The sequence below is a fragment of the Arthrobacter sp. MDB1-55 genome, assembly GCF_059092925.1.
This window is the reverse complement of record NZ_JBNHID010000001.1, coordinates 792,946-906,913: the sequence shown is the minus strand read 5'-3', so window position 1 is coordinate 906,913 and position 113,968 is coordinate 792,946. Positions and strand designations below refer to the sequence as shown.

Below are 113,968 nucleotides of genomic sequence, written 5' to 3'. Positions count from 1 at the left end.
CCTTTCCGCCGCGTCGTCTTCGGGCTGACGGTTTCCGGCGGCCTCCGTCTTGTCGGCCGTGCAGGGTCGTCCACGCCGTCGGTGACGCGCGGGATGCTCTCCGAGCTCGCAGCGGGCGGAGTCCCGGTACTGGTTCCCGTTGATCCGGCTGACCTCCCGTCGCAGTTACCGTCCGGGCGCCACGTGGAGTACCTGCCGTGGTACGGCAACGGGGACCTCAGCAGCCTCCCGCATGAGGATGGAGAACAAGCCGCTCGTCAGGCGGGGGCGGCGCTCGCCTTGCTGCACGCGCAACCGCCGATTCACGCGACGCTGTCCTGGCGTGCCCCTGCCGGACGGTTGCGCTCACTCGTCAGGGAGAACACTGTACTGATGCCGGAAAACCACGACCGTCTTGCCCGTGTGCAGGCTCAACTTGAGCAGTTGCTGCGGCGGCCCGGCCGGGCTGCCGTCATCCACGGCGACTTTTCCGCCGATCAGGTGCTGGTGGACGGCAAGAGTGTGCGGCTCATTGATTTCGAGCGGTGTTCCTACGGTGCGGCCGCCTCTGATCTTGGCAGCTTTGCCGCCGTCGAAGCGCTGGGCGCCCAGCAGGTCGACCGCCGTACCATCCTCACGCTGCCACGCACGGCCGCTCTGCTTGACGGATACGGCGTGGGTCCCACCACCGTGAATGAGTCCGAGGTGCTGGGGTGGACCTGCTTCTACCTCCTGAACCGCCTCAGGGAGCCCTTTCGTGCCTGCTCGCCCGACTGGCACGCGCAGTTGGAACACCGCCTCGAAATGATTGAGGAAGTGTTGTGGTGATAATTCCCGACGAGCTTGTGGATGAGCAGGGAAAGCACGTGCGGGTCCTCCGCGCCTGGCCGCGCCACGACGGCAGCCTGACCATCGAGGGCCGGGAAAGCAGCAGCGGTAAGGTTCGGGCGGGTCGGATCGATGCCCGAGGCCGAACGTTGCTGGTGCCTTTCCGCAGCGATGCCTCTCTCCCCGGTCTGACTCCGGACGCTCCCGCGGGTGAACTGTTGGTGCACCGACTGAAGCGACGCGCCGTTGTGCGGACGGACGGGCAGTACCGCAAATTCGTCGCGGGCGGGAAGGCCCGCTCGGTTGCGGACGCGCACCGGGCGGCGGCAACCTGCCTCGCCGCGTCCGGATTGGCCGTGCCCGACGTCGTCGCCTCCGATGATTTCGGTCTCACCCTTACGGCGGTTCCCGGTCTGAGCCTGTTTGAGCTGGGGCGGCGACTGCCCAACTCTGACGTTGGACCAACCGATACGTCGGCCGATGCCGGCGTCCCAGCGCAACCCAACAGCCCCGCCCCACCCAACCACCCAGCCGAACACGACTCTCTGCAACATAACCAGTGGGGACAGGCCTGGAAGCTGTGGGCGGACCGATGGCCGGCGTTTGTGGAAGCGGCGGGCGCAGTGATACCAGCCGTCTCGGGCAGCTACACTGCCACCGATGAAATTGCCACAGTTAAGCGCTGGACGAGTCTCGCAATGTCGACGGGTGCACTTCACTTGCCGGAGGACCGCGTCAGCGGCGCGTTGGCTCTGGTCGCGCGATCGCTGGCGGCCGCGGGCTCCTCCACCGGTGTGGCCCACCGCGATCTGCATGACAAACAGATCCTGGCTGAACCTGAAACCGGTTCTGTCGGAGTCATTGACTGTGACACCTTGACGGTGGCCGAACCCGCTCTGGATCTGGCGAATCTGTCGGTGCATCTGGACTTCCGGGTAGCGCAGGGACTGCTTCGAACCGGCGCCGCCACAGTGGGGAAGCGCAACATCCGCGCGGTCGCTGACTCGCTCAGAGTTCCAGAGGCACGCCTCAATGCCTATGCCGCAGCGACCGCGCTGCGGCTCGCCTGTATCTATTCCTTCAGGCCGCCCTACCGCACGACGGCGCGCAACTGGTTCGCCGGCCTTGAGGCGAACCTCCGCTCCGGAAGGCCACTCATTGATACCGCCGCCTGAGGCTTTCGCGAGCAGGTGAACCGCAGGTAACAAGCCCATGCCGATTCGCTAACGACACGACGCACACACTGGAATAGTCAGCTAGCTGTTCAATACTTGGATGCATGGGAACGCAGCAACTTGAACGCACGGATCAGGCACCAGTACCGCGGGCGATGCGCTGGGATTGCGCACCGGCGGTGATCGTCATACTGGCAGTTGCAGCGTTCTGGATTGGCGGGTCGCTGGAGTGGTTCGAGATGCTTCGCGTTCCGGTGAATGCGGTCGGAAGCGTCGTCGGGCTCTACCTGATGCTGGCCGCGGTGGCGGGTTCGATAGTGCTGGGTGGTGGCGCCGCCATCGATCTTGCCCGCCGGCTGAACCGCAAATCCGAATCGAACCGGTAGCGGCACTCGTCCTCCGCCACGCACCGGTGGCGACACTCAGGATCCGGTGCCAGGGTTTCACACTGACGGCATGACGCTGCCCGGCTGCAGTGCGCGCTCGGAGAACTGGTTCCCCAGGCCCACAACCGGAGCGGCTGCCTTCGGTCGGCCGAGTGCGCGGTAGGTCCATCCGGCGTCGCGCCACAGGACTGGATTCAGGCAGTTCCGCCCATCCACGACGGCCGGGCGGGCGACCAGCTCGCCGAGGATCTTTGGATCGAGCGCTCGGTATTGCTCCCACTCGGTCAATACCAGCACTGCGTCGGCGTTCTTCACCGCGTCTTCAACCGACAAGGTGTAGCTGAGGTCCGGGAACCTCCGAGATGCATTGGGGACAGCTTCCGGATCGCTCGCAGTCACAGCCGCTCCCTGAAGCTGAAGTTGCGCCGCAACGCTCAGAGCAGGCGAATCACGGACGTCATCCGAGTTCGGCTTGAAAGCCAGACCAAGAACTGCGATGCGTTGGCCCAGCAGCGTTCCACCGCACACCTCCCGCGCCAGATCCACCATCCGTGAACGCCGCCGCATGTTGATGGAGTCCACCTCCCGCAGGAAGGTCAAGGCCTGATCAGCCCCCAACTCTCCTGCTCTGGCCATGAACGCACGGATGTCCTTCGGTAGGCATCCGCCGCCGAACCCCAACCCGGCGTTCAGGAACTTCCGCCCGATCCTCGCGTCGTGCCCGATAGCGTCTGCAAGTATCGAGACGTCCGCGCCGGTTGCCTCGCAGACCTCCGCCATGGCGTTGATAAAGGAGATCTTCGTTGCTAGGAACGCGTTCGCCGAAACCTTCACCAGCTCGGCAGTCTCGTAATCCATCACCAACCGCGGTCGGCCATCGGAAAGCGCCTGGGCGTACACCTCGTCGAGAATGAGCTGCGCACCGCTGTTTGTCCTGTCAAGCCCGTAGACAAGCCGGTCCGGCTCCAGTGTGTCCTGGACGGCGAATCCTTCGCGCAGGAACTCCGGGTTCCAGGCCAGGGTGGCCTCAGGGCACGCACCAGCGATCCTCCCCGCAAGATCGCGCGCTGTCCCCACAGGGACCGTGGATTTGCCCACCACCACATCGCCGGCTTGGAGGTGCGGCAGCAGCGCATCGACGCTTGCATAGACATGGCTCAGATCCGCACCGTTCTCCGCCCGCTTCTGGGGTGTTCCGACGGCGATGAAGTGCACGGCGGAACCCGCAACATCGGCGATACGTGTGGAGAAACGCAGCCGGCCGGTGCCGAGAGCCTCGGCGAGCAGGTCCGGAAGTCCCGGTTCATAGAACGGGGCCTCCCCAGCGTTGAGAGTGGCGACTTTCGCCTCATCGACGTCAATGCCCACAACCTCATGTCCAAGCTTCGCCATGCACGCCGCGTGCACTGCTCCCAGGTACCCGCACCCGATGACCGATAACCGCATAATGAACGCCCCTTGCTCCGCGCTTCAGTGATCCTGCAGACACGGTACGGACGCTGGATGGGGAGCAGATGAACTGAAGATGAGAGTTAGATGAGATTGGGCAGTCCGGCCAGTGCTCGTCGGTGCTCAGGTGCGGTCAAACGGGCTCGACATACCAAAGCCTGGTCTCCCCATATTTTTTCTCGGCGAACCGCTCGATGCCGGGGGGCCAGTCCGGCTCGCCGGACCGTGACGAGCGCTCAACTACCACGATGGCTCCCTCCGCCAGATGGGGAACAAGGGCGGACAGGATTCTCATCAGCGGCGCGTCCTCAAGCGGGTAGGGCGGATCCATCAGCACCACGTCCCAGAGGACCTCCTCCGGAACCCGGCTCAGGTAGGTCTCCACCTTGGTTCGATGCACACGAACGCAGGTCCATCCAAGCACCTTATTCATCACATCTGCGTTCGCCTTGCAGGCCGCCGCCGCCCGGTCGGCAGCCTCCACGAGGTCAACAGTTGCGGCTCCCCTGCTTGCCGCCTCCACCCCAAGTGAACCGGAACCGGCAAAGAGGTCCAGCACGTGCGCACCGGTCAGGATGTTGTATGCGTCCAATCGGGAGAAGAGCGCTTCCTTGACGCGATCGGTGGTGGGCCTCGTCGCATTTCCCGGGACGCCGGCAAGCGGAGTTCCCCCTGCGGCGCCCGCGATGATTCGACTCATGAAGAAACACTCTAAACTACTGGCAGTTTCCGCCTCCTGCATGGTCAAATGAGTGCAGCCGAAAAGCAGCCGCGTTAGCGAAGTGCGAGCGGCGCGCGCCGCTCAAGGGGGACTTGGGGGCTTTCCACGAAAGACATCACATATGAATACTCGCTCCTGCCTGCTTACCGTAGGTGTCTCAGCACTTCTCGCAACGGGCACGGTACTCACCGCTGCACCTGCTTCGGCCGCGCCAGGTTCGGCTGAGTGCGTCGCTGCGCAGGCTGCCCTGAACACCCAGCTGGGCGTCGCTTCCGTCGATATCACGCTGGCCAATCAGCTTCGCGATGCCATCAACGCGTTCGATTCAATCGACGCACAGCTCTATCCGCTGTACGCCGAGGCAGACCTCGCAGTCGCTGACGAGGTGGCTGCACTCGACGACGCGGAATTCACGGCCTTCAAGGCAGCCGAGGCAGCGGAAGCGGCGGCCGCACTCCTGACCGCGGCCGCCGGCGCGGAAGCCAAGGCCCTTGCAGAGCTCGATGCAGCTGAAGCGGCCGTACTGGCCGTTCCCGCAGGCGACACAGTGGCGCTGGCAGAAGCCGAGGCCGCGCGCGATGAGGCGCAGGGCCGGTACGACGCCGCCGTGAAGGTGGCCGCCGACGCCAAGAGCGCATCCGATGCAGCCGCGGCTGAGTTCGCTGCAGCCGCCGAGAAGTACGAGGCAGCAGATCAGGCCTACCTTGCTGCAGCCGAGGTAGCCTATGGAACTCCGCAGATCCTCGCCCTGGAAGCGCAGTTTGAGGCGACGATCGAGTCGTTCGACGACGCCTACATCAAGCTCGGGCTCACTGAGGGCGCTGATCCGGAACAACTCCTGGCTCTGGCCGACGCAGCAGTTGCCGCGTGCTCCGCTCCCGTCGCGAACAAGCCTGCCGTTACGGTGTCTGCCCCCCAGCAGCGTGGCCTGAACATCCAGACCGCAGCTTATGACGCCGGTGCTTCTGATCCTGCGAACCTCGCGCTTCTTGCGGGGCTGGCCGGGTCGGGTGCGGCAGCAGTTTCCGGCGCCGTCGTCGTACGCCGCCGCCGGAACGCTCGGGCATAGCGGGTTCATGCCTGTTCCCCAGCACGACGCTGCCCCGGCGCCCCGACCGCGTGCGCGGTTGTGGGCGGCGGGTGCTGCTGTGCTCGCGGCGCTTGTCGCTGCCACTGCAATCAGCGGGGTGATGGCACCCGCGGCACCTCCCGGGGAAGCGGCCCCCGTCCCGACGGCATCCGTCAGTGCATCCGCAGAACCATCACCAGGTCCAGCGCCTGCAACCAGGGCCGCCCAGCCTTCAACCAATGCCGCCCAGCCGGGAGCCAGGGCAGCTGCTCCGCAGCGGCTCATCATGGACTCCGCCGGCATCGACGTGACGGTGCTGCCATTGACTCCTTCGGCAGCTGACGAAGCCTCGCAGTCCCTCGTTCCGCCGTTCACTCTGGACGGCTACTGGCTGACAATCTTCGGCATGCCGGGACGGGGTTCCACGGACACCACCTACATCACAGGGCACAGCTGGGAGGACCGGGAGGCTCCGTTCAATCGGCTCAGCACTGATGCAGAAGTCGGAGACGACGTAGTGCTGCACACCTCGTCCGGCGTACAGCACTACGTGGTCGACTCAATCACAACCCATGACAAAGACACCCTGAAGGACAGCGACATCTGGGACATTGCCCCGAACCGCCTCGTCCTCATCAGTTGCTACACGGAAGACCCTTGGGGGAAGAACGTGGTCGTGACCGCGAACCCGAAAACCTAGCCCTCGTCGGCCCTAGGAAGACCCATGCCCGCGCTTCTCCCGCTTCGCGTGATGAAGCAGATACGGCTCAGGGTCGCTTGATGCTGCCGGAGAGGTCTCCATCCAGGCTCTGAAACCTGAGGGGTTTTGGAGCTCGAGCTCATCAAGGTACATCCGCCGCTTTTCGGCAAGGTCTTCGAGCTCGGATGCTGTTCTTGCGCTGATGACGGCCAGGAAGCTGATCCGCCATGCCCGGCATAGCTGCGCGGAGTTGAGGTCATGCACCTTGTCGTGGAGGTCCACGCGATCAAGCGAGGGCTGGGCGCCCGGGACAGAACGACCCGGGCGCCCAGCACCTGTCCACTTGAGTACGCGGCGAAGCCAGCTTTCTTTCATCGCTGGATGCCGCCTCCGATCAGAGCCCGCGGCGTGTGTCGTCCGAGCCGTCGGTGTCGATCTGCTCCTTGCGAACTTCCTCACTGACAGTGTGCTCGTCGGTGACGGTTTCCTTGTCGAGTCGCACGCGCTCGACGGGCACTGCCTCCTTTTCAACTACTGGCCGTTCCTCGTGAAGAGTCACTTCGTGCTCTTCCTCGCTGATGGCCGGACCATCGTAGGCGGCGTCGCGGTTGGCGTCCGTGATCGGCTCCCGCTCGACCCGCACTTCCTCGCGCTGGACGGGGACCGTCTTGGTGACGTTTTCTGTCACCACGTACTTGCGCAGGCGGGCGCGGCCGGTTTCCACGTTCTCGGTGCCGACGTGCAACCGCTCCTCGGAGCGGGTCATGGCGTCATCCGTCGTAGGGCCGGACGTGTCATGTCCGACGGTGCGGTCGCCGCGGTCAGCGTCATAGGGATCGCGGTCGACATCGCCAACTCCGCTAACACCCGACGTGGTTTCGCGCATGTCGTCCGACCCTGTGGTCGTTCCGGCATAGGTGCCGCGTTCGCTGGCGTCGTTCTCGCCACCGGGACGGCTCAGTGCATAGTGGCGATACAGGTCGTCTTCTTCTGCCTCGCTCAGGTTCTGGTCGGGATCAACCTTCGGGGCGTCCTTGACCTGATCCTTGGTGTAGGCGATACGCACGTCATCGCCGTCCATTGACGCGCCCTGCAGCGGCGCGAATGATTCGGACGTGCCAAAGAGCCCAGTCCGCACGGTTACCCAGCTCGGCTCTCCCGTGTGGTCGTCCACGTAGACCTGGCCCGCGGATCCAACCTTGTTGCCGTCCTGATCAATAACGTTGCCATTGCCGTCAAGGATGCGGTCGATGTGTTCCTGCGTGATCATGGTATCTCCTTGAGATTGATTGCAGAGGACTTCTTCCGAAGTATCCGGTTGCACAAGGGTAGGCATATGCAACGCAAAATTGGAAGCATGCTTACTAGTTTTTTCCCTAAGTTCATCCTGCTGCCCCGGTGAACCGCTCTTGGTGAATCTGGTGGGCGGTGAATGGGCTTTGCCCACCTCAGGGTTGCCACCGGACAGGAGCGGACTAGACTGTCAGCAGGGTTCAGCAGCGAGCCACAACAGGAACTACTTGTGGGAGTGCCACCACCATGCACGCTCAATCTCGCTCGGCCGTCGAGCCGTATCAGCTATCGAACTACTCCTTCTCCGTCGACTTTCCGGGACCTGCCGAGAACGACGACGCATTCCCCACCGATTTGTCCTCCGAATCAGAGTGCAGCCTCATTCAGTTGTGCGACACCCTTTTCCTGGAACTTGACTCAGAGATACCCGACCTGCGGGCCAGGGAGCGCTACGAGTCCGTGTGCGACGAGCTCACGCTCCGCCGGATCCACACGGGGGTTGCCTGACAAAGAAACTTTGTCAGCCTACTGATTGTCGCTATAGTTGTTTGTACGGTTCAGCAGCGAGCCTCACCAGCCTTAAGACGTGGGAGTTCACATGGACCTGCGCTACCCAGACGCCTCTTCGACCAACCTGCGCACCGCCGTGCGGGACAACATGAAGCTGAGCCGCTTCGAGTTGTATGTCGACGGAGAGAACGTCGGACACCTTCAATATGAATCACGGCAGGGCCAGATCTGGCTGCTGCACACGAACATCGAGCAGCGCTTCAAGCGCGCCCGACTGGATAACTACTTCATCGGGAATGTACTAGAGAACCTGCATCGGAGGCGGCTCGCGGTAATGCCGTTCTGCCCGGCCGTGCGTGGTTACCTCGGGGGCCATCCCGAATGGACCACCCTGATTCCGGCGTCCGAAAGGTCACGCTTCCGCCTGACGCCGGCTACAAAAGCACGGAAAACGACGTCGCGCGCTTCCTGAGGCCGCGAACGGCGGTGACTTGCCAACGACGGTGACTTGCCAACGACGGTGACTTGCCAACGACGGTAACTAGCTGCGTTCGAGGAACGCTTCCTTCTCCGCGTTCAGGTAGAGGTCAAGGGCCTCTACGAGCTCCGGGTGATCGGCGAGCGTTGGATCCGCATCGACAAGTCCCTGCGCGTCCTTTCGCGCTTTCTCAATCACCTCAGCATGCTGGATGACCTTGAGGAAACGCAGCGCAGACCTGCCTCCGGACTGGGAAGCACCCAGGATGTCGCCTTCCCTGCGCAGTTCGAGATCCTTCTGGGATAGCTCGAAGCCGTCCGTCGTAGCTGCTACTGCGTCCAGCCTCTCCCGGCTGGGGTGCTCAGGTTCAAGCTGTGTTACAAGCAGGCAGGTGCCGGGATGTCCACCTCGTCCGATGCGCCCCCGAAGCTGGTGAAGCTGTGAGATGCCGAACCGGTCGGCGTCCATGATCACCATGAGTGTCGCGTTCGGCACGTCGACGCCGACTTCGATGACGGTCGTCGAAACCAGGAGACTGATGGACCCGTCGTTGAATCCGCCCATGGTCGCTGCCTTCTCCGACGGGTCCAGCCGCCCGTGCAGCAGCCCCTTGTTTACCCCGGCCAGGGCGGGAACCTCGGAAAGCGACTCAAAAAGCTCCAGCACCGACGTCAGTTCCTGCCGGTTCGCCGGCGGCCCCTCGTACAACTCGAGCGCGTCCGCGCTGTCCGCTTCCATCTGGGAATCGCCGATCTTGGGGCACACCACATACACCTGACGGCCCGCGTCGATCTCCTCCCGCGCTCGCGCCCACGCACGGTCAATCCAGCGTGGGTTCTCGGACAACCCAACGACGTGCGTGGCAATGGGTGCGCGGCCGGCCGGCAGTTCGGTGAGGGTTGAGACGTCCAAATCACCGAAAACAGTCATTGCGACCGTCCTGGGTATCGGCGTGGCGGTCATGACCAGCATGTGCGGTGCAGCGGCTGCTTTGGCGCGCAGTGCGTCCCGTTGCTCCACGCCGAACCGGTGCTGCTCATCCACCACGATCAGGCCCAGATCAAAGAACTGGACGTTCTCGGACAACAATGCGTGCGTGCCGATCACGATCCCGGCATCGCCGGACGCGGCCGCGAGCAGTGCCTCCCGCCTCTGCGCCATGGACATGGAGCCGGTCAGCAGCGCCGCCCGGGTGCCGTCCACCGCACCGCCCAGCATGCCCCCTTCAGCGAGCGGGCCCAGTGTGCGCCTGATCGACTGGTAGTGCTGTGCGGCCAATACTTCTGTCGGCGCGAGGAGTGCCGCCTGCCCCCCGGAATCGATCACCTGGAGCATTGCCCTCAGGGCTACGAGCGTCTTACCCGATCCCACCTCACCCTGCAGCAGGCGGTTCATGGGATGGGCGGCCGCCAGGTCAGCCTCCAACTGTTCCCCGATGTCGCGTTGCCCGGCGGTCAGTGAGAAGGGAAGCGAAGCATCGAACTGGTCACGAAGTCCGCCCTGGCGATGCGGACGCGAGGTCGCTTCTTCGGCGAGGGCCTCTGCCCGGCGCCGCGCCAGTGCAGTCTGCAGAACGAGCGCTTCCTGGTAGCGGAAGCGGTGCTGCGCACGGTACGCGTCCTCAACCTCGTGCGGACGATGGATCATCTCGTAGGCCTGCGTGATGTTCATCAGGCGGTCCCTGCCGGCGATATGCGACGGAACTGGATCGTTCAGCTGGGAATGCGCGAGGCTGTCGAGGAGCTGATAGACACACGTCTTGATGGTTGCGCTGCTGATCTGTTCGGACGCCGGATAAACAGGCACCGGCCGCAGATGTTCTTCCACCCCGCCTTCCCCCTCATCGAGGAGCGAATAACGGGGATTGGTGAGGGTGAGCTGACCTCGGTAGCTGCCTGTCTTGCCGGAGAAAACAGCCCGGGTTCCGGGTGTCAACTGCCTCTCGGCGTTATAGCCGTTGAAGAAGGTGAGGTGCATGGTTCCCATGCGACCGGCGTCGTCGTCGGTAACCACCACATCCAGCAGCTTGCCTTTACGAGTGCGCATCCGCCGGGAGTTCGCGGACTGGACGCGGGCAATCAGGGTCACTTCCTCGCCGAGGGGCAGCTCTGCCAGCCCAGTCAGTTCCCCCGGGGCAAGGTAGGTCCGGGGGAAGTAGTTCAGAAGTTGACCGACGCTGGAGATACCCAGGCTCTCTTCCAGCTGCTTCTGCAGCTTGGGGCTGAGCATCTTCAGGTTCAGGGGTAAGTCCAGCTCGGCCGGGCGCCTGTTCTCCATCTACCTTCCCTGCATACTTTCCTCCTGCGGGCGGCAGGAACCTACATGAGGACAGTGCGAGCTTAGCCGAGGCGCCTGACGATTCTGCTAACCATCGAAGTGGGTCGCCGGTGAAGATCCCGATACCCTTTGAACGATCTCCGAAGCAATGACCCGCAATTTCACATTGCGCGCGCTGGAGGCGCGCTGGAGGATCTCGAACGCCTCCTGCTGCGAACAGCGGTTCTGAGCCATCACAATACCCACTGCTACGTCGATGTCGGTTCGTGACTCCATTGCACGGCTGCGGTTAGCGGCCTCCTCGCTGTAGTGAGCCATCCGCAGTGCCAACTGAAGCCCCTTCGAGGCTTGCTGCGCATAGGACTCGGCAAAGCCCACTTCCTTCTCGCCGAAGGAGCCCGTGCGGTAGGAGTACAGGTTCATGGCTGCCTGTGCGTCCGCCCCGATGGTGAAGGGTGCTGAGAGAATGGAACGAAGGCCGTGCTGCGAGACGGCTTCGGAATAATCGGGCCACCGATTGTCGCTCCGGAAGTCTTCAACCACGATGGTGCGCCGCTCACGGGCAGCGGTGAGGCACGGACCTTCCCTGTAGGCGTACTGTAGTTCGTCCATTGCCTTGGCCGTCTTGGAGTTGTATGCCACCGTTGCAGCACGGCGACGGCGCAGCAGCGTGATACCGCAAAGGATGTCCTCCCCGTTGAAGCTGACGCTCCGGGCCGAAAGCACGGAGAGCTCGTTAAGGAATTCCTGGATGTCCGCGGCGGACAAAATCAGGTCCTGCATTTCGTCCAGCACGGAGGACTGCGCGCTCGCATCGCGCTGCGCTTCGTCCAGATGGGCCGCGGAGTACTCCTCATCAGCCTCGAAGGAGACCGTTTCGCCCACGACTCCACCCTCTCAATTGTTCAAAGCTCAAGTTTCATCGCATAGGATACTTCACTAAGCGCACTTGGGACCGATCGACGGAACTTTCACCGTTCGGCGGTCGGCGCCGCCGGTGCCGTACCACCGGGTTTTGAGTTCGAGCGTGCAGCACTATGCCGGTGCTCGCGTCTTTCGGGGTTAGAAGGTTAATGAGGCATGGACACTTCACACTGGTCAACCAGCCGTCTGCTGAGCACAGCGGCCAGGCTGAATGAGAACCGGGACAATGAACGCCTGCGCAGTATCGGCGTTACGCATTCCGGCGTGACGATCCTGAAGGTGCTTGCCACCGCGGGTTCCATGAGCCAGGTAAAACTGGCCCAGATCGTTCGGGTGCAGGCCCAGACGGTCGGTAAGGCACTTGAGCGGCTGGAGGCGCGGAACCTGGTCGAGCGTTCCAAGAGCAAAGCTGACCGGCGCGTGACTTTCGTCTCCCTCACACCGGCGGGACTGGCCATCCTCGACCAGGTCCAGCAGGGTGAAGGCGTGCCGCTCGGAGGCGAGGGGTACGTGGAGAAAGACCTGCGGGCCGCCCTCATCGGCGTGATCAACGCCACCCGTGACAATCTGCTGGCCAGCGGGATCGCTCCTGAGCCGGAGCTCGCTGCGTCCGCCTAGCGGATTCTTCAGGGGCCGGCGCCTAGCCGACCCTGATCAGACGGTCCCGTCCTGCCAGCAAGCCGAATCCGGCAAGCACTGCCATGATTGCGGCTGTGCCCATGAGGGGCAGGGTCCAGTCGCCGCTGAGGTCGCGCAAGGCACCAAACACCACCGGTCCAGCCGCTCCCAGCCCGTAACCGACGGACTGTGCCATGCCCGAAAGCGAGGCAGCCTGCGCGTAATTGACGGTGCGGAGGCTGAACAGTGACAGCGCGATCACAATCAGGCTCCCGCAACCCACCGCACCCAGCAGTACCCACAAGAGCGTGAGGTCCGGCGCGACCGCCAACCCGAGGAATGTCACGAAAGTCAGCGAACTGCTGGCGAAGGAGACAAGGCGTTGGTCTGGCCCACGATGCAGGATTCCTCCGGTCGCGAGGCTTGCGAAGACGCTGACCAGCAGGAACACCGACAGGTGCAATCCCGCTGTCGTCGCGGATACTCCGCGGCTCTGCTCAATGGTGGGCAACCATGCCATGAGGACGTAGAACGCGATCGACTGCAGTCCCATGAACAGGGTGACCTGCCAGCCCAACGCAGAGCCCCAGGGTGACCGATAGGCAGCCGTAGGAGAATCGGCACGCGCCGTCGCGGACCCGTGGCGGCGAAGCCACGGCCACAGGACTGCCATCGCAATCAGTGCCAGCCCTACCCACATGCCCAGAGCGAGCCGCCATCCTGCCGGTGAGGCGTCCGCCACCGGAACGACGACGGCGGCACCTATCGCTGCGATCGCTGCCTGCGTGGCGGTATAACTACCTGTCACCTGGCTGACCCTGGTTGGAAAGTCCCGCTTCACGAGGGATGGCACAAGCACGTTGAGGAGCGCGATAGCCAGGCCGATCAAAGCAGTACCAGCCCAGATGAAGCCCACTACGGGCAACGACCGAAGCACTATCCCCATCGCCAGAATCAGAAGTGACACCCAAAGCGCCCGGTCAAGCCCGAGCCGCGCGGCGAAGCGCGGGCCTACGGGTGAAAAGACGGCGAATGCGATGAGCGGGAGGCCCGTGAGGAAGCCGGCTGCGGCGCTGGACAGCCCGAGATCACCGCTGATGTTCGCGAGAACCGGTCCCACGCTGACGAAGGAGACGCGGAGGTTGACGGTGATCAGCAGGACGCCGATGAATGCGAACCCGAACCGGGCGGTCCGTTCCGGAGTAGTCCGGGTGGGAGCGGGCATAATGCGTTCCTTCGTCCTGAGAGATGTGGGGGCTTGTGTCCCCTGACGCGAACAGGCGCGGGTGTCGCGCATCCGGAGGGCGCCGCGCCTAGGACCCGTAGCGCTCCTGGCCGCCGATGTCTGCGGCTTCCTGAGGCAGAACGGCCCCAGCGCCGGCCAGTTGGGTGATGGCGATATGGCTGGGCTGGCCGGCTTCCTCGATGAACTTCAGCGCCAGCGCGGCTTCGGGCACGTGGACGTGAACGCGCCACCGGTAGCCATCCTCGACCTCTGTCACAGCGCTCATGATGACGGAATCGCCGACCTCATCCAGGTGCAGCCGCAACGTCGCGGCATCCAGAGGGCTCAGATTGATGGTGCACATGACCTCGACGCCCTCGGCAGGCATGCCGTTATGGATATGCGGCGCCTGTACGTCATACCCGTGCAGTCCGTCGAGCAGCTCATCCTGGAGCTCCTCGCCCAGGGACGCTGCGCGCAGCGCGTCCAGGATGAGCAGGAACCCCACTCCCCCGGCGTCAACCACCTGCGCTTCGGTCAGCGCTCCAAGCTGGCTCTCGGTGTTGATGACTGCTTCGAGGGCGGATTCCACGGCACCCTGAAGTGTCATGGCAAGGGCATGGTTGCTGTCATCCCCCTGGTTTGCCTGGTCCACCGTTGCTGCTCCCCCTGCAGCTGCCTCAAGGACGGACAGCATGGTTCCAGGCACAGGATCGCTCAGCGCGGACCAACTGCGGATCTGGGCCCGGTTGAGCGCGGTCGCAAGGAGCGGGCCGGACAGGCGGGCAACGCCGTGCAGGGGCTCCGCGATGGCGGACAGGAAAACAGCGAAAAGCGTGCCGGAGTTTCCCCTGGCATCTTCCATGGCCGCTTGGCCGGCGCTTCTCAGGAGTTCGCCGAGGTCATGGGTGTCCACGTCCGCAACAGCCTGTGCAGCTGCCCGTACCGTCAGGTAGAGGTTGGTGCCGGTGTCGCCATCGGCCACGGGAAAGATATTGATTGCATTCAGGCGGTCGCTGTGATTGCCGAGGGATTCTTCAGCTTTGCTCAACCATCGCTTCATCGCAGTCGCGTTTGCGGTGATTTTAGTCTGCAAAGTGATCCCATCCCACGTTGGCTGGAGACTGTGACCCGACGGTCACTTCGGCAGGCCCGGCCTCTACCGAGCCTACCGCAGTGAACCCCGCCAAAGGCATAACGTTTGGGTTAACGGTGGCAAGGAGGCCATGGTCTTCTCCCCCACTGAGCACCCATCCAACTGGATCTGCGCCGAGCAGGGAACCCGCAGCGCCGAGCGGTTCAGCAAGCAATGTCAGGGCCGCCGGATTGAAGTCAATCCGCACTGAGCTGGCGTGAGCGAGGCGCTGTGCGTCCCTGACCAGACCGTCTGAAACATCCAGCATCGCAGTGGCCCCGCGCGCAGCAGCGATAGGCCCCGCGTGCAGCGGCGGCCGCGGCCTGCACTGCAGAGCAATCAACGCCCGAAGCTCCTCGTCGAGCGAACCGTAGTCATGGCCGGACTCCAGCAGCGCCAACCCTGCCGCTGCGCAGCCCGCCGTTCCGGCCAGCACGACGACGTCTCCGGGCTGTGCGCCCGAACGCAGCACAGCGCTGTGACCGTCCAGTGATCCGGTGACGGCGGCCGTGACCGAAATCTCGGTTCCGCGCCCGAGGTCACCGCCGACGACGCGGCACGTCTCGGCGCCGAGTTCACCGATTGCGGAGGTAAGTCCCTCCGCAAGATCTTCGACCCACACAACTTCTGTGCTTCCGGGAAGGGTCAGACTGACAGCGAGAGAGGTGGCGCGTCCGCCCATGGCGTTGATATCGCTGAGGTTCTGCGCAGCAGCCTTCCACCCGACGTCGAATCCCGTGGTCCGATAACCGTTTGCCCACTGCAGCCGGAAATCCATGTCCTGAACCTGGGTATCAATGGAAACAAGCACTCTGGCGTCCGGCGCTGCCACCAACGCAGCATCATCACCGGGACCCAAGAGGATGCCGGGGGGATAGTCGAAGCTGCCCCGCAGACGGGGCAGAATGCGCTCAAGCAGGGCAGATTCGCTCAACTGGGCAACGGTAAGAGGCATGATTCCACCGTACTTGGCGCCCTGGACATTTCGGCGACGCCTGTGAATAGCGCCCTCCAGCTGGGAGGGGAGCTTCAACGGCGGCCGGCGCGCCGTCGTCGTACGCGGCGGAGGACCAGCCAGCCGACCAATGCCGCCAACACCGCGTAGATGACGATGTCGAAGTACTGGGAATACTGGTCGACCAGGTGGTACTGGGTTCCCAGGAAGTACCCCAGTGCAATGAGGAGAACGTTCCAGACCAGACTTCCCGCGATTGTGAAAAGACTGAATGTGCCCATCGGCATGTGTTCTGCTCCTGCCGGCAGCGAAATCAGACTTCGGACGCCGGGGATCAGACGCCCGAAGAACACCGCCGAGCGCCCATGACGTTCAAACCAGCGTGCAGCGCGTTCGAAGTCCTCACGATCGACCAACGGCAGCTTGGAGAGACCGCGCACCACCCTCTCCTCACCGAGCTTCGCTCCGAGCAGATACAGGAGAACAGCGCCCGCGTAGCTCCCGAGAGTGGCCAGGGCAAGCACGAGCATCGCATTCATGGCGCCCTGCTGGGACAGGAACCCAGCCAGCGGCAGCACCACTTCACTCGGGATGGGTGGAAAGACCGTCTCGAGGAGTACCAGGAACCCGACGCCGATCTCGCCGAGGGCACTCATCACGTCGGTGATGAGTCCGGTCAGTCCGGATTGCTCCTGGGCACCACCGGCGATACCAGCCTCCATGTGACGTACTCCCCTGCGGATAGGTGGCAGGCACCCATGGTACCGAGCATGGCCGATGGTCAACTGGCTGCACAACAACCACCGCAACCCCTTGAGTTCTCCCAATCACTGTGGGACCGTTTCACACATGGCAGGCGATGCGCTGGAGGTCAACAATCAGACCAGGATGCCTCTCGGTGCGCCCTACTGGAACCTATGGACAGCGTCGGGGCTCTCCAATCTCGCCGACGGGGTCTTCAAGATCGCGCTGCCCCTGCTCGCTATTCAGTTCACGCAGTCCCCCACTCTCATTGCGGGCTTGTCCTTCGTCGCCACGCTTCCCTGGCTGCTTTTCACGTTGACAGCCGGTGCTCTGGCGGACAGGTTGGATCGGCGCCGGCTCATGCTCACCGCCAACACCGCAAGGGCTGTCCTGCCTGCGTTGCTGGTGGCGGTGATCCTCTTTGATCTGGGCTCGATCTGGGTTTTATACGTCACCGCACTGCTGGTCGGCGTGGCCGAGACGCTCTACGACACGTCAGCGCAGTCGATCATGCCCCAGGTGGTGCACCGCGACCAGCTCTCCCGCGCCAACGGCCGGCTGTACGCCGTCGAACTGACCACCAACCAATTCATCGGCCCGCCCCTGGGCGGGTTCCTCGTTGCAGCGGGTGTCATCGGAGGTTTCCTGGTGCCAGCCGCCCTGTGGCTCGCTGCCGTGGGCGCTCTCTTCCTGGTGCGAGGGAACTTTCGTATCGAGCGCGAGCAGAAGACGACGCTCCGCCACGATATCGCCGAGGGGTTGAGGTATCTCTACAACCAGAAGATCCTGCGAACGCTTGCCGTCATGACAGGAACCTTCAACTTCGCATCGAGCGCCGCGTTCGCACTTTTCGTCCTGTTCGCGGTCGGGCCGGCGTCGGCCATGCAACTGTCCGAGGTAGGCTTCGGGATACTCCTGACAACTTCAGCACTCGGCGCATTCCTTGGATCCTTCATAGCCGAATGGGCCGAACGCCTGCTGGGCCGGTCAAAATCCCTGGCCCTGACGATTCTGGGTGGCTCGTTCTTCGTCGGAGCTCCTGCTCTTACCGACAATCCCTACATCCTCGGGTTCGTATTCTTCGTGGGCGGCGCTCTGGTGATGCTCTGGAATGTCATCACCGTCTCCCTGAGGCAGCGCATCACGCCGGATCGCCTGCTGGGACGGGTCAATAGCGCCTACCGGCTGCTCGCGTGGGGCACTATGCCGCTGGGCGCCGCAGCGGGAGGCCTCATCGCCCAGGTGGCGGGGCTGCAGGCGATGTTCGGCATCATGGGTGTGCTGACGCTAGCGCTGCTGGCCCTCATGCCGATCCTCAGCGACAAGGCGATCGACGCCGCGGACATCGAAGCGTAGGAATCCCGGACCTCCGTCCGGGCCCCGAGGGGAAGGCAAGGAATGGTAACTGAAGCTGATGTCCGGCACATCTGTCTGTCGTTACCCGGGGTAATGGAGCGGCCAAGTTGGGGTCAGCCTGCCTGGTTCGCCAAAACCTTGATGGCCCGCATCTGGGAACCGGGCGTGCTCACGGTGAAGACCAGCGAGCGGGAGGCACTCGCCGGCGCGCACCCTGCAATCTACTTCTGGACACCGCACCACGAGAGATCTCCGCAACTGGTCCTTGTCCGGCTCACCCGGATCGAGCGTGACGAGCTCAGGGAATTGCTTGAGGAATCGTTCCTCCTCGCCGGTGGCCGAGTCAGAGAGGAGTAGGTGTGGAACGGCTCGGGCCGGGCGGATGAACCGCTCGGCCTGGGTGGAACGGGACGCCTTTCGCGGCAGTCCCGGGCGGGTAGGACCGCTGTTTCCTCCCGCTAGGCTTGTCTTTATGCCAACACATTCGCGTCACTTCGTGCGTGCCTCCAGCGCCGGCGCCCTGCTCGTGGTGTCGCTGAGTGCCTGTTCCCCCATTGTTGACGTCGATGCGGCTCCCGATGCGGCCAACCCCGCCTGCGCCGAGGTGATGATCGCCCTTCCGGACCAGGTGGCCGGTAACGAGCTGAGGGAAACCAACAGTCAGGGCACAGCCGCCTGGGGCGACCCTTCGCAGGTTGTCCTTCGGTGCGGAATAGAGGTTCCGGGGCCCACCACGGACGCCTGTGCCTCCGTGAACGACGTCGACTGGATCATCCAGGAGTCCACAGAAACCGATATCTGGACGGCCAGGACCTACGGCCGCAATCCCGCCGTCGAGGTACTCTTCGATCCCAATCAGGTGGCGTCCAGCACGGTTCTCGTCGATCTAGGCGGCGCCGCCTCGCGGGTTGAGCAGACGGAGCAGTGCCTGAGCCTCAACGACACGGTGGAGTTGCCGGAGGAAGGCTGACACCGCCGTCGTTGTGACGTTCTACACTTGGGCTCGATGAAAACCACAGATTCCACGCCACTGTCCGGTACCCAGTACACCCTCCAGCACGGCGCCTACACAGCCTCGATTGCCAGCATCGGAGCCACCCTGCGGTACCTCCGCCACAACGACCGGGACCTCGTGGTTCCCTACGATGCTGAAGAGATCCGGCCCTCCTTCCGCGGCGCCGTGCTGGTGCCCTGGCCCAACCGCGTGGTCGACGGAAAATATTCGTTCAACGGCCTATCGCACCAACTGGCACTGACGGAGCCGCAGCGGTCCCACGCGATCCACGGCCTGCTCGGCTGGGTTGACTGGACCCTGGCGGATCAGTCGACGGCTTCGGTGCGGCTGACGGCTTCGGTTATCCCGCAGAAGGGCTACCCATTCCGGCTGGAAGTCGAGGTTCTCTACACCCTCGACGACGACGGCCTCACCACAACCATCTCCGCTGTCAACACAGGCGGCTCGGCCGCGCCGTACGGTGCGTCCGCGCACCCTTACCTGGTTGCCGGCGTCGGGCTCGTGGACGACTGGACCCTGCAGGTTCCCGCGTCCTCGGTTCTCCAGGTCACCGAGGACCGACTGATCCCAACGGAACTCACCGGCGTCACGTCGTCGCACTTTGATTTCCGCGAGCCGCATGTCATCGGCGACACCTTCGTTGACCACGCCTACACGGACATCAATTACGACGACGGTGCTGCCACCGTCTCAGTGCTGGCCGCGGACGGCCGCGGGGCGGCCATCACCTTCGACGAGTCGTGTGCCTGGGTGCAGATCCATACGGCGGACAAGCCTGACCCTTCCGTGTCCCGACTCGGTCTTGCCGCCGAACCCATGACCTGTCCTCCGGACGCTTTCAACTCCGGGTCAGATCTGATCGTGTTGGAGCCGGGTGACACCCACTCGGTCAGCTGGCGTCTCCACGCCCTTTAGGCCTGCCTTCGCTATGACGCTCAATACAGACGTGGTCGATGGCGTCCCGGTGTTTTGGCTTGACCTGCCGGGGCCGCTGGCGGCAGAACTGATCTTCCGGGCAGGTGTCCGGGATGAGACTTTCATGACCGCCGGCATCACCCATCTGGCGGAGCACCTCATCATGGCACAGGCGTCCGACGGTCGTGACGCCACAAACGCCATGGTCGAACCCTCCATGACAACCTTCAGCACGTCCGGGAGACCGGAGACCGTGGTCGCTTTCCTGTCTGCCCTGTGCGCCGCGATCAGCTCGCCGTCTTTCGAACGGCTCCCCGTGGAGAAGAAGGTACTGGAAGCGGAAGGCGGCTCGGTCGTGAACTTGGCAGTTTCCCGGCATCTGCGCCGGAGATTCGGTGTGCGATCGCTGGGCCTTACGGACGTCGCGCCCCATGGGCTGCGGTTAATTGACGAGGAAGCAGTTCGCAACCATATCCGCACCTATTTCACGCAACAGAACGCCGTGCTCGTCCTGAGCGGCCCGCCGCCGCAGGACTTACGTCTCCCGCTGCCATCAGGAGAACCCCGTACCCCGGCCCCAGCACCTCGTGTGGACCTGCCTTACCCGATGTGGTTTGAGCAGGACGGACCGCAGCTTAGCTTGTCCTTCGAGCTGCCTGTCCTGTCGGATGTAGAAACCGAAGGGGTTTTCCTTCTCTCCTCCCTCATCCGTCGAACGGTGATTCATGAACTGCGGCATTCAAGGGGCTGGATCTACGAGGTTGACATTGAGCCTGTCCTGGATATCGATGGCAGGGGCATCCTGTGCGTGCTGACGGATCCGCCGGCTCACCATGTCGACGATGTGCTGGCCGGCCTTCTCCGAATCCTCCGATCCATGAGTGAACGGGGTCCTTCGACTCTCGACATCGAAGACAGCGTTCGCGAACTGCAGGAGTATCTCGATGACCCCGGCAACGCCATGGATGAGGCAATTGCCGCAGCCCGCAACCACCTGATGAACTACCCTGCGCTGACTGCAATCGAGAAGATGGAACTGGTCCATCGAGTCGCGCCGGAGACGTGCAAGCGTGTTCTAACACTGCTTGAGGAGACCCTCGTGGTCGGCATGCCGGAAGGCTGTTTCCCGGTCGATGAAAGCCTCGTTGCTGAGCATGCTCGCCACTATCCTGCCATCAGGGGTGAACGGTTTCGACGAGGCCTGCGCGGAGCGGTCACCGGAGTTCCTGCCCGCGCGCAACTGGTAGTCGGTGACGCCGGGGTGAGCTTCAGCGATGGTGTGTACTGCTCGATCCTCTGGAATGACGTTGAGGTCCTGGAGGAGTTGGAGCCCGGTCTGATCACCTTGACCTCATCTACGGGACTGTCCATCGACCTGAGCGCCACATGGTTCAGCCAAGGCAGTCGGGCCATCCAGATGATTCGAGAGAAGGTTCCGACCGCGAAAGTCATCCGGGCGGAATGAAGTGGGTCTTTCGTCAGGCGCCTTGAACAGGCCCGGTGGATCCGCGCACCAGGAACTCGGGTCGGAATGAGACCGACGCAGGGCTGTCGTCGTTCATCACCGCTTCGATTGCCGCTGCCACGATCGATGACTCATCCCAGCCGAAGGTGGTGAGCGCAGGGCTCACCAGCGGGGCCAACTCGCTGTCATCGAAGCCGAGTATGGAGACGTCCCCGGGAATGGACAGGGCAAGAGACCGGGCCGCCCGGTAGGCGCCGAAGGCCAGGGAATCGCTCAGGCACAGCAGCGCCGTCGGACGCGGTGAACCTGTGAGGAGAACGGTGGCAGCTTCCGCGGCTCCCGACACCGACGACGTCGATGCCGCGACCGCGACGCTCAAGCCCATCTCCTCGCCCAGCCTTTCGACCAGGAGCTGCGCGGGACGTCCCGGCGTGGACGGCAGCGACGGGGCGAGCAGACCCACCGACCGATGCCCCAGCCCCTCGAGGTGACGCAGGGCGGCGCCGATCCCGAACTCGTTATCGAACAGGACGGTCCGGGCAACCGGACGGTGGAGCAGCGCGTCCCCCACCGACACCAGCCGGATACGTTCCGGAACGTCCGCCCAGTATCCGGCAGAAGGATCGACAGGAAGCACTATCGCGGCGTCCACCCTACGCATGGCAAGCGTACGCAGTGCTTTCTGCTCGCGTTCGGGAGAAGTGTCCACGTTCGCAATCGCAGAGAACATGCCGCGGTTGTGTAAGGCCTCGGACAGCATGACCGCCAGGCCCTGCCGCCAAAGATCCCCCAATGGACCAATGATTGCGACATTGCTGCTTCGTCCGCCGGCGAGGGCCCGGGCAACGGGGTCCGCAGTCCAACCCATCTCGCGAGCTATTGCCTGTACCCGGGCAACCGTCTTTTCTGATCCCCGCAGTCCGCGCAAGGCATAGGACGTGGCGGCTTTCGAGAGGCCCGCCGCAAGGGCGATGTCCCGGAGGGTAGGCCGTTTCGGCTCGTTCATCAGCCGGTTCCTGCCGCTTCTAGCGCAGGCCTGTCCTGCGTTCGAGCGCCAACTCAATCAGCTCATCGATCAGCTCCGTGTAGGTGAGCCCGGATTTGGCCCACATCTGGGGGTACATGCTGATGGGCGTGAATCCCGGCATCGTGTTGATTTCGTTGATGATGAGTTCACCGGCGGGCGTATAGAAGAAATCGACGCGTGAAAGCCCTTCCGTGCCAAGGGCGTCGAAGGCGCGGGCGGCGAGTTCGCGGACACGGTCCGTCACGTTCGGCGGGAGGTCGGCCGGGCAGCTCAGCTCAGCTGCGGAACCATCAACGTACTTGGCCTCGAAGTCGTACCACTCATGTTCGCCGGGCTGTACAGCGATCTCACCGGGCAGGCTGGTCCTCGGCTCATCCATTCCGCGGCCCTGCAGGACTGCAACTTCGATTTCGCGTCCGACGATTCCTGCCTCAACGATCACCTTCGGGTCGAACGCGCGTGCCGTCTCGACGGCGCCCTCCAGTTCCTCCGGTGTGGTGGCACGCGAGATACCCATGGAGGATCCCGCACGGGCAGGCTTGACGAAGACGGGGAAGCCGAGTTGTGAGGCGCGCTCAAGGCATGCGGAGCGGTTGCGTGTCCAGTCGCGGTCGGTGAACACTTCGTAGGGCCCGACCGAGAGCCCGGCGGAAGCGAACACCACTTTCATGTAGTGCTTGTCCATCCCGACGGCGGACGCCAGAACGCCGGCTCCGACGTAACGCACGTCCGCCATTTCAAGCATGCCCTGCAGGGTGCCGTCCTCACCGAAGGGCCCATGCAGGAGCGGCAGCACCACGTCGACTGCTCCGAGGCTGCGCGGCATCTGCTCCGATGCCGTGACAACGAGTTCCTGCGCAGCTCCGCCGTCGGACGCAGTTGCAAGCACCACCGACTCGGGCGACACAGGCACTTCGGGGAGCACCGTCGACCGCAGCGACCACTGGGCCGGGTCGGACGAGACCAGAGACCACTGGCCGTTCTTCGCTATGCCGACCGGAACGATGTCGTACTTGTTGCGGTCGATTGCGTCCAGCACACCGGCGGCAGTTACGCAGCTGACGGCATGTTCACTCGAACGCCCGCCGAAAAGCACGAGAACACGGGGCTTCGAAGATGAGGTCACAGTTAGCCTTCGGATTTCAGTTCGCGGGCCAGCAGTCGCGGGCCGAGGTCATGTACGGACAGGTTTCCCTGAAGTACGGCAACAACACTATCCGTAATCGGCATGTAGACATTGAGTTGGCGCGCCAGGTCAAGCACCGCCTGGGCTGACTTGATGCCCTCGGCCGTCTGGTTCATGTGCGCCGTCACCTCATCGAGCGTGAGCCCCTGTCCAAGCAGCCTGCCCGCTGTGTGGTTGCGCGAGAGCGACGAGGAACACGTGGCAATCAGGTCGCCCATACCGGCAAGGCCCGACATCGTTTCCGGTTCACCGCCCAGCGCGACAGCAAGACGAGTGGTCTCAGTCAGCCCGCGCGTGATGACGGATGCCTTGGTGTTGTCACCCATCTGCTTTCCCTCGCAGATACCCACAGCGAGAGCAATCACGTTCTTCACGATGCCGCCGATCTCCACACCCACCACATCGGTATTGGTGTAGGGGCGGAAGTACGTTGCCGTACACGTAGCGGCGATCCAGGTTGCCACCTCGGCATCCGGGCATGCCACCACCGACGCGGTGGGCTCACAACGCGCTATCTCCATCGCGAGGTTCGGACCGGAAACAACCGCGATGCGGTCCTGAGGCAGGCCGAGTTCCTCGGCGAGCACCTGGCTCATGCGGGCGTCGGTTCCGACCTCAAGTCCCTTCATGAGGGAGACGACCACGGCGTCGGGCGAAATCAGCGGCTTCCAGGCCGACAGCTGGGACCGCAGGGACTGGGCGGGAACGGCGATGACGACCAGCTCAACCCCGTCGAGGACGTCCGCGACGTCGATGGAGCATCGAATGTTATCCGGCAGCACTGTGTCGCCGAGATATCGGCTATTCGTATGGCTGGTGTTGATCTCGCGGGCAATTTCCTCGCGTCGTGCCCACAGGCGGACCTGGGTACCGTGGCGTTCCCCTGCGTCCGCGAGCACCTTCGCGAAGGTCGTCCCCCAACTGCCTGACCCAAGGACAGCGACGGCGGCGGGAGGCCGACGCGTCACTGAACCTCACCCGTGGAGGACCCGAAGTTCCTGCCCGTGGTCTTCTGGTTCCGTGCCGCCGGATCCCAGCGCTCTGCCGGCGGCGTCTCACCGCGCAGCTCCGCGACAAGCCCGGTCAGCGCGTCCATGATGCGGTTGGTTGCCGCCTCCAGTGTGGTGCGGGTGACGGGACCGCCCTGGAGATCCGACAGGTCGACGGGCTTTCCGACGAGTACACGTGAAGTCTTGCGCGGGAACAGGTACAACCGCTTCGCATACCGGGGGAAGACCTCCTGGGCGCCCCAGTGCGCAATGGGCACCACCGGTGCACCGGTTTGCAGGGCCAGGCGTGCTGCCCCGGTGCGGCCTTTCATGGGCCACATGTCCGGATCCCTGGTCAGGGTGCCTTCGGGGTAGATAATGATTCCCCCGCCACCCTCAATGGCTTCCCTGGCGACCTCCAGTGAGTGGTTCGCTCCCGCCGTCGTGCGTTCCACCGGCACCTGCAGGGTGGTTCGCAGAACCGCACCCACCACCGGGATCCTGAACAGGGACGCCTTCGCAAGGAAGTGCGGCAGGACCTTGTTGTTGTAGAGGAAGTGTCCAATCACGATCGGGTCGATTTCCGTGACGTGGTTGGGGCACACGATGAAACCGGTATCGCGGGGAAGGTTCTCAGCGCCCTTCCACTCCTTGGCCATCATGGCATTCATGAGCGGTCGCAGGATGGTGGCGAGAACCGCGAACGTTGCGCGGGACGATGCTGGTTCGGTCATGCCGGCGTGCGACCGCGGTTAGCGGCCGATTCCTGAATCCGAGGATTCGGCGACGTCGAAGTCCGCTCCAAGCGCCTCAAGCTTGTCCTGGAAGCGCTCGTAACCGCGGTTGATCAACTCGATGCCGGTCACGCGGGATGTGCCCACCGCCGCAAGTGCCGCAATGAGATGACTGAAGCCGCCGCGCAGATCGGGAACGTCGATGTCGGTGCCGTGCAGCTGAACCGGCCCGGAGATGACCGCCGAGTGCAGGAAGTTGCGCTGACCGAAACGGCAGGGAACGCTGCCGAGACATTCGCGGTGCACCTGGATATTCGCGCCCATGCGCACCAGCGCATCAGTGAAACCGAACCGGTTCTCATACACGGTCTCGTGTACGATCGACACGCCCTCGGCCTGGGTGAGCGCAACCACCAGGGGCTGCTGCCAGTCGGTCATGAAGCCGGGGTGGACGTCGGTCTCCAGCACCAACGGTGAGAGCTTGCCGCCCGGATGGTAGAAACGGATGCCGTCGTCGTTCACGTCAAACGCTCCGCCGATCTTGCGGTACGTGTTCAGGAACGCTGTGAGGTCAAGCTGGCGGGCACCCTCGACATAGATGTCACCGCGGGTGACCAACGCCGCCGACGCCCACGATGCCGTTTCGTTGCGGTCGGAGATTGCCTTGTGGTTGAAGCCGCCAAGTTCCTTGACGCCCTCAATGCGGATAGTGCGATCCGTCTGGACGGTGATGATGGCGCCCATTTTCTGGAGGACGGCAATGAGGTCCATGATTTCCGGTTCGACGGCGGCACCGCTCAGTTCGGTGATGCCCTCGGCACGGGTGGCGGTCAGCAGCACCTGCTCTGTGGCGCCGACGCTCGGGTACGGAAGCTCAAGTTTGGCGCCGTGGAGACCCTTTGGAGCAGAGATGGAAATGCCGCCGGGCCGCTTGTCGACAACAGCGCCGAAGTTGCGGAGAACCTGCAGGTGGTAATCGATGGGACGATCGCCGATCTTGCAGCCGCCCAGGTCGGGAATGAAGGCCTCGCCGATGCTGTGCATCAGGGGACCGCAGAACAGGATGGGGATCCGTGAGTCTCCCGCATGGGCGTCGATGTCCTTCGACGCCGCCATCTTGGCGTTCGCGGGGTCCATGGTGAGGTCGCCCGTCACCGGATCCTTGCTCACCTCGACGCCGTGCAGCTTTAGCAGGCTCGTGACGACGTCGACGTCCTTGATTTCCGGGACGTTCCGCAGCACAGACGGCGCACTTCCCAGCAGGGCCGCGACCATGGCTTTCGGCACCAAATTCTTGGCACCGCGGACGGTCACCTTTCCTGCAAGAGGGACACCACCACGGATGGTCAGAACGCTACCCATGAACACCTATTTCCTTCAACGTGTAAGCCCCAACAGCAGATAAGACCCCTGCTAAGCATAGGAGCTACTGTTACCAGACTGAAATACCGTTAGCTTCGGGGCGAGGCTGTGTCGGGATCGGACCGGTCCCGTCGTGAAGTGCAAACAGTCGGGTGCAGCACTAAATTCCGGCAGGAAACGTGATTCTTGTTGCACCTGCCCGGAGGCTCTAGGTCCGGGCGGGCAACGTGGTTGGTTTGTAGCTTGGCCGCTGCGCCTCATACGCCGTGATTGTCTCCTCATGGCGAAGGGTCAGGCCGATGTCGTCGAGTCCTTCAAGAAGACGCCAGCGCGTGTAGTCGTCGATCTGGAACGGCGCGATGATGGACCCGCAGGTGACCAGCCGGGACTCAAGGTCGACGGTGACCTCCGTGCCGGGGTGGTTCTCGAGTTCTTTCCAGATCAGCTCGATGTCATCCTGGGCTACCTGGGCTGCCACCAGCCCCTGCTTACCGGAATTGCCGCGGAAGATGTCGGCGAAGCGGGAGGAGATGACTGCCCGGAACCCGAAGTCCTTCAAGGCCCACACGGCATGTTCCCGGGACGAGCCGGTGCCGAAGTCCGGCCCGGCCACCAGCACCGAACCGCGGTTGAACGGTTCCCTGTTCAGGATGAAGTTCTCGTCCTTGCGCCATGCGGCGAAGAGCGCGTCTTCGAAGCCGGTACGGGTGATGCGCTTCAGGTAGACGGCGGGGATGATCTGGTCAGTGTCCACGTTGCTCTGGCGCAACGGAACGCCGATGCCTGTGTGCGTGGTGATCTTTTCCATGGTGCTCCTTCGAAGATTGCCTTGCTCAGGCTAGGCCGCGTGGCTGGTGGACGTCTCGCGTACGGCGGGCGGTACGGGGTCCAGGTCTGACGGTGAGCTCAGCGTTCCGCGTACCGCAGTCGCGGCGGCCACGACGGGTGAAACCAGGTGGGTACGCCCGCCCTTGCCCTGCCGGCCTTCGAAGTTCCGGTTCGACGTCGAAGCGCACCGTTCGCCCGGGGCGAGCTGATCCGGGTTCATACCCAGGCACATCGAGCAGCCGGCGAAACGCCATTCGGCGCCGAAGTCCTTGAACACCTTGTCCAGTCCTTCGGCTTCGGCTTCCAGGCGGACACGGGCGGAGCCGGGCACGACCATCATGCGGATGTTCGGGTCCTTCTGGCGCCCTCGGATGATATCCGCGGCCAGCCGCAGGTCCTCGACCCGACTGTTGGTGCACGACCCCAGGAACACAGTGTCTACACGGATGTCCTTCATGGGTGTACCGGCGTCCAGTGCCATGTACTCGAGGGCGCGCTGACAGGCCGCCTTCTCGTTCTCGTCGGCGAAGTCCTCCGGCGAAGGAACAGCCTGGCTCAGCGAGACGCCCTGGCCGGGGTTGGTCCCCCAGGTAACGAAGGGTTCGAGTTCGTCCGCGTCCAGGAAGACCTCAGCGTCAAAGGTCGCGTCGTCGTCGGTACGCAGGGTGCGCCAGTTCTCGACGGCGGCATCCCAGTCCTCGCCCTGCGGTGCGTGCGCGCGCCCCTTGAGGTACTCGAAGGTGGTTTCATCAGGGGCGACCATTCCGGCCCGTGCGCCGGCTTCGATCGACATGTTGCAGATGGTCATGCGCGCGTCCATGGACAGTGCACGGATGGCGGAACCGCGGTACTCAAGGACGTAACCCTGACCGCCGCCGGTGCCGATCTTGGCGATGACGGCAAGGATGATGTCCTTCGATGTCACGCCGGGCTTGAGCGTTCCTTCGACGTTGATTGCCATGGTCTTGAAGGGCGTCAGGGAGAGCGTCTGGGTAGCCATGACGTGTTCGACCTCGGAGGTTCCGATGCCCATGGCCAGCGCTCCAAAAGCACCGTGTGTGGAGGTATGCGAGTCTCCACACACTACGGTGAGGCCGGGCTGTGTAAGGCCCAACTGCGGACCGATGATGTGCACGATCCCCTGCTGTGCGTCACCCAGCGAGTGCAGCCTTACGCCGAACTCCTTGCAGTTTGCCCTCAGCGTCTCGATTTGCGTACGGCTGGTTGGGTCTGCAATGGGACGATCGATGTCGATCGTCGGAGTGTTGTGATCCTCGGTGGCGATCGTCAGGTCGGGCCGGCGGAGCTTCCTGCCTGCAAGACGGAGGCCCTCGAATGCCTGCGGTGAGGTGACCTCATGCACGAGGTGCAGGTCAATGTAGAGCAGGTCGGGTTCAGCCTGTCCGTTGACGACCTCGCCCTTGCGCACGATGTGCGATTCCCAGACTTTTTCTGCGAGCGTCTTGCCCATGGCCGGTTCCTCCGCGTGCCTTCGATCAGATCTTCCAACAACTGAAGCAGGAGCGCGATGCCCGGCGCCAGTCCAGCGACTTGCGTCTCAGATATTGAGACGGCAATATCAGGTTATGGACAATTCTAGTGGCGTCGGCGTCATTGATAAAGCGGCTCTTGTGCTCGATGCCCTGGAAGCCGGGCCCACTACTCTCGCGCAGCTCGTGACCTCGACCGGTCTCGCCCGCCCGACAGTGCACCGCCTCGCCCTCGCGCTTGTTCACCACCGTCTGGTCAGCAGGGACATTCAGGGACGCTTCGTTCTGGGCAGCCGCCTCGTGGAGTTGGCATCAGCCGCCGGCGAGGATCGCCTCATTGCTTCAGCCGGTCCCGTCCTGCTGCAGCTCCGCGACGCCACCGGGGAAAGCGCTCAGCTCTTCCGGCGCCAGGGGGACGCCCGTGTCTGCGTGGCGTCCGCAGAGCGCCCTATCGGCCTTCGCGACACCATTCCGGTCGGCACCCAGCTGTCCATGAGGGCAGGATCGGCAGCACAGTGCCTCCTCGCCTGGGAGGACCACGACCGGTTGCTCAAGGGACTCCAGAACGCCCGCTTCACGCCCACGGTGCTTGCCGGAGTACGACGGCGGGGCTGGGCGCAGAGTCTTGGCGAGCGTGAGGCGGGGGTAGCCTCCGTGTCGGCCCCGGTCCGTGGTCCGTCCGGCCGTGTCATTGCCGCAGTCTCGATCTCCGGACCGATCGAGCGGCTTACGCGCCAGCCCGGGCGGATCCATGCCGAGGTCGTGGTGAGCGCGGCAGCCCAGCTCACCAGCGCTATCGGCAAGTCCGCGGAATAGCGGATCTTTTGCGCAGGCACGGCGTTACGCTGTGGCCATGACCAGGTACGCAGTGTTCCTTCGCGGTGTGAACGTCGGCGGTATCACCATCAAGTCCGCCGACCTCCGGGAGACTCTGGAGACACTTCCGGTCTCGGACGTGAAGACCCTCCTGGCCTCCGGCAATGTGGTCTGCAGCAGCGACCTCTCGCAGCTCGATCTAAAGTCACAGAGCGAGCATGCCCTGCGGCAACGTTTCGGATATGTTGCGTGGGTGGTTGTGCTGCCGGCGGAGACCGTCGAAAGCATCGTCGCGGAGTGTCCCTTCCCCGCCGATGATCCCGGTCTTCACACCTACCTCACGCTGTTCTCCGACCCGGAGGTCCTGGCCGAATTCGTTGACTTCGCCCGATCGATCGACGAACCGGTGCACTCGCTGGGAACCATCGCAGTCGCGTGGCAGGCACCGAAGGGCGGCACGCTCGAAAGTCCGCTGAACGCTTTCAGTAACAAGGCCCGCTTCAAGAGCGCAACGACCACACGGAACCTTCGCACGATGCAAAAGGTGCTTGGTGCCCTCCGCGCCTGATCGTCGAGCACCTAGTCGTCCAGCACCTGATCATCAAGCATTCTGGAGCGCACGATCACCGACGGGCAGCCGCCCTACCCACGGCCTGCACGAAGCTGTTGTAGCGCTCGATTTCGGCGGCAGCGGGGCCGACCGCAACCGCTTCCGCCGTCTCCGTGATGGAGGCGACCAGCCGTCGTCGTACTCGCTTGCCGCGTCTGCGTGCCCCCAACCGGGCCAGGGCGGCACACAGAATACCGACGGCGATTCCCGCCACCACTCCCCCGACCGCCAGCAGCGTGGGGACCGGAATTCCCTCCACCCGTGGTGATTCAGGAACCGGGAACTGAAGGAATCCGAGTCCGGCCAGGACCGCCAACCATCCGATGCCGACCACCATGGCCGCAAGGAACAACCACTGCAAAACCCCTGCGACCGGCCACCACCACGCCCGTGAGCCGGAGGAGAAGTCCGTGCGCGCAACCGCCTCGTCGAGACGCTCGAGCAGTTCAGGTTCAGGGCTCCTGGCGGCATCGCGGATGGCCGTCCGCCAAGGCTCGACTGCCCCGGCTGAGAGTTCCTCCCCGAACGTCCGCAGTGCCCGGTCAACGGACGCCCGCTGCGCAGGGCCCGGCTCCGGCAGGGAGGTGCGTCCGACGAACTCCTGTACGTCGCCGCGCCTGAGATTCAGGCGCCGTAGAGGATCCGCGCGCAGGTTCCCGAGCCACCGAGTCACCGGCCATCCCGTGACTGCGTGGGCATCCCGGCGGTAGGAGCGCACGACGGCGTCAATGACCGCGTCGGCGCCTGTCGCGTCGGCGAGTCGGTCAGCAAGAGCGGTACGTGCCGCTTTCGACGGCGGTGGAAGCTCAGGACCCGTGAACTCCCTCAACGAGTCAACCGCTACATCCACGTCGGCCGACAGCCGCCCGGTGGCCGCTTCCTTCCGCCGCACGATCGCACGGACTTCCTCCGCCAGCGACCTCAGGCCCGTACCGTTCACCGCAGAGACAGCATGTACAACAGCAGATCCATGTCCTTCCCCGGCAAGGATCTGCTTCAGCGACCGGGTCACCTGGGCGAGATCGTCCTCAGAGAGCCGGTCCGACTGGTTGAGCGCTACCAGGATGACGGCCTCATGCGTTGCCAGAGGCTCGAGGAACTCACGATGCAGCGAAGCATCAGCGTACTTCTGCGGATCAGTGACCCACAGCAGCACGTCCACCTGCCCCGCAAGGCGTTCCACGATGACACGGTGACCCAGCGCCGTTGAATCGAAATCGGGCAGGTCCAGCAGAATCAGCCCGCCCTCATCGCCGTCATCCCTCTTGGCTCGCCGGCTGCCATTACCGGGAACCGGCAGTAATGGCGCACCGTCAGGCATCACATGGCGGTTCGAAACCTGCAGCCAGTCGAGCAGGTCTGAGCTTCCGTCTTCGTCCCAGATCACAGCGAGCGGTTCAGCAGTGGTTGGGCGACGGGCGGCTACACGCGCAAGGTCGGTGCCCGTCAGTGCGTTGAGGAGCGACGACTTCCCGCTACCCGTAGGACCGAAGATACCGACGACCGTGTGCGCCGACGAGAGCGACCGACGCGAGCTAGCCCGGTCCAGCACCCCGTAGACCGCACCCAGTTGGTGTTCATCGACGCGTCCCTCAGCGAGTTCGCGGGCAGTGTTGAGCGATTCAAGGCGGATCTGTAGTCGGGAGGACGATGCCTCGCCGCGGTGACGGCTCACTGCCCGCCCTCCGGCGTCGGGCCATCATTTCGCAGGTCCTCGGCCACGGACCGCCGCTCGGTGAGGCTGGCGGCCAGCTCGCGGAGGTCCTCTGACGCCGGTTCGCCCTCGAGGATCGCAAGCTTGTCAGTGAAACGCTCACGTTCCGCGTCGAGCAATTTCTCGCACCTCTCCTGCAGCTGCAGTCGCGCTGTCCGGGTCAACCGGCGGACTGCCTCCTCACCGAAAACCGCTTCAAGCAATTTTTGCCCGATCACAGCTGAACCGCCCGCGATGAGCACCTCACCACCGGTGAGACCGGCTGTCGAAGCAAACACCACGATCATGAGAGCCACGGCTACCCCATTGACTCCGAACGAGAGCATTCTGGCAGCAAAGCGTTTGTCCGCGCCCTCCGAACGGACCAGGTCCAGCAGGTCCTTTTGCCAGGCCCGGATTTCTCGCACAACAAGCTCGTTGAAATCGGGTGGCATGGCGGGGTTCCCGGACTCCAGCAGCGTCCGCCCGGCAGATTCCGCCCGCCACTGCCGCTCGGTGCGATCGGCTGCTTTAGCGGCTTCCTCCACGATCACGGTCTGAAGCCCGCTTTCGATTGCGGTCTCGACGGTGACAGCTCGTGGAGGCTTGCCCGTGAGGAAACCGCCGATGCGGTCGCGGATCCGCCCGACAGTTGATTCGAGACCGCGCATGAACTCACCAGTGCCAACGAAGTCCTGCCAGCGGGCCAGCACCTCACCGCGTAGCAGCGTGCCGTCCTTGGTGGATTCAAGTACGGCATCAAGCGCGGTCCGGTAGGACTCGCGCGCAACTTCCTCGAGCCGTCCTGCCGTTTCGGCCTGGCGGTCCTGTGCGTCTGCCACCTTCTCCACCCGATGACCCAGCGCGCGCAGGGCGCCCTCCAGCGTACGGCGGGCAATCTCCCGGCGGCCCTCAGCATCGACCGAGATAGCGCGAAGCCAGCGCCGCAACGGTTCGACGCTCTCCGGCGGCAACATGCCTAGAGGATTGAGCTTCTCCTCGGGAATCACGAAGATCGGTGCATGGCCCAACTCTTCGGCCGCGAGCAGCGTGTGCAGGTCAGCCCGGACCTCCTCCTCCACACCGTGCGGTACCCGGTCGAGAACGACGGCGAGCAGAATGTCGCGCTGGGCCGCTTCCCTGAGCAGATGCCAGGGCACAGCGTCGGCATAGCGGTTGGCAGTGGTGACGAACAGCCACAGGTCAGCGGCCGCGAGCAGTTGGGATGCCAGGCGACGGTTCTCATCAGCAATCGAGTCGATATCCGGAGCGTCCAGCAGCGCAAGGCCCAGGGGAATGGTGGGGTCCGGCTGCAGCAGTAGCTGAGCTGCAGAGCCGGAGTCCTGCACCGAGGCAATCTGGGAAGCGGGCACCGCTCCCCCGTCCGGGTCAACGACGACGGCGCGCTGCCGGCTCAGTGAAGGCAGCACACGGTCGCCGGCGAACCAGTGTCCCTCCGCGGGGTGATGCAGCAGGATCGGTTGGCGGGTGGTGGGGCGGATGGCGCCCGACCGGGTAACAGGGTGGCCCACCAGTGCGTTCACGAGGGTTGACTTGCCTGCGCCCGTGGACCCGCCGACAACTGCCAGAAGCGGCGCATCGAGGCTCTTGATGCGCGGAAGAATGTAGTCGTCGAGCTGTGCTGCCGCGGCTCGGGCTTCCAGTCGGGCATCGGGTGCCCCAGCAGACTCCAGCGGAAAGCTGAGGCGGTTAAGGATTTCACGCACCCGGCCGAGCAATTCGGCAAGCCCCGCAACGTCAGCATCCGGCAGCGAGGCAGTCATGGTCCCATCATGCCAGTTCTGCTGGTCGTCGTCGGGATTTGAGGGCGCAGCTGCCGTTTAAACGAAAATTCCGCCCCAACCATGATGGTTGAGGCGGAACTCTTGTGACCCCAGCGGGATTCGAACCCGCGTTACCGCCGTGAGAGGGCGGCGTACTAGGCCGCTATACGATGGGGCCAGTACTGTTTTGTCTGCCGGTTTCCCGCCAAACGAGCTAGATGATTGTTTCACATCTGCTGCTGCGGTCCAAATCGAGCGGTTCGCAATTCCTGCGTGGCGATCTGCTCAAAATGTGCCGCTATACAGCGCTGGGGTACCAGGACTCGAACCTAGAATGTTGGTACCAGAAACCAATGTGTTGCCAATTACACCATACCCCAATGGCACTTTCCGGCGGTTTTTCCTGCTTCGCAGGAGGTCAACCCCGTCCGCGCCGAGATACGACTTTACCGGATGTCCGGCACGATTCGCAAAACGTCCCGGAGGGAGGTGATTCGACGGCCGATGAAGCCGGATTCCTGCACCCCGCTACGGTCCAGCCATACGCCGACCAGGCCGGCACTCTCGGCGCCCTGAGCATCGAGCACGGGGTTATCTCCGACGTACAGGGTCCGCTCCGGATCCGTGCCCAGCCGGCGTGCGCCTTCCAGGTAAATGGCCGGGTCGGGTTTGGCTACCCCGACCGTGTCAATCCCGACGAGCGCCGCGACGCGCTGCAGGCCTGCCTTATCCAGCTTTGCCCTCTGGTAGTCGTGCACGTTATTGCTGACCGCCCCGTAGGGAATTCCGCGGCGGTCCAGTTCATCAAGGACGGGAAGCACGTCGTCATACGGTTCGAAGTGGAGCGGCAGGATGGCCTCATACGCGTGATTCCAACGCGCCGCTGCTTCGCCCTCCAGCGGTTCAGCAAGGAAGGATGCCTGTGCGTGCCGAGCTCTGCGGATTCGTTGTTCCGTGAAACTCAGCTTCCCGGCCAGGAACTGGTCGTAATATCCATGTGGGTCCCGTGTATAGAGCTGCTTGTACTCGGCCCACTCCGCCTCGCTGAGGTGCGCGAGGGTATCAGCCCCAATGTGGTGCAGGGTCCGGCCCATTGCAGTTTCGAGATCAACGAGGGTGTCATCGATGTCGAAGAGTACGCCCTGAACTATCGGCGCGGCAGTATTATTTTCCACGCAATGCCCTCACGCGCGCCAATGAAGACTCCTTACCCAGAATGACCATCGACTCAAACAAGGGCGGCGAGATTTTGCGCCCCGAAACGGCCGTCCGCACCGGCCCGAAGGCGACGCGCGGCTTCAGTCCGAGTTCTTCCACGAGGGCGCCACGCAACGCCGCCTGGATGGAGTCGGCAGTCCACTCCTCCAGCGGCTCAAGCGCACGCAGGGCCGCGTCCAGAACCTCCTCATAATTCGCCGGCAAACCCTTGCGGGCGTCTTCCGCAACCTCGATCTCTTCATCGGCGCGGAACAGGAAACCGAGCATCTCGGGCGCTTCTCCGAGTAGCGTGATGCGTTCCTGAATCAGGGGTGCGGCCTCCGTGAGGACGGTCAGCTCATGTGAGCTGATGGTGGCACCGAGAAGACCCGCAGACTGTAGATAGGGAACCAGCCGCATCCGGAAGTCCTCCGGGTCCAGCAGGCGGACGTGCGATCCGTTGATTGCCTCGGCCTTCTTCACATCGAAGCGCGCAGGATTCGCCAACACATCATGCACGTCAAACTTCTCAACCAGCTGGTCGACGGTGAAGATGTCCTCGTCAGCGCTCAGGGACCAGCCCAGCAATGAGAGATAGTTGAGCAGCCCCTCGCGGATGAAGCCGCGTTCCCTGTGAAGGAAGAGGTTGGATTCCGGGTCCCGTTTGGACAACTTCTTGTTGCCCTGTCCCATGACATAGGGGAGGTGGCCGAAAAGCGGCATGTAGCGGGCCACGCCAATGTCGATGAGGGCGCGATAGAGCGCAACCTGACGCGGCGTCGAGGAGAGCAGGTCTTCCCCGCGCAGCACATGGGTGATGCCCATGAGCGCGTCATCAACCGGATTGACGAGCGTGTAGAGCGGAGCTCCGTTCGCCCGCACGACCGCAAAGTCCGGGACGCTTCCCGCGGCGAAGGTGATGTCGCCGCGCACGAGGTCAGTGAAAGTAATGTCCTCGTCCGGCATGCGAAGACGAAGAACCGCAGGCCGGCCCTCCGCTTCGTAGGCGGCTTTCTGCTCCTCGGTGAGGTTCCGGTCGAAATTGTCATACCCCAGCTTGACGTCGCGTCCGGCAGCCTTGTGCCGCTCCTCCACCTCTTCCGGTGTGGAGTAGGACCTGTACAGGTGTCCTGCCGCCACCAGCCGGGCGATGACGTCCTGGTAGAGGTCGCCTCGCTGCGACTGACGATACGGAGCATGCGGTCCTCCGACCTCAACACCCTCATCCCAATCGATGCCCAGCCAGGTCAACGCCTCGAGAAGCTGCTCGTAGCTCTCCTCACTGTCGCGGGCGGCATCGGTATCCTCGATCCGGAAGATCATCTTTCCGCCGGTGTGCCGGGCGTATGCCCAGTTGAACAGTGCGGTACGTATGAGACCGACGTGCGGCACTCCGGTCGGCGAGGGGCAAAAGCGGACCCGGACTGGAGTTTCTGGCGTGACAGTGGGGAGATCGGCAGTAGTCATGATGGACCCCAGTCTACTGTCCGGCTGATCGCGTCCCGGGCCGCGACCTACCTGCGGACGGGGTTGGACAACCGCCCGATGCCCTCAATTTCGACCTCGTACCTCTGCCCCTCGCTGATGAGCCCCACCCCGGCGGGAGTTCCGGTGAGGATAAGGTCGCCGGGCAGAAGCGTGAAAGCCTGGGAAACGTAGGACACCAGTTCCTTGACTCCCCAGATCATCTGATTGGTAGAGCCGTCCTGCCTGAGCTCACCGTCGAGCCAACCGCGCACGGCCAGGTCCTCGGTGTCCAGCTCCGTCTCAATCCACGGTCCGATCGGGCAGGAGGTGTCGAACCCCTTGGCACGTGCCCACTGATTGTCGGTCTTCTGGATATCGCGGGCGGTGAGGTCATTAGCGCACGTGTAGCCGAAGACCACGTCATCCACGCGTTCCACCGGCACATCCTTACAGATCCGGCCGATGATGACCGCGAGCTCCGATTCATAGGAGATTTCATCGGAGAAGGAGGGAAGCACGATCGGATCGCCGGGACCGACGACAGAGGTGTTCGGCTTGAGGAACATCAGCGGGGCGGGCGGAACCTCATTGCCCAACTCAGCAGCATGGTCCGCGTAGTTGCGGCCGATTCCCACTACCTTGCTGCGAGGAATCACAGGTGCGAGCAGCCGAACATCCTCGAGTTTGTGGCGCGCTCCCGTGGGCTGGATTCCCCCGTAGAAGGGGTCACCGCTGATGACGGCAATCTCTTCCGCCCCCTCGGGTCCTTCGACGAGGCCGAACGCTGGATCATCGTTGAGCACAAACCGGGCGATACGCATGGACCCTAGGCTAGTACAGACTCGGCCTTTCAACGCGAAGGACCGTCGGAGCACCTAGGTGGCTCGAACGGTCCTTTGGACACTTCAGAAACTGTCAGTGGGGCCAGTCATCGATCATGATCCCGTAGGAGACAACCGTCCTGGGCGTGGACGCGCTATCCCCCGCTACAGCCGCAGTACCCCCTCCCAGCGCAAGGGCCGCCGTGAGCAAGAGAACTGCGGGAAGTCGTTTCATGACAGATTCCTTCGCTTAGGAGTGCAGAGTCACTGACACCAGATTGACTCAGTATACGAACGATGTGTGATATACAACACCCCCGAGGCGAGGAAAGGACCCGCGATGTGCGACCCCCTTCACGTTCTGCCGTGTTCCTGCGGGTATCTGTCTCAATGCATTCTTTCCGCATAAACTCAGGGACAGTCGCATCGGGTTCTCGGGAGCATTCTGCGTCTGTCCGGCGCAACCTCAACGCAAGGGGGAAGGGTGGCAGCACAACAGTCGGGCGATCTCGTTATGTATGAGCTGCGAGCGCGTGAAGCGTGGAGCCAGCGCGATTATCGTGCAGCAAGGCTGCTTGCGGCCTCTGCAGTCGCACTCGCAGCGCGGGCAGAGGATCACCGCGCCTGGTGGAACATGACCTTTCTGCAGGCTGAGTGCCTACGCGAGGAAGGTCATCTCGATGAATCACTCCAATCAGCTGAGGTGCTCGGCACCAGCAGCCTGTCCCTCGAGTCAGATGCGTTGAAAGCGAGGGTCCACACCCTCGCGGCGGTGTGCCAGCAGGGCCTGGGGCACCTGGATCAAGCGGTGGACAGCGCCACGATTGCGGTGAAAAGCGCCGCCACCGTCGCGGACGCCCCCGAGCTGCAGATCGAGGCTCATCACGCCCTCATCGCCGCCCTCGCCGAGAGTGACAGGCTGGACGAAGCATGGAGTACGTGTCTCGACCTCTCCACGCACATCACTCCGGGCATCCATACCCAGACGGCGGGCAAGGCCTACTGGGTGATCGGGAACGTTGCGTTCATGCGCCATCAGGTGGAGGACGGCACCCGATTCCACCGCCTCGCTGCTGAACATCTCACGCCGAACAATGACCTTGAGCTCTGGGCCAGGTTCAATCGGGCCTCAGCCTCGCGGCGTCTCGCCGCCGGTGTCGTTGATGCGGAGACACTTGAGTGCATTGAACGAGCCGAGGTAGCCAGCTCCATTGTGGGCGGGACGGAGCGGGATCAACTGCAGCTTTCCCTCACACGCGCGCATTGGCTCTTCCTCACCGGGCAGCTGAACGCAGCGGTAGAACGGTTACGGCCGATCTGCGCGGAAGGCACGGCGCTCTCCCGCCAGACGGAAGGAGAAGCCAACCTGCTGCTGGCCCAGGCACTTTCAGCCCAGGGCCAGGAGCTTGAAGCGCTAGCGCATCTTGAAACCGCGGAACAATGCTTCAACGACGCCGGCGCACCGGACCGTGCGGCTCACGTCCGAAGCATTGTGGCCGCACTGAAACGCTGACGCCTCATTGAAAAGCTGACCGCACCGAAATGCGGAAGAGGCCGTGGAGACCAGACGAAACTCTGGGCCTCCACGACCTCTGCTGCGGTTCAGGTGCGTACCTGAACCGGGTCACACTAGACGCTCCGGTACGTGCTATCCGGCCAGTTGCCGCTCTTCGCGGTCGTTGTTGTGCTATCGGGCCAGTTGCCACTTTTGGCAGCCTGAGCAGCCGTGCCGCCCCCAACCAAAAGCAACGCAGTCAGCAACAGTGTTGCGGAGACCTTTTTCATAGTTATTCCTTGTCACTTGATGGACGCAGAAGGACTGATTGCCCCCTGCGTTGCACAGCCCCTTCAGTATATGGAGCCACCCCCTTGCTACCAGTGCCTTTTGTCTCATCTTTTCCGCAGTTTTGTGACGGATCCCTAAAAAGAAATACAAGGCGTACCCGTAAGAATGGCGGACCGTTCTGACACAATGATCCGCGGGGAGCCATCCGAGCACAATGTTGGAATGAGGCCATGGACAATACACAGGAACCGGGGCAGCACGTTTTCCTGGAATTGCGCGCCCGCGACGCATGGGCACAGCGCGATTATGCGGCCGCCCGGGAGATCGCCGGCGAGGCCCAGCGTGTCGCCGACGCAAACGGGGACGAGAACGCTTCGTGGAACATGGCGTTCCTGCAGGTGGAATGTCTCAAGAAGGAGGGTCTCTTCGAAGCTGCTGCTGCTACCGCCGAGGCTCTTCACCGTCATCCCCTCACCGAGCGTTACCCCGATCTCGCCGCGAGAGTTTCAACATTCCTCGCTGACACCCTCGTCGGCCGTGGGAATCTGGAGGCGGCCGTCATCGAGGCCCAGCGTGCGGTCAAGTCGTCTGAAGAAGCATCAGGATCGCCAGACCTTCGGATCCGCGCCCAGCATGCGCTGATTGCTGCTCTCGCTGAAAGCGACCAGGTAGACGACGCCTGGGACGAGTGCCTTCGCCTCGCCGAACTCATCACGCCGGAAGTCAACTCGCAGACTGCTGGCAAGGCCTATTGGGTCATCGGGAATGTGGCATACCTTCGAAGGGACTCGGCGGTCGGCACCGATTACCACCGGCGCGCAGCGAGCACCCTGTCCCCCTCCAACGACCTGGATCTCTGGGCTCGCTTCAACCGGGCGTCCGCCGCCCTGCGCCTGGCCGGCGGAGTCGTCGAGCCGGAAACGCTCGAGTGCATCGAACGGGCAGAGCTCGCCGCTTCAATCGTTGGTGGAAGCGAGCGGGACAAGCTCGAGCTGTCCCTGACCCGTGCACACTGGCTGTTCCTCACGGCGCAATATGATGCCGCCGTCGAACGGCTTCGCCCGATCTGTGAAGCATCCGCCCTCCTTGCCAGCCAAACCGCTGCTGAGGCGTACACACTACTGGGACAGTCGCTCGCCCGGTCCGGCGACCCTCTCGAGGGGCTGTTTCAGTTGGAGAAGAGCCAGGAACTGTTCAGGCAGTCCGGAGCCCCGGACCGAGAAGCCCAAGTGGGCAAGCTGATCGAAGAAGTTCACCGACGGGCAGAGCTGTAGCCGCCGGTGCTGGGCCCGTCAGGAGTCCAGCTCTTCGAGCACTTCCTTCACTTCCTCGCTCGAGAACTTCCGCCACGGCGAGGAGTCGGCCGATTGCAGCGCCGCCTCGGGGCTGTCGCTTCGGTTCCACCACCTTGCCTCGAAGACGCTGCCCTCAAACAGGATGCGGTCGCCCTTCTCATATACCTTCTCTGCGACCCACTCCGGGTAGGTCCCCGCGGGGGCGGTGACAACAGGGAGCGGCTTCTCACCCGGCAACACAGGACCGATCAGCGTCCACGGAGTCTCAGCGGCCTGCAGCACCGGGTTGTCCGGTACGTCGCCGGAGGTCCAGTACTTCGCTGAGTACACCTTGCCCCGCCATACAACGCGCTCGTCGGTGAGGTAAGTGGCTTCCTCTGACCAGATTGGGTAGGGACTGGTAGCAGGATCATCGGCTATCGGTTCCGGCGTTGGTTCAGCTGTTGTGGGCGCCGTATTCAGCGTCGCAGCACGGCCTTCAAAGCCTGCACCGAGAACATCGGCGAAAAGGATGCCGTCCTGCTCAATTCCGCTGCAGCTGTCCGACACGATGCTCGCATCGCCGTAGTTGTCGCTGCAGGTGGCATCCCGGTTGAGCGACCACATGGACATGCGTCCGACGCCGGTCTCGAGGGCGAATGCGTTGAACCCGGCTGCGGCCTCAAGATCGAACACTTCGGCGGGTACATCATTCTGGCCGATCATCGGGGTCAGCCCGATTTTCTTCCACAGCGTTTGCGGCCCCAGGCTGGTGCCCGCCCTGTCGTACAGGATTCCGAGCTGTGCATGCGTTGCGCGGGCAGCGGCAATGGACGCATCCAACTGCGAGACACCCGCTTCCCTGCTTCCGCCATAGTCCATGGTCATCACGTTCACGCCGGCGAGATCGACCCCACCCTCGAGCATCGCAGTGACGGCATCGGTTCCCTGGACCGTCAGCCCGGACGGCGCGACAGGCAAGGTGAGCCACACGTTCAGCGCCTTGCCATCCGCGCGGCGCTCCTCCTGAAGTGCGGCGACGGCCTCCGCCCTACGGGCGGCAGCGTCCGAATCAGCAAGATCTTCACCTTCGATGTCGAGATCAATGGTTGTCAGGCTGTAGCGCTCCACGACGGAGCGGTACGCGGACGTGAGCTGCCGAACGTCTGTGCAGGTCCGCGCCAGTTCGTTGTTGATCAGGCCGCCAAAGGACACAGCGACCTCCCCGCCGTCCTGGATCAGGCGGGCTATGCGCCGGTCCAGGTCCAGCTCGGACTGTGCTTCATCGAGCGAGTAGGCAGCACCCCAGGACGGCCTGCAATCCTCGCGGGGGTCAGCGACGATGAAGGAAAGCACCACGCTCTTTCCCTGCTCTGACGCGGGCTGCTCAAAGGGGTAGAACGGCGTGGCCGTCGCGTCGACATAGCCGGCAAACCAGGACCCTCCGTTGGCTGCGGCACGTACGTCTTCGAGACGATTCCAACCCACAACTGTCGACGCTACCAGCGCACCGATAACTGCAACCAGGACAGAGAGCCGGACGGGCGAAAGCCTGCGGCCGGGAAAACGTTTGGACATGGGTCCCCCAGATAAGTGCCCGTTCGGACGGGAACGGTGAGCGTATCGTAACGGAGGGAGTGTCGGATCCCAAAATGGTGTACTGTTTCGTCGGTCACAACTCCCGCTCTTTCGAGGTTGAGCCGTCACCTCAGCCGGGGCCGGGAGCGACCAGCTGAACGTCAGGACCGTCACCTGCGTCAGCCACACTCACGGGGCTTTCCGCAGGGGGACGTCCATAAACTCATGGGGGGCGGATGGACCAGAAGGTTGCCGTGCACAGAGCTGCGGCCGGAGCACCAACATCGACAGGAGCCGGAGCGCGCCGCCGTCAATGGGGATCGGAGAAGCGGTCGGAGCCACTTTCGATCGTGCACCCGCAGCCCTCGCGCCGGAAGGTCGCGCTGGGACGCCTGGGAATCGTGGTGACCGTCCTCGGCTGGGTTGCCTACGTGGTGTCCACGATCCTTCGCGAACTGTCGGAGAACGCTGCCGCTGACTTCCGGTTCCAGCTTGAGGCAATTTTTTACCTCATTGTGGTGACCTTTCTGACGTTCTCGGCGCTCATGTACCTCCTGGCGCGGCAGGGTGCGCTGTATCGCTTCCGGGACCACCGCCGTGTTCCACGCGGAGAACTGGATCGGCATTTCGCCAGCTACGACGAGGGCATCACAGTCCTGGTGCCTTCCTATGCCGAGGAACCCGAGGTTGTTCGCGCCACCCTCTGGTCCGCCGCCCTGCAGGAGTTCCCGAACCTCCGCGTCACCTTGCTGCTGGACGATCCGCCGCACCCCACAGATCCGTTGGTGACAGCACGGCTTGAAGCGACACGCGCGCTTGCGGCAGACATCGAAAGCCAATTGCTCGAGCCTTCCATGCGGTTCACCACGGCGTTGTCCGAGTACCAGAAGCGTCTCGCCGCCGGCACCCCCGCAGCCGACGAACTTCCGCGCCTCATCGCGGAGTACGAAGCTGCCGCCGTGTGGCTGGAGACAATGGCGGGGAATGAAGCCGTCGAGGACCACGTCGACGAGTTCTTCGTCGACCTGGTTCTGATGGGCCTTGCCCGTGAACTCCGGCTGACGGTTCTTGCCCTCGAGGCTGCACGGGCTCAGCGTGCCGAACCGGATGCCGACCGCATGGTCGAGCTTTACCTCCGCCTTGCCCGCATTTTCACCGCGTCCATGAACACCTTCGAGCGAAAGCTTTACGCCTCGCTCTCCCATGAAGCGAACAAGGCGATGAACCTCAACGCCTACATCTCGCTGATGGGCGGCCGCTGGCACAAGGAAAAAGCCGCCAACGGCGTTGTGCTCCGTCCGTCGGTCGAGCGCCATGTTGATGACCTCGACATTCCGGATTCCACGTACATCCTCACGCTCGACGCCGACTCCCTCCTCCTGCGCGATTACTGCCTTCGCCTCGTACACCTGCTCGAATCTCCCGGCAACGAGCGGGTCGCCGTCACGCAGACGCCGTACTCATCCTTCCGCGGCGCACCTACCCGCATCGAACGCATCGCCGGTGCGACGACGGATATCCAGCACATCCTTCACCAGGGCATGACCTACTACGGTGCCACCTTCTGGGTCGGTGCCAACGCGGTCATCCGGAAGCGGGCTATCGAGGACATTGTCGAGGTGGAGAGTGTCGGCGGGTTTGACATCAAGACCTACATCCAGGACCGCACCGTCATTGAGGACACCGAGTCGAGCGTTGACCTCGGCACGCACGGGTGGACGCTCGTCAATTATCCGGAACGGCTCAGCTACAGCGCCACACCGCCGGACTTCGGCTCGCTCGTTGTCCAGCGGCGACGATGGGCAAATGGCGGCCTTCTCATCCTGCCCAAGCTGTGGAACCAGATGCGCGAGCGGAAGCACCGCCGCGAGCGAATCCTCAAACGCGAGATCATCCTCCGCGTGAACTACATGGCTTCCATCGCGTGGGCGAGCTTCGGACTGTTGTTCCTGCTCGGTTACCCGTACGACAGCCGGCTGCTCAGCCCGCTTGTTTTCATCACCGCCCTCCCCTACTTCCTGGCCATGGGCAGCGATCTGCGCGACTGCGGTCACCGCTTCACGGACATTTTCAGGATCTACGGGTTCAACATCGTGCTGCTGCCTGTGAACCTCGCCGGCGTCCTCAAGTCCGTGCAGCAGGCTTTCACGGGCGAGAAGATCCCCTTTGTGAGAACACCCAAAGTCAAGGACCGCACCGCTGCGCCCGCCCTCTACGTCGTGGTGCCCTTTCTGATCGTCGCTTACTCCCTGTTCACCTTCTGGCGCGATTTTGTCAGCGAGAACTGGGTGAACGCCGCGTTCGCCCTCCTCAATGCAACCCTTGCGTTCTACGCCATCCGGGCCTACATCGGTTTGAAGAACTCCGCCGTTGACACGGTCCTGGGCGTTCTCAACTGGTTGTACGTAGCACCCCGCACACCGCGGCAGGAACAGTCACCCGTCATCGACAAGGCGCCTGAAGAGGCTGACTGGGAAGCCATCCTCTACCACGGTGACCGACGGCTGAACCGCGACATGCGGCAGGGCAACGACCGCCGTCGTCGTATTTCTGTACGGTAGGTTCGAGTACCGGGCGCCGCGGCGTCCCCAGCAAGGAAAGCGACGCTAGGCAATGACTGCTCTCTGGCTGATGCCAACCGACGTACCGGAAGACCCGGTGTCGGGTTCCCTCATCCGCCTCGTGCTGCCTGCGGGCGAACACATCACGCGTGACATCGCCGAGGCCTTCGCTGACCAGGCACGAACGGCAGCCGCTGGGGTTCGTCGACCCGTTCTGCTGGTCATCACCGGTATTGCATCGCTGAGCCGTGAGGCACGGGGAGTTCTCAGCCGTTCCCGCTCAGCCTCCGCCATCGCAGTGCTCGGGGGAAGCGCGGTGGACAGGGTGCTCGCAAACTTCCTCCTGGGAGGGGAACCGCCGCCCTGCCCCATCCGCTACTTCGGAGACGAGGGAGCGGCCGTCCAGTGGCTCTCCGGGAGAACGCATGACCGCTGACGACGGTGATCCCCGCTTGGCCATGCTGGTCGATGGCATAGTGCGCCTGTCGCGGGGGGACCTCAGCAGCCGGATGAAGCCTTCCCCCGCCCGCGACGACGTTGACGCTGTGATCACCGGGGTCAATCTCCTCGCGGAGGAACTCGAGCTGGTGTACCGGCAGTTCGAGAAGCGCGTGGAGAACCGCACCGCCATGCTTCATCAGGCGCATCTGGACATGAAGCGGATGGCGATGTCCGACGCGCTCACCGGCTTGTCCAACCGGGTGGACCTGGTGGAGAAGGTCGAGAAGGCTCTCTCCGCGCAGCAAGAGGGCAGTCCTCCCCCTGCACTGCTACTGCTTGATCTCGATTCCTTCAAAAACATCAATGACCGATTCGGGCACGACGCGGGCGATGACGTCCTGCGCGAGGTCGCAGACCGCCTGCGCGGAGTGGTAAGAGCCACCGACACCGTGGCGAGACTGGGCGGTGACGAGTTTGCCATCCTCGTCACCGAAGCCACCATGGAGATTGCCCTCGGGGTTGCCAACCGAGCCCTCGAGTCCCTGTCCGCCAGCATCGACGTGGGCGAGTTCAGCGTGCACCCGCGGGCAAGCATCGGCCTTCGGCTGGCCACCCGGGACCACACCGCCGCATCCCTGCTGCACGAGGCCGACACCGCGATGTACGCGGCGAAGAACGAGGGCCGCAGCATCATCAAGACCTTCGAGCCGGTCATGCTTTACAACCGCCAACTGCGCACTCTGATGGCCTCCGAGCTGCGTGACGCCATCGGCACCGACCAGCTTTGCGTGCACTACCAGCCGGTGGTCAATCTGGCGGACGGATCGATCAACGGCGTTGAAGTCCTGGTCCGCTGGGAGCATCCCACCCGCGGGATGATCTCACCGGAATTGTTCATTCCGCTCGCCGAGGAGATCGGCGCTATCTCGGAACTCGACCGGTGGGTCATGGCTACTGCGCTGCAGCAATATGCCATCTGGCGCGCAGCGCTCCTGATCCCGGAGGGCTTCCAGATCCGTGTCAATATTTCCGCGATCGAGTTGCGCCAGCTGGACATGGTCGATTACGTCCGCGGACTCCTCAAACGCATGTCCGTACCGCCGCAGTCGCTGGTCATCGAGATCACCGAATCGGCGCTGGTCAGCGGCGGTGAAGTGGAAACGTACTCTCTGCTCAGTTTCAGGCAGCTCGGAGTCTGCATCGAGATTGACGACTTCGGCACGGGTTATTCGTCCATCAGCTACCTGCGCCAGCTTCCGGTCGACATGGTGAAGGTTGATCGATCCATCCTGCAGGAACCGGCGAAGGGGAGCTCATGGCAACCCGAGTTTGTCGCCGCTGTCTTCCAGCTCATCCGTGCCGCCGGTCTCGGGGCGGTTTTCGAAGGCATCGAAACGGCAGAACAGGCAGCATTCCTCCGGTCCCTCGGGGAGCTCAGCGGCCAGGGTTATTACTTCAGCAAGCCGCTCCCTGAGCCTGCGATCACAGCAGTACTGCGCTCCGGCACTGCACTCCCGCTCGCGCAGTCCTCGCTCAGTTGAGGGAAGCGGAAAGCCCGGTTCCCGCGGTGAGCTGGTCACCGAGGGAGCCGGGCTTTCGGGCAGGGAGGGCCTAGACGAGGCGTGTCATCCAACCGTGAGGGTCCTCGACCTTGCCTGTCTGGATGCCGAGCAACTGTTCCCGGAGGGACATGGTGACCTCGCCCGCAGATGGATCCGGCGCGCTGATGACCTCGTCTCCGTCCTTCAGCTCTCCGATGGGGGTAATGACGGCGGCGGTCCCACAGGCGAAGACTTCAGTGATGTCTCCGCCGGCCACGCCTTCGCGCCACTCGTCGAGCGTGATCACGCGCTCCTGGATATTCAGCCCGCGGTCCTTCGCAAGCTGGATGATGGACGCCCGGGTGACTCCCTCGAGGATGGTCCCGCTCAGCGCGGGGGTAACAAGAGTGCCGTCCTTGAAAACGAAGAAAACGTTCATGCCGCCGAGCTCCTCGACGGCGTTGTTGTTGAGCTGGTCCAGGAAGAGCACCTGCTTGCAGCCGTGCGCCTCCGCTTCCAGCTGGGCCGCAAGTGAGGCCGCATAGTTGCCGCCGCACTTCGCGGCGCCGGTGCCGCCGCGGCCCGCACGCGCGTAGTTTCTGGAGACCCAGATGGACACGGGAGCCAGTTCGCCGCCGAAGTAGTTCGCCGCCGGTGAGGCGATGACCCGGTAGGACACCTCTCGGGCGGGACGCACGCCCAGGAACGCTTCGGTTGCGATCATGAAGGGCCGAAGGTACAGACTCTCGCCATCGCGTGTGGGCACCCACTCCCTGTCAGCCGCGACGAGCTGGCGAAGAGACTCCAGAAAGACCTCCTCAGGCAGCTGGGGAAGGGCGATCCTTGCAGCCGATCGGTTGAGCCGCGCTGCGTTGGCCTCCGGACGGAAAGTCCAGATCGAGCCGTCTGCGTGGCGGTATGCCTTCATGCCCTCGAAGATTTCCTGGCCGTAGTGCAGCACGGCGGCAGCCGGATCCATGGCGATGGGACCGTACGCTTCGAGGCGCGCATTGCCCCAGCCGCCTTCACCGGAGGCGTCCACCGAATAGTCAACGACGACTGTGTGGTCCGTGAAGTGATTGCCGAACCCGGGGTTGGCGAGAATTGCCTCCCGGTCCGCCTGCGACTTCGGGCTGGCGGATGGGTACTGCGCGAATTCCAGCTGCGTAGCTGTCATGATTCCTCCACGGTTACCTGTCCCCCGAATGCAAGGCGGGCGGACACGAGGGTGCTGACCGGCGGTCCCTCATGGGACCACACTATCGGTGACTTCGAGTTGGTGAGTTCGAGTTAGGTGAGTTTGAGTTAGGTGAGTTTGAGTTAACAGTTCCTAACCAGCTTAGGACACTGCAGCGGCAATCGCATCGCCGATTTCCGCGGTGGTGCGTGGCGTGCCGGACCGCGTGGCGACGTCGTTCTCCACGGCCTGCTCGATCCGGGTTGCCTGCTCACTGAAGCCCAGGTGGTGAAGGAGCAGCGCCGCGGAAAGGATCGCCGCGGTGGGGTCTGCCTTCTGCTGTCCGGCAATGTCCGGGGCTGAGCCATGGACCGGCTCGAACATCGAGGGCGCGGTCCGGTCCATATTGATGTTGCCCGACGCTGCCAGCCCGATACCGCCGGTGACGGCGGCGGCGAGATCGGTGATGATGTCGCCGAAGAGGTTGTCCGTCACGATCACGTCGAAGCGTGCAGGGTCCGTGACCAGGAAGATCATGGCCGCATCCACGTGGAGGTAGTCATGGCTGACCTGCGGGAACTCAGCAGCAACGGCTTCGACGGTACGCTTCCACAAATGCCCTGCGTGCACCAGGACGTTGTGCTTGTGCACCAGGGTGACGTGCCTGCGGGGACGCTCGCTTGCCCTGCGGAAGGCGTCGCGAACAACCCGTTCGACGCCGTGGGCAGTGTTGACCGACACTTCGGTGGCGATCTCGTGCGCGGTTCCCGTGCGCAAGGCTCCACCATTGCCCACGTAGGGCCCCTCCGTGCCTTCGCGGACAACCACGAAGTCGATTTCACCCGGCTCAGCGAGCGGACTCGGAACGCCGGGGTACAGCCGGGAGGGACGCAGGTTCACGAAGTGGTCAAGGCTGAAGCGGAGCTTGAGCAGCATTTCCCGCTCGATGAGGCCCGACGGGATGCGGGTATCGCCGGGGGCAGCGCCCACAGCTCCGAAAAGGATCGCATCATGGCCACGCAGGCGGTCCAGAGTCTCCTGGGGCAGGGTTTCCCCTGTGGCCAACCAGTGTTCCGCACCAAGCTTGTACTCCGTGAGGGTCAGTTCGGTGGCTGCTGAGGCCGTCGCCGAACGAAGCACTTTGACTGCCTCGGCGATGACCTCCGGTCCGATGCCGTCTCCTGGGATCACTGCCACGTCGATGCTGGTTGAAGTCATGCAATCAGCCTAGGCAACCTTCCCGTATCACGGACAATTCGGGTTCGTATATTGAGACGGCTCTCTTCGGCTGCAAAACCTGCGCCAACTTTGCGCTCTCACAGGACCTCTCTCTGCGCTTATCCGGCAGGTTCGTCCGGATAATCGATGCTGGCGCCGACGCTGCGCCACCGTTCCACACGCCTCAGGAGTCCCATGAAAGTGTCCCTTCCCCGCGTCCGCCCCCTGACAGCGGCGGCGGCCGTCGTCGTCGTTCTGACCGCGAGCGCACTACCCGGTGCTGCGGCGGCGGACACTATGACCATGACTACAGACCCAGGACCCACCGGAGATTTCTCCTGGAAGGGTTTCAACTGGGCGAAGCGGTCCTGGACCGGCGGACCGCACTACAACGGGATCTTCGATCCAGCGAATGTCAGCGGACCCGACGCCAACGGGCGGGTAACCCTTGCCCTCACGAACCCCACTGGCTCCGCGCCGGTGGCGGCGGAGTTCCAGTCAACGCGCCGCGGCTTCGGCTACGGCACCTACACCGCGGTGGTCGAACGTAACCTGCAGACCCTCCAGAAGGAAGTGGTCTGGGGTTGCATGTTCACCTATGACCCGGACGCTTTCCCGGGCCATAACGAGATTGACGTATGCGAGGCATCGGCGTGGGGAGGCGGTGCAGTCTGGGGTCAGTCCCGTCCGGTGCGGCAGGGACACGGCTACTGGTTCGACGCGACAAAGCCGGCCGGAACCGGCAGCACGGTGGTGAACTTCGACGTCACCCCTGATCCCGTGCTCACGCACCGGCTGGTATGGGAGCCGGGCAGGCTGACCTACGAGACGTTCGCGGGCGAGGGGTCCGCCGGTGCGCTGCTGAAGCGTACCGTTTTGGAGGGACCCACAGTGCCGGTTCCCGCCCGGGAGGCAGTCCACTTCAACCTGTGGGTGACCGGTGGCGGGGGCGGGTACCCCGATTCTGTCCGGCCGGAGCAGGTTACGGTGCGGGACTTCTCCTTCACACCGAGGGCCTCGGCACCGTCGCTTCCCCCACTTCCCGACGCGCCTACCCCCACGATCACCGGCACCCCGAAGGTAGGCCAGCGCCTGACCGCCGTGCCCGGAACCTGGACCTCCGGAGCGACGCTTGCCTACCAGTGGTACCGCGCCGGTACTCCCATCCCCGGTGCAACCGGGAAAACCTACACCGTTCTGAAGGCTGACCGGCAGTCCTCCCTGACAGTCACAGTCACGGGTACCAAGGCCGGCTATGTCGCTGTCACCAGGACGTCGGCGCCCACGGCCAGAGTCCGGTAGCAAACTCCACCCAGGGGTCGACGTTGGCGGTTTCTCCCGGCCCTAGAGTTGGTACCTATGGATGCGCACCACCGGTTGGCCCATTGGCTACGGGAAAACCACGGCACAGTAGACCTCCTTGTGGCGGCAGCGGCATTCGTTCTCCTGGCGTTGCCGTGGGCCTTCACGGACAGGCCCATGGAATTTATCGTGTCAGCGGCCCTGACCATCCCCCTGGCCTGGAGGCGCAGCCGGACGGTCGCGGCCGCCTCCACGGTGGCTGCGGTCTCCGTCGGGCAGCTCCTGATCAACCAACCGCCGGTCCCGGCCCAGGTAAGCGTCCTCGCGATGGTATACGCCCTGGCAGCGTACGCGCCGCGCTGGGCCAGCCTGGGCGGACTCGGCGTTGCGGGCTTCGGCATGGTGGCCGGTGTAGCGCAGTTCGGGTTGAACGAGTACCAGACCGGGTTGGCGGCCCTGCCCCTGTACGCGCTGTACATCTTCTTCGCGGTGGCGGTGGTGCTGCTCTGCTGGGCTTTCGGCGACCTCGCACGGAACCGCCGCCTTACGCTGCAGGCGCTCCAGGACCGCGCCCACCGACTCGAAATCGAGCGCCAGCAGGAACGCGAGCTCGCCGCAGCTGATGAACGCAGCCACATCGCCCGAGAGATGCACGATATCGTCGCGCACTCCCTGTCGGTCATGATCGCCCAGGCCGACGGCGCCCGTTATGCGAGCGCCGCGGATCCCGCCGTCGCCGCGTCCACCCTGGGCACCATCGCGGAAACCGGTCGAGGGTCACTCCGGGAGATGCGCCGCCTGCTGGGAGTGTTAAGGAACGACGACGACGCTCCGGTGCGTCCTCTGCCAACGCTGGCGGAGGTACCCGCGCTCATCGAGACCGTGCGCCGGGCCGGCCTGGAAGTTGCGTTGACGCACTCCGGTACGCCGCGGCGTCCGCTGCCCACCGGTGCCGAGCTCACCGTCTACCGGGTTGTCCAGGAATCCCTGACGAACGTCCTCAAGCATGCAGGCCCCCGCGCCTCGGCGTATGTTTCCCTGGCCTGGACAGCCAAAGGACTCGAGGTGACAGTCGACGACGACGGCCGGGGAGCCGCATCGGACAGCGCTGCGGTTGAAGGCGGCGGCACCGGCCAGGGCATCCGGGGTATGGCCGAGCGGCTGAAACTCTACGATGGGACGGTGGAAACCGGGCCCCTCGCCGGCGGCGGTTTCCGTGTCCGAGCGCTGATCCCCTACACAGAGGCCTGAATGAGTACCCCGTCCTCCACCACCACAACCATCCGTGTGGCCCTCGTTGATGACCAGCAACTGGTCCGGAGCGGCTTCTCCATGCTGATTAACTCACAGCCCGACCTGGATGTCGTGTGCCAGGCCGGCAACGGCATGGAAGCGGTGTCGGTGCTCAGTTCCACGGCAGTCGACGTCGTGCTCATGGACGTGCGCATGCCGGGCATGGACGGGATCGAAGCGACCAGGCGGATCCTTGAGCAAACCCAGGGGGCCGGACCGCGGATCATCGTACTGACAACGTTCGACCTGGACGAATACGCGCTCGCCGCAATTCAGGCGGGGGCGAGCGGTTTCCTGTTGAAAGATGCGCCTCCCGAGGAACTCCTCGAAGCGGTACGTACGGTCCACCGCGGCGATGCTGTCATCGCGCCCTCGACCACGCGCCGGCTCCTCGCGCACGTTGCTCCCCTGCTCCGGGCGCCGTCCGCGTCGAATGATCGGGCAAAAACCCTCGTCGCCACGCTGACCGCCCGCGAGCGCGAGGTGTTCACGCTGATTGCCCAGGGCCGGTCCAACACCGAGATCGCCGCCGATTTGTTCCTGTCGGAGGCCACAGTCAAGACCCATGTGGGACACATCCTCGCGAAGCTGGGTGCCAGGGACCGCGTTCAGGTCGTGGTGCTCGCGTATGAAGCCGGTGTTGTCCAACCTTGAACTCCTCATCCCGGTTGCAGGTGGCTCTCATCCCGCGGTAGGAGGGATCGGCCAGGAAGAACCTCCCACCGCCCGATCCGCAGCACCCCGCGCATTTTCTAGCGTGGAAGCATGACACCGAACCTTTCAACGGCTATCGAGCCGTCGTCCGTATCTGCTGCAGCAGTTGCCGCCGAATCACTCAACAAGTCCTACGGCCGGGACAACACCACAGTGCACGCATTGCGTGACGTGACAGTCGGTTTTCCCAGTGGCCGCTTCACCGCGATCATGGGCCCGTCCGGCTCCGGCAAGTCCACCCTGATGCACTGCCTCGCCGGACTGGACACCGCCGATTCCGGACGGATCCTTCTGGGCGGAACAGATATCACTGCACTGAACGACGCCGAACTGACCCGTCTGCGCCGGGACCGCGTCGGTTTCGTCTTCCAGTCCTTCAACCTCATTCCGACCCTCACGGCGGAACAGAACATCACTCTGCCTGTTGCGCTGGCCGGAGGGCAGGTGGACCGCCAGTGGCTGCAGCAGATCTGCGCCATCCTCGGTCTGGGCGCCCGGCTCACGCACCGCCCGCACGAACTGTCCGGCGGCCAGCAGCAGCGCGTAGCTGTGGCCAGGGCGCTGCTGACACGCCCGGACGTGATTTTCGGTGACGAACCGACCGGCAACCTGGACTCCCGCTCGGGAGCGGAGGTACTGGCTCTCCTCAGGCGCAGCAGCCAGGAGATGGGCCAGACCATCATCATGGTGACACACGACCCTGTGGCCGCGTCCTATGCCGATCGTGTGATCCTGATGCAGGACGGCGCCCTGGTCGGCGAGCTGGAACGCAGCACTCCCGACGCCATCCTCGCCGCGCTTTCGCAGCTGGGGGCGTAACAGTGCTCACCGTTGCCCTTTCCCAGGTTTCCCGGCACGCCCGCCGGTACATCGCCGTCGCGCTTGCCGTGATGCTCGGCGTCGGTTTCCTCGCAGCCACTCTCATGGTCGGCGGCACCACGACCGCCACACTGCAGAACAGCATCGGTACCGAGTACGCGAAGGCGGACCTCGTGGTCTCCGATGCCAACGGCGCAGCCTTACCCGCGGATGCAGCCGACCGGGTGTCAGGTCTCCCGGGTGTCAAGGAGGTGCGCGCCGACGTCCAGGGCGTGTTTGTCCTCGGTGCGTCCTCCCGGACAGATGTTGCCTCCATCGCAAGCTTCGCGTCGCCCGAGCTGGACAACCTGACGCTGGAGCAGGGACGCTTTCCGCAGACAGACGGCGAAATCATCATCGACGGTGAGTCTGCCGAGCACCTTGGCCTCGCGATCGGTGACACGACCCAGGGTGCCACGTTGGGCGAAGGCTCTCTCGAGGAGAGCATTGCGTCCTCCGGCATAAGATTGACGATCGTCGGACTAAGCGAACCGTCCTCCCACCCGTTCGACGCCGGGATGATTCAGGTGCACGCGGTCGAGACACAGCTCGCCGCTCTGACAGTTGACGCTGCCGCTTTCCGGCTGCAGGTTGCTCTTGACGATGGTGCTGACGCGGTGAACGTGCGCGAAGCCGTGCGCGCCGTGTTGAACGACGGCGGCGTCAACGCTTCGGTACTGACGTCCGCTGAACAGACTACCGAGGACGTTGCCGCCTTATCCGGCGGCCAGGACCAGTTGACGATTGTCCTCCTGGCATTTGCCGTGGTTGCGGTCATCGTGACAGCGCTTGTCATCTCGAACACCTTCTCGGTTCTCGTCGCCCAACGGACCCGCGAACTGGCGCTGCTGCGCTGCATCGGAGCGGGCCGCGGCCAGATCCGGCGTTCTGTGCTGATCGAGGCTGCGGTGGTGGGCACTGTCGCGTCAGCCCTCGGAGTGCTGCTCGCCGCAGCCGTCATGTGGACTCTCGTGACGATCGCCCAGACGATCCCTGGCAGCGAGTTCGCGACGCTGGCCGTGCCGGTATCCGCTGTGGTCTCCGGGATGGTGGTGGGAATGGCGATGACCATTGCCGCTGCGCTGGTGCCCGCGCGTGCGGCGACCGCCGTCGCACCCCTGGCTGCCCTCCGCCCGGCTGATTACGCAGGCATCCGTACCCGCCGGGGGCGGGTCCGTCTCGGAATCGGTGTGGCGCTGCTCGTTGGCGGGGCGCTGCTCCTCGCTCTGGGAGCCGCCTCATCCAACCTTTTGATCGCGCTGCCCGGCGGCGCGATGTCCTTCCTCGGGTTCCTGCTCTGCGCGGGACTGTTTGTTCCTGCCCTGGTCACGCGGGTCGGCGCGCTGGCCAAGCCGCTTGGAGTTCCGGGGACGCTGGCCGCCATCAACGCCGTCCGCAACCCCGCACGAACCACCGCGACGGCGACCGCGCTCATTGTCGGCGTCACCCTCGTCAGCATGATGATGGCCGGCGCGCAGACTTCCCGAACGGCCTTCGATGATGCGCTGGCGCAAAACTACCCCGTGGACCTGGCAGTGATGCTTGAGGACAAGGAATCTGCGGAGGCCACAGGTACGCTCCTTGCCCTGGAGGGGGTTGAGGCGGTTGTTGAACCGACACCCGTTGCAACCACCGGCGAGGAGTCCGGTGCGCAGACGGTCTACGTGCTCCCGGCGCCCGACGCGGAGGCGGTCCTGCGATCAGAGACCGCTTACCCCCGGAATGACGCGGTCATCATGCCGGACGGCACTGATCTGAACGAAATCATTGTTGAGGGGTCATTTGCGGAGCGCTCCCTGCCTGTGGTCGAAGCTGAAAGCCGTACACTGGTTCCCCTGATCACCGAGGAGACGGCGGCTGCATTGGGCCCCGTACCGGATGTGAGCGGTGCGGGCAGCATACTCTGGCTCAAACTCGATGATTCGCTCACGTCCGGCGTAATTACACAGCTGCGCACCGAGATCGTCGACACTCTCGGCCTGTCCGAATACCTCGTCTCGGGAGCGGCCCTGGAACGCGCAACATTCAACCAGATCATCGACGTACTCCTGCTCGTGGTCACCGCCCTCCTTGCCGTTGCCGTGCTGATCGCCCTGATCGGTGTGGCCAACACACTGTCGCTCTCGGTACTCGAGCGGACGCGGGAATCGGCGTTGCTCCGGGCGCTGGGCCTGACCCGGGGCCAGTTGCGCGGAATGCTGGCGGTGGAGGCAGTGCTGATCGCAGGCGTCGCGGCGCTGATCGGGATCGCGCTCGGGATGGTCTATGGCTGGTTGGGCGCGCAGTCGGCACTCGGCCTGGTGGCCGTTGTGACGCCGTCGTTCCCGTGGCTGCAGCTGGCAGGCGTACTTCTGGTCGCCATCCTTGCCGGTCTGGTCGCCTCCGTGATGCCGGCCCGCCGGGCCGCCCGGCTCTCCCCCGTCCAGGGATTGGCCGTAGAGGGCTGACCTGCAAGGATTGCTTCACGGTCCGCAGCGTGCGGGCCGTGAAGCGCAAGCAGGAGGATCGGTGCAGAAACCCCGCCAGGGCGAGTCGGAATGGTTGTTTCGCTATCTCGAGGATCATCTTCTCGGAGCGACGGGAGGTGTCCGCCTGTTTGAGGCCGCCGCGCAGACTTGGAAGGGCACCCCACACGGACGCACCCTGGCGCGCCTTCACGACGAAATCACCGGCGAGCGGGCAGAGCTGCTGTCCTCCCTGAAGGCCCAGGGGCATCGCCCTAACCCCGCGAAGATGGCGTTCGCGCATGTGGCAGCCGCGGCTGCGCGGGTGAACCCGCTGAACGCGCGCAATACGGCCAAGGGACCAGGCGCCCAGCTTGAACTGGAGGCCCTGCAGTCACTGGTGCGCGGCAAGCAGGCGCTTTGGGAGACGATGCTCGCGCTGCTCGATGCAGGATGGTCCTTCCCCGGGTACAGCCATGAACGCCTCACCCAGCTCGCCGAGCGTGCCCGGGGCCAGCAGCGGGAGGTTGCCGCGATCATGGTGACGACGGCGGCGGACCGCTTCCGCTCCTGACGCTCCCTTTCACGTGGCAGGACTCCCCTTCGAACGCGCTTCGAAGGGGAGTCCTGCTTCATGGATCAGGCGTCGGCAGGCTCCTCGTACTTCGGGAAGATCGGTGTGGGCGCAGGCAGGGCGACGCCCGTGACGAGCGGTGTGGCGATGGCTTCGAAGCGGCGTGCGGGGTCGTCGTCCTCAGTGCCCTGTCCCAGCGCCGTTAGAAGTTTCCCGGCACCATCGGGCATGACGGGCTGCACCAGGACGGACACAATACGGAGGATCTCCAGCGTCACGTAGAGGACTGTGTTCATGCGGTCGAGGTCCGTCTTGCGTAGGACCCACGGCTGCTGCTCGGCGAAGTACGCGTTGGTGTCGCCAAGGACGGTCCAGACCGCTTCGAGCGCGCGTGAAATCTCCTGCTTGTCGTACGCGGCGCGGCAGGATTCCAGCAGGGTGTTCGCGGCTGCCAGAATCTGCTGGTCGGCATCGGACAACGACGACGCCGCGGGCACGAGTCCGTCGCAGTTCTTCGCGACCATCGATAGGGATCGCTGGGCCAGGTTTCCGAGATTGTTGGCAAGGTCCGAGTTCATCCGGCTGACGATCGCCTCGTGGCTGTACGAGCCGTCCGCACCAAAGGGCACCTCGCGGAGCAGGAAGAAGCGGATCTGGTCCCGGCCGTACTGCTCTATCCAGTCCTTCGGAGCAATGACGTTGCCGAGGGACTTCGACATCTTCACGCCCTTGTTGTGCAGGAAACCGTGGATCATGACCCGCTTGGGCAGCTCGATGCCCGCCGACATCAGAAATGCCGGCCAGTAGATTGCGTGGAAACGGGAAATGTCCTTGCCGATGACGTGCACATCTGCCGGCCAGTACTTCCGGAACTGCTCCGACCCGGTATCCGGGTAGCCGACTCCCGTGAGGTAGTTGGTCAGCGCGTCAACCCAGACGTACATGACGTGCTTGGGATTGCCGGGAACGGGCACACCCCAGTCGAAGGTGGTGCGGCTGATGGACAGGTCCTCTAGCCCGCGCTTGACGAAGCTGATGACCTCGTTGAACCGTGACTGCGGCGCACCGAATTCGGGCTGGTCCGCGTACAGCGCCAGCAGCCGGTCCTGGTAGTTGGAAAGGCGGAAGAAATAGCTCTCCTCCTCCGTCCAGGTGACCTCTGTGTCCGTTTCCTTCGAGTAGCGGCCGCCGTCCTCGCGGACTTCGGTCTCTTCCTCGGTGTAGTAGGCCTCATCCCGGACCGAGTACCAGCCGGCGTACTTGTCGAGATAGATATCGCCGTTTGCTTCCATCCGGCGCCAGATGTCCTGGGAAGCGGCGTAGTGATCCTCATCCGTGGTGCGGATAAAGCGGTCATAGGTGATGGCGAGGTCCGCGTGGGCCGCCTTGTACACCTCGGCGTTCCGGTCCACGAGTTCCTTGGGCGTGATGCCCTCCTTCTCCGCAGTCTGGGCGATCTTCATGCCGTGCTCGTCGGTTCCCGTCAGGAACATGACGTCATGGCCGTCCAACCGCTTGAAGCGTGCAATGGCATCGGTGGCGACATACTCGTAGGCGTGCCCGATGTGCGGAACGCCGTTGGGGTACGTGATGGCCGTGGTGATGTAGAACGGGGGTTTCTTCGCGGAACTCACCATAGAAAGTTACCCTGCCGACGTTTCGTTGTCGCATCATTGCGTCGAGGGCACCCCCGATCATGGTTTTCCCATGGTGCGACGCCAACACTACTTGCATGGCACAGCAACTCGACGACCGCCGCGTCTCCTCCCGCCCGACCGGTTCCCGGCACCGGGTACTCGTTCCCGCCGCGCTCCTGATCGGCGTTCTGGGCGGCACGGCGTGGCTGCTCAGCAACAATGTCGAAGAAGAACCGCCCACCATGCTGGGCGCATCGGACACCGTCGACGGCGGACTCGCCCGGCTCAACGGGATCCTGCCCCTCGAATCGGACGGTTGGGAACCCCCGACCAATGGCGAGGCACTCGACGCTCCCGTGACCGACGGTGCCCACCGGGTCCGGGTGCTACTCGAACTGACAGCGCTGGAAGCCGACGGGATCTCGTTCCAGGCCTCCGACTACTTCGTTGACGGGCTGGGTACCGGTGAACCGCGCGTCATTTGGGCGTCCCCATCCGAGTACAAGGCGGAGCAGGGCGAGACAATCGACGCCACCCTGGTATTCGAGATTCCGAACAAAGCCCTTGCGCTGGTACTCAGCGACGACGGTGAAACCCGCCTCTCGCTCGGAACTGAACACCACACAGGCGGTCGCTAAGTGGTATCTGAGTAGCCCTGGTCGCTACTCAGGTAGCTACCCGACCGATACTCGAACGATTTCGAGTAGCGCCCCCGAATCCTTCAGGACCGGGGGCATATTTTCGGGTAGACCCTACTCGTGATCGGGCAATCACGAATCCATAACTTTGATCCTGTCATCACAAGTACGAAAGACAGGGTCTCGCTCATGTTGCAGTCAGACACATTCTCACCGTCACACTCAGGCACTCCCGCGGACGCACCCGGCGTGCCGGCCTTCCTGAGCGTTCAGCTCATCGGCTCCCTTCGCATCCGCCGTGGTGATACCGTCCTGAACGCACGGAGCCTCGGCGGACCCAAGCCACGCCAGATCCTGGAGATCCTTCTCCTGAGCCTCGGCACCCCCGTTTCGAAGGACCGCCTCATCGAGGTCCTGTGGGAAGGGCACGCGCCCGCGGAAGCCCTCCCGACGCTCGAGAGCTACGTCAGCGTCCTGCGCCGGAACATTCAGCCGGGTAGCGGCAAGCAGGGACCACTGCGCACCACCACGGGCGGCTACGTGATGGACGCCACCATGGTCGACCTGGACGTCTTCCGCTTCGACCAGCTCCTTCGCCAGGCACAGCAGAGTGCTCCGGAGACAGCACTGAGCCTGCTCCATGAGGCTCTGGCGCTGGCCACCGCTCCCCTGCTCGGTGACGAACTGCTGCCGGCATGGGCTGAGGACGAGCGGGAACTTCACAGCTCCCGCGTCCTGGAAGCCACTGTTCTGGCCGCGGAAACGGCTGCAGCACTTGGAGCCGTGTCCGAGTCCATCGAGTGGGCGCAGGAAGCCCTCGCCATGGATCCCCTGAACGAACGCGCCTGGCTGGCCCGGATCGACGGTCTCGAGCGGACCGGCCGGTACGCCGAGGGCCTGCAGAACTACGAGAAGTGCCGCCGGGCGATGGTCAAGGAACTGGGCTGCGCGCCCGGCCCGGGCCTCAAAGCTGCTCACGCCCGACTCCTTCAGGCGACGGCAGAAAGCGAAGGCGAACTCTCCGACGTCCTCTCCGCGCTGCTCGTCCTTCATGGTCAGCTCAGCCGGAACGTCGCTCCGGTAGCCGCTTCGGCATCACCGCAGCTCGTGCGACAGTCCCTCCGCGAGGCGTCCCACGTCCTCAACTCCTTCCTCGTGCGGGCGATGTCCGCAGCGTAGGGCTCCCGCCGGCCGTGCTTTCCGCAATGGGGCGGGAAGGCACAGACGGGACACAGCGAGGGTTCCTGCCTATGGGCGGGAACCCTCGCTGTTTTGTGTGCATGGATCGAGGACCTGTAGACCGCCTTTGGCTGCACCGGAAGGGCGTGCGCGTGCCTGCTCGGCTGGCGTTGGGCGCGTAGCCTGGCCGCCACAGGCAGAAGGGCCATGGCGGGTGAACTACCCGCCATGGCCCTTCTGCCTGGACTACCCGAATCGGGAGAGACCCGAATCAGGAGATGAGGAACGCACCCCAGCCGCTGCCCATCGCGGTACGGGTGCCGACCCGCCCGGTACCTGTGCCCGGATAGACCCACAGGTTGCCCGCGGCATCCCGTGCCACGAGGTCCGCGCGGGAGTCACTCGTCTGGTCTCCGATGCCGACCAGGGTGTAGCCGGTCCATCCACTGCCGAACTGCGACCTGGCCAGGAAGCCACCGGAGCCGTTCCCGGGGTACAGCCACAGCCTGCCGGTGCTGTCAGTAGCGATGAGATCCGATCGGTTGTCCGAGTTGAAGTCCCCGGTGCTGGCGATCTGGAAACCATTCCATCCGGTGCCGGCGGCGCGGCGTGTCTGGAACCCGCCCGTGCCGTTTCCAGGATAGAGCCACAGCCTGCCCGAGGAATCCCGCGCCATCAGGTCGGAGCGGGCGTCTCCGTCGAAGTCACCCGGTGCCGTCAGTGTGAAACCGCCCCAGCCGGTGCCGACCTGGACTCCGGCCTGCAGTGCACCGGCCGCGTTGCCGCGGTACAGCCACAACCGTCCGGAAGAGTCATAGGCGAGGATGTCCGCACGCCCGTCTCCGCTGAAGTCGGGAGTAGCAACGATGCTGCTCATTCCCTGCCAGCCGGTCCCGATCAGGGAACGGGTCTGGAGGCGGCCCGTCCCGCTTCCGGGATACATCCACAGGCGTCCACCGCTGTCACGGGCCACCAGATCCGCGATGCCGTCACCATCGAAGTCCTCCTTCAGCTGGGGCTGGGTGGGCCTGACCGCAGGTGACAGGGCCGTGAATGCTCCGGCTCCGAGTGCGTTCACAGCGCGTACCTGGAAGCGGTATTCCGTCCCGTTGGTGAGGCCGGTGACGAGCAGACTCGTCGCGGTCGCGCCCGCGGGCCGAAGTGCTCCCACAGGCTGTCCGTCCGGTCCTACAACCTGCACGGCATAACCGGTGATGGCAGAACCGCCGTCGGATACGGGGGCGGTCCAGGAAACCGTGGCAGATCCGTTAGCAGCGGTTACGCCACCGAGTACCGGAACTCCCGGGACGGATCGTGGGCTGACCGCCGCGGATGCTGGGGACAGCGCACCGTCGCCCAGAGCATTGGTCGCGAGCACCCTGAAGGTGTAAGCGGTGCCGTTGGCCAGCCCGGTAATCTCTGTGGTTGTGGCCGAACCCGTCAACGACACGGTCTGGATCAGGGCATCTCCCGCCAGCACTTGGACCTTGTATCCGGTGACCGCCGTGCCGCCATTGGCCGCCGGGGCTGTCCAGGACAGAGTGACGACGCCGTTGCCGGCGACACCTGCCACGTTCGTGGGCGCGGCCGGTACAACGTTCGGAACAACCGCCGTCGACAGTGCGGAAAAGCCGCTGGTGCCGAGTTCGTTGGATGCCCGCACCTGGAACCGGTACGACTGGCCGTTGACCAGCCCGGTGACAACAGTCTCGGTCTGGTTGCCGGGTACCTGCCGGAGCGCTCCAACGGGGGCACCGTTGGCGTCCACCGTCCGAACCTCGTAGCCCGTGGTCGGAGCGACCGGAGCATTCCAGGTCACGGTTGCCGACCGGTCGCCGGCGACAGCACCGGACATCTCGGGCACTCCGGGTGCCAGCGAGTCGGCGAACAGGAGCTTTTCGATGTTCCGCAGGGTGTCAACGCCGTCACCGACGCCGAGTGCCGGAAGGGCATCGGGATCGTCGCCGAGATGGGTCACCGTGGTGACGCTTCCCGGGTCTCCGGGGTTGGCTCCGGAAGGAACTGTAGTCACCGTGTAGTTCTGCTCAAGGTCGGAGAAAACTGCCGAGTCCGCGTCGCCGGGCTTCCCGGCATCGACGATTTCACGAACTATGACGATGTTTCCGGGATTCACTTCGCCCGCGAAGACAGCCGCCTGGAGCGTCCGGGAGCTGCCCGGAAGGTAAGGCTTCTCCATGCCGTCGGTGCTGCCGATTTCCGTTGCCGGATCAGCAGGGTTGGTGCGCACGCTCAGGCGTACGCGCAACTCCTTATCACCATCGAGGATGTCGTTGCCGGCGCGGCCTTCAAGGATGTCGCTTCCGCCGCCTCCGAGAATGATGTTGCCTTCTCCCCAGATAGCACCGTTCGCTGTCGCGCCGGACGGGAGGAGGTCCGCAAGACCGCTGATCCGGCTGACGCCTTCGGCGTCGAGCCAGTTGTTGCCCGAGGTGCCTTCGCCCTCCACCAGACGGGGAACAACGTTGTCGCCGCGCAGGACGTCATTCTTGCCTGCGCCGGAGAGCCCCTCAACCTCTGCGTAGCGGTCGCGGAGGACGTTCACAGGGAGCGGGACGCCCAGCAGGTTGCGGGTGAGGTCCGCATCGGCGGGGAGCGAGTCAACCTGGTGGGACGACCAGTCGAACCCGGCGGCACCGGCGTTCCGCTCGATTCCGGGGTCGGCGAGCATGATGTCGTCTCCGCCCTCGGCGTCGTAGTCATCGTCACCGTTCTGTCCCATGAGGACGTCGTTGCCCGGTGTGTTCGGGTCGTCGAAGAACGGTGCCCCACTGTCGCCCATCAGCAGGTCGGCGCCGTCGCCGCCCTGGAGCCAGTCATCGCCGGCGTCGCCGCGGGACAGGTCGTTGCCGCCGCCTGCGATCAGGAAGTCATTACCCTCCCCGCCGAAGGAGTCGTTGGTGTTGGCCCCGCCGTTGATGAAGTCGCTGCCGTCTCCGCCGAGGATCAGGTCCAGCCCGGGTCCGGCGTCCAGTGCGTCGTGACCGGGACCGCCCTTCAGGACGTCGTCACCGGCGGAGTCAGTGATGATGTCGTCACCATCACCTCCAAGCGCTGTGTCACCGCCGTCGTTGCCCTCGATCACGTCGTTGCCGTCGTTGCCGAGGAAAGTGTCGTTGTCGACGCCGCCCCAGATACGGTCATTCCCGGGCGTGCCGTTGAAGACGCTTTGGCCGTTGATGCCGGCCGGATCCACCGAATTGGTGGTGCGGTAACGGATGGTGCCGTCAGGCATCCGGATGAGCAGGGCCGCCTCATCGCACTCCGACAGCGGATCGTCCAGAACGGTGGTTCCGCTGAATTGCAGCCGGTTCAGGTCGAACTTGCAGTCGGAGGTACCGAAGACGTCCGCCTTGAGGGACGTGGCACTTGTATTGCGCATGATGATTTCCGCGAAGGAGTTACCTTCGAGCTGGCCCAGCAGGTTCATGCCGGGCGTGCGTGCCAGGTAGTAGAACCGGTCACCGTTCTGAAGGTCGAGCATCTGCTGCTCGAAGACGTAGTTGAAGGTCGAGCCGAGCAGGCCTCCGAAGAGGTTGGTCCTTTCGGCGAGACCGCCCACCCAGAGATCGATCTGGTTGAGGCCGGTTTCCTTGCCTGCCCAGGCTCCGACGCCGCCCATGAAGTCCGCGGCATCCGCGGGAACCGTTCCCTCAGCAGCGTCGATCGGAGGATTGACGAGAAGGGTAGCCGCGTCCCGCTTGCCCTGCAGTGTGGTTGCAGCGGTGATCGTAGGGTGCTGGCCGTAGGCCGCGACGAAGTTGACCAGCGATGCGGGGTGCTTGATGTTCAGACCGAAGTCGATCCAGTTCGTGTAGGGCTTCAGCTGTCCGTCATTGGTCTTGTTGTAGATCTGGCTGCGCAGGTTATTCAGCGACGGAATGCCGGTCTCGCGGGCCCGGGCGATATTGATCGCAGCGAGGTCCAGGGGCAATCCCAGCAGGTTGTTCCGCAAGGTATCGGTCACGAACTCATCGAGCTCGTTGCCGACCTGGTCTGACATGCCCATCGCAATCGAACCGGCTGCTTCCTTCGGGGACAGCCTGGTGCCGCCGCCGCCGTCGTAATAGGCCGGCGGATTCAGGAAGACGTCCAGCAACGGAACATCACTGGTGGATCCGGCAGCATTGCTCCTGGAAACCGTGTCGGTAAGCATCGAGTGGCCGAAGCGGTAGACGGCGTGGGCGAATTCAGCGGTGATGGCCGGGTCGACGTCGTCGTGGTAGTTCGCGAAAGGCTCGATCAGCGGCTGCACCTTGCGGGCGAACTCCTCGAATGCAAGGTGCTGGTATTCCATTTCATTGACGAAGCGGGCGGCCTGGAAGAGGCGCTCACCATTCCAGCCGTCGGCACCTGCGGTGCTCTTCCACTCGGCCAGAGCAGCAACGCCGCGGGCGGAGGTGTCAGCCGTCAGCGTGGCTTTGATGTCCTCGAGCAGGCGATTGTGTTCCGAGTGGAACACCTGGTGAACCATGGTCAGCGCGACGTTCTCGTTGACGCGGCCGTCACCGGCGACCGCGTGGGTATCGAGCATCTCGTTGTCATAGGTGGTGGGAGTCGGTGCACCGGGTGCGTTGATCACGGTGTCGGCGTCGGCCGTCTTGCCTGCCGCCGGAACGGCCAGGTGAGCGATGTCGTCGAGGAACGCTTCGTTGACGCGGAGTGCATTTGCCGGCACCGGTACGGGAGCGGCGGTGTTGCCCTCGACCATGCCGTCCGGGGTGACGTACTGCGGGAGCCCCCGGGCAGGTCCGGGAAGGAACTTTCCATAAGGGTCGACGGCGATCATCGGCACGCTGTGCACGTCCATGTCCGAGAGCTGCAGGCCCAGCTTCTCAGCCGCCTGTGCCTTGAGCAGCGCCCACGTTCCCATGCCGTCATCGGCCGATGACAGGAGTGCCCCGGTGGTGACCGGCCGGCCCTCGGCGTTGTTGGCGTACTCCCTCAGGAAGACCTGGTGGGAGGGGTCGGAACTGTAGGTCTGTGACTGGTCCACCAGTGGGCCGGTGCGGTTAGTTGCTTCGCGGATGTCGTCGGCGGTACCGAGTTTGCCGTCCTCGCCGGGCTGGTTGGTCGCCCGGGTGAGGACCATGAAGCGCTGGCGGGGAGGAAGGTCGTCTGCATCGCCAAGCTTGCCGTTCGGTCCGGGGATCAGGGGGTCATCAGCCTGCAGCGGGATGAACACCGAACTGCCGGACTTGTTGAGAAGGTCAAGGCCGTGGTCAAAGAATTGCCCGAAGATGGTGAACAGTCCGTTGTAGGGAGGCGAAAGGCCGACGTCGGTGGTGATGTTCGGGATGAAGAGGGTTTCACCGGCGGGCACGCAACCGGCGGGAGTGCCGTCTTCCTTGCACGGCACCACGCTGTCGGCGCCGCTCTGCGTGCGGGTGGGATACTGCGCGGCCGAGATTGCCGCGGGGTTGCCGGAGGTCTGGTCGACAATGAGGTTACTGATCACGCGCGGGTCGGAGTCAACCACGTTACCTACGCCGTTGTAGGTGGTGGGACCGGGCTGGCGGATGATGGCGCCGTCGTCAGCGTCCAGGTATTCCGGTGTAGTGAGGCGGGGGAAGAGACGGTTCGACCCCCCGAAATCATCGCGTCCTTCCTGCAAGTTGTTGCAGGATCCGTCCACGGTCCGCAGACCGTAGGAGACCAGGGGGCCGGGCACCTGATCAGGTGCGATGCCAAGCAGGGCGCCGCAGGGGCCCGTCTCGGACGTGGTGTTGCGGACGTGAGCTTCAGCGATTTTGATCTGGCGCAGAATGAACGCCAGGTCCGAGGTCGTTACCTTGAATCCCTGGCCCACCGGCGCCGCCTGCGCGGGACCTGCGACCAAAGGCAGGCCGATGCCCGTGAGCATCACCAGTGAGGTGAGCGCGGCCAGTGTGCGCCGGAATGGAAACACTGCCCGCTTCTGTGCAAGCGAGTGCTCCGCCGGTGGATTGTGTGCGGTTCCCATAATGCCTCCCAAGACCGATGCCGACGGAGTCCCGCCGGTGTCGCAAGAATCCCGCACGAGCGTTATGAATTTCTTGGAGGCATCAGGGTTTCCCCAAGCAGCCCGGGGCACGATTCGAAGGTAGACGAATGAACCGAGCCTGGGAGCGCAACAGCATGGGTAGCCACGTGGTGATCTCGGCACGCAAGCCGCCGGCGCACGGCTTCGGGCACCGCTCGCTTGCGGTATTTATCGGCGCGGCGTTCCTGCTCCTTGCACTGCGAATCTGGGTGATCGAGCCGCTCTGGGTCTCGTCGTCGAGCATGGAACCGACCGTCCGCGAGGGAAGCATCGTTCTGCTCTATCGCCATGGTGACCCGGTTCAGGGCTCCCTGGTGGCATTCCACAATCCAGCCGGGACCGACACAGTGCTGAAGCGGGTGGTGGCCGTGGGCGGCCAGACCGTCGCCATCGAGGACGCGCGGCTCTATATAGACGGGAAGGCGGTGCCGGAGCCTTTCGTTGACCATTCGAGGATCGACGGCACGTACTTCGGCCCGGTTACTGTCCCCGACGGTCACGTTTTTGTCCTGGGTGACAACCGCGCGGAGTCCATCGACTCGCGCGAGTTTGGCCCCCTCCCGCGCGAAGCGGTGGAGGCGACGTTGGCGTGGCTGCCCATGCCCTGATCTTCGGCACCCGGCTCCGCATCAGCTCTGCTTGCACGACATCGGCTTAAAATACGACGGCGCCCGCACGAAATTCGTGCGGGCGCCGCCTTTGTGAACGGTCGGGCGGGATTAGTCCTGCAGGTCCACCTCGCGGGCGACGGATGCACCGATGGCTTCCTTGAGGCTTTCCAGCACGTCCTGGGGCACGGAGCTGTCCACGGTGAGAAGCGACAGCGCCTGGCCACCCTCCTTGTTGCGGGCGACCTGCATGCCGGCGATGTTGATCCCGCGTTCCCCGAGGACCTGACCGAGCGTACCGATAACTCCCGGCCGGTCCTGGTACAGGATCACCAGGAGATGCTCGCTGATCGGGATTTCGAGGTCATAGCCGTTGACACCGACGAGTTTCTGGATCTGCTTCGGTCCGGTGAGGGTGCCGGCGACCGAGATCTGGGACCCGTCCGAGAGTGCGCCGCGGATGGTCAGTACGTTGCGGTACTCGTCGGACTGTTCTGATGTCACCAGTCGGGTGTTGATTCCCCGCTGCTCAGCAAGGACCGGCGCGTTGACATAGGAGACCTGTTCGGACACGACGTCGGTGAATACACCCTTGAGTGCCGCCAGTTCGAGCGCCTTCACATCAAGTGACGCGATCTCGCCTGCCACCTCGACCTCGATCTGGGTAAGGGAATCGTGGGTCAGCGCGGTGAAGATACGGCCGAGCTTCTCGATCAGCGGGATGCCGGGACGCACCTCCGGTGCAATGACGCCGCCGGCGACATTGACGGCGTCGGGCACGAGCTCGCCGGCCAGCGCAAGACGGACCGACTTCGCTACGGAGATTCCCGCCTTCTCCTGGGCTTCCTCGGTGGACGCACCGAGGTGGGGCGTCACCACCACATTGTCCATCTCGAAGAACGGCAGGTCGGTGCTGGGCTCCTTCACGAACACATCCACGCCCGCGCCCGCGATTTGGCCTTCCTTGAGTGCGGTGTAGAGCGCGTCCTCGTCCACCAGTCCCCCGCGGGCAACATTCACCACATAGGCGGTGTTCTTCATCTTCTGGAACGCAGTGGCTCCAAGCATGCCGACGGTCTCCGGGGTCTTCGGCATATGAATTGTGACGAAGTCGGATTCAGCCAGGAGCTCGTCCAGGGTGACAAGCTGGACACCCAACTGTGCCGCCCGGGCGGAGGTGATGTAGGGGTCATAGGCGAGGATCTCGGTACCGAATCCCTGCAACCGCGCTGCAACGAGGGCACCGATGCGTCCGAGGCCGATGATGCCGACCTTCTTCTCATACAGCTCAATACCCGAGTACTTCGAGCGCTTCCATTCCCCGCCCTTAAGGGCTGCGCTGGCCTGCGGGATGTGCCGGGCGAGGCTCAGCACGTGGCCGACGGTGAGTTCGGCTGCCGAAATGATGTTGGAGGTCGGTGCGTTGACCACCATCACGCCGGCCTGTGTGGCTGCCTTGATGTCAACGTTGTCCAGCCCCACGCCTGCACGGGCGATGACCTTCAGTTTGGGAGCCGCAGCGATTGCCTCAGCGTCCACCTGGGTGGCGGAACGAACGAGGATCGCGTCCACGTCGGCGATGGCGGCGAGCAGCTTGGTCCGGTCGGCTCCGTCGGTCTGGCGGATTTCGAAATCCGGTCCGAGGGCGTCCACGGTTGCCGGCGAGAGTTCTTCAGCAAGGAGAACTACTGGTTTTTCCACGGGAGATCCTTCGCAGTGCGTTGGGCAGAGATGTTCGAAGTGTCGTGCTGGGAGTTTCGTTAAGTGTAGGTCGCAGCGCTGGCGGGCCCGCTTTATTACCCGTTCCCGAGGCCAGATGAGACAACCGCCACACAGAGGAACGGCCGGACCGGCGAAAAGCTCCGCCGGTCCGGCCGTCACCTGCAATCCTGCATGGATCAGCGGGCGACTGAACCTTCGGTGTAGTCGTCGTTGGTCTTGATCCAGGAGAAGAGCTTGCGCAGCTCACGGCCGGTTGCCTCGATCGGGTGATCCTCACCCTGCTTGCGCAGCTTGGCGAACTCAGGAGCACCGGCGTCCTGGTCGTCGATGAACCGCTTGGCGAAGGCGCCGTTCTGGATGTCCGCGAGGACCTCCTTCATGTTCTCCTTCACCGACGGATCGATGACGCGGGGACCGGAGACGTAGTCGCCGTACTCTGCAGTGTCGGAGACGCTCCAGCGCTGCTTGGCAATGCCGCCCTCCACCATCAGATCGACGATGAGCTTCAGCTCGTGCAGTACCTCGAAGTACGCGACCTCAGGCTTGTAACCTGCCTCGGTCAGCGTCTCGAAACCGTACTGGATGAGCTGGGATGCACCACCGCACAGAACAGCCTGCTCACCAAAGAGGTCCGTTTCGGTCTCTTCGGTGAAAGTGGTCTCGATGACGCCCGCACGGGTGCCGCCGATCGCCTTGGCGTAGGACAGCGCCAGTTCACGGGCCTTGCCCGAAGGGTTCTGCTCCACAGCAATGAGGTCGGGGACGCCGCGGCCGGCTTCAAACTCACGGCGCACAATGTGGCCGGGGCCCTTGGGCGCCACGAGGGCGACGTCAACGTCGGCCGGAGGCTGGATGTAGCCGTAGCGGATGTTGAATCCGTGGCCGAAGAAGAGGGCATCGCCGGCCTGCAGATTGGGAGCAATGTCGTCTGCGTAGACGTGGCGCTGAACCTGGTCCGGGGTAAGCACCATGATGAGGTCAGCCTCTGCGACGGCATCGGCAACGTTGAGAACGCGGAGGCCCTCAGCTTCAGCCTTGGCGCGGGACTTCGAGCCCTCCTTCAGACCGACGCGGACGTCGACGCCGGAGTCGCGGAGGCTCAGCGCGTGAGCGTGGCCCTGGCTGCCGTACCCGATAACAGCCACGGTGCGGCCCTGGATGATCGAAAGGTCTGCATCGTCGTCGTAAAACAACTCGGTCACTTGTATTTCTCCTGTGATGTGATTCTGCTGCCCACCGATCGTGGGCAAGCGGGGATTCGGGTACTTGAAAGCTGGTGAGGCGCGTCCGCTAGGCGCTTCTCAGCGCCCTGTCGCTCATGGACTTGGCGCCGCGGCTGATCGCCAGCGTCCCGGACTGCACTATTTCGCGGATGCCGAACGGCTCCAGCACCGAGAGCAGTGCGGAGAGCTTTTCGGCGGTGCCGGTGGCTTCGATGATCAACGAGTCGGTGGACACGTCAACCACTGAAGCACGGAACAGATCTGCTGCCTGGGTTACCTGCAGCCGTGTTGCGGCATCCGCACGGACCTTGACCAGGATGTGGTCGCGTTGCACGGAAGATTCGGGAACCAACTCAACAATCTTGATGACGTTGATGAGCTTGTTCAGCTGTTTGGTGACCTGCTCCAGCAGGTCACCCTCGGCTTCGACCACCACGGTGATCCGGGACATCCCGGCCACCTCCGTGGGGCCGACAGCCAGGGAGTTGATATTGAAGGCGCGCCGCGCGAAAAGGCTGGCAACGCGAGTGAGGACGCCGGGAACGTCCTCGACCAGAACGGAAAGGGTATGACGGGCCATTGTTAGTCCTCCTGCTCCCAGTCCGGGGTCAAGTTACGGGCGATCTGGATGAGGTCGTTGCTGACACCCGCGGGCACCATGGGCCAGACCATGGAGTCACGGCTGACAACAAAGTCGACGACGACGGGGCGGTCGTTGATCTCGAGCGCCTGCTGGATGGTGGCGTCGATATCCTCATCCCGCTCGCAGCGGAGCCCGGCGCAGCCGTAGGCATCGGCGAGCTTCACAAAGTCAGGCACGCGGACGGTGTTGTGGCCGGTGTTCAGGTCAGTGTTCGAGTAGCGGCCCTCGTAGAAGAGGGTCTGCCACTGACGCACCATGCCCAGAGACGAGTTGTTGATGACCGCGACCTTGATCGGGATGTTGTTGATGACGCAGGTCGCGAGTTCCTGGTTGGTCATCTGGAAACAACCGTCACCGTCGATCGCCCACACCACGCGGTCCGGGTTGCCCACTTTCGCTCCCATGGCCGCGGGTACTGCGTAGCCCATGGTGCCCAGACCGCCCGAGTTCAGCCAGGCGTGAGGACGCTCGTACTTGATGAACTGGGCTGCCCACATCTGGTGCTGCCCGACGCCGGCTGCGTAGACAGCTTCGGGTCCGGTCAGCTCGCCGATGCGCTGGATCACGTGCTGCGGAGCGGAGAGACCGTCCTCGGGCTGCGTGAACCCGATCGGATAGCTGTCCCGCAGGCGGTTCAACACGGTCCACCAGGCGCTGAAATCCGGTGCGCCGGCGGAGGCGAACTGCTCGCGCAGGGCGGCCGTGAACTCCGGAATGATCTCCTTGACCGAGCCGACGATCGGCACGTCGGCCGTCCGGTTCTTGGAGATTTCGGCCGGATCGATGTCTGCATGGATGACCTTGGCTCCGGGCGCGAAGCTCGCGAGTACACCGGTTACGCGGTCATCGAAGCGCGCGCCGAGCGTGATCAGCAGGTCGGACTGCTGCAGCGCCGTCACCGCGGATACCGAGCCGTGCATGCCGGGCATCCCGACGTGCTGCGGGTGGGAGTCCGGAAAAACTCCGCGGGCCATGAGGGTGGTGACCACCGGTGCACCGAGGAGCTCCGCAAGTTCCAGCAGTTCCGCAGCGGCGTGTGCCTTGATGACGCCGCCGCCCACGTAGAACACAGGACGTTCCGAAGCCATGATGAGGCGCGCGGCCTCACGGACCTGCTTGGAGTGTCCGCGGACAACGGTGCGGTAACCGGGGATATCCACCTTCGGCGGCCACGAGAAAGTCATTGGCCCGACTTGCGCATCCTTGGCGATGTCCACCAGCACGGGCCCGGGACGGCCGGTGCTCGCAATGTGGAATGCCTCGGCCAGGACCCTGGGGATGTCCTGTGCCTTCGTCACCAGGTAGGAATGCTTTGTGATCGGCATGGTAATGCCGACGATGTCCGCTTCCTGGAACGCATCGGATCCGATCACGGCGCTGGATACCTGGCCGGTGATGGCAACCATGGGCACGGAGTCCATGTGTGCATCGGCGATTGCGGTGACCAGGTTGGTGGCGCCGGGACCGGAGGTGGCAATGCATACGCCCGGCCGGCCGGTGACCATTGCATACCCCTGAGCCGCGTGCCCGGCACCCTGCTCATGGCGAACGAGGATATGGCGCAGCTTGCTGGAGGCCATCAGCGGGTCGTAGGTCGGAAGGATCGCACCGCCCGGAAGGCCGAAGATGTCATCCACGCCGAGTTCTTCGAGGGCGCGTACGATCGCCTGGGACCCGGACATCTGAGTGGGCGGCACCACCCGGTTGGGCCCCAGGACGGGACTGACCTGAGCGGTGCCCGTTGCTGCGTCCCTACCCGGTTGCTGGACGGGGGCCGCCGGAGCGGGCTGTTTGGCTGCCATCAGCGCTGGGCTGATGGGCGATCCCTTGGACATCCTTGAACTTCCTTTGTATCCAGCACAGCGTGATCGCTGCGCAAATGTGCTGCGCTTCGTGTTCGGTGGGAACAAAAAAACCCCTCAGCCTGGTGGGCTCTGCGAGGGGTTTGCGCGTGACGTAGGAGTACCAGTCGGGGCTTTAGGCCACGCGCCTGGTAACTAGGACTACGGATACGTGCTGCATACCTGTAGTTTTCACTCCCCCGCCGACAGTGTCAACAGAGCCTCCCGGTGTCTCACCATGTGGACACCCGTTCCAGTTATTGGACACTAACCGATGGTGACGACGGCGGCACGCAGCCGCCGTCGTCATCCTCCTGCAAAGCAATAACCGGCGCCGAACTAACCGCAGTACGCGCCCTCGGATGCCGAGTGCACCAGCTTCGAGTACTTCGCAAGCACTCCCCGGGTGTAACGCGCGGGCAGCGGCTCCCAGCCGACCTTCCGGTTCTCGAGTTCCTCCGGTTCGACCAGCAGGTCGAAGGTCCTGTTGGGGATGTCCACCCGGATCCTGTCACCGTCCTTGACGAAGGCAATCGGGCCGCCGTCGACAGCCTCCGGCGCCACGTGCCCGATGCACAGCCCGGTGGTGCCGCCGGAGAACCTGCCGTCGGTCAGCAAGAGCACGTCCTTGCCGAGGCCTGCACCCTTGATGGCGCCGGTGATGGCAAGCATCTCCCGCATCCCCGGTCCACCCTTGGGCCCCTCGTAGCGGATAACGACGACGTCGCCCGCTTTGACGGTGCCTGCTGCCAGTGCCTGGAGCGCGCCCTGCTCCCGCTCGAAGACACGCGCGGTGCCTTCGAAGACGTCCGCATCGAAGCCGGCACTCTTCACGACCGCACCTTCCGGAGCCATGGAGCCGTGGAGGATGGTGATGCCGCCCGTCTTGTGGATCGGGTTATCCATTGCGCGCAGGATCTTGCCGTCAAGGTCCGGCGGATTGATGGACTCGAGGTTCTCGGCGAGGGTCTTGCCGGTCACGGTGAGCACATCACCGTGCAGGAGGCCTGCGTCCAGGAGCGCACGCATGATGACGGGCACACCGCCGATCTTGTCGACATCGGTCATGACGTACCGACCGAAGGGCTTCAGGTCCCCGAGGTGGGGGATCCGGTCGCCGATGCGGTTGAAGTCATCGAGCGTGAGGTCCACCTCCGCCTCCCGGGCGATGGCCAGCAGGTGAAGCACCGCGTTGGTGGAGCCACCGAACGCCATGGTGACCGCGATGGCGTTCTCGAATGCCTCCTTGGTCATGATGTCGCGGGCCGTGATGCCGCGGCGCAGCAGGTTGACCACGGCCTCGCCGGACTTCCGGGCGAATTCGTCGCGGCGGCGATCGGCCGACGGCGGTGCGGCGGAACCTGGGAGGGACATGCCGAGAGCCTCGCCGATGCAGGCCATGGTGTTCGCGGTGTACATGCCGCCGCAAGCTCCCTCGCCCGGGCAGATGGCACGTTCAATACGGTCCAGATCGCCCTTGGACATCTTTCCGGCGGCACAGGCACCCACCGCTTCAAAGGCGTCAATCAGGGTGACTTCCTTCTCCGTGCCGTCCTCCAGCTTCACCCAGCCGGGCATGATCGAACCTGCGTAGAGGAAAACACTCGAGAGGTTGAGGCGGGCGGCAGCCATGAGCATGCCGGGCAGCGACTTGTCGCAGCCTGCGAGCAGGACAGAGCCGTCGATCCGTTCCGCTTCCATCACAGTCTCGACGGAGTCGGCGATGACCTCCCGCGAGACGAGGGAAAAGTGCATTCCTTCGTGGCCCATGGAGATACCGTCGGAGACCGAGATGGTGCCGAACTGCATGGGGAAGCCCCCGGCAGCGTGCACGCCCTCCTTCGCCCCCTGCGCCAACCGGTTCAGCGAAAGGTTGCAGGGCGTAATCTCGTTCCAGGAGCTCGCTACGCCGATCTGCGGTTTGGCGAAGTCATCATCGCCCATTCCCACGGCGCGCAACATGCCGCGGGCAGGTGCGCGTTCCATACCGTCGGTGACCGCACGGCTTCTTGGCTTGATGTCTGGTGTTACCTTCGCTTCGCTTTCCACGCTCATGCATCAAAGTCTAGGCCCGGCCCGGCACCGGCTCGCGCGTGTGACCCACCTGTTACAAGTGCCCGCGCGCGTGTTACGCACCACAATCAGCGTTCGGCAACGTCGAACATCCGCACTTCAGGAAGCGAACCGGACGCTACTGGGTTCTTCGGGTAGGGTGGTCGCGCGGACTTCATGCGGCCGCCGTCGGCTGCCGCATTCTGACCAGCCATCCCGCCGGCACTTTCCCTACCCAGGCTTCCCACATGACCCCCCAGCTGCCGCACGATCTCCACGACGAGTCCGGAAGCGACGCCCTGAAGACCATACTGCGGGGAATTTTCGATTCCCAGATCCCGAACTATGGCGATTACAACCTGGTCTTCGCCGCGAATGAGCGGCGCGAGGGCAGGGATGCGCACGGTGCGCGCATCAATCGGCCCAGATACTACGTCATCGGTTACCGCTGGCAACCCGCCGAGCTCATGGTGGCGCCCGTCAACGGCCAGACCCTCACGGGCGGAGGCGTTCCGGTGGAACTGAACATGACCAACCTGTCCCATGCGATCCGGTTGACGGACGGGGATTACGAGGTAGGTACGAACACCGGAAGAACGTTCCGTTTCGGCGTTACCGCGGAAGCGGCCCTCAGGACCTCTTCCGACAGGCAGTTCCGGCTTGAGCAGGCAGACGACTGCGCTGATTTCGAACTGTTCATGCAGGCATTCATCGGGATGGCGTAGCGCTCAGACGTCTCCCGAACCGGGACCGCGGCTTCAGCCCCAAGGGCCTCGAACCACGAGGTTCGCGGGCTCCTGCCCCGCAGCCAGTGCTTCGAGCTGCCGCCGCAGCAGCCGAACGATCCGCGGCCAGAATGCGCCCGTATTTCCGCCGTTATGGGGGGTGATGATCGCGTTCTCGGCGCTCCACAGCGGGTGCCCTGCGGGAATCGGCTCGGGATCGAATACGTCGACCGCGGCGCGGAGCCTTCCGCTGACGACTTCTGCCGTCAGGGCCTCCGAATCCACCACGGGGCCCCGTGCCACATTCACTACGAGTGCGCCGTCCGGCAACGCGGCCAGGACCTCGCGCCCCACCAGGCCGCGCGTCGAGTCAGACAGCGGTGTGATAACGATCAGCACGTCGTGACGGGCGGCCAGTTCAACAAGTTCGTCGCTGCCGTGGACCTGTCCCCGTTCATCAGAACGTGCAGTGCTGCCCACCCTTGTGAGCTCGACCTCGAACGGGTCGAGGCGCTTGGCGATCTCCTCTCCGATCCCGCCGACTCCGAGCAGCAGGACGCTGCGGTCAGCCAGCCCCGGATAACGAGCCGGCTTCCACTGGCCCTCCCGCTGGTTGCGCACCGCCACATCGATGCCGCGAAGCGATGCGATGGCCAGTCCAACGGCCATCTCCGCCGTAGCCGCTGCGTGGACTCCAGCGGCGCTGCACACCGCGACGCCGTCCCCGGCCATCTCCGCCACGCCCTCGTACCCGGTGGACTGCGTCTGGACCAACTTGAGCGCCGGAGCGGACTGCAGCTGGTCACTAAGATCTCCCCGCTGCATATAGGGCAGTATCGCGACGTCGATGTCTTCCAGATCCGCACCCACCGGCGCATCCTTGAAGTCCCACACGACAAGGTCCAGACCGCCGGGCGCCGGCTGCAGTGCGTCCAGAAGATCGCGGTCGGGCACGGAAACAGTACGAATGGCAGGAGGTGTCATGGAATCAGCCTAAACGCGCCGGTATGGACAGCGGTTTTCGGTGGTCGTAACGTTCTAGTCATGCGGGCCGCGCGGCAGGACAAGCGGGACGACCGGCTGGACCCGGCACTCTGGGCCCTGCTTCTTCTCGCTGTGGCACTAACGGTTCTCCGGCATCTGAGCCGCTCCGGAACCGATTCCGCGCCCCGATCCACCTCAGGCGCGCTCACGTCTGCGGATGCTCCATCACCGGTGCCTGCTCATACCGCCGGTCGCGCGGATGAGTGGAGCATGACCTCCGGGGAGACGGTCGTTCCCACCCCGCACCGGAAGTACTGACCAATGCACCGCCCGGTCGTATCCCGCCGACACTGCACAGGTATGGCCGTAGTAGCCGTTCTTCTCACCGGATTAACTGCATGCGACGGCGGAGCCGAGCCCGCTCCGATCGTGCAGCAGTCCGGGCCTCCCCCGTCCGCTTCACAAGCGCCCGTCCCCGAACCGGATCCGCCACCGGCCGAACCGACGGTCACGGGCAACGTCGCGAGCGGGCTCGCACTTCCGTGGGGAATGGCGCTCCTGCCGGACGGGAGCCTGCTCGTCACAGAGCGGGACAGCGCGGAAGTGAAACGCATCCGGGACGGCAGGGTCGAGGTAGTCGGGGTCGTTGAGGACGCCATCGCCGCAGGTGGCGAGGGCGGCCTTCTGGGAATCGCTGTCGCTCCCGGCTCTGCCGAGGAGCAGCGGGTGTTCCTTTACTACACCAGCGCAGCCGATAACCGAGTAGTGAGCATGGCCTATGAGGAGGAGGGTGGTCTCAGCGGCCTTGAGGAGGTGCTGACCGGGATCCCCAAGGCGAACATCCATAACGGGGGTCGAATCAAGTTCGGGCCCGACGGTTACCTGTATATCGGCACAGGCGACGCCGCCGAGGCCGGAAACGCACAGGACCAGGCAAGCTTGGGTGGGAAAATTCTCCGGGTGACCGCCCAGGGGGAGCCCGCGCCCGGCAATCCCTTCGGCACTGCCGTGTACTCGCTCGGTCACCGCAACGTGCAGGGGCTCGCCTGGGACTCCGAGGATCGGCTGTGGGCGAGCGAGTTCGGACCCGATCGCGATGACGAACTGAATCTCATCGTGCCCGGCGGCAACTATGGGTGGCCGACCGTCACAGGAGCGCCCGGCAACAACAACTTCATTGACGCCCAGGTGGTCTGGCCGTCCACAGCGACGTCCTCCCCCAGCGGTCTGGCCATTGTCGGGGACATTGCCTACGTCGGGGGGCTGCGGGGCGAACGGCTATGGAAGGTTCCGTTGTCCGACGGTTTCGCCGAGGAACCGGTCAGCTTCTTTGACAGCGCCTATGGACGGCTGCGGGACACCATCGCCGGTCCAGACGACGGGTTGCTGATCGCCACCAATGAGGGCAACGGATCCCGGATTCTGCAGGTCGAGATGCAGTAGCTCACATTCAGTGCCGCGATTTAAACATTTCGCCAAAGTGCTGGTAGAGTTTAGTGCTGTTGCGGAGGGCGGTTGAACCGAATTTCGCAGGCACCTCTAGCTCAACTGGCAGAGCAATTGACTCTTAATCAATGGGTTCCGGGTTCGAGTCCCGGGGGGTGCACAGGGAAAGAATCCTCTCGTCGGACATGGTCCGACGGGAGGATTCTTTGTTGTCCGGCGATGTTCCCTACCGCCCTGCCCCACCGCCGGAAATGAAAGAGGCGGCCGGATCAACCTGCCGCCTCCAGGAGATGAGCGTGCACGGGGTGCGGACTGTCACGTCCCCCGTCGGCGCGACGAATCAGACGCCGGAACCGGTGGTGGATCCTGTTACGACCACCTCTGGTACACCTGCACCGGGTGCAGCAGTCTCCCAGCTCCAGCGCGGTGCGCCGAGATCCCGGATAACTCCCTGAAGATGGGATCGGAGTTCGTTCGACACAAGTCCTTCGCCGGCGATAAGCGTGCGCTCGACGTCCTGCGCTTCGGCCAGGGCACGGCGGCCGGCTGGTGTGATCGAGACCGCGTGGCTGCGACGATCAACCTCGCTGCGAACCCGCGCGATGTGTCCGCGTGATTCCAGACGTGACAAGGTTTTGCCCATGGTCTGGGCCTGCACACGCACCATCTGGGCGAGGTTGGCCTGAGTCATGGCACCCTGCGACTCCAATACGCCGAGGGCTATCACACCGGCGTGCGTGACGCCGATGGAAACCAGACGCTCATTCCATGCATGCTCCACCAACCGAGCGGCCGTCGTCAGTAGTCGACCTGTAGGCCATTGCTCGAGATCCGGCATCAGCTGAAAACTTCCTTCCGCCCCACGCCGCCCTGTGCGGTTCTCTTGGGGGACCTTCAAATCCACCCACATATGATAGCGGGGGCTTGGCCGCAAATCCGGAGAGCCACACGGCTGATGCACAATTGAGACCGAAGAGAGAGACTCACATGGCAGAACGACTTCAGACCGGGGACCGCGCTCCCGACTTCACGCTCACATCGGCGGACGGTTCCACCGTATCGCTAGGCGACTTCGCCGGCGAGAACGTCGTTGTCTATTTCTACCCTGCAGCGGCTACACCCGGGTGCACGACGCAGGCCTGCGATTTCCGCGACAGTCTCGCATCGCTCGCTTCCGCAGGTTACAGGGTGATCGGCATTTCACCGGACGGGGAAACCAAACTGCGCTCCTTCAGCGAGAAAGAGGAGCTCACCTTTCCCCTACTGTCAGATCCCGACCATGCCGTGGCGGAAGCCTGGGGAGCCTGGGGCGAGAAGAAGAATTACGGGAAGACCTACGAGGGCCTCATCCGGTCAACGGTCGTCGTCGACGGATCCGGTCAGGTCGCGCTGGCCCAGTACAACGTCAGGGCCACCGGTCATGTCGCCAAACTGCGGCGTGACCTCGGAATCAGCTGACTTCGGCTACGGCCGTAACCGGAGGACTGAACGACGTTCGACCTGAGTACAATGGATCGTGCGTTGGACGGCTTCGGCCGGCCGGCAGCCCGCGCGAGTGGCGAAATTGGCAGACGCGCTGGATTTAGGTTCCAGTGTCTTCGGACGTGGGGGTTCGAGTCCCCCCTTGCGCACAGCGAAATGCTCGTCCGGCTCACCCCGGGGCGATCAGCCCTCCACCACTGGTGGAGGGCTGATCCATTTAACGACCGGCCCAGAGGCTGTCCGGAAGTTTCTGTATCGACCACCCATCCACTCTCATCCCTCACCCGAACTAGACGTGAGACATCGACACGATGTTCGTCCGGTATTTCGGACCGTCGGGTTTGCCGAACGGGTCGGTATGAATTAAGGAGAAATGTAATGGGACTTCTGAAGAGCAGGAACCTCTCCGTACTCGGTGTCGCGGCTGTGGCCATGTTCGGCCTGGCAGCATGCGGCGGCGGCGAAGGAACCGCCAGCAGCGATACGGAAACGACGGAGTCGACAACAACCGAGTCAACTGCCGAGGCAACGGAGGAGATGACAAGCGAGGCCTCCGACGAGGCGATGGACCCCGCAGCCAACCTCGTTGGACCTGGCTGTGAAGGATACGCCGAGCAGGTGCCCGAGGGCGACGGTTCGGTTGCAGGAATGGCTCAGGACCCGGTCGCCACCGCAGCTTCCAACAACCCCCTGCTGACCCAGCTGACGGCTGCTGTATCGGGCGAGCTCAATCCTGATGTTGACCTGGTTGACACTCTGAACGGCGGCGAGTTCACAGTGTTTGCACCGGTTGACGAGGCCTTCGAGGCACTTGATGCGGCTACGGTCGAGTCGTTGCAGACGGACGCGGATCTGCTGCAGGGCATCCTGACCTACCACGTTGTCGAGGGCCAGCTCGCTCCCGATGAGGTTGCAGGCACCCACACCACAGTCAACGGCGCCGAGCTGATGGTTGAGGGTGAAGGCGATGCAATCACCGTCGGCGAAGAGGGCGCAGCGGTCATCTGCGGTGGCGTTCAGACCGCCAATGCCACTGTCTATCTCATCGATGCCATCCTGATGCCGCCGGCTGAGTAGCCAGCGCTGTGCGCAGATGGGGAGCAATCCCCTCATGACTCCCTGATCCGACTCCTCTAATCAGGTTCAGGGACCGAAGGCGGGTATCTGCATTCCGGTGCGGATACCCGCCTTTTCCTTGGCCGCCGGCCACTTGGTTCTCAGGCTGCGGCCAGCCCTGTGACCTACACTGGAAACTCCGTCCGCAGTCACTGCCTACTGCACCCGCGCCCGAGGAGACCATGCCAGCGAGCCCCATGCACCGCCGTCGTAATGTGCCGGCGTCCCTGCTGCGTCCGCTTGCTGCGGCAACGGTGCTCGGCCTGACTGCGTGCACCGCTGCTACCCCGGCGCCCACACCGACGACGACGGCGGCGGCCACGTCGGCAGCCCCGGTCCCCGTGGAAGACACCACCACCGGCACGTTCACTTTCGGTACCGCTGCGAACCCTGCGGGCCTTGACCCGGCACTCGTCGCCGACACCGAGTCCTACCGCATCACGCGCCAGATGCTGGAGGGTTTGGTCGGAATTGATCCCCTCACGTCGGAACCGGCACCCCTGCTGGCCACATCGTGGGAGGAACGCGACGAAGGCCGCGCCTATGCGTTTGAGCTGCGGGAGGACGTCGTCTTTCACGACGGCGAGCCATTCAACGCGGAGGCTGTCTGCGCGAACTTCGAGCGCTGGTACACGATGCCGCCGGAAACGCGGGAACTCGACGCATCGATCGCTTTCAAGTCCGTGTTCAAGGCCTTCTCCGACGCTCCCGAGGAGTCACTCTATGACTCCTGCCGGCCGCTCGGGGAACACCGGGTGCTCATCCAGCTGACCGGGCGGCTGACATCCTTCATTCCGGCCCTCGCGCTGCCGGCGTTCGGAATAGCCTCGCCCAAGGCCCTCGAGGAGCTCAATGCCAACCAGCTGACCGTGGAACAGGACGGCAGGCGGCTCTCCCAATTTGCCCTCAGCCCCGTGGGCACGGGACCGTTCACCTTCGAGGCGTGGTCGGAGGGCGAGGTGACCCTCAGCGCTTTCGAGGAGTACTGGGGCACCCCGGGCGAGATACAGACGGTGACTTTCCGCACCCTCCCCCACACCGACGCGAGGCTGCGGGCCCTGCTCCGGGGGGAGATCGACGGATACGACCTCGTCACGGTCGATAACGCAGCGGAACTCGCCCGTCAGGGACAGCAGATTCTTCAGCGCGACCCCTACTCGGTCCTCTACCTCGGTATGAACCAGGATTTCCCCGGCGTCGACGACGTACTGTTCAGGCAGGCAGTCGCCCATGCTGTGGACAAGCAGGCCCTGATCGAGGGCCGCTTCCTCAACGGCACAAGTCCCGCGAACCAGTTCACTCCGCCCAAACTCGGCGTCACCAACGATGAGCTGACCGAATACGACTACAACCCGGAACGAGCGAAGGAACTGCTCGCGGAGGCAGGCTACGACGGCGAGCCCCTCCCCTTCCACTACCCCCGCAACGTCTCGCGCCCCTACCTTTCCTCCCCGGAGAAGGTCTATGCCGAGTTGAGCCGGCAGCTCACCGCAGCCGGCTTCAATATCCAGCCCGTGCCCACCGAGTGGTCCGAAGGCTATATCGAGACTGTCCAGAATGACGACGCACGCGCCTTCCACCTGCTCGGGTGGAGCGGAAGCTATCAGGATCCGGACACATTCGTCGGCGAGCTCTTCAGCGATTACAGCGAGGAGTTCGCGTTCCGCGACAGCCAGCTGTTCAGCAAGATCGCCCGCGCTGTCACGCTGCCGAACGGAGAGGACCGGACGGCCGCGTACCGGGACATCAACGAGAGCATCGCCGTCGATATCCCGGCCGTCCCTCTGGCCTTTCCTATCTCGGCCGCGGTGGTCTCCCCCAAAGTGCTCAGTTATCCGGTGAGCCCCGTGATGCACGAGGTGTTCAACATGATCGACCTCGCCGAAGTCGAGCAGCCGACGCCCGAAGCGCGGGACTGAGCAGCGTGAATGTCAGGGCGCGTGAACTGGGACAAGGATCACGCCCCGGGAGGCCTTTCCAATTTAGGGAACCCCTCTCCCAGAGGCTACGCTTCTAGGGCTAGCGCCCTTGCTATTGGAGACCCATCGTGACTGCTGACAGCCAGGCGGGAAAGCCCGCGAACCACACTGACGTCGTTCTTATTGGCGGCGGAATCATGAGCGCAACCCTTGGTGCGTTCCTCAAGCAGCTGCAGCCCGACTGGAGCATCAGCCTCTTTGAGAGGCTGGACCGTGCAGGGCTGGAAAGCTCCGACCCTTGGAACAACGCCGGAACCGGCCATGCAGCTCTCTGCGAACTGAATTACTCCCCCGCGGCGAGGGACGGCTCAGTGGATCCGGCCAAGGCCATCGCCATCAACGAGCAGTTCCAGATCTCCCGGCAGTTCTGGGCGCACATGGTCTCGAACGGCCACCTGGGTGACCCCGGCAGCTTCATCAACGCCGTTCCGCACATGAGCTTTGTGTGGGGCGAAGGCAATGTGGAGTACCTCCGCCGCCGGTATGAAGCCCTCCGCGCACAGCCGCTCTTCAAGTCCATCGAGTTCGCCACGGACCACTCCGCCATCGCCGAGTGGGCGCCGCTGCTCGTGAAGGACCGCAGCCCGTCGCAGCAGGTTGCTGCTTCCCGGGTCGCCGGCGGAACCGATGTCGATTTCGGCGCGCTTACCCGCAGTCTCACGAGTTACCTTGGCGAGAACGACGTCGACCTCCGCTACGGACACGACGTCACCAACCTCTCCAAGACCTCTCAGAACCGCTGGGACGTGACGGTGCGCAACCGCGCGACCGGCCAGTCCTCCACCGTCAACACGCGCTTCGTGTTCATCGGAGCCGGCGGTGGCGCGCTGCACCTGCTGCAGAAAAGCGGTATTCCGGAGGGACGCGGCTTCGCAGGATTCCCCGTTTCGGGACAGTTCCTTCGCTGCACCAATCCGGACACCGTCAACCAGCACAACGCGAAGGTGTACGGGCAGGCATCGGTCGGAGCTCCGCCCATGTCGGTCCCGCACCTGGACACCCGGTATGTCAACGGTGAGCGTTCCCTGTTGTTCGGCCCCTATGCAGGCTTCTCCACCAAGTTCCTGAAGCGCGGATCGCTGCTGGACCTGCCTTCGTCCATCCGCCCGTCCAACCTCGTGCCGATGCTCGCTGTCGGCAAGGACAATATCCCGCTGACCAAGTACCTCATCAGCGAGGTCCTCAAAAAGCGTGAAGCGAAGAACGAGTACCTCAACGAGTTCGTCCCTTCTGCTGACGGTAACCGGTGGGAACTGATTACCGCCGGGCAGCGTGTACAGGTCATCAAGAAGGCGCCCGGCAAGGGCGGCGTCCTGCAGTTCGGCACCGAGGTCATCACCTCGGCAGACGGTACTGTCGGCGCCCTCCTGGGTGCTTCCCCTGGCGCATCAACGGCGGCACCGATCATGATCGAGCTGATCCGCCGATGCTTCCCCGGTCAGCTTGCTGCCTGGGAGCCCAAATTGAAGGAAATGATCCCTGGCTACGGCACGAAACTCAACGAGAATGAGTCTCTGGCTGATGACATCCTGTCAATGACCGACGAGGTCCTGGGACTCAAGTAGACAGCGGCGCCGCCAGGACTGGTTGCCCGCAGAAGGCAGAACCAATGTTCCGTTTGGCGCAGCTTTCCCTGGGGAATCGCGCACTGATCGCTCTGATCACCGTCTTCGCGGCGGTGTTCGGGGTGATCACCATGGGCTCCCTCAAGCAGGAGCTCATCCCCTCACTGGAGTTCCCCCAGGTCACCGTGGTGTCCTCCCTGCCCGGCGCCAGCCCTGAGTACCTGGACAAGCAGGTGAGCGAGCCCCTGGAAAGCGCGCTGAGCGGTGTGGAGGGGCTGGAGTCGTCATCGGCGACGTCCCGCAACGGCGTTTCAACGGTCAGCCTTATGTTCGCCTACGGCACCGACCTTGACCGGGCACGCGCCCAGGTGGACCGAGCCATTTCCACGGTCCGTCCTGTCCTCCCCGAGGAGGTCGAGCCCCAGTCCCTGGCCGGCAGCATCAATGACCTGCCCGTGGTGTTCATGGCAGTGTCCTCGGATCAGCCGCTCAGCACGTTGGGCGAGGAACTTGCACGGCTGACCGTGCCGCGGCTGCAGAAGGTTGAAGGCGTCCGCAGCGCTGAGATCACCGGCGGCGCGGAACAGCACATCTCCATCCTGCCGCGGGACGGCGATCTTGCCGAGCGTGGAGTCGCCGTCGGTGACATCGTGGACGCACTGGAGAACAACGGCGAGCTGTTCCCCATCGGCACGCTTGAAGAGGGCGAACGCTCCCTCACCATCCAGGCCGGGAGTCCGGTCGAGTCCCTCGACGACATCCGGAACCTTCCCATCCTGACTTCGGAGCGGGTGGACGGCGTTGCACCGGCGGAGGCCGCAACCATCGGTGAGGTTGCGGAAGTGGCCATAGCCGACGACGACGCCACCTCCATCACCCGGACCAACGGCGTTGAGACACTCGCACTGACCGTTACTAAGGTCCCTTCCGCCGACACCGTCACGCTCTCCAACGCCGTGACTGCCCTGATTCCCGAGCTTGAAGCTGAACTGGGCGACGGAGCGAGTATCACGGTCATCTTCGACCAGGCTCCGTTCATTGAGCGGTCCATCGCCGACCTCACCACGGAAGGACTGCTGGGACTTGGCTTCGCCGTCGTCGTTATTCTGGTGTTCCTGCTCTCGGCACGCTCCACGCTGGTCACGGCCGTGTCCATCCCGCTGTCACTGCTGATCACGTTCATCGGACTGGCGGCCACGGGCTACTCACTCAACATCCTGACGCTGGGTGCGCTGACCATCGCCATCGGCCGTGTGGTTGACGATTCGATCGTCGTCATCGAAAACATCAAGCGGCACCTGAGCTATGGGGAGGACAAGCGAACGGCTATTCTCACCGCCATCCGCGAGGTGGCCGGGGCGATCACCGCCTCTACCCTGACCACGGTGGCGGTCTTCGCGCCCATCGCCTTTGTCGGCGACCTCGCTGGCGAGCTTTTCCGTCCATTCGCGCTGACCGTCACCATCGCACTGTTGGCCTCACTGGCAGTGTCGTTGACCATCGTCCCGGTGCTGGCCTACTGGTTCCTGCCGCGCGCCACCCGCTCCTCTGATGGAATGGACCCCAAGACGGCCGCCGCAAGGCAACGGCACCTGGCCGAGGAGAAGGAGCAACGGTCCTGGCTGCAGCGCGGATACCTTCCGGTCCTGCGTGTCACGCAACGCCACCCGGTGTGGACCGTCGTAGCGGGTGTCCTTGTGCTTGCCGGAACCGTGGCACTGGTGCCCTTCATGCAGACGAACCTGCTCGGCAACTCCGGTCAGAACAGCTTCAGCATTTCCCAGCGCCAGCAACCGGGATCCAGTGTGGAGAACACCGTAGCGGAGGCCGGGCGCGTGGAGGAGGTCCTGTCCCGGTTCGAGGAGATCCGCGACGTTCAGGTAACCGTGGGCAACGCTCCGGGAGCGCTCGGCGCACGATTCTCAGCCGGAGCTTCCACCGCTCAGTTCACGGTGACCACCGAGGAGGACGCGGACCAGCAACAACTCCAGAATGACGTCCGCGCCGCGCTCAATGAACTCGAAGACGCGGGAAACATTTCCCTATCCAGCCAACAGGGCGGCTTCGGCACCTCCAGCACCGTGGACATCGACATCACCGCGCCGGAGCCGGACATTCTGGCCGAGGCCAGTGACGCCGTCGTCGGCGCTCTGGAGGGGGTACCGGGAGCGCGGGACATTACGTCCAACCTGGCATCCGCACAGCCACAGATCCAGGTGAGTGTGGACCGCGCCGCGGCAGTACGCGCGGGTCTCACCGAAGGGCAGATCGGCGCGTTGCTGGGAGGCAACATCAGCGCCATCCCCGGTGGCTCGGTCCGTCTGGAGGCCACCGACTATCCCATCCTCATCGGGGAAGGGACCGAGATCACCGGCATCGACCAACTGCGCAATCTCTCGGTTCCGACTCCTGCCGGACCGGTACCGCTGACGGACGTGGCGACGGTCGAGGAAGTGCAGGTTCCCCTCACGATCACCAGTTCCAACGGTGAACGTACGGCACAGATTTCCATCACGCCCTCGGAAGACAACCTGGGTGCGCTCACCGCTGCGGTGACCGAGCGGCTGGACGGGGTGACGCTTCCCGCCGGTGCGACGGCCACACTGGGCGGTGCGTCCGAGCAGCAGGCGGAGTCGTTCGGGCAGCTTTTCCTCGCACTCTGGGCGGCGGTGGCAATCGTTTACGTGATCATGGTCGCCACCTTCAAGAGCCTCATCCAGCCGCTGATCCTGCTCGTTTCGGTTCCGTTCGCGGCCACCGGAGCGATTGCGCTGCTGGTGGTCACCGGGATCCCGCTGGGACTGCCTTCGCTGATCGGCATGCTGATGCTGGTGGGCATCGTGGTGACAAACGCAATCGTCCTGATCGACCTTATCAACCAGTATCGACGCCCGCATGATGGTTCGCCCGGGCTCGGCGTTGCGGACGCAATCACCCGTGGAGCCCGGCAACGGTTGCGTCCGATCCTGATGACTGCGCTGGCAACGGTGTTCGCCCTGACCCCGATGGCACTCGGCCTGACAGGGGAAGGCGGGTTTATCTCGCAGCCGCTCGCCGTCGTCGTCATCGGTGGCCTGGTCTCCTCGACCCTGCTGACCCTGGTTCTGGTTCCGGTGCTGTACCGGCTGGTGGAGGGCCGGCGCGAAACCCCGACCATGATGGCTGAAACCCGCGAGTCGGAACTCTCCCTGCAGCGCTAGAGTCGGTGCATGAATCCACCGTCCACTCTTGGCCTTGTGCTGCGCTTCGCCTTCCTCGCTCTGGCCTGGGGATGCAGCTTCCTGTTCATCAAGGTGGCGTTGGAGGGGCTTTCACCCAGTCAGGTGGTTCTGGGTCGGCTGCTGATCGGTGCGCTGACCCTGGGCCTGGTGGTCTGGGGCGGCAAGGTACCCCTTCCGCGCGGACTCAAGGTCTGGGGGCACCTTTTCGTCCTCGGGGCGTTTCTCTGTGTAGTCCCCTTCACCCTGTTTGCGGCTGCGGAGACCATGATCTCGTCCGGGCTGGCCAGCATTTACAACGCAACGACGCCGCTGCTCACCGCACTGGTTGCGATCCTCGCCTTGCCCGGCGAGCGGCTGACACGCCGTGCAGCGGGCGGACTGGCGCTCGGATTCCTGGGAGTCCTGGTGGTGGTCGGCCTGCCGGTCGGCGCGCCAACGAGCGGCGGCGGGGAACTGGCCGGGCAGCTGATGTGCCTTGGTGCCACGGCGTGTTATGGCATCGGATTCGTCTGGATCCGCCGCTTCATCAGCCCGCTTGGCCTGCCGGCGGCGTCAGTGGCGTTTGTCCAGGTAGGGCTGGGGGCCGTCGTCGCGCTTGTGCTGGCTCCCTTCACCGCGCTACAGCCGGTAGTTCTGGAGCTACCCGTAGTACTGTCCATCCTTGCTCTCGGTGCGCTGAGTACGGGGCTCGCCTACATCTGGAACACCGAGATCGTCACCGGTTGGGGCGCGACGAGCGCGTCCTCAGTCACCTACCTCACTCCTGTCGTTGGAGTGATCGCCGGTGTTCTGGTGCTGGGGGAAACCTTCAGCTGGAACCAACCGCTTGGCGGAGCGCTTGTCGTTCTCGGGGTTGTGCTGACCAAGCTGCGGCGCCGACGCCCGACCAGGGATGCACGCCCGGCCAGCCCCGATGTTCAGCGGGAACAAATGCGTAAAGGGCGTGGTTAGGCAGTACAGTAGATGCAAATGCATGTACTTCTAGGAGGAGGAATCCCATGCAACTCGGTATCTTCAGCGTCGGCGATGTAACGGTTGACCCCACCACCAACACTGCTCCCACTGAGCACGAACGCATCAAGGCAATGGTCACCATTGCGAAGCACGCCGAGGACGTCGGCCTTGATGTCTTTGCAACCGGTGAACACCACAACCGGCCGTTCGTACCCAGCTCCCCCACCACCATGCTCGGTTACGTCGCGGCGCAGACCTCGCGGATCATCCTCTCGACCTCCACCACGCTGATCACCACCAATGACCCGGTCAAGATCGCCGAGGACTACGCCATGCTCCAGCATCTTGCTGACGGCCGGGTGGACCTCATTCTGGGACGTGGAAACACCGCGCCGGTCTATCCCTGGTTCGGCAAGAACCCGCAGGACAGCGTTGACCTCACGGTCGAGAACTACCATCTGCTGCGCCGGCTCTGGGACGAGGACGTCGTGACGTGGGAGGGCAAGCACCGCACCCCCCTGCATAACTTCACCTCCACTCCCCGCCCGCTCGACGGCGTTGCCCCCTTTGTCTGGCACGGTTCCATCCGCACTCCGCAGGTCGCCGAGATCGCCGCCTACTACGGAGACGGCTATTTTGCGAACAACATCTTCTGGCCCAAGGAGCACTACCAGCAGCTCATTTCGCTCTACCGTGAGCGGTATGCGCACTACGGCCATGGCACGCCCGAGCAGGCGATCGTCGGACTGGGCGGGCAGTTCTTCATCCGGCCCAAGTCGCAGGACGCCGTCAACGAGTTCCGGCCCTACTTCGACAACGCGCCGGTGTACGGCCACGGGCCCTCCCTCGAGGACTTCACGTCCCAGACGCCGCTGACCGTGGGCAGCCCGCAGGAGCTGATCGACAAGACTCTGACCTTCCGCGAGTTCTTCGGCGATTACCAGCGCCAGCTGTTCCTCGTCGACCATGCCGGGCTGCCGCTCAAGACGGTACTGGAGCAGCTTGACCTGTTTGGATCAGACGTCCTGCCCACGCTGCGCAAGGAATTCGCCGAGCGCACGCCTGCCAACGTTCCCGCTCCCCCGACGTTCGAGAACCGGAAGGCTGCGGTGCCTGCCAATGCCTGAGACACCGGCCACACCGCTGCGCCTCACCGCTGACGCCTGGGAGTCCCTCTTCCGGGCACAGGTCGCGGTGATGCGGCGACTGCGGAGGGACCCGTCTTTTTCGAACCTCGCGATCGGCGAATACGACGTGCTGTTCAACCTCAGCCGCTGCCCCACCGGCTGGACCCGCCTCAACGAGCTCAACAGCCACCTCCTGATCAGCCAGCCGAGCCTCAGCCGGATGGCGGAACGGCTGGAATCCAAGGGCCTCATTCAGCGCAAGCAGGCACCCGACGATCAGCGGGGCGTGCTGCTTGCACTTACCGATGAAGGCCGGCGACTGCAGCGGGAGATCGGTGCGGCACACGTACGCACCATTCACGGCCTGCTCGGTCCGTTGCTGGACGAGGCCGAGATGGAGCAACTGCTGGCCCTGACCGCGAAAATCAGGGCCGGCCTCGAGAACGACGACGGCGCGCACGGGTCGAGGTGACCGCCTCTTCCGGCCTCCGTGCGGATGCGCTACCGGAGACGGACGAGGGAAGCGCCGTCGTCGTCGTGCAGGGTGTCCACCGTGGCGGTGACCTCAAGGGTGTCCAGTGTGAGGCTCCCGCCGACCGTCGACAGGAAGGCCGTGTCCGAGGCGTCCCGGCCCGTTGCTATGCGCAGCAGGTTGGTCCTCGGCGCGAGGCCGGTTGCATCGATGACATGCCAGGCGCCGTCCGCCCACGCCTCCACGACAGCGTGGAAGTCCATCGGCGTCAGGCCGGGCGCGTAAACCGACACAAGCCGGGCGGGAACATCTTTGGCCCTCAGCAGTGCGATCGCCAGATGAGCGTAGTCGCGGCAGACTCCGCGCCGCGCCAGCAGCGTGTCAGTCGCGCCGTCGGTATGGCGCGAGGAGCCGGAAACATAGCTGAGATTTCCGCTCACCCATTCCCGCACTGCGGACAGCAGTTCGCTGCCCTGCAGAGACCCGAACAAAGCGTACGAGGTCGGCAGCAACCGGTCCGATTCGCAGTAACGGCTGGGGCGCACGTAACGGACGAGGTCGGCGTCGTCCTTCTCGGGCTCGTCAGCAACGCCGGACACCTCGGCGCGATAGTTCAGTTCAAGGTTCGCGGGTTGCTCAAGCGTCAGCGTGTGGAGGATTCCGCCGTGGACGTCAGCGACGGGGGTGAGTGCCACCGGTTCGCCGTCGGCAGTCACTTCCAGGACTTCATCGACTGCGGAATAACCGGAATTGCGGGCAACCGCCACAGAGAAGGCCATGGAGGTCGAGGCCCGCGTCCGGGCGGTCAGCTTGGCCGTAACCAATCGGTTCATTCCTGGTAGCTCCTCGCGGCTGTTGATGAGCGATGAATGGTGCCGGTCTGTAACACTGGCTGTAACACGGTACGACGAGAAAGGTACACGTTGTGAATCGCTCTTCCGCGGAAAGTTCCGGAGAACATCGCTTGGACGGGCTGACCGCCGTCGTTACCGGGGCCAACAGCGGGCTGGGGCTGCAGACCGCAATCGGCCTGGCCCGGCGTGGTGCAGCGGTGGTTCTGGCGTGCCGCAGCGAGGAGCGGGGTGCGGCTGCTCTTCGGATCGCCCGGGAGGCGACAGGGAGCGCATCCCTCACAGTGAGGCCGCTCGACCTCGGGAATCTTGAATCTGTGCGATCGTTCAGCCGTGACTGGACCGGACCGCTGGATCTTCTGGTGAACAATGCCGGAGTCATGGCGACGCCGTTGAAACGGACGGCGGACGGCTTCGAACAGCAATTCGGCATCAATCATCTCGGGCATTTCGCCCTGACCGGCCTGCTCCTGGATGCCCTCCGCCGGTCGGACGCTGCCAGGGTGGTCACGGTATCTTCGCTTGCTCATCGTCGCGGACGGATTCACTTCGACGACCTGAATGCGCGCTCCAGGTACCGGCCGTGGAAGGCCTACAGCCAGAGCAAGCTCGCCAATCTGCTGTTCACCATGGAACTGGACCGCCGTCTGCGGGCAGTCGGGTGGCCAGTCATCGCCGTCGCCGCCCACCCGGGGCTTTCGACGACGAACCTGACCGCCGGGATGCGCGGGGCGGCCGTCCTGGACCTGATGGGTGGCTTCTTCCGGGTCATGGGCCAGTCGGATGTTGAGGGCGCGAAACCCATTCTGTTGGCCGCCACCGGCCCGCAAGTGCACGGCGGGGACTATTACGGTCCGGATGGACCGGGGGAAACCCGTGGAAAGCCTGTCCTGGTTGCGCCGGCGCCCTCTGTACTCGATGAGGAGGTCTCCGCGCGACTGTGGTCAGTCAGCGAAGAGCTCACGGGAGTGAGCTTCGCCGGGCTTCCGGCGGTGGGGTGACACCCCGGACGGCATCTGCCATCGAACCCTTGAACAGAACGGAATGGTAACCATACTGTTGGTTCTGGATTCCAAGCGACCGCCGACCTTGTGCCGGTCTCAGTCGGGAGCAGCGAAGCCATCCGGAATACCGAGCAGAGCTAGCGAAAGGGAAGACCATGGCCGATTCTCCGAGCCCGATCGACATCCAGAAAGCCCTCGGCGGCGTCAGCTATCCTGCGAAGAAGGATGACCTGGTCAGCAACGCGGAGAGCTCCGGCGCGGACGACACCGTGCTCGAAGCGCTGAGGGGCATCGCTGACAAGGAGTATGAGTCGCCGGCAGAGGTCAGCAAAGCCGTCTCCAAGTAGCAGACTCCCGAGACCGATTGAGCCCCGCCCGGGTTTAGCTCGCGACCTGTAGCGACATGATCATCCGGCGAATCTGGTCAAAGCCCTTCTGGCCGAACCGTTTCTGCGCTTCGGCGATAGTCGCGAATGATTCTGTCCGTGAGCCGACCTGGGTGGGGTCCAAGGCACGCAACTCGGTTGCGTCCCCGAAGGAATAAAGCCCGATGTGCTCGGGCCCCTGCACAGTGTTCTTGAGCACGCACGCTGCACCGTCCGCCCCACCGACCACATCGGTCAGCCCATATGAACTGAAAAACCTGAAACCCTGCGCGAGCCGCACCACGAAACGCGGCGCGATGGACCCCTCTGCTTCGGCGGTCGAGGGGATGTCAACGGGTTCACTGCTCAACACAACATACGGGCTTGCGGCATCAGGGGCGCATTCCTCGGACACCGGCGTGATGCGTGTGTGCAATTGAGCCAGCCTCTGTCCTTCGGCGTTCGACACCTCAAAGTGCAACCCACCCTCATCGAACCCTTCCCCGGGGTCTTCGATCGTCTCGACAGTCCAGCCTTCCAGCAGCTCAAAGCTGACCAGCCGCTGCTCATCCGTGAAGACGGTCCAGCCGTCGCCCGGCGCTGGGCGTTCCGGGAGCATGGGCAATGGAACCGGGGTTTCACTGGGGGTCGCGGAAGCCCCACCTTCAGTAGTTGCACCGACGGAAGGACTGGCGGGCGGGCGATCGCCGATGACAAGGTCGTCACAGCCGGTGATCGACGCGGCGGCCACGGTCAGGAGCACCGCGCTGCTCAGAAGACGAAACCCCGCACTTCGTGCCATCGCGAGTCGTGCCATGCCGGATCTTGCCATGCCGAATCCTCTCCGATACTTTCCTGCCTCCCACTCTATGCAGTGAGGAAGATCACGAGGAGACATCCGCATCGGGCGCGGCTGAGAATTCCTAGTGTGAAGCGTTCGATCAGCACCTCCCTCGGCACGGCGGTGGTCCGTGTGCTGCCGGCTATGTCACCCGCCACACCGGGTCAGAAGGCACCGCCGTGGGTTTTCCTGCACGGTGCTTCCGGCTCGTGGCGAACTTTCCGGGCTCAAATGAACCAACCTCATTCGAGGTTCGACCTGGTCTTTCTCGACTTGCCGGGTTGGGGCGATTCCGAAGTTTCCGGAACATTCGCCGTGCACCAACAGAGCCGCGCGGTGGTCGAAGTATTGACGTCCCTCGGCTACCGGTCCTGGTACCTCTTCGGCCATTCCATGGGAGCCGTGCTGGCACTGGACATCGCGGCGTCGTGCCCCGCTGAAACGCACGCCGTCCTCGCCCTCTCCCCCACCGCGTTGACCGCACAGACCGCCCTGAGTCAACCCTTCCGCCATCCAGCAATGGCGCCGTTTGTCGGAATGTACGTGCTGATGGTGCTGCTGCGGGCGTTCGGGCGTCAATCGTCCGTGCTGCTTCGACACGTCGAGCGTCTCGGCCTGCTGCGTCTGATCCTCAGCCCGCTGTTCGCCCGCCCTTTCAGCCTGCGGCGCCAGGTGTTCGAAGACCTCGCAATCGACGCACGGCCGGCATCATTCATCGCGGCGTCGAGCGCCTTGCGGAAGTACGACGCCGGCATCTGGCGATCGATCGCAACGCCGACCGTTCTCGCGCGGGGAAGCAAGGACATCTTCACCCGTCCGGCCGAATTGCACGCACTCGCCGCCCTTCTGCCGCACGCCCACGCGGTGGTGCTGGCCGACGCCGGACACTTCGCACACCTGGAGGACCCGGCAGCTGTCTCCGGTTTGCTGTCGCGTCTACGCCCGGCTTCCGATTCCCTGAACGGTTCTGACGGACGAGACAACAGCACGAGCAGCGAGCGCGATCTCGGCGTCACTCGTCGCAGCGGTCCAGGAAAGCCGTAGCGCTGTCTGGGCGACCTCAGCCTCCAGGCCCATCGCAAGCAGGACAGCAGAGGGTTCGCTGGCGCCGGCCGCGCACGCCGACCCGCTGGAAGACACAACGCCGGCTCGCTCCAGCTCAAGCAGGATTGCCTCACCGCTGGCACCGGGGAAGCAGAACGAGGCGATGTTCGGCAACCGCTGTGTCGGGTGCCCGGTCAGCACCGCCCCATCCACGCCTTCGAGCACAGTTCGGACCAGGTGGTCCCGGCGGGCCACGGAAGCAGCAGAGTGTTCGGTCCGCGCCTGATGCGCCAGCCGCAAGGCGGTAGCAATGGCCACTGCGCCGGCAACATTTTCGGTCCCCGACCGCCGTCCCCGTTCCTGCCCACCGCCATGGACCAGCGGCTCAAGCGGCAGTCGCGAGCGGACATACAGGAAACCGCACCCTTTCGGTGCGCCGAGCTTGTGGCCGGAGATGCTCATGGCATCCACGCCCAGTTCGGTTGTATCCAGCGGCAGCCAACCGGCCGCCTGCACCGCATCGGTGTGGAAGGGCACTCCCTGTTCATGGCACATTGAGGCCAGGGAGGCAAGAGGTTGAACGGTGCCTACCTCGTTGTTGGCGTACATGATGGTGCACAGCGTGGTCTCCGGATCGAGCGCCTCACGGAGTGCCTCTTCTCTGACCAGACCCTCGGACGTCACCGGGAGGAGCGTGATGCGGAAACCATGCAACCGCTTCAGGTAGTCCAGCGTTTCGATGACGGCGGGATGCTCAATCGCCGACGCAAGGATATGCCGCCCTTTGGGACGTGCCAGGGCAATCCCCTTGATCGCCAGGTTGTCCGCCTCAGTGCCGCCCGAGGTGAAGACGACGTCGGCCGGCTTACAGTTCAGCTCCGTGGCCACCAGAGTGCGCGCGTACCCGAGGACCCGCGCAGCCGACTCTCCGACCGTGTGGTGGCTGGACGGGTTTCCGTACTCGCTGGTGAGCAGGGGCCACATTGCTTCGAGAACCTCCCGGCGCACCGGGGTGGTCGCTGCAGCGTCGAGGTAGATCATCGCACGCCCTCCGACGAACTCCGCCCACCACGGCGGCCTGAATCAGCAGTGCCGTCAATGTGGATGTCCAGGCCGAGATCAAGCGCCCGCACACTGTGCGTCAGCGCTCCGGACGAGATGATGTCGACGCCGGTGCGCGCGATGGCTCCGACGGTTTCCAACCGCACATTGCCGCTGGCCTCCACCAGCGCGCGCCCTGCTATCTGCTTCACTCCGGCTGCCAGGTCATCGAGGCTGAAGTTGTCTAGCATGATGGTGTCGACGCCCGCTGCAAGCACCGGTTCGATCTGGTCGAGCCGGTCGACTTCGACCTCGAAGTGGACCGTGTGCGGCAGCCTGCGTCGGGCTTCGCGCAAAGCGTCGGTCAGGTCGACGGTACCCCCCTGCGTCAGGACGGCGAGGTGATTGTCCTTCGCCATGACCGCGTCGGAGAGGCTGAACCGGTGATTTGATGCACCGCCGCAGCGCACTGCATGCCGCTCAAGGACGCGCAGTCCCGGCGTCGTTTTCCGCGTATCCACGACGCGGGCACCGGTTCCGGCGACCTCAGCGACGAACCGTGCCGTGAGCGTAGCAATGCCGCTCAGCCGCTGGGCGAGGTTAAGCGCCACGCGCTCTGCAGTGAGTACCGAGCGAGCCGGCCCGGACACGAAGGCCAGCACAGCGCCGACGTCGAACACGTCGCCGTCCCGGACCTCAAACCTCACCTCAATCTGCGGATCAGTGAGGCGCATGGCTGCCTCAACGACCTGTTCTCCGCAGAACACGCCGGACTCGCGCGCCACAACGGCGGCCTCGGCACGCGCGTCTGACGGAATAAGCGTCTGCGAGGTCACGTCTCCCCACGGAGCATCTTCAGCGAGCGCAGCGGAAACAATGCGGTCGACGTCGGCCGTTGACGGCTTAGGCGGGGCGTACTTCACGAGGGTCTCCTCAGAATAATGGGGTTGCCCGGTTCGGCAGATGTGCCGGGAAAATCGGACCGATAGTGCGCTCCACGCGATTCCTCCCGTGAGAGCGCCGCCGAGGCGATGAGCCGGGAACAGAGCAGGAGGTTGGCGGTTTCCCGCTGCGCAAGCGACGAGCCCGTCGATCGCCATTCCGCCAGCTGCTTGGAGGCAACGCGGAGGCCGGCCTCGTCCCGCAGAACGGAGACGTGCTCGGACATGATGCGCCGTACATCGTTCCGGTCTGCCTCAAGCGGCCCGGGCGCCAGGTCCAATGCCGGTGCCTTGACGGCAGGCCACGTCCCGGGTCCGGTGGCGATCGCTTCCGCTGCGCGGGCGCCGAAGACCAGTCCCTCCAGCAGCGAGTTGGATGCGAGCCGGTTTGCACCGTGCACCCCTGTTCTCGCGACCTCCCCCACCGCATACAGACCGGGTAGCGATGTTCGCCCACGGGAGTCACTGAGCACTCCGCCCATCCAGTAATGCGCGGCGGGAACCACGGGCAGCCACTCGCGCGCCCAGTCAAAGCCCGCCTGCCGCGTCACCGCGGTCAAGGTGGGGAATCGGCGGGCAAGGAAATCGGCTCCGAGGCCCGTTGCGTCGAGATACACCTCCACCCCTCCGGTTCGAGCCAGGTGCAGCCCGATGCTTCGCGAAACGACGTCCCGGGGCGCAAGCTCACCGGCCGGGTGATAGTCGGTCATGAACCGCCGCCCGGAGCTGTCCCTGAGCACCGCGCCTTCCCCCCGGACGGCCTCCGAGATCAGCGGATGTCCGGCAACGTTCAGGGAGGTCGGGTGAAACTGGAAGAACTCGAGATCGGCGAGCGCGGCACCCGCGCGCCAGGCAGCAGCAACGCCGTCGCCCGTGGCTACTGACGGATTGGTGCTGTGCTGGAACAGTCCTCCTGCACCGCCGGTGGCGAGTACGACGGCGTCAGCTGACACCGTTTCCAGTCCACCATCGTGAAGTACGACGACGCCTGTCACCTGACCGCCCGTGGTAACCAGGTCTGCGGCGAAGGCGTGTTCGCGCAACGTGATGCCGGGATCCTGCCGGGCGGCGCGGATCAGCGGGGCCGCGATGCCGGCACCGGTGGCGTCTCCGCCGATATGAAGGATGCGGGAAGCGGCGTGGGCAGCTTCCCGGCCAACTGCCAGATTCCCATCGGGAGCACGGTCGAACGAGGCGCCAAGATCGGCCAGCCTGCCGATCGCCGGCGCCGCCTCTGAACACAGCAGGCGTACGGCAGCTTCGTCACAGAGCCCGGCGCCTGCAGCGAGGGTGTCGGCGACGTGCTGGTCGACGCTGTCCACATCGGGGACCGCAGCTGCGGAAAGTCCGTGGGTGGAGGTGGAGAGTACCGCCGCGATCCCGCCCTGCGCGTACCAGGTGTTGCTTTCTGCAAGGGTGCCTTTCGCCAGAACTGTGACGTGCACGTCCGATTGCCGACGCAACTCCAGCGCCGTGTACAGGCCGGCTATTCCGCTGCCGACCACCAGGACATGGGTCATGGCTTGGCCGCCAGCATCCGTTCCAGCGCTACGCGGGCGTGGGCCGCAACGTCCGCTTCGACAACGATCTGGTTCCGCACTTCCCCGGCCACAAGGCCCTCAAGCACCCAGGCGAGATACCCCGGGTGGATCCGGTACATCGTTGAGCACGGGCAGATGACCGGGTCCAGGCAGAAAATGGTGTGTTGCGGGAACTCAGCCGCGAGCCGATTCACCATGTTGATTTCCGTGCCCACCGCGAAGGTGCCGCCCGGTGCTGCTGCGGCGATGGCCTTGCGGATGTAGTCGGTGGAGCCGGCCTCATCCGCCGCATCGACGACGGGCATCGGGCACTCCGGGTGCACGATGACCCTGACGCCCGGGTACTCCGCCCGCGCCTTCTCGATCTGGTTGACCGTGAACCGCTTGTGGACCGAGCAGAACCCGTGCCAGAGGATCACGCGTGAATCTACGAGCTCCTGTTCCGAGTTGCCGCCGAGCACTTTGCGGGGGTTCCACATGGGCATCTCATTCAGCGACACGCCCATAGCCTTCGCCGTATTGCGGCCCAGGTGCTGGTCAGGGAAGAAGAGGACTCTCTGGCCCCGTTCGAAGGCCCACTGGAGCACCGTCGCCGCGTTCGAGGAGGTGCAGACTATGCCGCCGTTGCGCCCGCAGAAGGCCTTCAGCGCCGCCGAAGAATTCATGTAGGTGACGGGGATGACGGGCTGGCGGCCGGCGTCGTCGGGCTCTGTTCCGAAAAGTTCCTCCAGCTGTTCCCAGCAGTCCGCCACCGAGTCTGCATCCGCCATGTCGGCCATTGAGCAGCCGGCCGCGAGGTTGGGCAGGATTACGCTCTGCTCGGGCTTGGAGAGGATGTCAGCTGTCTCAGCCATGAAGTGAACACCGCAGAACACGATCGCTTCAGCGTCGGGACGCGTTAACGCGGCGTTGGCCAGCTGGAACGAGTCACCCACGAAGTCGGCGTGTTTGACCACCTCATCGCGCTGGTAGAAGTGGCCCAGAATGACCAGGCGATTCCCCAACGTTTCTTTGGCAGCGAGAATACGTGCTTCAAGCTCGGCGTCGTCGGCAAGCCTGTACTCCTCGGGCAGGGCACCCTGACGGGGTGTCGCCGCCGGAGCGGTGTCCAGCATGGAGGCTCCCGGTCCATAATCGGGGCCCTGGTCGGGTGTAGCCGGCATGTCGAACTCCCATGGTCCACGGGCGAGGTCCGGACTGCAGGTGCTGCCCTGGGTTGCTGCTGACCGCTCAGCGTCCTCGCGCGTCAGAAGCTGGATGGCGGTGTTGATGCTTGTCATGGGACTCTCCCTGGTGGAAACGGGCTCGAGCGAGCCGGTGATACTCGGTGGGTTGGTATTGAGTTACGGTGCGTCGGAGGGCTGTGGCTGCCGGGGTCCGCCGGTCGGCACGGGACCCGCATAGCGGTAGAGCCGCGGTGGACGATGGCGGGTGCCCGTGAGGTACTCCTCTGTGGGCTCGATCTGCGGGGTGGCACGCAGCTGGCGTCGAAAGTTCGCCGGGTCCAGTTCCTTGTCCAGGACTGCCTCGTACACCTCACGGACCTGGGCAAGAGTGAAGCGCTCGCCCAGAAAGTGATAGGCGATGGAGCCGTACTCCATCTTGTTGCGCAGCCGCCACAACGCATAGTCGACGATCTCGTTGTGATCGAAGGCAAGCCGCTCCAGCTTGTCGGCGCGGAACCACCTCACATTTTCCGACTCGCGGGTCAGTGCCGCCTCGTCCGGCTGGACCAGCGCCCAGTAGACGATGGAAACGAGCCTCTGCCCGACCGACCGGTGCAGACCTCCGAATGCGTACAGCTGCTCGAGGTACTTCGGGGCCAGGCCTGTGGTCTCGAGAAGATTGCGCGAGGCTGCGTCCTGGAGCGATTCAGAGTGCGCCAGCGGTCCGCCCGGGAGCGCCCACTGGCCAAGGTACGGCTGACGGATGCGCCGCACGAGCGGCAGCCACAGGGTCGGGCGGCCGGAAGCCTCGCTGGGGCGTAGCCCGAAGATCACAGTAGAAATAGCCAACGACGGCGGCTGTTGGCTCCGTTCGGATACGTTCGCCGAGGCGATGGTCACCCTGCACCTCCTTTCAGCTGGACTCCAGTCGGTGCGGTACGCGCAGTACATACTGCAACGCGCCCGCTGCGTACAGTCAGGTGGTTTTGCAGCTACTTATAGTCACATTGACTATAAGTCATTCTAAACCGCCGTCCGGCATGAGACGAATCGGCATGACCGGTGGTCGCCCTTACAGGGAAAACCTGAACGTTACGTGCGAGCCGTGCGCCCCGATTTGCGTCCGGACAGGAGCGGTGACTAAAGTCACACGGGTTGGCCACTGCTGGCCGGGCGGCGGAGATCTGTTCAATGGAGCACAGTTCTCTGCCGCATTTTTCTTTTCCGGAACGGTCCGTTCGCAGGACGCTAAAGTCTTGGCAGGGCGGCAGCAAGGAAAACCAGGAGGGCACATGGGACGTCACAGCGATCATCTGGTCGAGGGAACGAATCCGGGACTGAGCGTCGTTGTTCACGAGGCGCCCTCCACACCCGCGTCGAGGCCGGTCCTGCTCCTCCACGGATTTGCCTCCTCCGCCAAGCTCAACTGGGAAGATTCGGGATGGGTCCGCGCGCTGACCGACGCGGGCCGCAGGGTCATCACCGTGGATCTGCCCGGGCACGGGTCGAGCACCGCGCCGGAGGACATGGACTCATACTCCCCCAGCCGCATTCGGGCAGATCTGCTGCAAATTCTGCTTGATGCGCACGTTCAGCCGCTTGACAGCAACCGGCCGGGAAGCGGCGTGGACATCATCGGATACTCGCTCGGTTCACGCCTCGCCTGGGAATTCGGCGCAACGCAGCCGGAACTGGTGCACCGGATGGTGCTCGGCGGACCGGGAAGCGGGGACCCGCTGGCTGCCTTCGACCTCGCGGCTGCGCAGCGCTTCCTGACGGATGGAACTCCGATCCAGGACGAGTCCACCGACGGCCTGTTGCGGATGGCGCGCCTTGTTCCCACAAACGACGTCTTCGCATTACTCACCATGGTGGAAGCCATCAAGCGCGAGCCCTTCGTGCCGGCTGACGCGGTGCCACACATGCCCCTACTCCTGGTAGCCGGAGACCAGGACGAGCGCGCAAGCACGCTGCCTGAGTTGGCGGAGCTGAGCGGTCAAGCGGAGATCCTGTGGCTGCCCGGCCGCACTCACACCAACGCTGTCACGGCCAGGGCTTTCAAGAGCGCCGCCATCGACTTCCTCAAAGCGTAACAATTGCCAAACTTTTGATCTCTGGCATAGTGCGCGGTCTTTCGCACTGCCCGGAACAGGGTAGAATAATCGAGGTGATCAGCATGCTTATCACCTGCTCTTCACCCTCATTCTTTCTTTCTTCCCCGGAGGTCTCACGTGGATGAACTCCTGGCCGAGCGGTACCAACCCATCGAGTTGATTGGTACCGGCGGCGCAGCATCGGTGTTTCGGGCACTGGACCGGAACCTCGGCCGGGACGTGGCAGTCAAGGTCTTCAACCCCACTACTTCAGATGACGACGATTACCGGCGGCAGCACACGGAAACGATGCTTCTGTCCACCCTGAACCACCCCGGACTGGTCACCCTTCATGACGCCGGCCTCCAGGAGGACGGCACAGGCAAGACCACCAGCTTTCTCGTAATGGAACTGGTTGACGGCCTTGATCTGCGTAAGTTGCTGAAGGCGGGTCCGCTGCCTTCTGAACACGTTGCTCAGCTGGGGGCAGACCTTGCTGACGCGCTCGCGTACATCCACGCCCAGGGTGTGATCCACCGCGATGTAAAACCTGCAAACATTCTCATGTACCACTCGGGAGAGCACGAAACGCGCCTCTACCCGAAGCTCACGGACTTCGGTATTGCCCGCATGGTGGAAGCAACTCATTCCACTGCTCACGGCGCCACGATCGGCACGGCCAACTACCTCAGTCCGGAGCAAGCCGAGGGCACGACCGTGGAACCGCGTAGCGACATCTACTCGCTCGGTCTCGTCCTCCTGGAATGTCTGACCGGAGAGAAGGCGTTCCCCGGCCCCATAGTGGAGGCGGCCGTCGCCCGCCTGCTGCGCGACCCCGAGGTTCCCGATTCCCTCGGCCCCGACTGGGTCAATCTTCTGACACGCATGACTGCACGAAATGCGCAGGATCGTCCTGACGCCCATGAGGTGGCCGTCGCGCTGCGTGCGCTGGGGTCCGACAAGGACGACGAAGGATCCCTGACGCTCAACCTGCCGGCGGGCAACGGCATGCAGATGGACACTCCTGATGTAATCACTGGCGGAGTCACAACCGGGAATGTTCACATCCCCGAACCCCCGTCACGGGCTCCCTCACTCGGGTAACCGGAGTCCCAACAGCTGCTCATAGTGAGCTACCGATGCTGTTAATGAGTTACGGACCCGCAGCACCTTGAATGCTGCAGGTCCGTAACTCATTGAGACGTCATGGCACCGTTTGGGCCGCTAGCCGACCGTGCCGTCGCCGCTTTCGGAGTCCTTCTCGGGATCTTCCTCGGGTTCAAAACTGCTCGGTTCCTCAGTGGTCGTGATCCCAACTCCGTCCTCGGTGTTGGGGATGGTTCCCTCCGGTTCCGTGCTGCTGGAATCCTTGCCCTGCGCGTCCTGGTCGCGATCGCCTGAATCACTTGTCATGATGACCTCCTCGGTTCGAACCGGATTCTTACCCTTTCGATCCTAGGGGCACCGCTGGAGCTGCAAAAGGACCGCGCCGATCTCGCCGTCGCTTTCGTTGCCCCATAAGTCCAGGTGGGGCGCACTCTGAGCGGTTACTTGAGAAACTTGGAAGTTCGTCGGTCGGCGAGCGGCTTGCCGCCTGTCTGGCAGGTGGGACAGTACTGAAGAGCCGAATCGGCAAACGAGACTTCGCGGACAGTGTCGCCGCACACAGGGCATTCCTGCCCTGTTCGTCCGTGAACCTTCATCTCGCGCCGCTTGGCATCCTTGAGCTCCTTGGCGGGCTTGCCGGCTGCCGCTGTGATTGCTGTCCCCAGAACCGAGTGCATTGCCGTGTGCAATGTGATCAATTGTTCCTCGCCGAGATTGGTTGCCAGGGCAAAAGGTGAGAGCCGGGCGGCATGAAGTATTTCATCGCTATAGGCATTGCCTATGCCGGCAATGAAGGACTGGTCCCGCAAGAGCCCTTTGATCTGGCTGCGGTGGCCGCGCAGCATCTCCAGGAACGTTTCCAGCCCGACATCGAGCGCTTCAGGACCAAGCCTGCTGAGCCCCGGGACCTCAGCCACGTCGCGGACGAGGTACGCCGCCGCTGACTTCTTTGTTCCCGCCTCTGTGAGGTCGAAACCGTAACCTTCAGGTTTGGCGCATCGTAGCCGGAGTGCGATGGGACCCTTGCCCGGACGCAGGGCGGTGTCCGGAATGGAGTCAGACCACCTCAGCCACCCGGCACGGGCCAGGTGCATCACGAGGTGAACGCCCTCCAGACTCAGGATGAGGAACTTCCCCCGCCTGTCCACGTCGGTGAACGTCATCGATGAGATGGTCGCCAGTGGCACCTCAGCCGTCTTGAGCACGGCGAAGGATCCGAGCTGAACGTCACGCACGCGAGCAGGGGCACCCTTCACAGGCGTCAGTTTGCTGGCCAGGAACTGTGCGAGCCCCTGGACCTCAGGCATCTCCGGCATGGCACTACGGTAACAGCGGAGACTCCGGAAGGGGCTGCGACGACTACTGTTCGTTTTCCATGCCCCCGCCGCTCCGGTCTTCCATTACCGTGGAGGGAGGCAAGGCGTTTGCTCCCCGTCGGGAAGGAATCAGGAACAAGTGATGGTCAGCGTAACCGGCCCGGCCCGTCGGTCCGCCGGCAGGCCACTGAACAGGATCCTCTCGCAGGAAGCGATCACCCGGGCGGCTCTTACGCTTATCGAAACCCGCGGGTATGAGGGCCTCACCATGTCCTCCCTCGCCCGCGCCCTGAAGGTAGCGCCGTCGTCGTTATATAACCATGTGGAGTCCAAGGGCGACGTTCTCATTCTGCTGCAGGACCACGTCATGACTCAGGTGGACGTGTCAGGGTTCGAAACAGAACCATGGGAACAGGCCATCCGCCGGTTCGCGTGGTCCTACCGCGACGTCTTTACCCGCCACACACCCCTGATTCCCGTAATCGCTGTCCTTCCGGTGAGCGGCGCTCCGCAGACCTTGGCCGTCTATGAGGCCGTCACGCGTGGGTTCGAGCGAGCCGCGTGGCCGGAACCGCTGATTGTTCCAGCGATCATCGCGCTGGAATCCTTCATTTTCGGGTCCGCGTTCGATGCGACAGCGCCGGAGACCATCTTCGAGTCGGGGCAGCTGGCAGGGCACTACCCGCGGTTCACCGCTGCGGTGTCAGCGCTGAAGGACAACGCGGACCGGCGGCAGGCCGATGTCGCTTTTGGGATGGGCCTCGACGCGCTCATTCTTGGTCTTCAGGCGCGGGCTGCGGAACACCCGAGCTAGGCGAAGCTACCGGATAGTGGGCTCTGCACATGGGAAAGGCCGGCTCTCCAGGGCTGGGGGAACCCTTGGCGAGCCGGCCATTCTTCGTACCGAACCCGTCAGTCCGGCGGCAGGCCCCTCGTACAAGGCCCGTCTTGGCAATCAGTGTATGCGGGACTCCGGGCGGGGGCCATGGGGAGAACTACCCATGGCCCTACCCACCGCACCGGTCTTCGAGACGTCGCTACTTCGCCTCTGTGTGGTTCTCGGCCACACGCAGCGGCACGCCGAGTGTCTCCTTCACCATGGTCACGCCCACGAAGGAAATGACGCACAACACCATGATGTAGATGCCGATGGAGATCGACGATCCGGTGCCTGTCAGGAGCGCTTCTGCAATCAGCGGGGCGAAAGCACCGCCCAGGATGGCGCCGAGGGCATAACCGATTCCAATGCCTGAGTAGCGGACATTGGCCGGGAACATCTCGGCATACATCGCGGACATGGGTCCGTAGGACAGGCCAAGACCGATGGTCAGTACGAACAGCGCCACACCGTAGGCGAGGATGTTGCGGGTATCGATCATCATGAACAGCGGAATCATCCACAGGAACACCAGCGCGTAGCCGATCTGGAAGGTTCGAACCCGCCCGATCCGGTCGGACAGAATGCCGCCGTACATGGTGAAGATCAGCCAGCCGAAGGACGCCAGAAGGGTCGCGAACAGCACCGGCCCACCGGGCATGCCCAGGGTGCGCTGTGCGTATGCGGAGAAGAAAGCGATGAGGAGGTAGCCGGCCGCGTTGTTCGCAATGAAGATTGCCGCCGTCAGCACGACCTGCTTGGTGTTGTGCTTGAAGAGCAGCTTCAGCGGTACCGAAGATTCCAACTTGCGCTCGGTCATCTCCTTGAACACCGGGCTTTCGGCAACAGCCTTGCGGATGAAGTAGCCGACGACGATCAGGACCACCGAAAGCAGGAATGGAACGCGCCATCCCCAGGTCAGGAAGTCCTCTTCCGACATGGACGAACGCAGCATGAACAGCACCAGCGTTGCGAGGATCATGCCGACGGGTACACCGATTTGCGGGTACGCTCCCCAGAATCCACGCTTGTTGACCGGTGCGTGCTCCACCGCCATGAGTGCGGCGCCGCCCCACTCCCCTCCGGCGGAGAAGCCCTGGAGGATACGCAGCAGCATCAGCAGGATCGGCGCAGCGACGCCGATCTGGGCGTATGTGGGCAGCAGCCCTATGAGTGCGGTGGCGGAACCCATCATGACGAGGGTAAAGACGAGCATCGCCTTGCGTCCGATGCGGTCACCGAGGTGGCCGGCGACCACTGCCCCGAGTGGCCGGAAGAAGAAGCTGATGCCGATTGTGGCCCAGGAAACCAGCTGCGCGAGTCCCGGGCTGTCCTCGTTGAGGGGTGCGAAATACAGCTGTGCGAAGACCAGACCCGCAGCCTGCGCAAAGATGAAGAAGTCATACCATTCGATGGTGGTGCCAACCATGGTGCCTGCGACGACCTTGCGGTCCTCCCGAGACATTCGCTGCCGGGCAGCGGCCGTTGAAGACGTCATTGTTACTCCAAGTGGACGGAAAATGATTACCGACAGAACGTTCGGTAATGTGTCTCAGATCATACTCTCTAACACGAGGGCGATGCACCTTCGCGCTGAGCCCGTACTGTCGGAACGAAGGCTTGTTCGATAGTTGAACATCCTATTCCGATATAGAATAATAACGATGTGTGAGCCCGGACACAACGACCCAACATTCGCAGACCCTTTCACGAGGGCTCCGCTCCCTCGAGATTCTCGCCGATTCACCCAAGCCGCTGTCCATCGCGGAACTGTCCTCTGAGCTGGGGGTACACCGATCAATTGCCTACCGAATAGTTCGAACCCTGGAAGACCATTCGCTGGTTGTCCGCGATGAGGCCGGAAAAGTGTCGTCCGGCCCCGGCTTGGCAGCACTCGCACGCGGCGTGTCCCGTGACCTTCAGACTGCCGCCCTGCCGGAACTGACCGTGCTGGCGAACGAGCTCGGCATGACCGCGTTCGTCGCAGTCTGGGACCGCCATGACTGCGTAACCCTGGTGACGGTCGAGCCGCGCCACTCCAGGGCCGCGGTCGCGCAGCGGCCCGGTACCCGGCATGCCTTCAGCGCCGGAGCGCCGGGCATCGCGATCCAGTCCGCCGTCAGCGAGGAAGAATGGCAACGGCTCGCGCCCGGCCAGCCGTACCGCAGTGAATCCGGTGCGGCACGGCTGCAAGGTTTCGCCACAAGCCATGACGAGGTCATCGCCGGCCTCTCATCCGTTGCCGCTCCGGTCAGGGTTCCGGGACGCCTGCCCGCGGCAGTCGCCGTCGTTTATATCCGCTCAGCCCATCCGGAGGCGGAACTTGGCGCCCGCATAGCGGCCAGTGCCCGGGCGATTGAGGAGCAGCTCAGCTGATCTCCCGGGCCACCTGCCTGCTGCGGAGGACGACGGCACACACCAAGCCCAACAGCAGGAGCACGACGGCGGCCGCCACCGGAACCGTGAAAGCCAGCTTCACACTGCTCTCCGCCAGTGCTCCTGCAATCGATGCGCCGATTGCGGTGCCGGCGACGATTCCACTGGCCAGCAGAGTCATCACTGTCCCGACCAGCTGCCGCGGCGCTACCAGTGAGCCGACACTGAATATGGTCACCATGGTTGGCCCGACGGGGATTCCAAGGACCAGCAGGGCGACGAGCATCAATGGAATGTCAGGGACGAACAGGGGCAAGACTGCGGCCGCGCACATGACGCCGGCCGAGAGAACCCAGCGCAAGGGATGCCGGAAGCGCTGCGGCCAGTACGCCACCGACAAGGCGGTCAGCGCTGAGCTGACGCCCATCACGGCATAGAGCAGGCCGGCCGCGGTCTCCGCTCCGAACCCCCCGGCGAAGGCGATGAGCGAGGTCTGGGTTGACCCGAAGAAGGTTCCCATCATGACCATGCCGAGAACAGGCAACGCTACCAGGAAGCCTGTGCGTGCTCCCCCGCGCCCTTGCTGATGCTGCCGGTTCGCTGCAGTGGGACGACGGCGCAGCGGAATGACTGCCCGCTCGGTCGGGTGCACCGCGAAGGCTGAAACGAACGCCGCTGTAAGCGCCGCGGCCAGTGCCAGGGGCAGCCAGGGCGCGATCACGCTGGCCAGCAGACCGACGAGGGCAGGACCGAGCACGAAAGTCAGTTCGTCGGCTGTGCTTTCGTAGGACAGCGCCGTGTCGAGATCGCTGGGGCGCTTGTCTTGGGTCAACGCCATCCAGCGAACCCTGGCGAGCGGACCGATCTGCGGGCAGGTCGCACCCATCAGGAACGCCGCAATCAGGGTCGGTGTCAGTACCGAGTCGCCGCCGGAGAAGCCGCTAACGCCAAGCAGCGCAAATATGGCCAACGTGTTGAGGACGGCTGATAGCAGCAGGACCGGGCGCTGACCATGTCGGTCGGCCAAGTAGCCGAGGGCCGGCGCCCCCATTGCCGAGCCGATTCCTACGGCTCCAGCCGCGAATCCACCGGAAGCATAAGAGCCGGTTGCCGCGGTGACCAGAGTGAGCGCGCCGACGGTGAGCATCGCGAGAGGAAGGCGGGCAATGAGGCCCAGTGGAAGAAAACCCGCTCCCGCAATTTCCGGCAGTCTGCTGAAGCGGCCGCGCTTCTCGGTGCTGAGGGGCGACGGCACGGCGCCCTGCGCGGTAGTGGCGTCCTCCACCGGAGCCGGGGCTGCGGAGGATTGATCGGTAGGGACGATTCGGGAGTCAGAAGTTGGGTTAGCCATGCGCTTTCCGGGTGCTTCGAAAAGCGCATCGTCCCTCCTCCCGATGCGCACAACCCGGTAACGTCACAACTTTACACGCGCTCCAGCTGATTCACGAAGCTCACGCTTGACCCGGCTCGTCCCTTCGATACGTGCAACTGCGCTGGGATGCGTTGCTTAAGCTCAGCTACGTGACTGACCAGTCCGACCACGCGTCCTCCGTCCCGCAAATTCTCCAAAGCGTCCATCACCTGCTCAAGGGATTGCTCGTCCAGGCTGCCGAATCCCTCGTCCACGAAGAGAGTTTCGATATCAAGACCGCCCGTCTCGTGCTGGACGACGTCAGCAAGTCCCAGTGCGAGCGCCAGGGATGCCATGAAAGACTCACCACCCGAGAGCGTAGCGGTGTCGCGGCGCATCCCTGTCCAGCTGTCGATGACGTTCAATCCCAATCCGGACTTCCGGTTTCCGGACTTCGAGTCGCTGTGCACCAGGGAGTACCGGCCGTCAGACATCTGCTGCAGTCGTTCGGTCGCAGCGTCCGCTACCTGTTCCAGGCGGGCAGCCAGAACGTAGGTGGCCAGGCTCATCTTGTACAGGTTTTCGCCGTTCCCATGCGCGGTATCCGCAATCGACTTCGCGAGCTGGTGCGCGTGCCGCAGCGGCACCAGCCGCTCCTCAAGAAGCGCCGCCCTGTCCGTGTAGGAACCGAGCTGCACCACTGATTGTTCCAGCAGGCCTACTTCGAGCACCGCGCGGTCGAGCTGCTTCCCGGCCTCCGCTTCCCTCTCCCCCGCGAGCGTGAGCTCGCGTTCATCCGGCAGTGCACCGCCTTCCTTTTCCAGGACCGCGGCAGCTATATTCTCCGGGCGCTGAAGGTCGCGTTCTATTCTGTGGGCTGTGTTCTCCGCATCCCGGATCGACTGCTCAGCTTCGTCCACTTGGCGACCTGTCAGCAGGGCAGCCCGGACTGCGTCCGGCGACGGGAAGTCCGTGACTGCAAGACGCTCCCGCAGGGCAGTTTCGGCTTTGTCCAGATGTGCCCGAGCCTGCTCGGTGCGCGTCAGGGCAGAACAGACCGCGCCAAGCCGGCGTTCAGTCACTTCCAGGGCGGCGACCTTGTCCACCACTGTGCCGTAGGACCCGCGCACCTGCGAGAGCCTGTCCTTCAGAGTGGTCTCCTGTTCACGAAGTGTGGTCAGGCGTGAAGAGCCTTCGGCCAGACTCTGTGCGAGGGTTGCATTTTCCTCCTGCAGCCCCGCGAGCGCAGCCTCGAGCGTAGCTTTCCGCCCGGTCAGTTCAGCAGCAGAGCGCACCGCCAGCTCCGCTTGCGAGCGTTCCTGCTCGAGAGACGACAGGGCAGTGCGAACTTCTGAAACCGTGAACTCACCGCTTCGCGTGCGCAGCATCGCTGCCTCAAGTGCCGCTGCGTCCCGCTCGGCCGAAATTTGCCGCACTCGTCCCTCCGCCCGGTCCTGATTGGCCCGAGCATCTTCCTCATCCTCGCGACTCACCAGCGGCGGTTTGGCAGGTGTTGCGGGGGCTGGGTGCTCTACGCTGCCGCAGACCGCACAGGGCTCCCCTGAGACTAACCGGGCAGCGAGTTCTGCCGCCGTCTGCTCGAGCCGCAGCTGAAGCTTCCCCAGCCAGTCCTCTTTCGCTGCAAGGAAGATCATCTGCTGTTCCTGCAGCTGTTCGTCCAGTTTCTGGAGTGCGCGCTCCGCCAACTCTGCCTTGCCCAGCAGCTCAAGCCGCTCAGTGACTTCTGCGCACTGGGTCTTCAGTTCTGCTGCGCGAGCCGCCACGGTCTGCGCGACCTCAAGTTCTGCTCCGAGGTTCGAAAGTTCCTTCGCGAATTCCTCCTGCTTCGTTCTGCACAGCGCAGTCTTGCTACGCTGCTGCTCGATCGTGCGCTCCACATCTCTGATGCGCACGCCAAGATGCATGAGGTCCTGCTCCAGCGGCAGCGATGCCCGCGCCGCTGCCAGCCTTTCCCGAATCTCATCATGCGCACGTTCGATATCCGCCAACGCCGGTTCTGCCTCCAGGATGAGCGTTTCCGGAAGCTCGTGCCGGAGAGCGGGGTCAGCCTCCAGCCGGAGCATCACGGACTGCAGGTGGTCCTGATCAGCGCGGAGCTGCTCCGCCGCTTCATCCCGCGACTGAAGAGGGCCCTCGAGGATCTGGGCCCCACGGTGGCTCTCGAGCATGGTGCGCAGGGTGGCGGCCTGTTGAAGGTCGAGCTCGTTCGCCTTCCATTCCGCGAGCAACCGGCGATAGGCGATGCGGTCCCGACGCTCGTTCTCAATCCCGGAACGGTCGAGCCGGCAGGCCTCACGTACCGCCGTAAGTTCCTTCACGCGGATCCGGCCCTCGGTCACGGCAGCCATCAGTTGATCCTGCAAGGCGAGCAGTCCATGCCCAGACCCGTCTGTCTCGCTGCTTTCCGGGTCCAGGCCGGCAGCTGCTGGTCCTTGCACCCGGGCAGCAGGAGAAAGTGGTTGGGTGGTCAACCCGTGCCTCTGCACCTCCTCTTCGGCCCGCGCCAGAAGATCTTCAAGTTCACCCTCGGCTTCCTGCAGGGCCGACGCAGTCCGGGCGGCGTGCTCTGCAAGCAGCTGTTCTACCGTGGAGAACCTGTCGGTAGCAAACAACCGTTGCAGCAGCTCGCCGCGTGCCGTGGCGTCCGACCGAAGGAACGCAGCGAACTCGCCCTGGGGCAACATCACTACCCGTGTGAACTGTTCCCGGTTCATTCCGAGCACGTCCTGAAGTTCCGCGCCCGCTTCATCATTGCGGGTTGACCGGGTGACCCACTGCCCTGCTACACGCTCCCGCAAGAGGGTCTTGGCCTGCTCCGTGGTGGTTCCGGACCCGCGCTTCGAGGGCCGGCTCCACGCGGGATTCCTGGTCACTTCGAAGCGCCGGGAACCCGCGGAGAACTCGCACACGACCTCCGGTGCGAGGCCATCGGGAGCATGGTCGCTTCGCAGGCGCTTGGCGTTCTGGCGTTCCCCCGGCACGGCACCGTACAGCGCGTAGCAGATTGCGTCCAGAACGCTCGATTTACCAGCTCCGGTTGGCCCGTTCAGCAGGAACAGCCCCTGCTCCGTGAGCCCGTCGAAGTCTATGTGCTGGCGCTCAGCGAACGGCCCAAAGGCCTGGATCTCCAGGCGGTGGATCCTCATGCGCCGCTCTCCGCTGCGCGCACGGCGTCGATCGTCTCGGCGAAGAGTGCCGCCTCTTCAGCATTGGCGGAGCGTTGCCGGACGTGTTCGAGGAAACCGCAACAAATGGCTGAATCATCAACGGCTTGTGCGATGCGCTCGCTGTAGGTGCGTTCCTCCCCTGGTCCACGGGAGGAAGGTTCGAATGCAAGCACAAGAGTGCCCGGAAACCTCGCGCGCAGTCGCTCCATAGCGTGCTGCGGGCGCTCGTTGTCCGTCAGGGTGACGTGACACCAGGCGCCTTCGGCTTCGACGTGCTGCGGTGATGCGAGGAGCTCATCGATCGGACCCCGCAGGATGGCAAGGTGCCGTTGCGGCGTCCACCTGACCGGGCGTACCTCCCCTACGCCGTCAGCCGCCAGGTCGATGAGCCAGGCGCCCTTCGACTGCCGTGCCTCGGAAAATGAGTAGGCCAACGGAGACCCTGAATAACGGATACGCTCATGCAACTGTTGCTGACCATGCAGATGACCCAGCGCAACGTAATCAAAATCCTCAAAGAGATTCAGCGGCACCACGCCCAGACCGCCCATACTGAGCTCCCGCTCACTGTCCGATCCCACTCCCCCGCTGGCGAAGGTGTGGGCCATGACCACCGAGTGCACGGTGTTGCGCTTCCGGCGCCGACCCAGGTCATCCCGCACGCGCTCCAGCGCCGCTGACGTGACAGCGGTATGGGTTGCGCCGTCGCAGCCGAGTTCATCCGCGACCATGCGCGGTTCCAGGTAAGGCAACCCGTAAACAGCCACCTCGACCTCGTCATCGACGCGGAAAAGGGCGGGCCGCCCGATGTCCTCGATCCGGGTACGGAGATGCACGCCGCCGCGTTCGATCAGCTTGCCGCCGAATCCCAGCCGGACTGCAGAATCATGGTTTCCGCTACTGATGACGGCCTGAGCGCCTGCCACTATGATCCGCTCGAGGGCTTCGTTGAAGAGTTCGACGACGTCAACGGCGGGAAGCGCGCGGTCATAGACATCCCCGGCAATGAGAACCACGTCGACGTTTTCCTCGCGTACCGTCTTCTCCAGCTGGTCGACGAAAAGGCGCTGCGACTCAAGCATCCCCACCCCGTGGAAGGAACGCCCCAGATGCCAGTCTGACGTGTGCAGTAACCTCATGATTCCAAGCTACCGGCCACCTCCGACAGTTCCTGGCGGCAACGCCGCGGCACCACGGAACGGGAGGCCGCGGGCACGTGAGATCTGCTACTTCAGCCCGCCGATGAGCCGCCATTCAGGGGCGGATGCCGCGGAATGCCTACACTGGCTCAGTGACACATTCCGCAGGTACTTCCATTCCACTTCGCAGCAGAATCACCGGCGCCCTCCTGGGAGGTGCCCTTGGCGAGGCAGCGGCGGAGTCACCCGAAGGTTCTGCCTTCGCCGATGCAACCCAGCTGACGCTGTACACGGTCGACGGCATGACCGAGGCTCTCGAATGGGCCAATGATGGGGTCGCCGCGGACGAGACCGCCTGCCTCTGGCTCGCCTACCTCCGCTGGCTCGGTACCCAGAGCGAGACTCCGCCGTCGTCGGCTCCTGCTCCCCCCGCCCGCTGGATCGATGGGCAGGAGGTGCTGCACCGTCGGCGGCACCCGGACGGCACCAGCGTGCGCGCGCTCCGGAGCGGCGAAATGGGCAGTCGGCAGCGTCCGCTGGAACCCGACGACGACGGCCCCGGCGCGCTGCAGCGTTCCGCGCCTTTCGGACTGGTGGCGAACGTCCCTGGCGCCATGATCGAGAAACTCACACTTGATGCCGCGGCGATCACACACGGCAACTCCGCCGCGCAGCTGCCCGCCGCCGTCTACTCCGCTCTGATTCATGCCATTGCGGTGCAGGAAAGTGCACTGGCAGAGGCGGTGGACGCGTCGGCGGAACATGCAGCCACGCTGGGGGCGTCTGCTCTGTCGGAGCGCCTGCGGTCGATCGGCACCGCCTCGCCGGCTCGTCCGGCGAACGACGCAGGAGGTGTGCTTTGCGAGGCAGTGAGGCTGGTCCTCGCCACCGCGAGCGACGACGGCGCCGCCTCCGTGGAAGCTCTGCTTGCGGCAGCAGCCGCCCAGGAGGGTCCCGGGGCGACCGGGGTCGGCTCGGTTGCCGGTTCAATCGCCGGAGCCCTGTACGGCCGTGCGTCCTTGCCGCGGGCCGCATGTGAACGGCTGGAAGGAACAGACGTAATCGAGGAGCTCGCCGGGCGCTTCGCCACAGCGATGGGAGCATAGGCGCTGGTTCGCTTCGCGCGACCGCGCCTCTTCCGCTCTACTGGCTGGCGACCGGCCAGCGGCCTTCGGTCATCTGGAGGAACTCAGCTTCGGAGAGCACCTCGATGTTCTGGCCGCGGCTGTGCAGCTCCATCACCTTGCGGGCCTTGCCCGTGACCCTTCCGCTGCGCAGGTCGGCCGCCACAAAACCGTCGCCGACCACCAGTACGGTCGTCTTTCGCGTAACGGTACTCGCCGGTCTGGCTCCCAGAACGGCCGCCCGTTCCTTCGCTTGGGGCCGTGGGATGCCCAGGTCGCCGGTGAAAACCACGGTCTGGCCAAACAGGGGATGAGATGGGTCCGCGGCAGGGTTGGGTTCCGGGTTGAGGCCTTCGTCCGGCCATCCGATCCATGTGCGGGCCGGTCCCCGATCCAGAGCCGTCCGGGTCGCCTTTGAGAGTTCGGACACGCCAGGTTCGTAAGCTTCCAGGCGGGACAGCTGTAGACGGTGCCCCGACACAAGGTCCTCGATGGTTGCTGCGTCCGCGCGGCGGGCGATGTCCACCAGGATTCCGGCACACGCGCGGGCGTCCTCAACGGCGTCGTGATGGTTCACCAGCGGAACTCCCGCCGCCTCCGCGACGTAGGGCAGCGAATAGGAGACGAGGAAGTAACTGCGGCGTGAGAGCAGGACGGTGCAGGCGTAGTCATAGGCGGGACCGCCCTGGTTCGACACTTCGAGCGCGGAGCGGATGACGCCCATGTCGAAGGCGGCGTTGTGCGCCACGAGGACGTCGTTACCGATGAAGGCACCGATCTCCGGGAACAGTTCACCGAAACGCGGCTGGTGCGCCACCATGTCGGCTGTAATGCCGTGAATAGCCACGTTGCGCGGATCGAAGTGATCGTGTCCGGCGGGCGGCCGCATCAGCCACTGGGCTTCCTCGATAATCCGGCCATCGCGAACCTTGGTGAGACCGACGGCGCAGGGTGACCCGCGAAACCCGTTGGCAGTCTCGAAGTCGATCGCCGTGAACTCAATTCCCACCCGTTCACGGTAGCCGGTAGAGAAGCACAGGCAGCGGAACCGGCTTGGCGTGGCGCCTCCGCTGCCTGTGTGAAACCAGTTACGGCTCGGTGCGGCGCAATGTCAGGAAGGAACCGCCCGCCAGCACAACAGCGAGCACCGCGAGCCACCCGGCGACATCAAGCTGCGACTGTGCTCCAAGAAAAGCTCCAACCTGACCCCAGGCCTGCCGGGACCCGATCAGGTAGAGCGTTCCTACCAGCACCAGTGCAACGCTGATACCCGCCGATAGCAGCCCTGTGGCCTGCCAGCGCTTGTAGATGGTGGCTGCCCAGAAACCGATGAGGAACAGCGCCATCATGACCGCGAAGTAGAAGGCGATGGGATGGAACCACGGGCCGCCTGCAATCCATTCCAACGCGAAGAACCGGCCGTTGACACCCCATCCGCCTGTTGCCTGCTCGAGGAGGCCCAGCAGGTAGTACGAGACTGAGGTGATGAGGGCAATGATCGAGAAGAGCGCGATGGTTCCGAAAAAGAATGTCCGCCGTGTGATGCTGAGCCCCTGCGAGAAGGGAAAGGTGAGGGTCAGGGACTGGATGCCGAGCGCAAAGAAGTACCACATTACTGCCTGAGCGCCACCGGAGTAGCGTCCCTGCTCCGGGACAAGGGACCAGATGACCAGGGTGAGCAGGAAGGAGGCAGCCACAATAATGAGCGGAATCCCGATGAAGACCCACCGATTGGTCAATTGCATCCGCATGACATTGATGACGCGGTTCATCGTGCCGCCTCCGAGAAGGATCGGTTCGTGACACCAGATGCTGCCGACGACGCGGACATGGTTTTACGGACTATGAGTTGTTGCAGTGAAACGGGCGCCAGCTCAAGGCCAAGTTCGGCGGCAGCGCGGGTTTCGTTCTCGGTCAATGGGCCGAGTGCCGTTACCGACGCCAGGGAAGCGAAGTTGTCCGTATGT

100 protein-coding genes and 4 tRNA genes (2 of these 104 running past the window's edge) are annotated in these 113,968 nt (G+C 64.0%); 50 read left to right on the top strand and 54 right to left on the bottom strand.

Annotated elements, in window-relative coordinates; translation table 11 throughout:
• The 3 genes from AC5RU3_RS04350 to AC5RU3_RS04340 all read left to right on the top strand — a co-directional run.
• Nucleotides 1-807 carry the 3' portion of a phosphotransferase gene (locus AC5RU3_RS04350; protein ID WP_309124224.1) on the top strand. It extends 387 nt beyond the left edge of the window, so 807 of the gene's 1,194 nt are visible here — the last part of the coding sequence; its start codon lies beyond the left edge, outside the window; its stop codon occupies nt 805-807.
• Complete coding sequence (locus AC5RU3_RS04345; RefSeq protein ID WP_493964933.1) at nt 801-1,982, top strand: phosphotransferase; 1,182 nt, start codon at nt 801-803, stop codon at nt 1,980-1,982. Before AC5RU3_RS04350 ends, AC5RU3_RS04345 begins: the two co-directional genes overlap by 7 nt.
• A gap of 104 nt (nt 1,983-2,086) precedes the next feature.
• Nucleotides 2,087-2,368 carry a hypothetical protein gene (locus AC5RU3_RS04340; protein ID WP_493964932.1) on the top strand — a complete coding sequence of 94 codons (282 nt, stop codon included), beginning with the start codon at nt 2,087-2,089 and terminating at the stop codon, nt 2,366-2,368.
• Nucleotides 2,369-2,425: 57 nt separating this feature from the next.
• On the opposite strand, the gene AC5RU3_RS04335 is transcribed toward AC5RU3_RS04340, so the two are convergent.
• Together AC5RU3_RS04335 and rsmD are read right to left on the bottom strand one after the other, a co-directional pair.
• Nucleotides 2,426-3,814, bottom strand: coding sequence for a UDP-glucose dehydrogenase family protein (locus tag AC5RU3_RS04335; protein ID WP_493964931.1), 1,389 nt, complete (start codon nt 3,812-3,814; stop codon nt 2,426-2,428).
• 136 nt (nt 3,815-3,950) lie between these two features.
• The gene (rsmD, locus tag AC5RU3_RS04330) at nt 3,951-4,517 is read right to left on the bottom strand and encodes a 16S rRNA (guanine(966)-N(2))-methyltransferase RsmD (RefSeq protein ID WP_493964930.1); all 567 of its coding nucleotides are present in this window, start codon (nt 4,515-4,517) and stop codon (nt 3,951-3,953) included.
• 142 nt (nt 4,518-4,659) lie between these two features.
• Between rsmD and AC5RU3_RS04325 the strand changes: the two genes are divergently transcribed.
• Both AC5RU3_RS04325 and AC5RU3_RS04320 read left to right on the top strand, forming a co-directional pair.
• Nucleotides 4,660-5,607: a hypothetical protein gene (locus tag AC5RU3_RS04325; RefSeq protein ID WP_493964929.1), complete on the top strand. Its 948-nt coding sequence runs from the start codon at nt 4,660-4,662 to the stop codon at nt 5,605-5,607.
• A 7-nt stretch (nt 5,608-5,614) separates the two neighbouring features.
• Complete coding sequence (locus AC5RU3_RS04320; RefSeq protein WP_493964928.1) at nt 5,615-6,307, top strand: class F sortase; 693 nt, start codon at nt 5,615-5,617, stop codon at nt 6,305-6,307.
• A 12-nt stretch (nt 6,308-6,319) separates the two neighbouring features.
• Here AC5RU3_RS04320 and AC5RU3_RS04315 read toward each other — a convergent pair whose 3' ends face one another.
• Entirely contained in the window at nt 6,320-6,682 is a 363-nt protein-coding gene (locus AC5RU3_RS04315; protein WP_493964927.1) for a hypothetical protein, read from the bottom strand.
• A gap of 19 nt (nt 6,683-6,701) precedes the next feature.
• Nucleotides 6,702-7,577 carry a YsnF/AvaK domain-containing protein gene (locus AC5RU3_RS04310; RefSeq protein WP_309072021.1) on the bottom strand — a complete coding sequence of 292 codons (876 nt, stop codon included), beginning with the start codon at nt 7,575-7,577 and terminating at the stop codon, nt 6,702-6,704.
• Nucleotides 7,578-7,846: 269 nt separating this feature from the next.
• Between AC5RU3_RS04310 and AC5RU3_RS04305 the strand changes: the two genes are divergently transcribed.
• Together AC5RU3_RS04305 and AC5RU3_RS04300 are read left to right on the top strand one after the other, a co-directional pair.
• A complete protein-coding gene (locus AC5RU3_RS04305) occupies nt 7,847-8,107 on the top strand; it encodes a hypothetical protein (protein WP_309072022.1) in 261 nt (86 codons plus the stop codon).
• A gap of 91 nt (nt 8,108-8,198) precedes the next feature.
• On the top strand, nt 8,199-8,582 hold the full coding sequence (locus AC5RU3_RS04300) for an N-acetyltransferase (protein WP_309123836.1): 384 nt from the start codon (nt 8,199-8,201) through the stop codon (nt 8,580-8,582).
• 69 nt (nt 8,583-8,651) lie between these two features.
• Here the strand turns inward: AC5RU3_RS04300 and AC5RU3_RS04295 are convergent, their stop codons facing one another.
• Both AC5RU3_RS04295 and AC5RU3_RS04290 read right to left on the bottom strand, forming a co-directional pair.
• Nucleotides 8,652-10,865 (bottom strand): ATP-dependent DNA helicase RecG, encoded by a 2,214-nt coding sequence (locus AC5RU3_RS04295; RefSeq protein WP_493964926.1) that lies wholly within the window; start codon nt 10,863-10,865, stop codon nt 8,652-8,654.
• 87 nt (nt 10,866-10,952) lie between these two features.
• Complete coding sequence (locus tag AC5RU3_RS04290) at nt 10,953-11,750, bottom strand: GAF and ANTAR domain-containing protein (RefSeq protein ID WP_493964925.1); 798 nt, start codon at nt 11,748-11,750, stop codon at nt 10,953-10,955.
• A gap of 195 nt (nt 11,751-11,945) precedes the next feature.
• Between AC5RU3_RS04290 and AC5RU3_RS04285 the strand changes: the two genes are divergently transcribed.
• On the top strand, nt 11,946-12,407 hold the full coding sequence (locus AC5RU3_RS04285) for a MarR family winged helix-turn-helix transcriptional regulator (protein ID WP_493964924.1): 462 nt from the start codon (nt 11,946-11,948) through the stop codon (nt 12,405-12,407).
• A gap of 22 nt (nt 12,408-12,429) precedes the next feature.
• On the opposite strand, the gene AC5RU3_RS04280 is transcribed toward AC5RU3_RS04285, so the two are convergent.
• The 4 genes from AC5RU3_RS04280 to AC5RU3_RS04265 all read right to left on the bottom strand — a co-directional run bounded on the left by AC5RU3_RS04280 (nt 12,430) and on the right by AC5RU3_RS04265 (nt 16,444).
• On the bottom strand, nt 12,430-13,632 hold the full coding sequence (locus tag AC5RU3_RS04280) for an MFS transporter (RefSeq protein ID WP_493964923.1): 1,203 nt from the start codon (nt 13,630-13,632) through the stop codon (nt 12,430-12,432).
• Between the two features lie 88 nt (nt 13,633-13,720).
• Nucleotides 13,721-14,695, bottom strand: coding sequence for a DAK2 domain-containing protein (locus AC5RU3_RS04275; RefSeq protein ID WP_309072029.1), 975 nt, complete (start codon nt 14,693-14,695; stop codon nt 13,721-13,723).
• Nucleotides 14,696-14,717: 22 nt separating this feature from the next.
• Nucleotides 14,718-15,722, bottom strand: a complete 1,005-nt coding sequence (gene thiL / locus AC5RU3_RS04270) for a thiamine-phosphate kinase (protein ID WP_493964922.1) — start codon at nt 15,720-15,722, stop codon at nt 14,718-14,720.
• Nucleotides 15,723-15,796: 74 nt separating this feature from the next.
• Nucleotides 15,797-16,444 (bottom strand): DedA family protein, encoded by a 648-nt coding sequence (locus AC5RU3_RS04265; RefSeq protein ID WP_375164395.1) that lies wholly within the window; start codon nt 16,442-16,444, stop codon nt 15,797-15,799.
• A 127-nt stretch (nt 16,445-16,571) separates the two neighbouring features.
• Here AC5RU3_RS04265 and AC5RU3_RS04260 point away from each other — a divergent pair, with 127 nt between their 5' ends.
• The 5 genes from AC5RU3_RS04260 to AC5RU3_RS04240 all read left to right on the top strand — a co-directional run bounded on the left by AC5RU3_RS04260 (nt 16,572) and on the right by AC5RU3_RS04240 (nt 21,217).
• Entirely contained in the window at nt 16,572-17,822 is a 1,251-nt protein-coding gene (locus AC5RU3_RS04260; RefSeq protein ID WP_309072773.1) for an MFS transporter, read from the top strand.
• A gap of 42 nt (nt 17,823-17,864) precedes the next feature.
• Nucleotides 17,865-18,179: an MmcQ/YjbR family DNA-binding protein gene (locus AC5RU3_RS04255; protein WP_493964921.1), complete on the top strand. Its 315-nt coding sequence runs from the start codon at nt 17,865-17,867 to the stop codon at nt 18,177-18,179.
• A gap of 115 nt (nt 18,180-18,294) precedes the next feature.
• On the top strand, nt 18,295-18,792 hold the full coding sequence (locus AC5RU3_RS04250; RefSeq protein ID WP_309123839.1) for a DUF3515 family protein: 498 nt from the start codon (nt 18,295-18,297) through the stop codon (nt 18,790-18,792).
• 36 nt (nt 18,793-18,828) lie between these two features.
• The gene (locus AC5RU3_RS04245; RefSeq protein WP_493964920.1) at nt 18,829-19,752 is read left to right on the top strand and encodes an aldose-1-epimerase; all 924 of its coding nucleotides are present in this window, start codon (nt 18,829-18,831) and stop codon (nt 19,750-19,752) included.
• 13 nt (nt 19,753-19,765) lie between these two features.
• Nucleotides 19,766-21,217, top strand: coding sequence for an insulinase family protein (locus AC5RU3_RS04240; protein ID WP_493964919.1), 1,452 nt, complete (start codon nt 19,766-19,768; stop codon nt 21,215-21,217).
• Between the two features lie 13 nt (nt 21,218-21,230).
• Here the strand turns inward: AC5RU3_RS04240 and AC5RU3_RS04235 are convergent, their stop codons facing one another.
• The 7 genes from AC5RU3_RS04235 to leuC all read right to left on the bottom strand — a co-directional run bounded on the left by AC5RU3_RS04235 (nt 21,231) and on the right by leuC (nt 28,814).
• Nucleotides 21,231-22,223, bottom strand: coding sequence for a LacI family DNA-binding transcriptional regulator (locus AC5RU3_RS04235; RefSeq protein ID WP_493964918.1), 993 nt, complete (start codon nt 22,221-22,223; stop codon nt 21,231-21,233).
• Nucleotides 22,224-22,242: 19 nt separating this feature from the next.
• Nucleotides 22,243-23,385 (bottom strand): D-alanine--D-alanine ligase family protein, encoded by a 1,143-nt coding sequence (locus tag AC5RU3_RS04230; protein WP_493965143.1) that lies wholly within the window; start codon nt 23,383-23,385, stop codon nt 22,243-22,245.
• Complete coding sequence (locus AC5RU3_RS04225) at nt 23,373-24,398, bottom strand: NAD(P)H-dependent glycerol-3-phosphate dehydrogenase (RefSeq protein ID WP_309123843.1); 1,026 nt, start codon at nt 24,396-24,398, stop codon at nt 23,373-23,375. Before AC5RU3_RS04225 ends, AC5RU3_RS04230 begins: the two co-directional genes overlap by 13 nt.
• Entirely contained in the window at nt 24,395-25,153 is a 759-nt protein-coding gene (locus AC5RU3_RS04220; protein ID WP_309071812.1) for a lysophospholipid acyltransferase family protein, read from the bottom strand. The genes AC5RU3_RS04225 and AC5RU3_RS04220 overlap by 4 nt, the downstream gene beginning before the upstream one ends.
• Before the next feature lie 18 nt (nt 25,154-25,171).
• Entirely contained in the window at nt 25,172-26,515 is a 1,344-nt protein-coding gene (gene murA, locus AC5RU3_RS04215) for a UDP-N-acetylglucosamine 1-carboxyvinyltransferase (RefSeq protein ID WP_309071811.1), read from the bottom strand.
• A 208-nt stretch (nt 26,516-26,723) separates the two neighbouring features.
• The gene (gene leuD / locus AC5RU3_RS04210; protein ID WP_458115203.1) at nt 26,724-27,323 is read right to left on the bottom strand and encodes a 3-isopropylmalate dehydratase small subunit; all 600 of its coding nucleotides are present in this window, start codon (nt 27,321-27,323) and stop codon (nt 26,724-26,726) included.
• A gap of 30 nt (nt 27,324-27,353) precedes the next feature.
• On the bottom strand, nt 27,354-28,814 hold the full coding sequence (gene leuC, locus AC5RU3_RS04205) for a 3-isopropylmalate dehydratase large subunit (RefSeq protein WP_309071809.1): 1,461 nt from the start codon (nt 28,812-28,814) through the stop codon (nt 27,354-27,356).
• Nucleotides 28,815-28,929: 115 nt separating this feature from the next.
• On the opposite strand from leuC, the gene AC5RU3_RS04200 reads away from it, so the two are divergent.
• Both AC5RU3_RS04200 and AC5RU3_RS04195 read left to right on the top strand, forming a co-directional pair.
• Nucleotides 28,930-29,649, top strand: a complete 720-nt coding sequence (locus AC5RU3_RS04200) for an IclR family transcriptional regulator (protein ID WP_309071808.1) — start codon at nt 28,930-28,932, stop codon at nt 29,647-29,649.
• Nucleotides 29,650-29,686: 37 nt separating this feature from the next.
• On the top strand, nt 29,687-30,217 hold the full coding sequence (locus tag AC5RU3_RS04195) for a DUF1697 domain-containing protein (protein WP_309071807.1): 531 nt from the start codon (nt 29,687-29,689) through the stop codon (nt 30,215-30,217).
• A 55-nt stretch (nt 30,218-30,272) separates the two neighbouring features.
• Here the strand turns inward: AC5RU3_RS04195 and AC5RU3_RS04190 are convergent, their stop codons facing one another.
• The 8 genes from AC5RU3_RS04190 to AC5RU3_RS04155 all read right to left on the bottom strand — a co-directional run bounded on the left by AC5RU3_RS04190 (nt 30,273) and on the right by AC5RU3_RS04155 (nt 37,456).
• Nucleotides 30,273-31,934: a GTPase gene (locus tag AC5RU3_RS04190; RefSeq protein WP_493964917.1), complete on the bottom strand. Its 1,662-nt coding sequence runs from the start codon at nt 31,932-31,934 to the stop codon at nt 30,273-30,275.
• The gene (locus tag AC5RU3_RS04185; protein ID WP_493964916.1) at nt 31,931-33,736 is read right to left on the bottom strand and encodes a dynamin family protein; all 1,806 of its coding nucleotides are present in this window, start codon (nt 33,734-33,736) and stop codon (nt 31,931-31,933) included. Before AC5RU3_RS04185 ends, AC5RU3_RS04190 begins: the two co-directional genes overlap by 4 nt.
• 105 nt (nt 33,737-33,841) lie before the next feature.
• A tRNA-Glu gene (locus AC5RU3_RS04180) sits at nt 33,842-33,914 on the bottom strand.
• Between the two features lie 130 nt (nt 33,915-34,044).
• A tRNA-Gln gene (locus AC5RU3_RS04175) sits at nt 34,045-34,116 on the bottom strand.
• Nucleotides 34,117-34,182: 66 nt separating this feature from the next.
• Nucleotides 34,183-34,911 (bottom strand): HAD family hydrolase, encoded by a 729-nt coding sequence (locus AC5RU3_RS04170; RefSeq protein ID WP_309072649.1) that lies wholly within the window; start codon nt 34,909-34,911, stop codon nt 34,183-34,185.
• Nucleotides 34,901-36,400, bottom strand: a complete 1,500-nt coding sequence (gene gltX, locus AC5RU3_RS04165) for a glutamate--tRNA ligase (protein ID WP_309072648.1) — start codon at nt 36,398-36,400, stop codon at nt 34,901-34,903. Before gltX ends, AC5RU3_RS04170 begins: the two co-directional genes overlap by 11 nt.
• A gap of 47 nt (nt 36,401-36,447) precedes the next feature.
• Entirely contained in the window at nt 36,448-37,221 is a 774-nt protein-coding gene (locus AC5RU3_RS04160) for a fumarylacetoacetate hydrolase family protein (protein WP_493964915.1), read from the bottom strand.
• Between the two features lie 94 nt (nt 37,222-37,315).
• Entirely contained in the window at nt 37,316-37,456 is a 141-nt protein-coding gene (locus tag AC5RU3_RS04155; RefSeq protein ID WP_309072646.1) for a hypothetical protein, read from the bottom strand.
• Between the two features lie 249 nt (nt 37,457-37,705).
• Between AC5RU3_RS04155 and AC5RU3_RS04150 the strand changes: the two genes are divergently transcribed.
• Nucleotides 37,706-38,734 carry a hypothetical protein gene (locus AC5RU3_RS04150; RefSeq protein WP_309123846.1) on the top strand — a complete coding sequence of 343 codons (1,029 nt, stop codon included), beginning with the start codon at nt 37,706-37,708 and terminating at the stop codon, nt 38,732-38,734.
• 503 nt (nt 38,735-39,237) lie between these two features.
• Nucleotides 39,238-40,281 (top strand): hypothetical protein, encoded by a 1,044-nt coding sequence (locus AC5RU3_RS04145; RefSeq protein ID WP_493964914.1) that lies wholly within the window; start codon nt 39,238-39,240, stop codon nt 40,279-40,281.
• An 18-nt stretch (nt 40,282-40,299) separates the two neighbouring features.
• On the opposite strand, the gene AC5RU3_RS04140 is transcribed toward AC5RU3_RS04145, so the two are convergent.
• On the bottom strand, nt 40,300-41,859 hold the full coding sequence (locus AC5RU3_RS04140) for a chitinase (protein ID WP_309071498.1): 1,560 nt from the start codon (nt 41,857-41,859) through the stop codon (nt 40,300-40,302).
• A 236-nt stretch (nt 41,860-42,095) separates the two neighbouring features.
• Here AC5RU3_RS04140 and AC5RU3_RS04135 point away from each other — a divergent pair, with 236 nt between their 5' ends.
• Genes AC5RU3_RS04135 through AC5RU3_RS04125 form a run of 3 tightly spaced genes read left to right on the top strand, consistent with a single transcriptional unit; the run spans nt 42,096 to nt 46,402 of the window.
• The gene (locus AC5RU3_RS04135) at nt 42,096-44,420 is read left to right on the top strand and encodes a glycosyltransferase family 2 protein (protein ID WP_493964913.1); all 2,325 of its coding nucleotides are present in this window, start codon (nt 42,096-42,098) and stop codon (nt 44,418-44,420) included.
• A 52-nt stretch (nt 44,421-44,472) separates the two neighbouring features.
• Entirely contained in the window at nt 44,473-44,856 is a 384-nt protein-coding gene (locus AC5RU3_RS04130) for a DUF7793 family protein (protein WP_309071500.1), read from the top strand.
• Nucleotides 44,846-46,402, top strand: a complete 1,557-nt coding sequence (locus AC5RU3_RS04125) for a putative bifunctional diguanylate cyclase/phosphodiesterase (RefSeq protein WP_309071501.1) — start codon at nt 44,846-44,848, stop codon at nt 46,400-46,402. Before AC5RU3_RS04130 ends, AC5RU3_RS04125 begins: the two co-directional genes overlap by 11 nt.
• 70 nt (nt 46,403-46,472) lie before the next feature.
• Here AC5RU3_RS04125 and AC5RU3_RS04120 read toward each other — a convergent pair whose 3' ends face one another.
• Both AC5RU3_RS04120 and AC5RU3_RS04115 read right to left on the bottom strand, forming a co-directional pair.
• A complete protein-coding gene (locus AC5RU3_RS04120; RefSeq protein ID WP_309071502.1) occupies nt 46,473-47,579 on the bottom strand; it encodes a branched-chain amino acid aminotransferase in 1,107 nt (368 codons plus the stop codon).
• A gap of 162 nt (nt 47,580-47,741) precedes the next feature.
• Entirely contained in the window at nt 47,742-48,797 is a 1,056-nt protein-coding gene (locus AC5RU3_RS04115; protein WP_309071503.1) for a 3-isopropylmalate dehydrogenase, read from the bottom strand.
• 195 nt (nt 48,798-48,992) lie between these two features.
• On the opposite strand from AC5RU3_RS04115, the gene AC5RU3_RS04110 reads away from it, so the two are divergent.
• The 6 genes from AC5RU3_RS04110 to AC5RU3_RS04085 all read left to right on the top strand — a co-directional run bounded on the left by AC5RU3_RS04110 (nt 48,993) and on the right by AC5RU3_RS04085 (nt 55,982).
• Nucleotides 48,993-50,099 (top strand): hypothetical protein, encoded by a 1,107-nt coding sequence (locus AC5RU3_RS04110; RefSeq protein WP_493964912.1) that lies wholly within the window; start codon nt 48,993-48,995, stop codon nt 50,097-50,099.
• Nucleotides 50,100-50,156: 57 nt separating this feature from the next.
• Nucleotides 50,157-51,350, top strand: coding sequence for a sensor histidine kinase (locus AC5RU3_RS04105; RefSeq protein WP_493964911.1), 1,194 nt, complete (start codon nt 50,157-50,159; stop codon nt 51,348-51,350).
• Entirely contained in the window at nt 51,351-52,046 is a 696-nt protein-coding gene (locus AC5RU3_RS04100) for a response regulator (RefSeq protein ID WP_493964910.1), read from the top strand.
• Nucleotides 52,047-52,157: 111 nt separating this feature from the next.
• On the top strand, nt 52,158-52,925 hold the full coding sequence (locus AC5RU3_RS04095) for an ABC transporter ATP-binding protein (protein ID WP_309071507.1): 768 nt from the start codon (nt 52,158-52,160) through the stop codon (nt 52,923-52,925).
• A 2-nt stretch (nt 52,926-52,927) separates the two neighbouring features.
• A complete protein-coding gene (locus tag AC5RU3_RS04090; protein ID WP_493964909.1) occupies nt 52,928-55,411 on the top strand; it encodes an FtsX-like permease family protein in 2,484 nt (827 codons plus the stop codon).
• Between the two features lie 61 nt (nt 55,412-55,472).
• Complete coding sequence (locus tag AC5RU3_RS04085; RefSeq protein ID WP_309071509.1) at nt 55,473-55,982, top strand: hypothetical protein; 510 nt, start codon at nt 55,473-55,475, stop codon at nt 55,980-55,982.
• Between the two features lie 65 nt (nt 55,983-56,047).
• Here the strand turns inward: AC5RU3_RS04085 and metG are convergent, their stop codons facing one another.
• A complete protein-coding gene (gene metG, locus AC5RU3_RS04080) occupies nt 56,048-57,619 on the bottom strand; it encodes a methionine--tRNA ligase (RefSeq protein WP_375164422.1) in 1,572 nt (523 codons plus the stop codon).
• A gap of 95 nt (nt 57,620-57,714) precedes the next feature.
• Between metG and AC5RU3_RS04075 the strand changes: the two genes are divergently transcribed.
• Together AC5RU3_RS04075 and AC5RU3_RS04070 are read left to right on the top strand one after the other, a co-directional pair.
• Entirely contained in the window at nt 57,715-58,257 is a 543-nt protein-coding gene (locus AC5RU3_RS04075) for a hypothetical protein (RefSeq protein WP_493964908.1), read from the top strand.
• A 189-nt stretch (nt 58,258-58,446) separates the two neighbouring features.
• On the top strand, nt 58,447-59,436 hold the full coding sequence (locus AC5RU3_RS04070; RefSeq protein WP_309071511.1) for an AfsR/SARP family transcriptional regulator: 990 nt from the start codon (nt 58,447-58,449) through the stop codon (nt 59,434-59,436).
• A gap of 271 nt (nt 59,437-59,707) precedes the next feature.
• Here AC5RU3_RS04070 and AC5RU3_RS04065 read toward each other — a convergent pair whose 3' ends face one another.
• On the bottom strand, nt 59,708-65,416 hold the full coding sequence (locus AC5RU3_RS04065) for a peroxidase family protein (protein WP_493964907.1): 5,709 nt from the start codon (nt 65,414-65,416) through the stop codon (nt 59,708-59,710).
• Between the two features lie 128 nt (nt 65,417-65,544).
• Here AC5RU3_RS04065 and lepB point away from each other — a divergent pair, with 128 nt between their 5' ends.
• A complete protein-coding gene (lepB, locus tag AC5RU3_RS04060) occupies nt 65,545-66,084 on the top strand; it encodes a signal peptidase I (protein ID WP_493964906.1) in 540 nt (179 codons plus the stop codon).
• 111 nt (nt 66,085-66,195) lie between these two features.
• On the opposite strand, the gene serA is transcribed toward lepB, so the two are convergent.
• The 6 genes from serA to AC5RU3_RS04030 all read right to left on the bottom strand — a co-directional run bounded on the left by serA (nt 66,196) and on the right by AC5RU3_RS04030 (nt 73,780).
• Nucleotides 66,196-67,785, bottom strand: coding sequence for a phosphoglycerate dehydrogenase (gene serA, locus AC5RU3_RS04055; RefSeq protein WP_309071802.1), 1,590 nt, complete (start codon nt 67,783-67,785; stop codon nt 66,196-66,198).
• Between the two features lie 197 nt (nt 67,786-67,982).
• The gene (gene ilvC / locus AC5RU3_RS04050; RefSeq protein WP_309071801.1) at nt 67,983-69,008 is read right to left on the bottom strand and encodes a ketol-acid reductoisomerase; all 1,026 of its coding nucleotides are present in this window, start codon (nt 69,006-69,008) and stop codon (nt 67,983-67,985) included.
• Nucleotides 69,009-69,096: 88 nt separating this feature from the next.
• On the bottom strand, nt 69,097-69,609 hold the full coding sequence (ilvN, locus tag AC5RU3_RS04045) for an acetolactate synthase small subunit (RefSeq protein WP_309071800.1): 513 nt from the start codon (nt 69,607-69,609) through the stop codon (nt 69,097-69,099).
• Between the two features lie 2 nt (nt 69,610-69,611).
• Nucleotides 69,612-71,507: an acetolactate synthase large subunit gene (locus tag AC5RU3_RS04040; RefSeq protein WP_309071799.1), complete on the bottom strand. Its 1,896-nt coding sequence runs from the start codon at nt 71,505-71,507 to the stop codon at nt 69,612-69,614.
• Between the two features lie 345 nt (nt 71,508-71,852).
• Nucleotides 71,853-73,568: a dihydroxy-acid dehydratase gene (ilvD, locus tag AC5RU3_RS04035; RefSeq protein WP_309071798.1), complete on the bottom strand. Its 1,716-nt coding sequence runs from the start codon at nt 73,566-73,568 to the stop codon at nt 71,853-71,855.
• A gap of 86 nt (nt 73,569-73,654) precedes the next feature.
• Nucleotides 73,655-73,780 (bottom strand): hypothetical protein, encoded by a 126-nt coding sequence (locus AC5RU3_RS04030; protein WP_493964905.1) that lies wholly within the window; start codon nt 73,778-73,780, stop codon nt 73,655-73,657.
• 33 nt (nt 73,781-73,813) lie between these two features.
• Here AC5RU3_RS04030 and AC5RU3_RS04025 point away from each other — a divergent pair, with 33 nt between their 5' ends.
• The gene (locus AC5RU3_RS04025) at nt 73,814-74,290 is read left to right on the top strand and encodes a hypothetical protein (protein ID WP_458115224.1); all 477 of its coding nucleotides are present in this window, start codon (nt 73,814-73,816) and stop codon (nt 74,288-74,290) included.
• 33 nt (nt 74,291-74,323) lie between these two features.
• Here AC5RU3_RS04025 and AC5RU3_RS04020 read toward each other — a convergent pair whose 3' ends face one another.
• Nucleotides 74,324-75,274, bottom strand: a complete 951-nt coding sequence (locus AC5RU3_RS04020; RefSeq protein WP_309071796.1) for a 2-hydroxyacid dehydrogenase — start codon at nt 75,272-75,274, stop codon at nt 74,324-74,326.
• Nucleotides 75,275-75,334: 60 nt separating this feature from the next.
• Between AC5RU3_RS04020 and AC5RU3_RS04015 the strand changes: the two genes are divergently transcribed.
• The 3 genes from AC5RU3_RS04015 to AC5RU3_RS04005 all read left to right on the top strand — a co-directional run bounded on the left by AC5RU3_RS04015 (nt 75,335) and on the right by AC5RU3_RS04005 (nt 76,880).
• Entirely contained in the window at nt 75,335-75,592 is a 258-nt protein-coding gene (locus AC5RU3_RS04015; protein WP_493964904.1) for a hypothetical protein, read from the top strand.
• Between the two features lie 42 nt (nt 75,593-75,634).
• Nucleotides 75,635-76,717, top strand: coding sequence for a PQQ-dependent sugar dehydrogenase (locus tag AC5RU3_RS04010; protein WP_493964903.1), 1,083 nt, complete (start codon nt 75,635-75,637; stop codon nt 76,715-76,717).
• 90 nt (nt 76,718-76,807) lie between these two features.
• Nucleotides 76,808-76,880 (top strand) — tRNA-Lys (locus tag AC5RU3_RS04005).
• Between the two features lie 180 nt (nt 76,881-77,060).
• On the opposite strand, the gene AC5RU3_RS04000 is transcribed toward AC5RU3_RS04005, so the two are convergent.
• Nucleotides 77,061-77,558, bottom strand: coding sequence for a MarR family winged helix-turn-helix transcriptional regulator (locus AC5RU3_RS04000; RefSeq protein WP_309071586.1), 498 nt, complete (start codon nt 77,556-77,558; stop codon nt 77,061-77,063).
• 149 nt (nt 77,559-77,707) lie between these two features.
• Between AC5RU3_RS04000 and bcp the strand changes: the two genes are divergently transcribed.
• From bcp to AC5RU3_RS03955, 9 genes are all read left to right on the top strand, one after another.
• Nucleotides 77,708-78,178 carry a thioredoxin-dependent thiol peroxidase gene (bcp, locus tag AC5RU3_RS03995; protein ID WP_309071585.1) on the top strand — a complete coding sequence of 157 codons (471 nt, stop codon included), beginning with the start codon at nt 77,708-77,710 and terminating at the stop codon, nt 78,176-78,178.
• A gap of 91 nt (nt 78,179-78,269) precedes the next feature.
• Nucleotides 78,270-78,351, top strand: a tRNA-Leu gene (locus AC5RU3_RS03990).
• Nucleotides 78,352-78,580: 229 nt separating this feature from the next.
• The gene (locus AC5RU3_RS03985) at nt 78,581-79,279 is read left to right on the top strand and encodes a fasciclin domain-containing protein (protein ID WP_309071584.1); all 699 of its coding nucleotides are present in this window, start codon (nt 78,581-78,583) and stop codon (nt 79,277-79,279) included.
• 221 nt (nt 79,280-79,500) lie between these two features.
• Complete coding sequence (locus AC5RU3_RS03980) at nt 79,501-81,237, top strand: ABC transporter substrate-binding protein (protein WP_309071583.1); 1,737 nt, start codon at nt 79,501-79,503, stop codon at nt 81,235-81,237.
• Between the two features lie 128 nt (nt 81,238-81,365).
• The gene (locus AC5RU3_RS03975; protein WP_309071582.1) at nt 81,366-82,862 is read left to right on the top strand and encodes a malate:quinone oxidoreductase; all 1,497 of its coding nucleotides are present in this window, start codon (nt 81,366-81,368) and stop codon (nt 82,860-82,862) included.
• Between the two features lie 44 nt (nt 82,863-82,906).
• Nucleotides 82,907-86,062, top strand: a complete 3,156-nt coding sequence (locus tag AC5RU3_RS03970) for an efflux RND transporter permease subunit (RefSeq protein WP_309071581.1) — start codon at nt 82,907-82,909, stop codon at nt 86,060-86,062.
• 9 nt (nt 86,063-86,071) lie between these two features.
• Nucleotides 86,072-87,034 carry a DMT family transporter gene (locus AC5RU3_RS03965; protein ID WP_309071580.1) on the top strand — a complete coding sequence of 321 codons (963 nt, stop codon included), beginning with the start codon at nt 86,072-86,074 and terminating at the stop codon, nt 87,032-87,034.
• A 47-nt stretch (nt 87,035-87,081) separates the two neighbouring features.
• Complete coding sequence (locus AC5RU3_RS03960) at nt 87,082-88,164, top strand: LLM class flavin-dependent oxidoreductase (protein ID WP_309124182.1); 1,083 nt, start codon at nt 87,082-87,084, stop codon at nt 88,162-88,164.
• Nucleotides 88,157-88,636, top strand: a complete 480-nt coding sequence (locus AC5RU3_RS03955; RefSeq protein WP_309071578.1) for a MarR family winged helix-turn-helix transcriptional regulator — start codon at nt 88,157-88,159, stop codon at nt 88,634-88,636. Before AC5RU3_RS03960 ends, AC5RU3_RS03955 begins: the two co-directional genes overlap by 8 nt.
• 29 nt (nt 88,637-88,665) lie before the next feature.
• Here AC5RU3_RS03955 and AC5RU3_RS03950 read toward each other — a convergent pair whose 3' ends face one another.
• Complete coding sequence (locus AC5RU3_RS03950) at nt 88,666-89,469, bottom strand: transglutaminase-like domain-containing protein (RefSeq protein ID WP_309124181.1); 804 nt, start codon at nt 89,467-89,469, stop codon at nt 88,666-88,668.
• A gap of 92 nt (nt 89,470-89,561) precedes the next feature.
• Between AC5RU3_RS03950 and AC5RU3_RS03945 the strand changes: the two genes are divergently transcribed.
• Nucleotides 89,562-90,488, top strand: a complete 927-nt coding sequence (locus tag AC5RU3_RS03945) for an oxidoreductase (RefSeq protein WP_309124180.1) — start codon at nt 89,562-89,564, stop codon at nt 90,486-90,488.
• A gap of 158 nt (nt 90,489-90,646) precedes the next feature.
• The gene (locus tag AC5RU3_RS03940) at nt 90,647-90,838 is read left to right on the top strand and encodes a DUF2795 domain-containing protein (RefSeq protein WP_309071575.1); all 192 of its coding nucleotides are present in this window, start codon (nt 90,647-90,649) and stop codon (nt 90,836-90,838) included.
• 34 nt (nt 90,839-90,872) lie between these two features.
• Here AC5RU3_RS03940 and AC5RU3_RS03935 read toward each other — a convergent pair whose 3' ends face one another.
• Complete coding sequence (locus tag AC5RU3_RS03935) at nt 90,873-91,688, bottom strand: hypothetical protein (protein WP_493964902.1); 816 nt, start codon at nt 91,686-91,688, stop codon at nt 90,873-90,875.
• Nucleotides 91,689-91,784: 96 nt separating this feature from the next.
• On the opposite strand from AC5RU3_RS03935, the gene AC5RU3_RS03930 reads away from it, so the two are divergent.
• Nucleotides 91,785-92,741, top strand: coding sequence for an alpha/beta fold hydrolase (locus AC5RU3_RS03930; RefSeq protein WP_309071573.1), 957 nt, complete (start codon nt 91,785-91,787; stop codon nt 92,739-92,741).
• On the opposite strand, the gene AC5RU3_RS03925 is transcribed toward AC5RU3_RS03930, so the two are convergent.
• The 5 genes from AC5RU3_RS03925 to AC5RU3_RS03905 all read right to left on the bottom strand — a co-directional run bounded on the left by AC5RU3_RS03925 (nt 92,634) and on the right by AC5RU3_RS03905 (nt 98,330).
• The gene (locus tag AC5RU3_RS03925) at nt 92,634-93,782 is read right to left on the bottom strand and encodes a cysteine desulfurase family protein (protein ID WP_493964901.1); all 1,149 of its coding nucleotides are present in this window, start codon (nt 93,780-93,782) and stop codon (nt 92,634-92,636) included. The genes AC5RU3_RS03930 and AC5RU3_RS03925 overlap by 108 nt on opposite strands.
• On the bottom strand, nt 93,779-94,705 hold the full coding sequence (gene nadC / locus AC5RU3_RS03920; RefSeq protein WP_309071571.1) for a carboxylating nicotinate-nucleotide diphosphorylase: 927 nt from the start codon (nt 94,703-94,705) through the stop codon (nt 93,779-93,781). The genes AC5RU3_RS03925 and nadC overlap by 4 nt, the downstream gene beginning before the upstream one ends.
• Nucleotides 94,702-96,243: an L-aspartate oxidase gene (nadB, locus tag AC5RU3_RS03915; RefSeq protein WP_309124176.1), complete on the bottom strand. Its 1,542-nt coding sequence runs from the start codon at nt 96,241-96,243 to the stop codon at nt 94,702-94,704. The genes nadC and nadB overlap by 4 nt, the downstream gene beginning before the upstream one ends.
• Nucleotides 96,240-97,544: a quinolinate synthase NadA gene (nadA, locus tag AC5RU3_RS03910; RefSeq protein WP_309071104.1), complete on the bottom strand. Its 1,305-nt coding sequence runs from the start codon at nt 97,542-97,544 to the stop codon at nt 96,240-96,242. The genes nadB and nadA overlap by 4 nt, the downstream gene beginning before the upstream one ends.
• 63 nt (nt 97,545-97,607) lie before the next feature.
• Nucleotides 97,608-98,330 carry an NUDIX hydrolase gene (locus AC5RU3_RS03905; RefSeq protein WP_493964900.1) on the bottom strand — a complete coding sequence of 241 codons (723 nt, stop codon included), beginning with the start codon at nt 98,328-98,330 and terminating at the stop codon, nt 97,608-97,610.
• 392 nt (nt 98,331-98,722) lie between these two features.
• Between AC5RU3_RS03905 and AC5RU3_RS03900 the strand changes: the two genes are divergently transcribed.
• Together AC5RU3_RS03900 and AC5RU3_RS03895 are read left to right on the top strand one after the other, a co-directional pair.
• Complete coding sequence (locus AC5RU3_RS03900) at nt 98,723-99,523, top strand: alpha/beta fold hydrolase (protein WP_493964899.1); 801 nt, start codon at nt 98,723-98,725, stop codon at nt 99,521-99,523.
• A gap of 138 nt (nt 99,524-99,661) precedes the next feature.
• Nucleotides 99,662-100,627, top strand: a complete 966-nt coding sequence (locus AC5RU3_RS03895; protein ID WP_493964898.1) for a serine/threonine-protein kinase — start codon at nt 99,662-99,664, stop codon at nt 100,625-100,627.
• Nucleotides 100,628-100,747: 120 nt separating this feature from the next.
• On the opposite strand, the gene AC5RU3_RS03890 is transcribed toward AC5RU3_RS03895, so the two are convergent.
• Nucleotides 100,748-100,936, bottom strand: a complete 189-nt coding sequence (locus tag AC5RU3_RS03890) for a hypothetical protein (protein ID WP_493964897.1) — start codon at nt 100,934-100,936, stop codon at nt 100,748-100,750.
• 134 nt (nt 100,937-101,070) lie between these two features.
• Nucleotides 101,071-101,946, bottom strand: coding sequence for a DNA-formamidopyrimidine glycosylase family protein (locus tag AC5RU3_RS03885; protein ID WP_493964896.1), 876 nt, complete (start codon nt 101,944-101,946; stop codon nt 101,071-101,073).
• Nucleotides 101,947-102,088: 142 nt separating this feature from the next.
• Between AC5RU3_RS03885 and AC5RU3_RS03880 the strand changes: the two genes are divergently transcribed.
• Complete coding sequence (locus AC5RU3_RS03880) at nt 102,089-102,760, top strand: TetR/AcrR family transcriptional regulator (RefSeq protein WP_309071098.1); 672 nt, start codon at nt 102,089-102,091, stop codon at nt 102,758-102,760.
• A 223-nt stretch (nt 102,761-102,983) separates the two neighbouring features.
• Here AC5RU3_RS03880 and AC5RU3_RS03875 read toward each other — a convergent pair whose 3' ends face one another.
• On the bottom strand, nt 102,984-104,321 hold the full coding sequence (locus tag AC5RU3_RS03875) for an MFS transporter (protein WP_309071097.1): 1,338 nt from the start codon (nt 104,319-104,321) through the stop codon (nt 102,984-102,986).
• A 170-nt stretch (nt 104,322-104,491) separates the two neighbouring features.
• Between AC5RU3_RS03875 and AC5RU3_RS03870 the strand changes: the two genes are divergently transcribed.
• Nucleotides 104,492-105,199: an IclR family transcriptional regulator gene (locus AC5RU3_RS03870; RefSeq protein WP_309071096.1), complete on the top strand. Its 708-nt coding sequence runs from the start codon at nt 104,492-104,494 to the stop codon at nt 105,197-105,199.
• Here AC5RU3_RS03870 and AC5RU3_RS03865 read toward each other — a convergent pair.
• The 3 genes from AC5RU3_RS03865 to AC5RU3_RS03855 all read right to left on the bottom strand — a co-directional run bounded on the left by AC5RU3_RS03865 (nt 105,192) and on the right by AC5RU3_RS03855 (nt 110,877).
• Entirely contained in the window at nt 105,192-106,550 is a 1,359-nt protein-coding gene (locus AC5RU3_RS03865; protein WP_458115244.1) for an MFS transporter, read from the bottom strand. The two genes, AC5RU3_RS03870 and AC5RU3_RS03865, sit on opposite strands and share 8 nt — an antisense overlap.
• Nucleotides 106,551-106,621: 71 nt before the next feature.
• Nucleotides 106,622-109,717 (bottom strand): AAA family ATPase, encoded by a 3,096-nt coding sequence (locus AC5RU3_RS03860; protein ID WP_493964895.1) that lies wholly within the window; start codon nt 109,715-109,717, stop codon nt 106,622-106,624.
• Nucleotides 109,714-110,877, bottom strand: a complete 1,164-nt coding sequence (locus AC5RU3_RS03855; protein ID WP_458115246.1) for an exonuclease SbcCD subunit D — start codon at nt 110,875-110,877, stop codon at nt 109,714-109,716. The genes AC5RU3_RS03860 and AC5RU3_RS03855 overlap by 4 nt, the downstream gene beginning before the upstream one ends.
• Nucleotides 110,878-111,029: 152 nt before the next feature.
• Here AC5RU3_RS03855 and AC5RU3_RS03850 point away from each other — a divergent pair, with 152 nt between their 5' ends.
• Nucleotides 111,030-111,983 carry an ADP-ribosylglycohydrolase family protein gene (locus tag AC5RU3_RS03850; RefSeq protein WP_493964894.1) on the top strand — a complete coding sequence of 318 codons (954 nt, stop codon included), beginning with the start codon at nt 111,030-111,032 and terminating at the stop codon, nt 111,981-111,983.
• A gap of 37 nt (nt 111,984-112,020) precedes the next feature.
• On the opposite strand, the gene AC5RU3_RS03845 is transcribed toward AC5RU3_RS03850, so the two are convergent.
• From AC5RU3_RS03845 to AC5RU3_RS03835, 3 genes are all read right to left on the bottom strand, one after another.
• A complete protein-coding gene (locus tag AC5RU3_RS03845; RefSeq protein ID WP_493964893.1) occupies nt 112,021-113,010 on the bottom strand; it encodes a 3'-5' exonuclease in 990 nt (329 codons plus the stop codon).
• A gap of 79 nt (nt 113,011-113,089) precedes the next feature.
• On the bottom strand, nt 113,090-113,773 hold the full coding sequence (locus AC5RU3_RS03840) for a hypothetical protein (RefSeq protein ID WP_309071090.1): 684 nt from the start codon (nt 113,771-113,773) through the stop codon (nt 113,090-113,092).
• Nucleotides 113,770-113,968: the final stretch of an ABC transporter ATP-binding protein gene (locus tag AC5RU3_RS03835; RefSeq protein ID WP_493964892.1), read on the bottom strand. It continues 722 nt past the right edge of the window; 199 of the gene's 921 nt are visible here — the last part of the coding sequence; its start codon lies off the right edge, out of view; it ends in the stop codon at nt 113,770-113,772. The genes AC5RU3_RS03840 and AC5RU3_RS03835 overlap by 4 nt, the downstream gene beginning before the upstream one ends.

Excerpts from the sequence above, each read along its gene's own strand:
- AC5RU3_RS04340 (WP_493964932.1), top strand. The coding sequence starts at position 2,087 with ATGGGAACGCAGCAACTTGAACGCACGGATCAGGCACCAGTACCGCGG.
- AC5RU3_RS04335 (WP_493964931.1), bottom strand. The coding sequence starts at position 3,814 with ATGCGGTTATCGGTCATCGGGTGCGGGTACCTGGGAGCAGTGCACGCG.
- rsmD (WP_493964930.1), bottom strand. The coding sequence starts at position 4,517 with ATGAGTCGAATCATCGCGGGCGCCGCAGGGGGAACTCCGCTTGCCGGC.
- AC5RU3_RS04325 (WP_493964929.1), top strand. The coding sequence starts at position 4,660 with ATGAATACTCGCTCCTGCCTGCTTACCGTAGGTGTCTCAGCACTTCTC.
- AC5RU3_RS04320 (WP_493964928.1), top strand. The coding sequence starts at position 5,615 with ATGCCTGTTCCCCAGCACGACGCTGCCCCGGCGCCCCGACCGCGTGCG.
- AC5RU3_RS04315 (WP_493964927.1), bottom strand. The coding sequence starts at position 6,682 with ATGAAAGAAAGCTGGCTTCGCCGCGTACTCAAGTGGACAGGTGCTGGG.
- AC5RU3_RS04310 (WP_309072021.1), bottom strand. The coding sequence starts at position 7,577 with ATGATCACGCAGGAACACATCGACCGCATCCTTGACGGCAATGGCAAC.
- AC5RU3_RS04305 (WP_309072022.1), top strand. The coding sequence starts at position 7,847 with ATGCACGCTCAATCTCGCTCGGCCGTCGAGCCGTATCAGCTATCGAAC.
- AC5RU3_RS04300 (WP_309123836.1), top strand. The coding sequence starts at position 8,199 with ATGGACCTGCGCTACCCAGACGCCTCTTCGACCAACCTGCGCACCGCC.
- AC5RU3_RS04295 (WP_493964926.1), bottom strand. The coding sequence starts at position 10,865 with ATGGAGAACAGGCGCCCGGCCGAGCTGGACTTACCCCTGAACCTGAAG.
- AC5RU3_RS04285 (WP_493964924.1), top strand. The coding sequence starts at position 11,946 with ATGGACACTTCACACTGGTCAACCAGCCGTCTGCTGAGCACAGCGGCC.
- AC5RU3_RS04280 (WP_493964923.1), bottom strand. The coding sequence starts at position 13,632 with ATGCCCGCTCCCACCCGGACTACTCCGGAACGGACCGCCCGGTTCGGG.
- AC5RU3_RS04275 (WP_309072029.1), bottom strand. The coding sequence starts at position 14,695 with ATGAAGCGATGGTTGAGCAAAGCTGAAGAATCCCTCGGCAATCACAGC.
- thiL (WP_493964922.1), bottom strand. The coding sequence starts at position 15,722 with ATGCCTCTTACCGTTGCCCAGTTGAGCGAATCTGCCCTGCTTGAGCGC.
- AC5RU3_RS04265 (WP_375164395.1), bottom strand. The coding sequence starts at position 16,444 with ATGGAGGCTGGTATCGCCGGTGGTGCCCAGGAGCAATCCGGACTGACC.
- AC5RU3_RS04260 (WP_309072773.1), top strand. The coding sequence starts at position 16,572 with ATGGCAGGCGATGCGCTGGAGGTCAACAATCAGACCAGGATGCCTCTC.
- AC5RU3_RS04255 (WP_493964921.1), top strand. The coding sequence starts at position 17,865 with ATGGTAACTGAAGCTGATGTCCGGCACATCTGTCTGTCGTTACCCGGG.
- AC5RU3_RS04250 (WP_309123839.1), top strand. The coding sequence starts at position 18,295 with ATGCCAACACATTCGCGTCACTTCGTGCGTGCCTCCAGCGCCGGCGCC.
- AC5RU3_RS04245 (WP_493964920.1), top strand. The coding sequence starts at position 18,829 with ATGAAAACCACAGATTCCACGCCACTGTCCGGTACCCAGTACACCCTC.
- AC5RU3_RS04240 (WP_493964919.1), top strand. The coding sequence starts at position 19,766 with ATGACGCTCAATACAGACGTGGTCGATGGCGTCCCGGTGTTTTGGCTT.
- AC5RU3_RS04235 (WP_493964918.1), bottom strand. The coding sequence starts at position 22,223 with ATGAACGAGCCGAAACGGCCTACCCTCCGGGACATCGCCCTTGCGGCG.
- AC5RU3_RS04220 (WP_309071812.1), bottom strand. The coding sequence starts at position 25,153 with ATGACCGAACCAGCATCGTCCCGCGCAACGTTCGCGGTTCTCGCCACC.
- murA (WP_309071811.1), bottom strand. The coding sequence starts at position 26,515 with ATGGGTAGCGTTCTGACCATCCGTGGTGGTGTCCCTCTTGCAGGAAAG.
- leuD (WP_458115203.1), bottom strand. The coding sequence starts at position 27,323 with ATGGAAAAGATCACCACGCACACAGGCATCGGCGTTCCGTTGCGCCAG.
- leuC (WP_309071809.1), bottom strand. The coding sequence starts at position 28,814 with ATGGGCAAGACGCTCGCAGAAAAAGTCTGGGAATCGCACATCGTGCGC.
- AC5RU3_RS04200 (WP_309071808.1), top strand. The coding sequence starts at position 28,930 with ATGGACAATTCTAGTGGCGTCGGCGTCATTGATAAAGCGGCTCTTGTG.
- AC5RU3_RS04195 (WP_309071807.1), top strand. The coding sequence starts at position 29,687 with ATGACCAGGTACGCAGTGTTCCTTCGCGGTGTGAACGTCGGCGGTATC.
- AC5RU3_RS04185 (WP_493964916.1), bottom strand. The coding sequence starts at position 33,736 with ATGACTGCCTCGCTGCCGGATGCTGACGTTGCGGGGCTTGCCGAATTG.
- gltX (WP_309072648.1), bottom strand. The coding sequence starts at position 36,400 with ATGACTACTGCCGATCTCCCCACTGTCACGCCAGAAACTCCAGTCCGG.
- AC5RU3_RS04160 (WP_493964915.1), bottom strand. The coding sequence starts at position 37,221 with ATGCGTATCGCCCGGTTTGTGCTCAACGATGATCCAGCGTTCGGCCTC.
- AC5RU3_RS04155 (WP_309072646.1), bottom strand. The coding sequence starts at position 37,456 with ATGAAACGACTTCCCGCAGTTCTCTTGCTCACGGCGGCCCTTGCGCTG.
- AC5RU3_RS04145 (WP_493964914.1), top strand. The coding sequence starts at position 39,238 with ATGGACAATACACAGGAACCGGGGCAGCACGTTTTCCTGGAATTGCGC.
- AC5RU3_RS04140 (WP_309071498.1), bottom strand. The coding sequence starts at position 41,859 with ATGTCCAAACGTTTTCCCGGCCGCAGGCTTTCGCCCGTCCGGCTCTCT.
- AC5RU3_RS04135 (WP_493964913.1), top strand. The coding sequence starts at position 42,096 with ATGGACCAGAAGGTTGCCGTGCACAGAGCTGCGGCCGGAGCACCAACA.
- AC5RU3_RS04130 (WP_309071500.1), top strand. The coding sequence starts at position 44,473 with ATGACTGCTCTCTGGCTGATGCCAACCGACGTACCGGAAGACCCGGTG.
- AC5RU3_RS04125 (WP_309071501.1), top strand. The coding sequence starts at position 44,846 with ATGACCGCTGACGACGGTGATCCCCGCTTGGCCATGCTGGTCGATGGC.
- AC5RU3_RS04120 (WP_309071502.1), bottom strand. The coding sequence starts at position 47,579 with ATGACAGCTACGCAGCTGGAATTCGCGCAGTACCCATCCGCCAGCCCG.
- AC5RU3_RS04115 (WP_309071503.1), bottom strand. The coding sequence starts at position 48,797 with ATGACTTCAACCAGCATCGACGTGGCAGTGATCCCAGGAGACGGCATC.
- AC5RU3_RS04110 (WP_493964912.1), top strand. The coding sequence starts at position 48,993 with ATGAAAGTGTCCCTTCCCCGCGTCCGCCCCCTGACAGCGGCGGCGGCC.
- AC5RU3_RS04105 (WP_493964911.1), top strand. The coding sequence starts at position 50,157 with ATGGATGCGCACCACCGGTTGGCCCATTGGCTACGGGAAAACCACGGC.
- AC5RU3_RS04100 (WP_493964910.1), top strand. The coding sequence starts at position 51,351 with ATGAGTACCCCGTCCTCCACCACCACAACCATCCGTGTGGCCCTCGTT.
- AC5RU3_RS04095 (WP_309071507.1), top strand. The coding sequence starts at position 52,158 with ATGACACCGAACCTTTCAACGGCTATCGAGCCGTCGTCCGTATCTGCT.
- metG (WP_375164422.1), bottom strand. The coding sequence starts at position 57,619 with ATGGTGAGTTCCGCGAAGAAACCCCCGTTCTACATCACCACGGCCATC.
- AC5RU3_RS04075 (WP_493964908.1), top strand. The coding sequence starts at position 57,715 with ATGGCACAGCAACTCGACGACCGCCGCGTCTCCTCCCGCCCGACCGGT.
- AC5RU3_RS04070 (WP_309071511.1), top strand. The coding sequence starts at position 58,447 with ATGTTGCAGTCAGACACATTCTCACCGTCACACTCAGGCACTCCCGCG.
- AC5RU3_RS04065 (WP_493964907.1), bottom strand. The coding sequence starts at position 65,416 with ATGGGAACCGCACACAATCCACCGGCGGAGCACTCGCTTGCACAGAAG.
- lepB (WP_493964906.1), top strand. The coding sequence starts at position 65,545 with ATGAACCGAGCCTGGGAGCGCAACAGCATGGGTAGCCACGTGGTGATC.
- ilvN (WP_309071800.1), bottom strand. The coding sequence starts at position 69,609 with ATGGCCCGTCATACCCTTTCCGTTCTGGTCGAGGACGTTCCCGGCGTC.
- AC5RU3_RS04040 (WP_309071799.1), bottom strand. The coding sequence starts at position 71,507 with ATGTCCAAGGGATCGCCCATCAGCCCAGCGCTGATGGCAGCCAAACAG.
- ilvD (WP_309071798.1), bottom strand. The coding sequence starts at position 73,568 with ATGAGCGTGGAAAGCGAAGCGAAGGTAACACCAGACATCAAGCCAAGA.
- AC5RU3_RS04030 (WP_493964905.1), bottom strand. The coding sequence starts at position 73,780 with ATGGCTGGTCAGAATGCGGCAGCCGACGGCGGCCGCATGAAGTCCGCG.
- AC5RU3_RS04025 (WP_458115224.1), top strand. The coding sequence starts at position 73,814 with ATGACCCCCCAGCTGCCGCACGATCTCCACGACGAGTCCGGAAGCGAC.
- AC5RU3_RS04020 (WP_309071796.1), bottom strand. The coding sequence starts at position 75,274 with ATGACACCTCCTGCCATTCGTACTGTTTCCGTGCCCGACCGCGATCTT.
- AC5RU3_RS04015 (WP_493964904.1), top strand. The coding sequence starts at position 75,335 with ATGCGGGCCGCGCGGCAGGACAAGCGGGACGACCGGCTGGACCCGGCA.
- AC5RU3_RS04010 (WP_493964903.1), top strand. The coding sequence starts at position 75,635 with ATGGCCGTAGTAGCCGTTCTTCTCACCGGATTAACTGCATGCGACGGC.
- AC5RU3_RS04000 (WP_309071586.1), bottom strand. The coding sequence starts at position 77,558 with ATGCCGGATCTCGAGCAATGGCCTACAGGTCGACTACTGACGACGGCC.
- bcp (WP_309071585.1), top strand. The coding sequence starts at position 77,708 with ATGGCAGAACGACTTCAGACCGGGGACCGCGCTCCCGACTTCACGCTC.
- AC5RU3_RS03985 (WP_309071584.1), top strand. The coding sequence starts at position 78,581 with ATGGGACTTCTGAAGAGCAGGAACCTCTCCGTACTCGGTGTCGCGGCT.
- AC5RU3_RS03980 (WP_309071583.1), top strand. The coding sequence starts at position 79,501 with ATGCCAGCGAGCCCCATGCACCGCCGTCGTAATGTGCCGGCGTCCCTG.
- AC5RU3_RS03970 (WP_309071581.1), top strand. The coding sequence starts at position 82,907 with ATGTTCCGTTTGGCGCAGCTTTCCCTGGGGAATCGCGCACTGATCGCT.
- AC5RU3_RS03965 (WP_309071580.1), top strand. The coding sequence starts at position 86,072 with ATGAATCCACCGTCCACTCTTGGCCTTGTGCTGCGCTTCGCCTTCCTC.
- AC5RU3_RS03960 (WP_309124182.1), top strand. The coding sequence starts at position 87,082 with ATGCAACTCGGTATCTTCAGCGTCGGCGATGTAACGGTTGACCCCACC.
- AC5RU3_RS03955 (WP_309071578.1), top strand. The coding sequence starts at position 88,157 with ATGCCTGAGACACCGGCCACACCGCTGCGCCTCACCGCTGACGCCTGG.
- AC5RU3_RS03950 (WP_309124181.1), bottom strand. The coding sequence starts at position 89,469 with ATGAACCGATTGGTTACGGCCAAGCTGACCGCCCGGACGCGGGCCTCG.
- AC5RU3_RS03940 (WP_309071575.1), top strand. The coding sequence starts at position 90,647 with ATGGCCGATTCTCCGAGCCCGATCGACATCCAGAAAGCCCTCGGCGGC.
- AC5RU3_RS03935 (WP_493964902.1), bottom strand. The coding sequence starts at position 91,688 with ATGGCAAGATCCGGCATGGCACGACTCGCGATGGCACGAAGTGCGGGG.
- AC5RU3_RS03925 (WP_493964901.1), bottom strand. The coding sequence starts at position 93,782 with ATGATCTACCTCGACGCTGCAGCGACCACCCCGGTGCGCCGGGAGGTT.
- nadB (WP_309124176.1), bottom strand. The coding sequence starts at position 96,243 with ATGACCCATGTCCTGGTGGTCGGCAGCGGAATAGCCGGCCTGTACACG.
- nadA (WP_309071104.1), bottom strand. The coding sequence starts at position 97,544 with ATGACAAGCATCAACACCGCCATCCAGCTTCTGACGCGCGAGGACGCT.
- AC5RU3_RS03900 (WP_493964899.1), top strand. The coding sequence starts at position 98,723 with ATGGGACGTCACAGCGATCATCTGGTCGAGGGAACGAATCCGGGACTG.
- AC5RU3_RS03890 (WP_493964897.1), bottom strand. The coding sequence starts at position 100,936 with ATGACAAGTGATTCAGGCGATCGCGACCAGGACGCGCAGGGCAAGGAT.
- AC5RU3_RS03885 (WP_493964896.1), bottom strand. The coding sequence starts at position 101,946 with ATGCCGGAGATGCCTGAGGTCCAGGGGCTCGCACAGTTCCTGGCCAGC.
- AC5RU3_RS03880 (WP_309071098.1), top strand. The coding sequence starts at position 102,089 with ATGGTCAGCGTAACCGGCCCGGCCCGTCGGTCCGCCGGCAGGCCACTG.
- AC5RU3_RS03875 (WP_309071097.1), bottom strand. The coding sequence starts at position 104,321 with ATGACGTCTTCAACGGCCGCTGCCCGGCAGCGAATGTCTCGGGAGGAC.
- AC5RU3_RS03865 (WP_458115244.1), bottom strand. The coding sequence starts at position 106,550 with ATGGCTAACCCAACTTCTGACTCCCGAATCGTCCCTACCGATCAATCC.
- AC5RU3_RS03860 (WP_493964895.1), bottom strand. The coding sequence starts at position 109,717 with ATGAGGATCCACCGCCTGGAGATCCAGGCCTTTGGGCCGTTCGCTGAG.
- AC5RU3_RS03855 (WP_458115246.1), bottom strand. The coding sequence starts at position 110,877 with ATGAGGTTACTGCACACGTCAGACTGGCATCTGGGGCGTTCCTTCCAC.
- AC5RU3_RS03840 (WP_309071090.1), bottom strand. The coding sequence starts at position 113,773 with ATGAACCGCGTCATCAATGTCATGCGGATGCAATTGACCAATCGGTGG.